The organism is Dyella telluris, assembly GCF_014297575.1.
In the GTDB taxonomy this organism is placed as follows: Bacteria; Pseudomonadota; Gammaproteobacteria; order Xanthomonadales; family Rhodanobacteraceae; genus Dyella; species Dyella telluris.
Window position 1 is genome coordinate 2,628,936 of sequence record NZ_CP060412.1, and the last position, 115,343, is coordinate 2,744,278.

96 protein-coding genes (2 of these 96 cut by a window edge) are annotated in these 115,343 nt (G+C 65.3%); 48 read left to right on the forward strand and 48 right to left on the reverse strand.

Annotation, left to right across the window (positions count from 1 at the left end):
* A protein-coding gene (locus H8F01_RS11650; protein ID WP_187055292.1) for a fumarylacetoacetate hydrolase family protein crosses the window boundary here: on the forward strand, positions 1-468 show its 3' portion. Its footprint begins 390 nt before the window's first position; 468 of the gene's 858 nt are visible here — the last part of the coding sequence; its start codon lies beyond the left edge, outside the window; it ends in the stop codon at positions 466-468.
* Between the two features lie 30 nt (positions 469-498).
* Here H8F01_RS11650 and H8F01_RS11655 read toward each other — a convergent pair whose 3' ends face one another.
* A complete protein-coding gene (locus H8F01_RS11655; RefSeq protein ID WP_187055293.1) occupies positions 499-2,130 on the reverse strand; it encodes a S53 family peptidase in 1,632 nt (543 codons plus the stop codon).
* Positions 2,131-2,314: 184 nt separating this feature from the next.
* Between H8F01_RS11655 and hemB the strand changes: the two genes are divergently transcribed.
* Positions 2,315-3,307, forward strand: a complete 993-nt coding sequence (gene hemB, locus H8F01_RS11660; RefSeq protein ID WP_187055294.1) for a porphobilinogen synthase — start codon at positions 2,315-2,317, stop codon at positions 3,305-3,307.
* An 880-nt stretch (positions 3,308-4,187) separates the two neighbouring features.
* Here hemB and H8F01_RS11665 read toward each other — a convergent pair.
* Positions 4,188-4,523 (reverse strand): antibiotic biosynthesis monooxygenase, encoded by a 336-nt coding sequence (locus H8F01_RS11665; protein WP_187055295.1) that lies wholly within the window; start codon positions 4,521-4,523, stop codon positions 4,188-4,190.
* A 94-nt stretch (positions 4,524-4,617) separates the two neighbouring features.
* Here H8F01_RS11665 and soxR point away from each other — a divergent pair, with 94 nt between their 5' ends.
* A complete protein-coding gene (soxR, locus tag H8F01_RS11670) occupies positions 4,618-5,061 on the forward strand; it encodes a redox-sensitive transcriptional activator SoxR (RefSeq protein WP_274380597.1) in 444 nt (147 codons plus the stop codon).
* Between the two features lie 179 nt (positions 5,062-5,240).
* On the opposite strand, the gene H8F01_RS11675 is transcribed toward soxR, so the two are convergent.
* Both H8F01_RS11675 and H8F01_RS11680 read right to left on the reverse strand, forming a co-directional pair.
* Positions 5,241-5,621 (reverse strand): tautomerase family protein, encoded by a 381-nt coding sequence (locus tag H8F01_RS11675; protein ID WP_187055297.1) that lies wholly within the window; start codon positions 5,619-5,621, stop codon positions 5,241-5,243.
* A gap of 21 nt (positions 5,622-5,642) precedes the next feature.
* Positions 5,643-6,188 (reverse strand): DUF4865 family protein, encoded by a 546-nt coding sequence (locus H8F01_RS11680; RefSeq protein ID WP_187055298.1) that lies wholly within the window; start codon positions 6,186-6,188, stop codon positions 5,643-5,645.
* A 104-nt stretch (positions 6,189-6,292) separates the two neighbouring features.
* On the opposite strand from H8F01_RS11680, the gene H8F01_RS11685 reads away from it, so the two are divergent.
* The 3 genes from H8F01_RS11685 (at position 6,293) to H8F01_RS11695 (ending at position 10,480) form a co-directional block, all read left to right on the forward strand.
* A complete protein-coding gene (locus H8F01_RS11685; protein ID WP_187055299.1) occupies positions 6,293-7,183 on the forward strand; it encodes a LysR substrate-binding domain-containing protein in 891 nt (296 codons plus the stop codon).
* A gap of 92 nt (positions 7,184-7,275) precedes the next feature.
* Positions 7,276-9,123, forward strand: a complete 1,848-nt coding sequence (locus H8F01_RS11690) for a monovalent cation:proton antiporter-2 (CPA2) family protein (protein ID WP_187055300.1) — start codon at positions 7,276-7,278, stop codon at positions 9,121-9,123.
* 187 nt (positions 9,124-9,310) lie between these two features.
* Positions 9,311-10,480: a glycosyltransferase family 9 protein gene (locus H8F01_RS11695; protein ID WP_187055301.1), complete on the forward strand. Its 1,170-nt coding sequence runs from the start codon at positions 9,311-9,313 to the stop codon at positions 10,478-10,480.
* Between the two features lie 31 nt (positions 10,481-10,511).
* On the opposite strand, the gene H8F01_RS11700 is transcribed toward H8F01_RS11695, so the two are convergent.
* Both H8F01_RS11700 and H8F01_RS11705 read right to left on the reverse strand, forming a co-directional pair.
* Positions 10,512-13,973: an ankyrin repeat domain-containing protein gene (locus H8F01_RS11700; RefSeq protein ID WP_187055302.1), complete on the reverse strand. Its 3,462-nt coding sequence runs from the start codon at positions 13,971-13,973 to the stop codon at positions 10,512-10,514.
* Between the two features lie 72 nt (positions 13,974-14,045).
* Entirely contained in the window at positions 14,046-14,342 is a 297-nt protein-coding gene (locus tag H8F01_RS11705; protein WP_187055303.1) for a YcgL domain-containing protein, read from the reverse strand.
* A 345-nt stretch (positions 14,343-14,687) separates the two neighbouring features.
* Here H8F01_RS11705 and H8F01_RS11710 point away from each other — a divergent pair, with 345 nt between their 5' ends.
* A complete protein-coding gene (locus tag H8F01_RS11710) occupies positions 14,688-16,127 on the forward strand; it encodes an OmpP1/FadL family transporter (RefSeq protein WP_187055304.1) in 1,440 nt (479 codons plus the stop codon).
* A 210-nt stretch (positions 16,128-16,337) separates the two neighbouring features.
* Here the strand turns inward: H8F01_RS11710 and H8F01_RS11715 are convergent, their stop codons facing one another.
* The 5 genes from H8F01_RS11715 to H8F01_RS11735 form a co-directional block, all read right to left on the reverse strand.
* Positions 16,338-17,738, reverse strand: a complete 1,401-nt coding sequence (locus H8F01_RS11715) for a coniferyl aldehyde dehydrogenase (RefSeq protein ID WP_238480959.1) — start codon at positions 17,736-17,738, stop codon at positions 16,338-16,340.
* A gap of 194 nt (positions 17,739-17,932) precedes the next feature.
* Positions 17,933-20,395, reverse strand: coding sequence for a TonB-dependent receptor (locus H8F01_RS11720; protein ID WP_187055306.1), 2,463 nt, complete (start codon positions 20,393-20,395; stop codon positions 17,933-17,935).
* 59 nt (positions 20,396-20,454) lie between these two features.
* On the reverse strand, positions 20,455-21,597 hold the full coding sequence (locus tag H8F01_RS11725; protein ID WP_187055307.1) for an SO2930 family diheme c-type cytochrome: 1,143 nt from the start codon (positions 21,595-21,597) through the stop codon (positions 20,455-20,457).
* A gap of 161 nt (positions 21,598-21,758) precedes the next feature.
* Complete coding sequence (locus H8F01_RS11730; protein WP_187055308.1) at positions 21,759-22,997, reverse strand: parallel beta-helix domain-containing protein; 1,239 nt, start codon at positions 22,995-22,997, stop codon at positions 21,759-21,761.
* Between the two features lie 196 nt (positions 22,998-23,193).
* Positions 23,194-24,618 carry a sensor histidine kinase gene (locus H8F01_RS11735; protein ID WP_187055309.1) on the reverse strand — a complete coding sequence of 475 codons (1,425 nt, stop codon included), beginning with the start codon at positions 24,616-24,618 and terminating at the stop codon, positions 23,194-23,196.
* 176 nt (positions 24,619-24,794) lie between these two features.
* On the opposite strand from H8F01_RS11735, the gene H8F01_RS11740 reads away from it, so the two are divergent.
* Both H8F01_RS11740 and H8F01_RS11745 read left to right on the forward strand, forming a co-directional pair.
* Positions 24,795-25,694 carry an SDR family oxidoreductase gene (locus H8F01_RS11740; protein WP_187055310.1) on the forward strand — a complete coding sequence of 300 codons (900 nt, stop codon included), beginning with the start codon at positions 24,795-24,797 and terminating at the stop codon, positions 25,692-25,694.
* 1,158 nt (positions 25,695-26,852) lie between these two features.
* Positions 26,853-28,034, forward strand: a complete 1,182-nt coding sequence (locus tag H8F01_RS11745) for an OprO/OprP family phosphate-selective porin (RefSeq protein ID WP_187059261.1) — start codon at positions 26,853-26,855, stop codon at positions 28,032-28,034.
* Positions 28,035-28,141: 107 nt separating this feature from the next.
* Here the strand turns inward: H8F01_RS11745 and H8F01_RS11750 are convergent, their stop codons facing one another.
* On the reverse strand, positions 28,142-29,080 hold the full coding sequence (locus H8F01_RS11750; protein ID WP_187055311.1) for a LysR family transcriptional regulator: 939 nt from the start codon (positions 29,078-29,080) through the stop codon (positions 28,142-28,144).
* A gap of 111 nt (positions 29,081-29,191) precedes the next feature.
* Between H8F01_RS11750 and H8F01_RS11755 the strand changes: the two genes are divergently transcribed.
* Entirely contained in the window at positions 29,192-29,944 is a 753-nt protein-coding gene (locus H8F01_RS11755) for an SDR family NAD(P)-dependent oxidoreductase (protein WP_187055312.1), read from the forward strand.
* A gap of 123 nt (positions 29,945-30,067) precedes the next feature.
* Here H8F01_RS11755 and H8F01_RS11760 read toward each other — a convergent pair whose 3' ends face one another.
* The 3 genes from H8F01_RS11760 to H8F01_RS11770 all read right to left on the reverse strand — a co-directional run bounded on the left by H8F01_RS11760 (position 30,068) and on the right by H8F01_RS11770 (position 31,847).
* Positions 30,068-30,514: an HIT family protein gene (locus H8F01_RS11760; RefSeq protein ID WP_238480961.1), complete on the reverse strand. Its 447-nt coding sequence runs from the start codon at positions 30,512-30,514 to the stop codon at positions 30,068-30,070.
* Positions 30,515-30,600: 86 nt separating this feature from the next.
* Entirely contained in the window at positions 30,601-30,999 is a 399-nt protein-coding gene (locus tag H8F01_RS11765; protein WP_187055313.1) for a nuclear transport factor 2 family protein, read from the reverse strand.
* 179 nt (positions 31,000-31,178) lie between these two features.
* A complete protein-coding gene (locus H8F01_RS11770) occupies positions 31,179-31,847 on the reverse strand; it encodes a Type 1 glutamine amidotransferase-like domain-containing protein (protein ID WP_187055314.1) in 669 nt (222 codons plus the stop codon).
* Between the two features lie 569 nt (positions 31,848-32,416).
* Between H8F01_RS11770 and H8F01_RS11775 the strand changes: the two genes are divergently transcribed.
* On the forward strand, positions 32,417-33,487 hold the full coding sequence (locus H8F01_RS11775) for a serine hydrolase domain-containing protein (RefSeq protein WP_187055315.1): 1,071 nt from the start codon (positions 32,417-32,419) through the stop codon (positions 33,485-33,487).
* A gap of 66 nt (positions 33,488-33,553) precedes the next feature.
* Here H8F01_RS11775 and H8F01_RS11780 read toward each other — a convergent pair whose 3' ends face one another.
* Positions 33,554-33,964, reverse strand: a complete 411-nt coding sequence (locus H8F01_RS11780) for a hypothetical protein (protein WP_187055316.1) — start codon at positions 33,962-33,964, stop codon at positions 33,554-33,556.
* A 343-nt stretch (positions 33,965-34,307) separates the two neighbouring features.
* On the opposite strand from H8F01_RS11780, the gene H8F01_RS11785 reads away from it, so the two are divergent.
* The 4 genes from H8F01_RS11785 (at position 34,308) to H8F01_RS11800 (ending at position 40,391) form a co-directional block, all read left to right on the forward strand.
* The gene (locus tag H8F01_RS11785; RefSeq protein ID WP_238480962.1) at positions 34,308-35,204 is read left to right on the forward strand and encodes an ATP-grasp domain-containing protein; all 897 of its coding nucleotides are present in this window, start codon (positions 34,308-34,310) and stop codon (positions 35,202-35,204) included.
* A gap of 652 nt (positions 35,205-35,856) precedes the next feature.
* Positions 35,857-36,885: a glycosyltransferase family 9 protein gene (locus H8F01_RS11790; RefSeq protein ID WP_187055317.1), complete on the forward strand. Its 1,029-nt coding sequence runs from the start codon at positions 35,857-35,859 to the stop codon at positions 36,883-36,885.
* Between the two features lie 42 nt (positions 36,886-36,927).
* Positions 36,928-38,664: an ArnT family glycosyltransferase gene (locus H8F01_RS11795; protein WP_238480963.1), complete on the forward strand. Its 1,737-nt coding sequence runs from the start codon at positions 36,928-36,930 to the stop codon at positions 38,662-38,664.
* A gap of 56 nt (positions 38,665-38,720) precedes the next feature.
* Positions 38,721-40,391, forward strand: coding sequence for an ArnT family glycosyltransferase (locus H8F01_RS11800; RefSeq protein WP_238480964.1), 1,671 nt, complete (start codon positions 38,721-38,723; stop codon positions 40,389-40,391).
* 6 nt (positions 40,392-40,397) lie between these two features.
* On the opposite strand, the gene H8F01_RS11805 is transcribed toward H8F01_RS11800, so the two are convergent.
* A complete protein-coding gene (locus H8F01_RS11805) occupies positions 40,398-41,471 on the reverse strand; it encodes an AraC family transcriptional regulator (protein WP_187055318.1) in 1,074 nt (357 codons plus the stop codon).
* Positions 41,472-41,602: 131 nt separating this feature from the next.
* Between H8F01_RS11805 and H8F01_RS11810 the strand changes: the two genes are divergently transcribed.
* Positions 41,603-42,400, forward strand: coding sequence for an acid phosphatase (locus tag H8F01_RS11810; protein ID WP_187055319.1), 798 nt, complete (start codon positions 41,603-41,605; stop codon positions 42,398-42,400).
* 32 nt (positions 42,401-42,432) lie between these two features.
* Positions 42,433-43,920, forward strand: coding sequence for a flavin-containing monooxygenase (locus tag H8F01_RS11815; RefSeq protein ID WP_187055320.1), 1,488 nt, complete (start codon positions 42,433-42,435; stop codon positions 43,918-43,920).
* Positions 43,921-43,966: 46 nt separating this feature from the next.
* On the opposite strand, the gene H8F01_RS11820 is transcribed toward H8F01_RS11815, so the two are convergent.
* On the reverse strand, positions 43,967-44,662 hold the full coding sequence (locus tag H8F01_RS11820; RefSeq protein WP_187055321.1) for a TlpA family protein disulfide reductase: 696 nt from the start codon (positions 44,660-44,662) through the stop codon (positions 43,967-43,969).
* A 97-nt stretch (positions 44,663-44,759) separates the two neighbouring features.
* Positions 44,760-47,915 (reverse strand): bifunctional proline dehydrogenase/L-glutamate gamma-semialdehyde dehydrogenase PutA, encoded by a 3,156-nt coding sequence (putA, locus tag H8F01_RS11825; protein ID WP_187055322.1) that lies wholly within the window; start codon positions 47,913-47,915, stop codon positions 44,760-44,762.
* A gap of 524 nt (positions 47,916-48,439) precedes the next feature.
* On the opposite strand from putA, the gene H8F01_RS11830 reads away from it, so the two are divergent.
* The 5 genes from H8F01_RS11830 (at position 48,440) to H8F01_RS11845 (ending at position 52,667) form a co-directional block, all read left to right on the forward strand.
* Complete coding sequence (locus tag H8F01_RS11830) at positions 48,440-48,880, forward strand: DUF2244 domain-containing protein (protein ID WP_187059266.1); 441 nt, start codon at positions 48,440-48,442, stop codon at positions 48,878-48,880.
* A gap of 23 nt (positions 48,881-48,903) precedes the next feature.
* A complete protein-coding gene (gene coxB, locus H8F01_RS11835) occupies positions 48,904-49,866 on the forward strand; it encodes a cytochrome c oxidase subunit II (RefSeq protein WP_187055323.1) in 963 nt (320 codons plus the stop codon).
* A gap of 47 nt (positions 49,867-49,913) precedes the next feature.
* Entirely contained in the window at positions 49,914-51,530 is a 1,617-nt protein-coding gene (gene ctaD, locus H8F01_RS11840; RefSeq protein ID WP_187055324.1) for a cytochrome c oxidase subunit I, read from the forward strand.
* A gap of 52 nt (positions 51,531-51,582) precedes the next feature.
* On the forward strand, positions 51,583-51,714 hold the full coding sequence (locus tag H8F01_RS21960) for a hypothetical protein (RefSeq protein WP_274380546.1): 132 nt from the start codon (positions 51,583-51,585) through the stop codon (positions 51,712-51,714).
* Between the two features lie 65 nt (positions 51,715-51,779).
* On the forward strand, positions 51,780-52,667 hold the full coding sequence (locus H8F01_RS11845; protein ID WP_187055325.1) for a cytochrome c oxidase subunit 3: 888 nt from the start codon (positions 51,780-51,782) through the stop codon (positions 52,665-52,667).
* Between the two features lie 246 nt (positions 52,668-52,913).
* On the opposite strand, the gene H8F01_RS11850 is transcribed toward H8F01_RS11845, so the two are convergent.
* Entirely contained in the window at positions 52,914-53,129 is a 216-nt protein-coding gene (locus tag H8F01_RS11850) for a twin transmembrane helix small protein (protein ID WP_187055326.1), read from the reverse strand.
* 59 nt (positions 53,130-53,188) lie between these two features.
* Between H8F01_RS11850 and H8F01_RS11855 the strand changes: the two genes are divergently transcribed.
* The 10 genes from H8F01_RS11855 (at position 53,189) to H8F01_RS11900 (ending at position 69,000) form a co-directional block, all read left to right on the forward strand.
* A complete protein-coding gene (locus H8F01_RS11855) occupies positions 53,189-53,926 on the forward strand; it encodes an SURF1 family protein (protein ID WP_187055327.1) in 738 nt (245 codons plus the stop codon).
* Positions 53,923-54,492 (forward strand): hypothetical protein, encoded by a 570-nt coding sequence (locus tag H8F01_RS11860; protein WP_187055328.1) that lies wholly within the window; start codon positions 53,923-53,925, stop codon positions 54,490-54,492. The genes H8F01_RS11855 and H8F01_RS11860 overlap by 4 nt, the downstream gene beginning before the upstream one ends.
* A complete protein-coding gene (locus H8F01_RS11865) occupies positions 54,492-55,658 on the forward strand; it encodes a COX15/CtaA family protein (protein WP_187055329.1) in 1,167 nt (388 codons plus the stop codon). The genes H8F01_RS11860 and H8F01_RS11865 overlap by 1 nt, the downstream gene beginning before the upstream one ends.
* Positions 55,655-56,569 carry a heme o synthase gene (gene cyoE / locus H8F01_RS11870; protein WP_187055330.1) on the forward strand — a complete coding sequence of 305 codons (915 nt, stop codon included), beginning with the start codon at positions 55,655-55,657 and terminating at the stop codon, positions 56,567-56,569. The genes H8F01_RS11865 and cyoE overlap by 4 nt, the downstream gene beginning before the upstream one ends.
* Before the next feature lie 1,497 nt (positions 56,570-58,066).
* Entirely contained in the window at positions 58,067-58,297 is a 231-nt protein-coding gene (locus tag H8F01_RS11875; protein ID WP_187055331.1) for a hypothetical protein, read from the forward strand.
* Between the two features lie 167 nt (positions 58,298-58,464).
* Positions 58,465-61,134, forward strand: a complete 2,670-nt coding sequence (mgtA, locus tag H8F01_RS11880) for a magnesium-translocating P-type ATPase (protein ID WP_187055332.1) — start codon at positions 58,465-58,467, stop codon at positions 61,132-61,134.
* A gap of 220 nt (positions 61,135-61,354) precedes the next feature.
* A complete protein-coding gene (locus H8F01_RS11885) occupies positions 61,355-63,004 on the forward strand; it encodes a Na/Pi cotransporter family protein (protein WP_187055333.1) in 1,650 nt (549 codons plus the stop codon).
* A 284-nt stretch (positions 63,005-63,288) separates the two neighbouring features.
* Positions 63,289-64,401 carry an efflux RND transporter periplasmic adaptor subunit gene (locus H8F01_RS11890; protein ID WP_187055334.1) on the forward strand — a complete coding sequence of 371 codons (1,113 nt, stop codon included), beginning with the start codon at positions 63,289-63,291 and terminating at the stop codon, positions 64,399-64,401.
* Positions 64,394-67,495 (forward strand): efflux RND transporter permease subunit, encoded by a 3,102-nt coding sequence (locus H8F01_RS11895; RefSeq protein ID WP_187055335.1) that lies wholly within the window; start codon positions 64,394-64,396, stop codon positions 67,493-67,495. Before H8F01_RS11890 ends, H8F01_RS11895 begins: the two co-directional genes overlap by 8 nt.
* A 2-nt stretch (positions 67,496-67,497) precedes the next feature.
* Positions 67,498-69,000 carry an efflux transporter outer membrane subunit gene (locus tag H8F01_RS11900; RefSeq protein WP_187055336.1) on the forward strand — a complete coding sequence of 501 codons (1,503 nt, stop codon included), beginning with the start codon at positions 67,498-67,500 and terminating at the stop codon, positions 68,998-69,000.
* Positions 69,001-69,032: 32 nt separating this feature from the next.
* Here H8F01_RS11900 and H8F01_RS11905 read toward each other — a convergent pair whose 3' ends face one another.
* The 3 genes from H8F01_RS11905 to dnaG form a co-directional block, all read right to left on the reverse strand.
* Positions 69,033-69,629 carry a pentapeptide repeat-containing protein gene (locus H8F01_RS11905; protein WP_187055337.1) on the reverse strand — a complete coding sequence of 199 codons (597 nt, stop codon included), beginning with the start codon at positions 69,627-69,629 and terminating at the stop codon, positions 69,033-69,035.
* A gap of 12 nt (positions 69,630-69,641) precedes the next feature.
* Complete coding sequence (locus H8F01_RS11910; protein ID WP_187055338.1) at positions 69,642-70,268, reverse strand: DedA family protein; 627 nt, start codon at positions 70,266-70,268, stop codon at positions 69,642-69,644.
* Between the two features lie 221 nt (positions 70,269-70,489).
* Positions 70,490-72,226, reverse strand: coding sequence for a DNA primase (gene dnaG, locus H8F01_RS11915; protein WP_187055339.1), 1,737 nt, complete (start codon positions 72,224-72,226; stop codon positions 70,490-70,492).
* A 162-nt stretch (positions 72,227-72,388) separates the two neighbouring features.
* Between dnaG and H8F01_RS11920 the strand changes: the two genes are divergently transcribed.
* The gene (locus H8F01_RS11920; RefSeq protein ID WP_187055340.1) at positions 72,389-73,027 is read left to right on the forward strand and encodes a GNAT family N-acetyltransferase; all 639 of its coding nucleotides are present in this window, start codon (positions 72,389-72,391) and stop codon (positions 73,025-73,027) included.
* 5 nt (positions 73,028-73,032) lie between these two features.
* Here H8F01_RS11920 and H8F01_RS11925 read toward each other — a convergent pair whose 3' ends face one another.
* From H8F01_RS11925 to rpsU, 3 genes are all read right to left on the reverse strand, one after another.
* Positions 73,033-73,203, reverse strand: coding sequence for a DUF1328 domain-containing protein (locus H8F01_RS11925; protein WP_187055341.1), 171 nt, complete (start codon positions 73,201-73,203; stop codon positions 73,033-73,035).
* A 297-nt stretch (positions 73,204-73,500) separates the two neighbouring features.
* Positions 73,501-73,947 (reverse strand): GatB/YqeY domain-containing protein, encoded by a 447-nt coding sequence (locus tag H8F01_RS11930; RefSeq protein WP_187055342.1) that lies wholly within the window; start codon positions 73,945-73,947, stop codon positions 73,501-73,503.
* Positions 73,948-74,130: 183 nt separating this feature from the next.
* Positions 74,131-74,346 carry a 30S ribosomal protein S21 gene (gene rpsU / locus H8F01_RS11935; protein ID WP_014404075.1) on the reverse strand — a complete coding sequence of 72 codons (216 nt, stop codon included), beginning with the start codon at positions 74,344-74,346 and terminating at the stop codon, positions 74,131-74,133.
* Between the two features lie 123 nt (positions 74,347-74,469).
* Between rpsU and tsaD the strand changes: the two genes are divergently transcribed.
* From tsaD to H8F01_RS11955, 4 genes are all read left to right on the forward strand, one after another.
* Positions 74,470-75,495, forward strand: a complete 1,026-nt coding sequence (tsaD, locus tag H8F01_RS11940; protein WP_187059267.1) for a tRNA (adenosine(37)-N6)-threonylcarbamoyltransferase complex transferase subunit TsaD — start codon at positions 74,470-74,472, stop codon at positions 75,493-75,495.
* A 111-nt stretch (positions 75,496-75,606) separates the two neighbouring features.
* Entirely contained in the window at positions 75,607-75,966 is a 360-nt protein-coding gene (gene folB, locus H8F01_RS11945; RefSeq protein WP_187055343.1) for a dihydroneopterin aldolase, read from the forward strand.
* 12 nt (positions 75,967-75,978) lie between these two features.
* The gene (gene folK / locus H8F01_RS11950) at positions 75,979-76,461 is read left to right on the forward strand and encodes a 2-amino-4-hydroxy-6-hydroxymethyldihydropteridine diphosphokinase (RefSeq protein ID WP_187055344.1); all 483 of its coding nucleotides are present in this window, start codon (positions 75,979-75,981) and stop codon (positions 76,459-76,461) included.
* A gap of 205 nt (positions 76,462-76,666) precedes the next feature.
* Complete coding sequence (locus H8F01_RS11955; protein WP_238480965.1) at positions 76,667-77,488, forward strand: DUF6159 family protein; 822 nt, start codon at positions 76,667-76,669, stop codon at positions 77,486-77,488.
* Between the two features lie 55 nt (positions 77,489-77,543).
* Here H8F01_RS11955 and H8F01_RS11960 read toward each other — a convergent pair whose 3' ends face one another.
* On the reverse strand, positions 77,544-78,290 hold the full coding sequence (locus H8F01_RS11960) for a pteridine reductase (protein ID WP_187055346.1): 747 nt from the start codon (positions 78,288-78,290) through the stop codon (positions 77,544-77,546).
* 58 nt (positions 78,291-78,348) lie between these two features.
* Positions 78,349-78,996, reverse strand: a complete 648-nt coding sequence (locus H8F01_RS11965) for a hypothetical protein (protein ID WP_187055347.1) — start codon at positions 78,994-78,996, stop codon at positions 78,349-78,351.
* Between the two features lie 226 nt (positions 78,997-79,222).
* Between H8F01_RS11965 and H8F01_RS11970 the strand changes: the two genes are divergently transcribed.
* The 4 genes from H8F01_RS11970 to H8F01_RS11985 all read left to right on the forward strand — a co-directional run bounded on the left by H8F01_RS11970 (position 79,223) and on the right by H8F01_RS11985 (position 85,420).
* On the forward strand, positions 79,223-81,424 hold the full coding sequence (locus tag H8F01_RS11970) for a TonB-dependent receptor (RefSeq protein WP_187055348.1): 2,202 nt from the start codon (positions 79,223-79,225) through the stop codon (positions 81,422-81,424).
* Positions 81,425-81,527: 103 nt separating this feature from the next.
* The gene (locus H8F01_RS11975) at positions 81,528-82,721 is read left to right on the forward strand and encodes a class I SAM-dependent methyltransferase (RefSeq protein WP_187055349.1); all 1,194 of its coding nucleotides are present in this window, start codon (positions 81,528-81,530) and stop codon (positions 82,719-82,721) included.
* Positions 82,722-82,754: 33 nt separating this feature from the next.
* Entirely contained in the window at positions 82,755-84,116 is a 1,362-nt protein-coding gene (locus tag H8F01_RS11980) for a hypothetical protein (RefSeq protein ID WP_187055350.1), read from the forward strand.
* Between the two features lie 203 nt (positions 84,117-84,319).
* On the forward strand, positions 84,320-85,420 hold the full coding sequence (locus H8F01_RS11985; protein WP_187055351.1) for an acyltransferase family protein: 1,101 nt from the start codon (positions 84,320-84,322) through the stop codon (positions 85,418-85,420).
* Positions 85,421-85,499: 79 nt separating this feature from the next.
* Here the strand turns inward: H8F01_RS11985 and H8F01_RS11990 are convergent, their stop codons facing one another.
* The 4 genes from H8F01_RS11990 to H8F01_RS12005 all read right to left on the reverse strand — a co-directional run bounded on the left by H8F01_RS11990 (position 85,500) and on the right by H8F01_RS12005 (position 92,087).
* On the reverse strand, positions 85,500-87,494 hold the full coding sequence (locus H8F01_RS11990; RefSeq protein WP_187055352.1) for an LTA synthase family protein: 1,995 nt from the start codon (positions 87,492-87,494) through the stop codon (positions 85,500-85,502).
* Between the two features lie 166 nt (positions 87,495-87,660).
* Positions 87,661-88,890: a multifunctional CCA addition/repair protein gene (locus H8F01_RS11995; RefSeq protein WP_187055353.1), complete on the reverse strand. Its 1,230-nt coding sequence runs from the start codon at positions 88,888-88,890 to the stop codon at positions 87,661-87,663.
* Positions 88,891-89,043: 153 nt separating this feature from the next.
* On the reverse strand, positions 89,044-89,982 hold the full coding sequence (locus H8F01_RS12000; RefSeq protein WP_187059268.1) for a complex I NDUFA9 subunit family protein: 939 nt from the start codon (positions 89,980-89,982) through the stop codon (positions 89,044-89,046).
* A 20-nt stretch (positions 89,983-90,002) separates the two neighbouring features.
* Positions 90,003-92,087 carry a transglycosylase SLT domain-containing protein gene (locus tag H8F01_RS12005; protein ID WP_187055354.1) on the reverse strand — a complete coding sequence of 695 codons (2,085 nt, stop codon included), beginning with the start codon at positions 92,085-92,087 and terminating at the stop codon, positions 90,003-90,005.
* Between the two features lie 214 nt (positions 92,088-92,301).
* On the opposite strand from H8F01_RS12005, the gene H8F01_RS12010 reads away from it, so the two are divergent.
* A complete protein-coding gene (locus H8F01_RS12010) occupies positions 92,302-93,924 on the forward strand; it encodes a glycoside hydrolase family 17 protein (protein WP_187055355.1) in 1,623 nt (540 codons plus the stop codon).
* Here the strand turns inward: H8F01_RS12010 and H8F01_RS12015 are convergent.
* The 5 genes from H8F01_RS12015 to H8F01_RS12035 form a co-directional block, all read right to left on the reverse strand.
* A complete protein-coding gene (locus H8F01_RS12015; RefSeq protein ID WP_187055356.1) occupies positions 93,820-94,257 on the reverse strand; it encodes a hypothetical protein in 438 nt (145 codons plus the stop codon). The two genes, H8F01_RS12010 and H8F01_RS12015, sit on opposite strands and share 105 nt — an antisense overlap.
* Entirely contained in the window at positions 94,254-95,060 is an 807-nt protein-coding gene (locus H8F01_RS12020) for an endonuclease/exonuclease/phosphatase family protein (RefSeq protein WP_187055357.1), read from the reverse strand. The genes H8F01_RS12015 and H8F01_RS12020 overlap by 4 nt, the downstream gene beginning before the upstream one ends.
* A 113-nt stretch (positions 95,061-95,173) precedes the next feature.
* Entirely contained in the window at positions 95,174-95,830 is a 657-nt protein-coding gene (locus H8F01_RS12025) for a thiol:disulfide interchange protein DsbA/DsbL (protein WP_187055358.1), read from the reverse strand.
* 50 nt (positions 95,831-95,880) lie between these two features.
* Positions 95,881-96,747, reverse strand: coding sequence for a thiol:disulfide interchange protein DsbA/DsbL (locus tag H8F01_RS12030; RefSeq protein WP_187055359.1), 867 nt, complete (start codon positions 96,745-96,747; stop codon positions 95,881-95,883).
* Between the two features lie 69 nt (positions 96,748-96,816).
* Complete coding sequence (locus tag H8F01_RS12035) at positions 96,817-97,581, reverse strand: c-type cytochrome (RefSeq protein ID WP_187055360.1); 765 nt, start codon at positions 97,579-97,581, stop codon at positions 96,817-96,819.
* 110 nt (positions 97,582-97,691) lie between these two features.
* On the opposite strand from H8F01_RS12035, the gene yihA reads away from it, so the two are divergent.
* Complete coding sequence (gene yihA, locus H8F01_RS12040) at positions 97,692-98,327, forward strand: ribosome biogenesis GTP-binding protein YihA/YsxC (RefSeq protein ID WP_187055361.1); 636 nt, start codon at positions 97,692-97,694, stop codon at positions 98,325-98,327.
* Between the two features lie 39 nt (positions 98,328-98,366).
* Here the strand turns inward: yihA and H8F01_RS12045 are convergent, their stop codons facing one another.
* Positions 98,367-99,398, reverse strand: a complete 1,032-nt coding sequence (locus H8F01_RS12045; RefSeq protein ID WP_187055362.1) for an NAD(P)-dependent alcohol dehydrogenase — start codon at positions 99,396-99,398, stop codon at positions 98,367-98,369.
* A gap of 84 nt (positions 99,399-99,482) precedes the next feature.
* On the reverse strand, positions 99,483-99,977 hold the full coding sequence (locus tag H8F01_RS12050; RefSeq protein WP_187055363.1) for a GAF domain-containing protein: 495 nt from the start codon (positions 99,975-99,977) through the stop codon (positions 99,483-99,485).
* A 142-nt stretch (positions 99,978-100,119) separates the two neighbouring features.
* Here H8F01_RS12050 and bioD point away from each other — a divergent pair, with 142 nt between their 5' ends.
* From bioD to H8F01_RS12075, 5 genes are all read left to right on the forward strand, one after another.
* Positions 100,120-100,791, forward strand: a complete 672-nt coding sequence (gene bioD, locus H8F01_RS12055; protein ID WP_187055364.1) for a dethiobiotin synthase — start codon at positions 100,120-100,122, stop codon at positions 100,789-100,791.
* A gap of 52 nt (positions 100,792-100,843) precedes the next feature.
* Complete coding sequence (locus tag H8F01_RS12060) at positions 100,844-101,194, forward strand: hypothetical protein (RefSeq protein ID WP_187055365.1); 351 nt, start codon at positions 100,844-100,846, stop codon at positions 101,192-101,194.
* A 160-nt stretch (positions 101,195-101,354) separates the two neighbouring features.
* The gene (dcp, locus tag H8F01_RS12065) at positions 101,355-103,556 is read left to right on the forward strand and encodes a peptidyl-dipeptidase Dcp (RefSeq protein ID WP_187055366.1); all 2,202 of its coding nucleotides are present in this window, start codon (positions 101,355-101,357) and stop codon (positions 103,554-103,556) included.
* A 332-nt stretch (positions 103,557-103,888) separates the two neighbouring features.
* Entirely contained in the window at positions 103,889-104,215 is a 327-nt protein-coding gene (locus H8F01_RS12070; RefSeq protein WP_187055367.1) for a hypothetical protein, read from the forward strand.
* Positions 104,216-104,361: 146 nt separating this feature from the next.
* On the forward strand, positions 104,362-104,691 hold the full coding sequence (locus H8F01_RS12075; RefSeq protein ID WP_187055368.1) for a helix-turn-helix transcriptional regulator: 330 nt from the start codon (positions 104,362-104,364) through the stop codon (positions 104,689-104,691).
* A 138-nt stretch (positions 104,692-104,829) separates the two neighbouring features.
* Here H8F01_RS12075 and H8F01_RS12080 read toward each other — a convergent pair whose 3' ends face one another.
* The 9 genes from H8F01_RS12080 to H8F01_RS12120 all read right to left on the reverse strand — a co-directional run.
* Complete coding sequence (locus tag H8F01_RS12080; RefSeq protein WP_238480966.1) at positions 104,830-105,393, reverse strand: hypothetical protein; 564 nt, start codon at positions 105,391-105,393, stop codon at positions 104,830-104,832.
* Positions 105,394-105,452: 59 nt separating this feature from the next.
* Positions 105,453-106,442 (reverse strand): TolB-like translocation protein, encoded by a 990-nt coding sequence (locus tag H8F01_RS12085; protein WP_187055369.1) that lies wholly within the window; start codon positions 106,440-106,442, stop codon positions 105,453-105,455.
* A gap of 980 nt (positions 106,443-107,422) precedes the next feature.
* Positions 107,423-108,790, reverse strand: coding sequence for a glutamate--cysteine ligase (locus tag H8F01_RS12090; RefSeq protein WP_187055370.1), 1,368 nt, complete (start codon positions 108,788-108,790; stop codon positions 107,423-107,425).
* A gap of 115 nt (positions 108,791-108,905) precedes the next feature.
* Positions 108,906-110,294: a sensor histidine kinase gene (locus H8F01_RS12095; protein ID WP_187055371.1), complete on the reverse strand. Its 1,389-nt coding sequence runs from the start codon at positions 110,292-110,294 to the stop codon at positions 108,906-108,908.
* 35 nt (positions 110,295-110,329) lie between these two features.
* The gene (locus H8F01_RS12100; protein WP_102303235.1) at positions 110,330-110,995 is read right to left on the reverse strand and encodes a response regulator; all 666 of its coding nucleotides are present in this window, start codon (positions 110,993-110,995) and stop codon (positions 110,330-110,332) included.
* A 256-nt stretch (positions 110,996-111,251) separates the two neighbouring features.
* Positions 111,252-111,572, reverse strand: coding sequence for a Rieske (2Fe-2S) protein (locus H8F01_RS12105; RefSeq protein WP_187055372.1), 321 nt, complete (start codon positions 111,570-111,572; stop codon positions 111,252-111,254).
* Positions 111,573-111,586: 14 nt separating this feature from the next.
* The gene (locus H8F01_RS12110) at positions 111,587-113,320 is read right to left on the reverse strand and encodes an FAD-dependent oxidoreductase (protein ID WP_187055373.1); all 1,734 of its coding nucleotides are present in this window, start codon (positions 113,318-113,320) and stop codon (positions 111,587-111,589) included.
* A gap of 390 nt (positions 113,321-113,710) precedes the next feature.
* Positions 113,711-114,634: a Grx4 family monothiol glutaredoxin gene (grxD, locus tag H8F01_RS12115; RefSeq protein ID WP_187055374.1), complete on the reverse strand. Its 924-nt coding sequence runs from the start codon at positions 114,632-114,634 to the stop codon at positions 113,711-113,713.
* A 216-nt stretch (positions 114,635-114,850) separates the two neighbouring features.
* Positions 114,851-115,343, reverse strand: partial view of a UDP-2,3-diacylglucosamine diphosphatase gene (locus H8F01_RS12120; protein WP_187055375.1) — the 3' portion only. Its footprint extends 365 nt past the window's final position; the window shows 493 of its 858 coding nt (coding positions 366-858); the start codon falls outside the window, past its right edge; its stop codon occupies positions 114,851-114,853.

Below are 115,343 nucleotides of genomic sequence, written 5' to 3' on the forward strand. Positions count from 1 at the left end.
CTGGTGCTTATGCTCGGCCGGGGCGGGCGGCACATCACGCGCGATGACGCGCTCGCCCACGTCTTCGCTTATGGCGTGTTCAATGATGCCTCGGTGCGTGATTACCAGTTCCGCACGTCGCAGTGGACGATGGGCAAGAACTTCGACGCTACTGGCGGGTTTGGTCCGTGGATGGTCACGGCCGACGAGCTGCCGCCGGGCGCCACCGGGCTGACGCTGGAAACACGCCTCAATGGCAACGTGATGCAGCGCGCTTCCACCAACGACATGATCTTCGGCGTGGAGAAGACCATTGCCATCATCAGCGAAGGCATCACGCTGGCGGCGGGCGACCTCATCGTCATGGGTACGCCCTCGGGCGTGGGCTCCGGACGCAAGCCGCCGGTCTACATGAAGCCCGGCGACGTGTGCGAGATATCCATCGAAGGCATCGGAACGCTTCGCAACACGGTGGTGCAGGAAGCGTGACCACGGCGGGCCTTCAGCGCCCGCCTGTCGTCACTTCTTCGGCTTTTTGGGTTTGGTGGGTTTGGTCGGCTTGGTCGGTTTGCCGGGCGCGGTCGGCTGTGGCGGCTGCGCGGGCGTGGTGGTGCCGCCACCGGTCTTCAGCTGCGCCAGGGCATCAAGCAGCGTCTGTCCCTTGGGCGTGCCCAGGCCAGTGCATGCATCCCAGCCCTTGGCCGCCTGGAACTGGCCGTTGTTGCCCTGGGTGATGTCGTTGAAAGCCGCGGTGCCGATGCCATAGAGCGCGGCGTGCGGGTCGCCGACGTTCGCGCCCAGCTGCTGGTTGAAACGCGCGATCAGCGCAGCCCACAGCGGCGCGACGGCACTGGTGCCGCCGATCACCTGGTCCTGGCCATCCACCCTAACCTGGTAACCCGTGTTCGGATCGGCGTCGCCGGCCACGTCGGGTACGCCGCGCCCGGCGTAGCCATTGGTGCCCGCCGGTACGCCGGACGACTGCTGCCAGGTGGGCAACGCAAAACTCGCGCTCACGCCACCGCCCGTGGCACCTTCATTGCCGGCCAGTTCGTTCCACACGGTTTCGCTGCTGATCGTGTGGCCGCTGGACAGCAGCTTCGTGCCACCGCAGGCGAGCGCAAACGGACTCGACGCGGGGAAGTCCACGTGTGGCTTGTTGTCACTTTCGCCATCGGTGAAGCCGCTGTCGCCGCAGGCCACGGTCACCGTGACGCCCATCGCCGCGGCATCCTGCAAGGCGCTCTGCATGGCACTGAGTGCCGAGGCGGACCAGCTGTCCTCCGGGCCACCCCAACTGATCGAGATCACCGATGGATGGCTGGTGTCGTGCGCCGCCTGCGAGATGGCTTCGTAGAAGCCCTGGTCGGTATTCGGTGCGAAGTAAACAGAAAGGGTCGCGCCAGGTGCGAGTGCGCCGATCACTTCCACATCGAGCATGACCTCGCCATCGGCATCACCGCCGGGCTGGCTGGTGCCGCCCTGCACGGACACGACATTCACGGTGGGCGCCTTGATGCCGAGCGACTGCATGTAGGCAGTGAAGTCGCCCTGCGTGAAACCGCCGCCGAGTTCGATCACCGCGATGGTCTGGCCGGTGCCATCGAGCTGGGCGGGAAACTGGTACAGCGCACCGAGCTGCACGGGCGTGTACGTGGTGGTCGGTGTGGCGGCGGGGCGACGGAAATGCGGCCGTGCGACCGGGCGGCTGTCCAGGCCAAGCACGGCGATCACCGACGGCGACAGTTCACTGGGCAGTGACGGCGGCAGATGGCAGCCGATCATCTCGGGGCCACCGTCAGGCATCTGGTAGCGCCCGAACTGCACGCCAAAGGCCTGCTGCAACTGCTGCGGCGTACCGCGCAGATGCATCACGCGTCGATGCAGTTCGCAGCTGGTCTCCTGCAGGCCGTGCTTGCCGGCGAACTGGCGGATGGCATCGGCATCGGCCGGATCGGCGCCCCATTGCGTCCCGAAATCGGCACGTGCCACAGCCGGCTGATGCGGCCACGCGGCCGGCGTGGGACGGATGCCGCCGCGATGACGCATGACGATGGTGACATCCATCGGCTGCGATCCTTCGTGCGGCCCGAGGTAGCGGGCTTCGTTGGCGAGCGGCCAGTGATGACGGCGGGCGGCGGGCGTGCTCATGGTCGGTCTCCTTGGTGGCAGGCTGGCTGAGACTGCACTTTCACATGTTGCAGCGGGGTGTTCGTGAGTCCGTGCGTTCATGCATGGTGCGGTTTCGCCGTCTCACCGTCCGCGTCAACCTGCCCCCCGATATCGTGGCGAAGAGGCGCTAAAATGGGCGAATGTCTTGCCCGAGAGTTCGCCCATGAGCTATCCCGCCGTCCGCATGCGCCGCATGCGCCGTGATGCCTTCTCCCGCGCACTGATGCGCGAGCACACGCTGCTGGCCAGCGACCTGATCATGGTGGCGTTCGTCATCGAAGGTGACAGTCAGCGCGAGCCCGTGCCGTCCATGCCTGGCGTCGAGCGCCTGTCGATTGACGAACTGCTCAAGCTCGCCGGCGAATGCGTGCGCCTGGGCATTCCGGCGCTGGCACTGTTCCCGTCGCCGGGTGCCGCGGTGAAGACCGAAGACGCACGCGAAGCATGGAACCCGGATGCGCTCATGCAGCGCGCGACGCGTGCGCTCAAGGCGAAGTATCCGGAGCTTGGCCTGATCGGCGACGTTGCGCTCGATCCGTACACCACGCACGGCCAGGACGGCCTGATCGACGAGCACGGCTACGTGATGAACGAGCCGACTATCGAGGCGCTGATCAAGATGTCGCTGGCGCAAGCCGAGGCCGGCATGGATTTCGTGGCGCCGTCGGACATGATGGACGGGCGCATCGGCGCCATCCGCGATGCGCTGGAAGCGGCCGGCCACATTCACACGCGCATTCTTGCGTACTCGGCGAAGTACGCGTCGGCGTTCTATGGCCCGTTCCGCGATGCGGTGGGCTCGGCCGGCAATCTGGGCAAGGGCAACAAGCACACCTACCAGATGGACGTGGGCAACAGCGACGAAGCGCTGCGCGAAATCGAACTGGATATCCACGAAGGCGCGGATGCGGTGATGGTGAAGCCGGGCATGCCGTACCTCGACGTGCTGCGCCGGGTGAAGGATGCCTTCGGCATGCCGACCTTCGTGTACCAGGTGAGTGGTGAGTACGCGATGCTGAAGGCAGCCGCGCAGCATGGCTGGCTGGACGAGAAGGCCGTGGTGCTGGAGTCGTTGACGGCGTTCAAGCGGGCGGGGGCGGATGCCATCCTGACTTATTTCGCCGTGGATGCGGCGCGGTGGTTGCGCGGCGAATAACGCGTCACCCGTTGTGCCCCCTCTCCCCTGCGGGGAGAGGGTTGGGGTGAGGGGCGGGTGCTCGCCTCACCGCTTCGTTCTTGAACCATCATTCCCGCGAAGCCTGAGAAGGGGCAAGAGCGAGGGGCGCTTTTCAGCAGCCGGAAGGCTGTTCAATTCGGCCTCGACGTTTCATCAACACCGTCATCCCAGCGCACCCCGCAAAAACGGAGCAAGGGCCGGGTTCCAGAGCCTCGGCGGTTGGCTTTTACCTCACCGTTCCATCGCTTTTGCCCGTCATCCCAGCGAAAGCTGGAGGCGCTTTTCAACCGCCGTAGGGCGGGTCATCCGGTGCCTTGGCTCTGGCCTTCGGTATGCGGTGATTCCGCCAGCTTGCCGCTTACGCAGCGGAGGCGTTTCGACCTTCTGCCGAAGGCCGAGTCACTTTTCTTTGCTGGCCCAAAAGTCCCACGGGGATTAGCTTCGCGTCAAAAGTAACCCAAAGAAATGGCCTGAAGAGCTGGCAGCATGCCGAAGGGATAAGCCCGAACGGCTGAGGAACATTGTCGCTTGGCAACCTTCGCCTCTACGACGCGAAGCTAGTCCCGTGGGACACAGCGGGTACTTCCAGGCGCTTCGCAACGCGCCGAAGCGCTGAGGACTTAACGCGGAGCGTCGTGCCGCTACGCGGCACATCCTTCTTTGCAGTCAGGTTGTTTCGCGATGCACACCACTTCTCCCTCTCCCCGCCGGGGAGAGGGTCGGGGTGAGGGGTGGGTGCTCGCGACGACGTTTCGATCGTGCGAGCTCGGCGAGTTGCCGGTACGCCGCATCCCGTCCATGCGCAGAGGATGCGCTGCGTTTATCCGCTACCGGCCCGCGGGTCACCCAGCTGCACCACTCACACATGCCGGTAAACCCCCAGATCCGCCTTCACGCCCAGTTTCTGCATGAAGGCCGCCGGATCGAAGCGCTCTACGGCATAGCGTGCCTGCATCGCTGCCTTGGCGGCGGACATATGTGATTCGTCCATCCACTCGACCACGGTCATCACGTTGTATTCCCCGGCAAGGTCGGGTTGGGTGAGGACCAGGTTCTGGCGGCAGCCCGGGAGCTTGTCGAGGGCGTGCTGGGTGAGGTGAAGGCGTTCGAGGAAGGCCGGCCACGCCGGTGCGGGTACGTTGAAGCGGTCAATGCGGTAGACCGGGCGGCGGTCGAAGGCGATCTGCTGGCTCATGGACGTGCACTCGCGGGGAAGTGCGTGGCACTCTAGGACCTCAACTTAAGTTGAGGTCAAGAGGTATCGGATGAACCAGGCTCCCGGGCATGGCTTGCCGACCACGCTGAGCGTGGGCGAGGTGGCGCGGCGCAGTGGCGTGGCGGTGTCCACCCTGCATTTCTACGAGGCGAAGGGGCTGATTCACAGCGAGCGATCGGTGGGTAATCAGCGGCGTTATGGGCGCGCAGTGCTGCGGCGTGTGTCGTTTATCCGTGTGGCGCAGCGCGTAGGCATTTCGCTGGCGGATATCGCCGCGGCGCTTGGCACCCTGCCGGGAACGGCAGCGCCGGGGCGGGAAGACTGGGCGCGACTTTCCGCAGCATGGCGGGAAGAGCTGGATGAGCGCATGGCACAGCTGAAGAAACTGCGCGACACGCTGGACGACTGCATCGGTTGCGGCTGCCTTTCGATTGACCGTTGCCGCCTGCGCAATCCGCACGACAAGCTGGCTCACGAAGGCGCCGGCCCTCGCCGCCTGCTGGTGAAGAAGCGCTGAGGACATCGGCCCGCGCCCTTTGTAGGAGCGCACCTTGTGCGCGACCGCGGCATCTCATGTCACCTCGGTCTGCTGCCTGCACGCTTCCCTGTCCTGCGCGGCATAAACCGCACACCGAAATGGCGTGTGAGTCTGCAGTCGCGCACAGGGTGCGCTCCTACAGGGTTGGGCGACGGCCATTACACGTACTGCGCGATGCCGTTGCCGAACGACCAGTTCTCCTTCCCGGTTTCCAGCAGGTTGATGAAGACATCCTGCGGTCGCAGCCCGGGTTCCTTGCTGAGCAACTCAGCGGCCCGGCGGTAGAACGCCTGCTTCTGCTCGACCGTGCGCGTGTTGTTGCAGGCGATCTGGATGATCACCAGGTCGTCGCTGCGCCGGATATCGAGGTAATCCGGGTCGGCATCGAATTCCTCCGCGTCATGCTGGTGCACGAGGATGAAGCGATCGTTCTGCGGCACGTTGAACGACTCGATCATGGCGCGATAGATGCTGTTGCGGACGGCGGCGATGTGCTGCGCGCTCTTGCCGCGGCGGAGCGAGATGCGTACGAGGGGCATGGGGGAATCTCCAGCGGGGCGTCAGGGTTGGGAGACATGGCCCACGTGGTACCACTGGCCGGGTTGTCCGGCGGGTGGCGTCCGGGACCACAAACGGAAATTCACGCGTGTCCACCTCGTGGGCTCGAAGGCGCTGACGGCGGCCAGTGCGCCGCGTTCCACATCGTGTTGCAAGGCAGCGCGTTGTTCTTCGCGCAGCGTGTCGAGTGCGGTATGCGGCGCGATGGGCTGGACGTCGCGCGTGGCGTAGCGCGCCTGCTGCGTGTCGGATGAGGCATGGATATCCCACACCGGCCAGAGGCGGATGACGGGCCATCCGAACGCCTGGGTCAGGCGGACGAAGCCTTCGCTGCCCAGAAAACGCTGCATGGCCGCGCTGTCATGCCACACGTAGAAAGGCGCGTACAGGTTCTCGGTGGAGGTCGCGCCGCGTTCCGCGTGCAGGTAGGTCTTGAACCGCAGGCCGTCGAAGTGATCGAGCATGTGGCCCTTCTCCGCGATGCGCTGGCGCACGATGGCCATGTCGTAATCGGCGGGCAGGGTGAAGCTGTATTGCATGGCGATCATGCGGGCTTCCTCGTTGCTTGACGAGGTAAAGCGTAGAGCGGAAAGTATTGTCCCTAAAATCGGAAAATAGTGAACTGATAGTCCACTAAAACGGGATGATGGCTATGCGGCGGATCACCTTTGATCTGGATGTGTTGCGCACCTTCGTCGCCGGCGTGGAGCTGGGCAGCTTCGCCAAGGCCGCGGAGCGCCTGAATCGCTCGACCTCGGCGGTCAGCGCGCAGCTGAAGAAACTGGAAGAACAGGCCGGCACCCCGGTGCTGCGCAAGTCCGGTCGCGGTATGTCGCTCACCGAGGCCGGCGAAACCATGCTGGCGTACGCACGCCGCCTGCTCGAACTGAACGACGAGGCTGCCGTGGCCCTGCATGGTGCGGAGCTGGCAGGCGGGGTTCGCCTGGGCCTGCAGGAAGATTTCGGCGAGAGCATGCTCACCGAGGTACTCGGCCGTTTTGCCCGGGCGCATCCGCGCGTGAAGGTGGAAGTGCGCATCGCGCGCAACGTCGACCTGCTTGAGCGAATCGCCACGGGCCGCCTCGATCTGGCCCTGGCCTGGGATGCCGGTACGGTGACGCCGTACACCGAACGCATGGGCACCGCGCCGCTGCGCTGGATCGCGGGCGCGGATGCCGCGCCCGCGTGGCCACGCGATGACGGCGAACCCCTGCCTCTGGTGATGCTCGATGCGCCATGCATCATGCGCACCGCCGCCACCACGGCGCTGGACCGGGCAAACATCCCCTGGCGCATCGCCTTCACCAGCGCCAGCCTGGCGGGAATCTGGGCGGCGGTGGCGGCAGGCCTTGGCGTGTCGCTACGCACGCCGCACGGGCTGCCGGCCAGCGTGCGTGCGCTGCTGCCGCATGAAACCGTCTTGCCCTCCTTGGGTGAACTGGGCCTCTCCCTGCATCGCGCAGAAGCCGAACCGGCGTCTGCCGTGGAGTGGCTGGCGGGCATCCTCACGCAACAATGGCAGGGCCTGCCCTTGGCTGCCTGAAACCGCGACGCCGCTCACCCACTCACCTTATCGGGGGCGGCTTACGTCGCCGTGGCGTGGAATAATGCGGATCCCCCGAATGGAGCGTGCGAGTGGATAGCCACCATTTTCTGGAGACGGCGCTGGTTTTCCTGGTAGCGACGGTCATCGCGGTACCGCTGACCAAGCGCTTCCGGCTGGGCTCCGTGCTGGGCTATCTGCTGGCAGGCATCGTGATCGGCCCGCAGGAGCTGGGCCTGGTGTCCGATACCGCGGGCGTGGCCACCATCTCCGAATTTGGCGTGGTGCTGATGCTGTTCGTGATCGGGCTGGAACTCTCGCCGCTGCGCCTGTGGGTGATGCGCCGGCAGGTGTTCGGCACCGGCCTGCTGCAGGTGCTGGCGTCCAGCCTGGTGCTCGGAGGGGCGGCGTACTTCCTGTTCGGCTTCACGGCGAATGCCGCGTTCATCGTCGGCGGCAGCCTGGCGCTGTCGTCCACGGCGTTCGGCCTGCAGATCCTGGCCGAGCGCAAGGAACCCGGCACGGCGTACGGCCGGCAGGCTTTCGCCATCCTGCTGTTCCAGGATCTTGCCGCCATTCCGCTGATTGCTGCCGTGCCGCTGCTGGCCAGCGCCTCGACCAAGCATGGCTTCGACCCTTACGCGGTCATGCGCACCATCGCGGCCATCGTGGCGGTGATGGTCGGTGGCCGCTATCTGCTGCGTCCGGTGTTCCGTTTCGTGGCGAAGACGGACAACGTGGAAGTGTCCACCGCCACCGCGCTGCTGGTGGTGATGGGTACGGCGTGGCTGATGGAAATGGTTGGCGTGTCGTCCACGCTGGGCGCGTTCCTCGCGGGTGTACTGCTCGCCGATTCGGAATACCGCCACGAGCTGGAATCCCATCTGGAGCCATTCAAGGGCCTGCTGCTGGGCTTGTTCTTCATCAGCGTCGGCATGTCGATGGACATCATGCTGCTGGTGCACGAGCCGGGCCTGGTGCTGTTGCTGGTGCTGGGCCTGCTGCTGGTGAAAGGCCTGCTGCTGTGGCCGCTGGGCCGCATCGTGGGCGGGCTCAGCGGCAGGGACTCGCTGCGCCTCGTCGCGCTGCTGGCTTGCGGCGGCGAATTCGCCTTCGTGGTGCTCAAGCTCGCCAGTGACCAGGACCTGATCACCGACCGGCAGCATGGCCTGCAGGTGCTCGCCATCACCTTGTCGATGGCGCTGACGCCGCTGATGGTGGCGGGGCTGGGTCGCTTCCTGCAGACGTCGGAAACCAGGAAGGGAAAGCGCGAGTTCGACACCATCGTGACCGACTCGCCGCGCGTGATCATTGCCGGCTACGGCCGCATGGGCCAGATCGTCGCGCGCATGCTGCGCGCGCAGGGCATACCGTTCGTGGCGCTGGATCACTCGGTGGAACAGATCGACCTGGTGCAGCGCTTCGGCAATTCCAGCGAGGTGTTCTACGGCGATCCGGCGCGTCCGGAACTGCTGCGCGCTGCCCAGGCCGAGAGCGCCGAAGTATTCGTGCTGGCGGTGGATGATCCGGAAGCCAGCCTGCGCACGGCGCGCGTGGTGCGTCGCATGTACCCCGACCTGCGCATCATCGCCCGTGCACGCAATCGCCAGCACGTGTGGCGCCTGATGGATCTGGGCGTGGAACTGCCGGTGCGCGAGACGCTGTATTCCAGCCTGAAGATGACGCGACAGACGCTGGAAGCCCTCGGCACTTCGCCAGAAACGGCCGCCGATCAGGTCGAACGTTTCCGTCGCACGGATGCCGAGCTGCTCAAGCGGCAGTATCTCGTGTACGACGACGACGCGCGCATCGTGCAGACCACGCGCGAAGCGCTGAAGGATCTTGAGCAGCTGTACCAGGCCGATGCCTCGCCCGAGGCCAAGCGCGAGCGCGAGACGCCAACGGACGCCAAACCCAACGACGAAGACGTCACGCGCTGACTCCGCACGAATAACAGGCATCGTGATTTCATGCGTTGCCGGCGCACTCCGTGTGCGCTGCAACTTACGTCGATTCCGCAACTCATTTCGCCGCGAATCGGGAAAGATGGCGCCACCTGAGGGTCGTGCCGCCGGGGGGCGGGCCGCCTGATGGATTGGGCCAGTCCCGATATCTATCCGGTTTTGCATGAGCCAGTGCGCGCCGCTCCAACCCGTCGTCATCCGTTTCGGGCGATTGGGAGACACCATCCTGCTGCAACCGTTGTTGCACAAGCTGCGGCATCGCTATGGCGGTGCCTGCCGGCTGGTGTCGCTCGGTGATTGTTCGCGCGTGCTGTACGAAGGTCACGAAGACGTGGCAGACGTGCGCCACTTCGACAGCCAGTACGGCTCGCTCTGGCTCAATCCACAGCGGCTGCGCACGGCGTTGTCATTGCGCGAACTGCGGCACGCGCCGTTCTACATCTGCGAACCCGACGTGCGTACGCGCACCAAGGTGCGTCCCATGTTGGCCCTGGCCGGCATTCCCGCGCAGCATTGCGTGTTCATCGAAGACACGCCACTGAACCATGGCGAGCATTGGGTGGACTGGCTGATGCGCTTCGCCGACGAAACGCCGGCCGCCTTTCCTGACGCGCCTTCCCCGGATCACGACTTGCCCAGTGCACCGCGACTGGAGCCCACGGCCGTCGAACTGGGGGAAGCACAACTGTGGCTGGCGCGACGCAACCTGCAAGGCCATCCGCTGGTGCTGCTGCAGCCGGCCAACAAGCGCACCATGCGCTGGAGCGGCGTGCGCAAGGCCGATGACGACGACAAGTCATGGCCGGTGGAACGCTGGGCCGCGCTGTGCAAGGCCATTCTCGCTGCCATGCCCGAGGCGCGGGTGCTGCTGTGCGGCTCGGCGGCTGAGGCGGGCTACCTCGCCACCATCGGTGCGGCCGCAGCGGATGAGCGTGTCATCGTTCCGCGCGATGGCTTGCCGCTGGGCCATCTGCGTGCGCTGATGCATATCGCGCACAGCATGGTGTCCGTGGATACCGGACCGGCGCATCTGGCAGCGGCCGTGGGCTGCCCGCTGGTGGTGTTGTTCGGTAATCGCCTGCCCTCCATGTGGAAGCCGCGCAGCGGCAGCGGAAGCCCGGTGCATGCCATCGGCGGCTTGCCGGATGTGCCGCGCGTGGATCGCATTGGCCTGGATGAAGTGGTGCAGGCATGGCGTCGGTTGCCGCCCCGTCCGGAACACGTCGTACGCAGACTGGTGGAAGAGGCGCTGCACAACGCCGGGTGGAACGGCTGCCTCAACACCTGCCGTTCCATGGGCATCGCCCGGTCGCAGCAAGCCTTGCATCACTGAAAGAAAAGCCCGCGTTGCGCGGGCTTTTTGTTTACTCGGAAGGCTGTGCCGGTTGCCGCAGCATCTGCCGCACGCTGGGTATGCCGCCGGTGTTGCGCGCGGCCAGTTCGTGGGCGATGTCGATGTAGCCGATGGCACGTGCCACGTCGGCGGCCGTGCGGCCGAACGCGTCTTCCGCCTGGCGATCCGCGCCGCGTGCCAGCAGCACGCGCGCCGGGGCCAGCAGGGCATGCATGGCGCAGGCATGCAGCGCAGTGACGCCACGCTGGTCGGCGTGTTCCAGTACGGCGCCGGCGTCGAGCAGCACGGGCACCAGTGCGCCGATATGCGTGGGATCGCATTCGCTGCCCGGGCGCAGGTGCGCGCCAAGCAACAGCAGCAGGGGCGTCTTGCCTTCCTTGTCGGCCAGGCTGACGTCTGCTTCGCGCTTGAGCAAGGTGTCGAACAGGCGGCGCGCACGCAGGCTGTCGTTGTGGGCGAAACCGAATTGCGCAGCCGCATGCAGCGCGGCATGGCCACGCGCATCCACCGCATTCACGTCGGCGCCACCGTCGAGCAGCTGCTCGGCGATCTCGGGATAACCCATGGCGGCGGCAATAATCAGCGCGGTCGCATCGCCCGGCAGGCGTTGGTCAGCCGCCACACCGTTCTGCAGCAGGAGGGCAACGAGCGCTTCGCGTCGCGCACTGACGGCGGCGGCCAGCGGCGTCATGCCGTTGGTGGCGGCCAGCGTGGCGTCGGCGCCCTTGTCCAGCAGCAGTGCGGCCGCATCGCGATGGCCGGCACCGCAGGCATGCAGCAGGGCGGTGGCGCCCTGGCGATCGGGCGTGTCCACGGCAAAACCGAGTTCCAGCATGCGCTCCACCGCGGCGAGTGCGCCGGCCTTGGCGGCGGAGGCCAGGTCGTCGGCGCGCAGCGGGCGCGCGGGCCGTGCCCAGTCGCCCCAGTTCAGCCAGCGCTCGATCGCCTCGTGTTCGAGCGACAGGCCCAGCGGCGTCTCGCCATTCGCGTCGATGGCTTCCGGATCGGCGCCGTGCGCCACCAGGGAACGCACCAGCGGCAGCGCGCGCTCACCGTGTTCCAGTGCGGCGAACAGCGGCGTGCGGCCGCTGAGGTCGCGCGTGTTCGGGTCGCAGCCGCGTTCCAGCAAGGCCTGCAGCAGAACCTGGTGGCCATAGGTGGCAGCCAGGTGCACCGGCGTGCGTTCGCGCGCATCGACGCCGAAGGGGTCGGCGCCGCGCTCCAGCATGGTCAGCGGCAGTGCCGCGCCTTGGGCCGAGTCTTCCAGTCGCTGCAGTGCCTGGGCGAGCAGGCTTGCACCAGCCGGCGTGGCACCGGCGTGCAGCAGGTCGTCGATGGCTTCGGTGGCGGCCGGCAGCTGCTGTAGCAGGGCATCGAACAGGCGGCGGCCCAGCGGCGACAGCGAGGGCTCCACGCCTTCCGCGGTTTCCGCGTCGTCGACCAGCTGCGGCTGCAGGCGGGCTTCCGGATCCAGTGCATGGTCGAGCAGCCAGCGGCGCGCGGCGCTGTGGCCGGGACCGGCCAGGTCCAGATAGAGCTGGGCCAGCTGCGACTGGGGCCACTCGCGCACGCGCTGGGTAAAGGTGGACACCACGGCCCAGTGACCAAAGCGCAGGCCATCGAGCAGATGGGCGGGCGTATCGGCGCCTTCGGGCAGTGCATCCATGCTGAGGCTGGCGGGCAGCGGCGTTTCCGGGTCGAGCAGGGCGACCAGATCCCAGCGGCCGGCGGCGGCGTAGTCCAGTGCGCTGCGGCCATTGCTGCCCGGCGTCTTGGGTTCCGCGCCGAGGGCGAGCAGGGCACGCACCACTTCGGCATGGGCCTGCGGCGACTGGCAGGCCAGGGTCAGCGCGTCGCGGCCGTGGCTGTCGCGCAGGCGGGCATCCGGTTGCGCTTCGGCCAGCAGTTTGACGATGCCCACGGCGCCCGCGCGGGCGGCTTCCATCAGGGCGGTGCTGCCGTGGCGGTCGACCAGGTTCACGTCGGCGCCGGCGGCGCGCAGGGCGCGTGCGATCTGTTCGTGGCCTTCGGCGCAGGCAGCCATCAGCGCGCTGCGATGGCGTGCGTCCACGGCGTTCACACCGGCGCGGTGCTTGAGCAGCAGCTTCACGCCTTCCACGTCGTCATCCGGCACGCCGGCGGCGGCCACCAGGGCGGGCTCGCCATCGGCGGGCGTCGGTTTGGCGCTCCGTTCCAGCAGGAACTTGGCCACCGGCCAGTTGGCGGCGCGGCAGGCCACGGCCAGCGGGCTCAGGCCGCCCTTGTTGAGTGCATTGATGGACGCACCGGCGTCGAGCAGCATCGCCGCCACGATGGGTTCGCCACTGAGCACCGCGCCGTGCAATGGCGTGTTGCCCTCGGCATCGGTGGCGAGCGCGCTGGCGCCGTTGGCGAGCAGGGTCATCACCGCTTCGGCGCGGCCATGCCAGCTGTCGCGCGTGGCAGCCAGCAGGGGCGTGAGGCCACCACTGGCGCGGTTCACGTCGGCACCCTTGGCGATCAGTGCGCGCAGCAGGCGCGTGTCGGGCAGCAGGGCGGCAAGCATCAGTACCGGGCGCTGGTCGCGATCACCCTGCTTCGGCGCAGTGTTGGGATCGGCGCCGGCCTCCACCAGCGCCAGTGCGCGCTCGATGTCGCTGTCGCGCGTGGCGGCCAGCAGGGCCTCGGCCTGCTCCGGCGTGCCGGCGGTGCGTTCCTGTTCGCTCAACTGCGGCGCCGGGCGGGGTGCCGGTGCGGGCGCGGGTGCATCCACCACGCCGGTGGCCGGCTGGCGCGGCCGGCGGCCTTCGCACAGCAGCGCGCGCAACGTGCGGTTGGCAATGATCAGACAGCCCAGCGGCATCAGCATCACGCCGTAGATCGCCAGCGCGGCAATGCGCAGCTCCGAAGGCAGCACGCCGTACAGGCCGGTCAGCGCGATGGCGATAAAGGCCAGCGCCAGCAGCGCGATGGCGGCGGGCAGGAAGTGGGTGAAGAAGCGCTCTTCGCGAGACAGGTGGCGGCCAAACGCAAGGCTGCGTGCCGTGGCCGTAAAGATCCACGAGCCGTCACTCTGCGAGGGGTAAGCGTCATCCCATACATAGACCAGGCCAAACGCGGGCCACACGCGCCAAAGCACGCCCAGGGCAACCACCAGCGCGCCGGCCAGCATCAGCACCTCGCCCAGGCTGGGCGACTGGTTGAGCTTGAGCATGGGCCAGGCGATCAGCAGGAACACCAGCACCACATAAGCCGTGAACATCACCAGGTAGGCAGCTCCCCGGCGCAGTACGGTGCGGCCGAAGCGTGGTTCCGGATCGAAGCCGATCGCATGGCACACCGCCGCCATGGTCAGCGCGTTGGCGACCAGCAGCGGGATCAGCGCCAGCGGATGGGCGCCGAACGCCGCAATGGCGGTGGCGGCCAGGCCGGGAATGAACCAGGCGAGGGCTTGCAGAAACGGAGGAGGGCGACGCGTTTTTGAATAGGCCATGGGCGCGGAGTATAGGAATCGTGACAACGCCAGACGGTAATCCCGTGTTAACGGCGTCGATGGCGGCAGCGATCAGTGATCGCTGTGCGGATCGCGCGGCGCGCTCTTGTAGGCAGGATGGTTGGCCACGGCCAGTGCATCATTGGGCGGCAGCTGCAGGTGCCAGCCCTGCTCTTCGATGTGCTTGAGCACCTGCGCGGCGTCCTCGTGCGGCATCTTGCGCTGGCCGGTCAGCTCGACCTCGAGCACGAAACGCAGGTCGCCCAGCATCAGGGCCAGCGACTCGGGGATGCATTCGAAGTCGTCGCGACGGCCCAGCCACAGATAGGTATCGGGCTTGCGCTGGCTGGCGTAGACAAAACAGTGCATGGCGGCACCCGTCGGCAGTGAAGAGGAGGGGCGCACCCGCGGGCGCGGTCTGCAAGGTTAGCAGTCTCGGACGCCTGCGTCCCGCCTCCGGCTGTTACATGCCTGGACCACCATACGTTTGCGTTTGCGAGATGGCGAAACCCGCGATCTTCGTTAATCGCCGCCGAACAGTGGTCATGAGACGTCAAATCGCGGGGAACTTTGCTGCAACCGCACTTGCAAGGCCTGCGGTGAGCCGGCACAGTGCCGCGCAGGGGTGTCAAACGCGCGTATGAAAAAAGGGCGATGACGTCAAGCCCCCGCTACTACCCGAAGCCAGACCAACGATAAGCAGGAGCATTGCTGATGCAGATGTCATTCCGTGAAATTTCCCGTGCGGGCCGTCCGCTCACGCTCGCTGCGCTGAGCCTGGCCATCATTGGGTCGCTTGCTGCTCCGCAGCGCGCCCACGCCAGCGCATTCCAGCTGCATGAAGACAGCGCCGCCGCCATGGGCCGCGCCTACGCCGGTTCCACCACCGCCGGTGGCGACGTTTCGGTTGTGGCGAACAACCCGGCCGCGATGAGCGACCTGAAGGGCACCTACTTCCAGGCTGACGTCACCGCCATCAACTTCGGCACCACCTTCAGCGGCACGGCTCACGACGCCTTGGGTCGCCCGATCAATGGCAACGGCGGCGGCGACGCCGGCACCACCATGCCGGTCCCGGCCTTCTTCTTCGCCACCCAGCTGGGCGAGAAGTGGCACGTCGGTGCGGCCTTCACCGTGCCGTTCGGCTTCCAGACCGAGTACGACAACAACTGGATCGGCCGCTACAACGCCATCAAGTCCAAGTTCGAATCGCTCGACGGCACGCTGTCGGTGTCCTATGACGTGACCGACAACTTCGCCATCGGCGTGAGCGGCATCGCGCAGAAGACCTCTGCCGAGCTGACCTCGGCCGTGAACTACAACGCCGTTGGCCTGGGCCTGGTGAATCAGGCCGTGGCGGGCGGTGCGATCCCGCCGGCCGTTGGCCAGGCGCTGGCGCAGCAGGTGGGTCTGGCGATTCCGCCGGGTTCGGACGGCATCGCCCGCATCAAGGGTGACGACTGGGCCTACGGCTGGCAGGTCGGCATGCTGTGGCGCGCCACGGCGAACGACAAGTTCGCGCTGAACTACCGCTCGAAGATCTCGCACACGCTGGAAGGCACCGCCAACTTCACCGTGCCGTCCAACGTGCAGGCCGTGCTCTCCAACCCGACCGTCGCCGCGCTGCTGGCCGGTGCGGGTGGCGTGCCGTTCACCCACACCGAAGGCACCGCGCCGTTCACCACCCCGGCCGTGGCCACTGCCAGCTACTGGCACCAGGAAGAGAAGTTCGGCCTGGGCGCCGACGTGGCCTGGACCAAGTGGGATTCGTTCAAGGACCTCACGGTGTACTACGCCAACCCGGCGCAGCCCACCACCACCGAAGCGTTCAACTGGAAGAACAGCTGGTACATCTCCATCGGTGGCGAGTACTACGCCAACGACAAGCTGACCCTGCGTGCCGGTCTCGCCCTGGACACCACGCCGACCCAGACGGAAACCCGCGACCCGCGCGTGCCTGACGCAACCCGTCAGCTGGTCTCCTTCGGTGCTGGCTACAAGGTCACCGACAAGTTCGTGATCAACGCTTCGTACGCGCACATCTTCGTGAACAAGGCGCGCATGAGTGCCACCAGCTCCACCGGCGACGTGCTCACCGGTACCTCGGACGACTACGGCAACCTGCTGAGCCTGTCGGCCCAGTACAAGTTCTAACTCGCGGTTTATCGCGAAACGAGCTGAAACAAAAAACCTCCCCGCGCAAGCGGGGAGGTTTTTTTTATGGGCGGTCGTGCAAGGGCACTGCGACGGTAGCCGAAGATTTCTGTAGGAGCGCACTTGTGCGCGACCGCCACAGGACGCTGTATCGCCCCGGCGTTGCGGTCGCGCACAAGTGCGCTCCTACAGTGAGAGGCCGGGTGCGGCTCAACCCACTCGCATCAACAGCTTCAGCATCTTCCGGAAACGCTCGCCATAAGGTGGGTTGAGCAGGCCGCCACCATTGAAGCGCGCCTGGTGGAACACCGGCTTCATGTGCGAGAACGTCTGGAAGCCCGCCTCGCCGTGATAGCCGCCGATGCCCGAGGGTCCCACGCCGCCAAATGGCAGGTTGTGCTGGGCGATGTGATACAGCGTGTCGTTCACGGTGACGCCGCCGGCGTGCGTGCGGGCAAGCACCTGGTCGATCGTGGCGCGGTTCTCTTCGAACAGGTACAGCGCCAGCGGTTGCGGGCGCCTGGCGATGTATTGGATGGCCTCGTCCAGCGAGTCGTAGGGCATTACCGGCAGCAAGGGGCCGAAGATCTCGTCCTGCATCACCTGCATGGTGTCGTTGACCTGGGTAAGCATCAGCGGCGCCAGCAGGCGCTTGGCGGGCAGATCCTGCGCATCGCTCATGGGCTCCACGCGTGCGCCGGCCGCCACCGCATCGTCGCGCAGCTTGCTGAGGCGGTCGTACTGGCGGTCAGACACGATGGAGGCATACTGCCGCTGCGTTGCCAGGTCGGGGTACATCTTGCCCGCCATGGCGCGCGTCGCCGTCACGAACTCGGCCAGGCGTTCACGCGGAACCAGTACGTAGTCGGGTGCGATGCAGGTCTGGCCCGCGTTCACCAGTTTGCCGAATACGATGCGTTCCACCGCATGCTCGAAACGCGCGCCGGGGCCGACGATGGCCGGCGACTTGCCGCCCAGTTCCAGCGTGACCGGCGTGAGATTGCTCGCCGCTGCGCGCATCACGTGATGTCCCACGGCGGTGGAGCCGGTGAACAGCAGGTGGTCGAACGGCAACGCGGAAAAAACCTGCGCCACGTCAGCATCGCCCGTGACCACCACCACTTCGTCGCCGGGGAAGTAACGCGCCACCTGCTGGGCGAACAAAGCCGAGAAGCGCGGCGTGTACTCGCTCATTTTCAGCATCACGCGGTTGCCGGCCGTAAGTGCGTCGATCAGCGGACCCACGGCGAGGAACAACGGATAGTTCCACGGCACGATGATGCCTACCACGCCACGCGGTTGCGGCATCAGCCTGGCGCGGGCCGGCAGGAACACCAGGTTCGCCAGCTTGCTGCGAGGACGCATCCAGCGACGTCCGCGCTTCAACGAGTTTCTCAGGTTGGAAAGGCTGGGATACAGCTCCAGCAGTTCCACCTCTTCCTTCGGCCGGCAGCCGAAATCGGCGTCGATGGCCTCGGCGAAGGCATCCCGCTGCTCGTTGAGCATCCGCTCCAGCGCACGCAATCGTGTGGCGCGCACATCCCACGAGGGGAGCGGGTCACGGGCCTGGGCTTCGCGCAGGCGAAGCAGGATGGAATGAAGCGATGGCATGGGCTGAGTCGTCATGGCTTGGTAAAGCTTGCCTCAAGAATCGTTTGAAACGAATCGTCATTCCTGCAACCGCAGGAATCCAGTGACTTTCAACTTGTCGTGACGTCCCAAAGACACCGGATCCCTGCGTTCGCAGGGATCACGGTGAGGGAATCCGAGGTGTGACTCAACCCTCGACTTTCCTTGTTGGCAGATCAGAACTTCGCGCGCAATTCCAGGCCCCACGTGCGGGGCGGCGAAATGGAGGCGAACGGCGTGCCAAGCACGGAGGTGGAAATGTTGTTCACACCGGTCACGTAACGCTTGTTGAGGATATTGGAGCCATAGAGCGCCACACCCCAGCGATCGCCGGGCGCATGCCAGTCGATGCGTGCGTCGGTGCGCTGCGTGCTGGTGCCGATCTTGAAGTTCGGGGTCAGGTCGCAGCTACCCTGGTACTTCGAGTCGTCATTGCAGCGCGACGGACCGCGATAGGCCTGCGACAGGTCGAACTCCAGGTCGCCGTTGGCGACGCCGTGCCACATGTAGGACAGCGACAGCGCACCGGAGAAGTAGGGTGCACCGGTCGGCTGGCCGGTCAGGTCCACGCCGTCGGGCGCGATGGCCTTGCGGTACTTCGCGTCGATGTAGGCACTCAGGAAGTTCACACGGAAGCTGTCAATCGGCTGCCACTGCGCTTCCAGCTCCAGGCCCTTGGCCTCCTGGTCGCTGCTGTTGACGATGTAGATGGGCAGGCCCGTGGCCGGGCTGTTCGGATCCAGCGCCAGCGACTGCATGTTGTCGTAGCGGTAGTAGTACACCGAGCCGTTGATCAGCAGGTTCTGCTCCGGGAACAGGCTCTTGATGCCTGCCTCGTAGTTGGTGACCTTTTCCGGCTGGAAGGTGGAACCCACCTGCACGCTGTTGTAGCCGCCGGCCTTGTAGCCACGGGTGACGGAGGCGTAGCCCATCACATCCGGCGTGAACTTGTAGCTGGCGACGACGCGCGGGCTCCAGTTGTTCCAGGTGTTGCTGGCGTAGACCGGCGTACCCACGGAGGTGGTGAAGATCAGGTTCTGCTGGAACGCATCCAGCGTGCCGGGCGGCAGGATGCCCAGGCCATACAGGCCAGCGACGGCTGCATCGAAGGCCGGCGCGCTGCGCGGCATGTTGTACCAGCTGAATTCCTTCTCGTCGCGCGTGTAGCGCAGGCCGGTGGTGATGTCGAACTTGTCGCTCACGTGCCAGATCACGTCGCCGAACGCGGCGTAGGCCTTGAAGTTGCCGTCGTTGCTGATGGCTTCCTTCCAGGGGTCGCCCAGCAAGGTGAAGGGCAGCCCTGCCGCGGCGAGCATGTTGGTGATGTCGGTGAGCGGTGTGCCCACCCCAAATGCATTGTTGGCGAGCGTGTCGACGGTGTTGGTGTTGGTGTCGGTCTCGCTGGTCTGGCGCGCCTGCTCCTGGTAGTAGCTGACGCCCGCCACCCAGTCCATCAGGTCGTTGTTGCCCGACAGCTTGAACTCCTGATACCAGCTGTTGTTGTGCTCGATGTTGGCGGTGTCGAGGTAGGTGACGACATGATTGGTGCCGTCGTAATCGCCCAGGTTGAACGTGTCGAAGCCGCGCCACGCCGTGGTGGAAACAAAGTCGGCCCAGCCGAACGAGTGGTCGACCTGCAAGGTCACGCCGTCAAAGCGACGCGATTCGCGTGCACCGATGGCATCGTTGTAGAGCGGTGCATGCAGTGGGTTGAGGTAGTTGGCGGGATCAGCCGGGAAGGGCGCGCGCTCATTGGTGTCGTTGGACAGCGGAATCAGGCCGATGGCCGGTTCGGGCGCCTGGTTGAGCTTTTCGTGATCCCACGACAACAGCACGCGGGTGTTGTCGCCGACATTCCAGCGGAACACGGCGCGCGTACCCCAGTCGTTGTCACCGCCATACTTCTTGCCGGTGGCCGCGTCCTTGATCCAGCCGTCGCTCTGGTTGTCCACCACGCTCAGGCGCAGCGCCATATCCTTGTTGAGCGGGATGTTCACCAGTGCATCGGCGTACTTGAGACCGTCATTGCCGATGCGCACGCGCGCATGCCCCTCGAACTTGTCGGTAGGCTCGTTGGTGACGATGGAAATGGCGCCCGCCGCCGCGTTGCGGCCGAACAGCGTGCCCTGCGGGCCCTTCAGTACTTCGATGCGCGCGATGTCGTTGAAGGCGAGCAGCGAGCCGCCCGAACGTGCGGCATAGACACCGTTGACGTACACGCCCACCGCCGACTCGGTACCGATGCCGAAGTTGCTGGTGGAGATGCCGCGAAGCGAATACGTGGGCTGGGTCGGCTGGCTGGCGCCGATGTCCAGGCCGGGCACGAAGATGTCCATCTTGCTCAGGTCGGTCGCGGCCAGCGTGTCGATCTGCTTGGCGGTGACGATCTGCAGCGGAATCGGCACCGACTGCACTTCCTGCGTACGGCTCTGCGCCGTCACGGTGATATTGCCAAGCAGCTTGGCTTTCTCGGGATCAGCGGTGGTGCCGCCGCCTTGCGCGTTGCTGGTGCCCTGTTGCGGCGCGGGCGCGGCATCGTCGCTTGCCCAGCTTTCGGCGGGCAAAGCGCCGAGCATCAGGGTGCTGCCGAGCAGCAGGCGATGCAGGCAAACGGACAACGGACGCGGACGGATATTCATCAGCAAGCACTCCCCTCAAAATGAAAAGGCCGGGGCCCGAAGGCCCCGGCGCTACCCCCTCAATGAATCGCCACGCAGCCCCCCGACTGCGCGGCAATCCATGCCTTGATCAGTGCGACGCCTTCGCGGTGCACTGTGCTGCGGCCCAGTTCCGGCATCATCGTGCCCGGGTCGGTCGAGTTCATCCGGTACGGCAGGATGGAATCCTCGGGCTGGCCGGGCACGATGTCGAACAAGTGATCGCCCGTGCCGCGACCTGCGGCGACCGGCGGCTTGCAGATGCCGAGATGGCGGTCTTCGGGCACGCTCACGTCCAGGGTCAGGCCGGTGGTGTTGGCCGCGCCCTTCGGGTTGTGGCAATGCCCGCAGTTGATATCGAGATAAGCGCGCACGCGGGCGTCGAGCGGGGCATGCTCGTCCGCCCAGTTCGCGTTTCGCGGTGCTTCGGCCGGCGCGGGAGCACCGGTGAGGTAGCCCACCTTCATCAGATGGGCCAGTTCGTTCTCGTCGCCCGTCGCGTAGTGGTAATCGCGGTTCAGATGGCGTGCCTTCGGCCCGATCGGGTGGATCTTGCGGCTCACCCAGTCCTGCGCGTGACAGCTGGCGCACTGGCTTTCGTCAGGCACCACGTAATTGAAGTCCTCGCGCTCGCTCTTGTCGTCCACCAGCGTCAGCGGGATCACGGCGCCGGTGCGCGCCAGCATGGCGTCGCTCTGGTCGTCCTTCCACACATACGGAATGGCCGCCCAACCTGATTCGCGATGCACCAGGATGCGCGTTTCGATCAGGTGCACGTGGGCGAGATCCAGCCCTTCGCCGGCGAAATCCTTGGATGAGTCATAGGTGCGCGCCACGTCGGTGAACTTGCCGTCGGCGGTGCGCGGGTAATAGAAGGTCTTGCTGATGACGGTGCCGACCGGGAAGTCGAAGGTGTCGGTGGGGTCGTACTTGGCCGCCGTGCCCTTGGGCATCCACACCGTGCGCAGCTTGTGCGCGTAGTCGGTGAACAGCGGCGTATTGAGGTCGTACGGCACCACGCCTTCATTGAGCACGAGCTTGCCGCTACGCACTTCCACCACGTGCCAGTCGCTGAGCTTGGGCGGACGGCCGTCCGCCTGGAACGCTACCGGATCCATTCCGCGCTGGCAGGCGCACAGGAGAAGCAGCATCGATAGCAGGAGAAAATGCGAGAGGAACTTCATTGACGATGACATCCTGGAACGAGTCCAACTTATGTGTTCACGAGGTGGCGCGTGATGGCCATGGCGCACATCCCCTCACCGTCATCCCCGTTTTCGCGGGGTGACGGTGAGGTGGTCGTGTGCGCCTGCGGGCGAACCAGCCGTACGGAAAACCAAGGCAGTTACGCCTTCGGCTCCGGATCCAGCACCACCGGTGGCAGCTTGGGCAGCGTGCACTGGTACGCCTTGGTGTCGGTGCTGGGGTTCTTGTAGTCGTGCGGACCGTCGGCGTTGAGCACGCCCACGTCGCCGTTCTGGATGCAGAAGCGGTCTTCCGCCGGCGGTAGTCCGTCGACCAGCTTCTTTTCATCCACGTAGCCGTCCCACAGGATGTCCGGGAACTTGCCAGTCAGGCCGAAAACCGCGGTTTTCAGCGTCTTCAGCTTCATGCCGTCCGGCGAATCGCCGCCGCCCTTGAAGCGGTTGTCGTAGATGAAGATGCCCTTGGGGTACGGGTTGTAATCGGCCGCAACGCCCTTGGTGTTGTAGTAGTTGGTGGAGAAGTAGCTGGAGATGATGACGTTGGCCGTCTGGTTGTCGGCGATGTCGTTGTCGAAGATCTCCACCTTGTCGTTGGAGTTCACCACCACGCCCGCGCCGCGCGGCACGCTGGCCACGGCCGCACCCTTGGCGGCGAAGTTGTCGGTGTTGTTGCCAAACGACTTGTTCTTGAACACGCGCGTGCTGTGGCCCGCCTGCGAGAGGTTGGGCATGTTGAACACCAGGATGCCACCGGTGTTGTTGGTGGCGGTGTTTTCGTACACGTCGGCATTCACCGAGTTCTCGATCTCGATGCCGGCCACGTTGTATTCGGCGCGATTGCGGCGCACCACGATGTTGTTGGACTGGCCCACGTAGATGCCCGCATCGGACGCGCCGATCACCACGGAGTCTTCCACCAGCACGTTCTGGGTCTTCACCGGATACAGGCCGTAAGCGCCGTTGGTGGTCTTGGGGCCGCCGGTCCATTCCACGCGCACGCCGCGGATGGTGATGTTCTTGCCCTGGTTGATCTTGAGCGCGTCGCCCTTGGTGTCTTCCAGGGCGAGGTTCTCGATGGTGAAGTCGTTGGCGTTCACCAGCAGGCCTTCCGGCCCCACGACCTGGCCCTTGAACGACAGCACGGTCTTGTCCATGCCGGCGCCCTTGATGGTCACGCCGTCGGTGCGCAGGCTCAGGCCGCGCTGAAGGTGGTAGTGGCCCGCCGGGATGTCGATGACGCTGCCCGGCTTGGCGTCCAGCAACTGCTGCTGCAGCTTGGCTTCGAACGAGACGTCGCCGCTGCTCTGGGCTGGTGCTTCTTCGTGACTGCAGGCCGCCAGGGCAAGTGGCAGGGCGAGAAACAATAGGGTCTTGCGCATGGTCGCTTTCCTCCCCAGGAGCGGCTGGCTGCGTGATAGCCCACTGTCCCGGAAACCGCGGCGCCCTAGGGAGGGGAGAACGTGCAGCTAAGGGGGGTAAATCGGCCAGTGTGACGATCGTTTGAAAATCTGTTGGGTCCGCCGTGCGGGGGCGGGCGGCATGCTGGCCGTGGTACCCCGGGTCGGGATGAGGTGTCTACAGCGAAACACCGGCAGCAGGATCCGGTTGCCCGTGCGGCCCCTGGTTTTCCGATCCGGCGCCGCTCGTCTCATGCAAGGGCAGGTCGATCCGAAACCGCGTGCCCACCCGGGGTGTGCTGGCCACGCTGATCTTTCCCTTCGCCGCTTCAATGACACTGGCGACCACGGACAAACCCAGGCCGGTGCCGACCCCGAGCGGCTTGGTCGTATAGAAGGGCTCGAACAGCTTGGCCTGCACATCGGCATCCATGCCGATGCCGGTATCGGCCAGCAGGATCCGGGCCGTGCCGTCCATGCATGGTTCAACCGATACCGTGAACTGGCCGCCATCGGGCATGGCATCGCGTGCGTTGGAGGCGATATTCAGCACCACCAGCTCCAGCTGGCTTCGGTCGAACAGCACGGGCAGGCGTTCATTGCAGCAGTGGATGTCCACTCTTATGTGCCGACCGAGCAGCTGTCGCAGCATCGGCTCCAGCTCGCGCACCACCGTGACGACATCCACGATCTGTGCCGGGCCCGTGTCCTTGCGGCTGAAGTTCAGCAGTTTCCGGTTGATGGCCAGCCCGCGCAGTGCGGCCAGCTCGATGCCCTCCAGGGCACTGAGCAGCGAAGGCGTGCCAAGGTCGGCCAGCATTTCGCGCTCGGACGAGTAGCCCAGCACGACATTGAGGATGTTGTCGAAGTCGTGCGCCAGCCCGGTGGTCACGCGGCCGACGGCCTCCACGCGTTGCGAATGGATCAGTTGCCGCAGCATTTCCTCGCGCTCGCGAATCTGCTGTTGCAACCGTTCGTTCACGGCAGCAAGCTCCGCCGCGCTTTGCGCCACCTGGCCAAGGGTGGCGCGGAACCGAATGATGAAACGGTCGAAAATGATGGCGATGACGAAGTAGGCGCCGATGCGCACCGGCAGGGCGTGGAACACGGCCAGCTCCTCGGGTTTTGAGGGTGGCAGCCAGAAGCTGTCGGCGAGCTGGCCAACACACAGTGCGACAACCACGGCTGCGTAGGCCATCCACAGCGCCCTGCGGCCAAGGACCAGGCCCGACGTCGCCAGCAGCAGGGTCGGCAGTGCATCGCGGGATCCATGTTTGTAGCCGGTCACCGCGTAGGCAACCACCGTCGAAACCACGATCACGGCAAGGAACAGTTTGACCCCGGCGCGGAAGCGTCCTCGCCGGATCGCCACGACGGCCATCCAGGCACTCAGCAGGATGAGGGTGTCCAGGCCCAGCGCCACGCGTTCCTGCAAGGTTGCCGGCGACTGCACCACCACCGAATACAGCCAGCTCGGGAACAGCATCAGGCTGAACAGGATCAGGAAGGCCTGCACGAAGGGGCTGTTCAGTGCATCGACGGGATCGTTGGGTGGAACACGCGAGAGCCAGTCCTTGATGACGCGGGAGGCTTTGATGTCCACCGGGGTGTCCCCTTTCGGCCATGGCGCTGACGGGGTTTATCGTACGCCGGCCGGCGCGAGGGCTGGAATCAAGGCTCGCCCATCCTGTTAATCCATATACCCCTATAACGCCACGGCTTTACCCGTGCACCCAGGGCGATAGGGTGACTGACTTCCTCACCATCGGAGTCTCCCCCGTGCGCATATTCCTCACCGGCGCCACTGGTTTCATCGGATCGCGCATCGTCCCTGAGCTGCTCGCCGCCGGCCATCACGTGATCGGCATGACCCGCTCGGACGAGGGGGCGCTTGCACTCGCCGCCGCCGGTGTTGAAGTGCATCGGGGCCAGCTGGAGAACCTGGACAGCCTGCGCAAAGGCGCGGCCAGGGCAGACGCGGTGATCCACACGGCGTTCGACCACGACTTCTCCCGCTTTGCCGCCAACTGCGAGAAGGACCGCCAGGCCATCATCGCGATGGGCTCGGTGCTGGCCGGTTCGGATCGTCCGCTGCTCATCACGTCGGGGACAGGCATGGGAAGCAGCACTGTGCCAGGCCAGCCCGCCACCGAAGATGTGTTCAATACGGCGCATCCCAATCCGCGCTCGGCGTCGGAGATGGCCGGCGCCGAGATGCTGGCGGCCGGCGTCGCCGTGTCTGTCGTGCGCCTGCCGCAGGTGCACGACACCCGGCGACAAGGCTTGATCAGCCCGCTGATCGAGGTGGCAAGGGCCAAAGGCGTATCGGCGTATGTGGGCGCAGGGGAAAACCGCTGGCCGGCCGCGCACGTGCTCGATGTGGCCCGGCTCTATCGCCTGGCCATCGAGCAGTGCCAGCCGGGCACGCGCTACCACGCCGTCGCCGAAGAGGGCATCAGCGTCCGCGACATCGCCGAAGTGATTGCCACCGGCCTGGGCGTTCCGGTCAAGTCCATTGCCGCGGACCAGGCGGCCGATCATTTCGGATGGATGGCTGGTTTCGCGGGCCTGGATCTTCCGGCATCGAGTGCGTGGACACGCAAGGCACTCGACTGGCATCCGCATGGCCCCGCACTGCTCGAGGATCTCAGCCAGATGGATTTCCAGGGCGGCCGTTGAGCCGGCTGCGTGGTCGATCATGGGGATAAAGGGGTGTCCGCTTCGGGTCGAAAGCGGACCTCAGTGGCTCATCAGGCTAACCACAGGATGCACTCCGGTCCGGCGGCCGGAATACTCTCGGCTTTGCCCGAGCCGTTGCGGGGACATCCCTTTTAGTGACTCGCTTGACGCTTCCGTGCGCCCGGATCTCCCCCTCCCAGATGCTGAAAGCCATGCCTTCCTCGAACATGGGTAATGCCACGTCGAGCAAAAGCAGCCATACCTTGGCTTCAAACCTGACCCCTGGGGCAGGCTCACCTTCGAAGGCGAGCGTCGCAGACCAATAGTCGTCCTTCACTCCCAGGACGCTCTGCCACTCGTCTTTTGACAGCGACACCTGCTCTCGCCCTGCTTCCGTAGGAAGCATGACGATGTCGGCAACGAAGTCTGGTAATTCTCGCGGTGGCATGGTCGTGCTCTGTGGCAAGCGTCGTTCCATTCCCAGTGCTTCCGGACGTGTCCGCTGCATGCGGGACGAACGCTGGCGCTGGTTCCTGTCCACCCGAGACTTCAGTTCGACGTCAGGCCTGAAGCGACTCGGAGCATGAAGCTCCCTCTGGCACCCGGCGGACCCATCCATTGCCTGCCGCTGGTGGCAACGTTCGTGACGTCTTCCTTGACGCACTGGCACTGCTGAATGGCATTCCATCGACGCCTTGGGCGTTGCCACGCAGAACAACATGGGTCATTCGAACCGTCAGGTCGCCAGGAAGCATGGTGATCGTTGATACACGCCATCAACCCGCGGACATGGCAAAAGAAGACTCGCCTCCCCGGCTGTCGAAACCGAGTCATGTCGACATCATCCGCCCAGCCAGCCCGTGTACACATCGACCATTTGGCCGACCTGAGCTTGAACGACCCGTTTGCCTGCCCGCAATTGTAAGTTTTACTTGGTAGATGTCCCGTAGATTTACGCAGGCAGAAAAGGTGGTGGCGTTGACTGGCCCCAAGTCGATGGCGCGTGCGCGAATTTCGATCCACACTGTTTCACGTGCCTGGATCTGCATGACGACCTGCAGGCGTCACGGACGTTGATCAACATGGCCATGACTCGACCGGAGGTGGCGCGTGACGGATCGGGACAAGCATGCAAGGGTGTGTGGACATGGCCTGGCCATGCTTCTGGCGCTGACTGCGTCGCCTTGCGTTCGTGCCGCTGAATTCAGCCTCTACGAAAACTGGCCAACCCACGTGACCGCTTCGGATGGCACGGACTTCGGCCTGGCCGTGCTGTACCAGTACGACTTCAACCAGTTCTCCAACGGCGCCGGCATGTTCGAAGACGCCAACACCAACCGGCGGAAACAATTTGGCCTGTACCTGCGCAAGCCGGGCGTGTACGACGCCATCGTCCAGTACGACTTTCAGTCCGACCAGTGGTCCGACACCTTCCTGCGATTTCGCAGCAAGGGTGTCGTCGGTACCGACCTTGGCAATTTTCGCTTCGGTTACTCCAAAACCCCGGTGGGCTTCGAGGGTGTGACGAGCTCCGCCGCAACGACCTTCCTCGAAACCGCCTTGCCTACGCAGGCCGTGTGGGAGGGCCGTCGCGCGGGCGTGGACTGGGCATGGGCACGGCCACACTTCGTCTTGAACATCGGTGACTACTTCTGGCGCAAGGACTTCGATGGCGAGAACCCGGGACATACCTGGGCGATGCGCGCCGCATGGGTACCACTCGATGAGACCGGCGAAGTGCTGCATTTTGGCTTGTCGGCTTCGCGCGAAATGCTGGATTGGGCTGATGAAGGGACGGTGCCTCCCGATGCGCGCCTGCGTGCCCGGCCCGAGGCAGGACTGACGCCGGTACGGCTGGTCGATTCCGGATCGCTCGACGACAGCAGGCGCGTGGACAGGCAGGGCTTCGAGGCCTTGTGGATCGGGGGGCCGTGGTCCGTACAAGGCGAATACCTTCAGGCCAGGGTCCAGCGCACCAACGGCCAGCCTGACTACAACACCAGTGGGTTCTATGTGTTCGGCACCTGGACGCTCACGGGCGAGGCCCGTCACTACAGCGACGGCAACGTCGGCAACCGGCGTTACAACAGCCGCGACGAGGAAGACATTCATTCCGAAGGCCCGTGGGGTGCCGTGGAACTGGCCGTACGCTACAGCGAGCTCGACCTCAACGATGGCGCTGTCACCGGTGGCAAGGAACACGACTGGACGCTGGGCGCGAACTGGTACCTCGGCGAGCACCTGAAACTGCAGGCGAACTATGTGTGGGCCTTCAGCGATCGGGGTGACCTGCAGGTCAACCCGCGCATCTTCGAGATGCGGGCGCAAGTCTCGTTCTGAGGGCATGCGACGTTGCCCTCGCGGTTCCGGAACGCGCAGGGGTCTTACGCTGGATCTTGCACGTTTGCGTCCATGGGGCGATGGCGGCGCACAGGGCCATGAACGGTCTAGCCGCGGCGCTGTGCTTTCTTCGCAGGCCAGCGCCACTCCGGCTCGGAAAGCTTCTCTGCCAGGTAATTTCCCAAGGCTTCCACCTTGGCTGGCCGGGAGCGAAGCGTGGGCGTGACGAAGTAGACCCCGCCTGTTGCGTGTGACCATCCGGGAAGGATTTCCTGAAGCTCTCCGCGCTTGAGGTAACCACTCGCAATGAACTCGGGCAGTTCACCGACGGCCTTGCCTGCCAGCAGCAGGGGAATGGATGCCTCGATGTTGGTGACGCGCAGTCTGCCCCGGGGTTTGACCAGTTCTTCGTTGCCCTGACGATCGACAAGTTTCCAGGTGTCGTTCTGGGAGCGGTAGGCGTAACCGACACAGTCATGACGGTTCAGATCGCTCGGGTGCTTCGGTTTGCCGTTCAGGCGCAGGTATTCCGGCGAGGCCACCAGAAAGCGCGAGACGCTGCAGAGCTTGCGCGCGACCAGCGATGAATCGGGAAGCAATGCAATGCGTACGGCTGCGTCAAATCCCTCGCCAATCAGGTCGACCGAGGCGTCTGACAGGTGCAGGTCGACGCTGATGTCGGGAAAGCGCTGCAGGAACGCCGGAAGGAGGGGCGCCACCCACTGGATGCCAAATGTCATCGGCACCGCGAGACGTACCAGTCCTCGCGGGTGCGCGGCCTGTTCGCGCGCGGTGGCCTCAAGTTGCTCGGCATCCCGGAGCATGCGGCTCGCCTGATCCAGCAGCGATGCGCCGAACTCCGTGAGGGCCAGCTGGCGTGAGGTTCGGTTGAACAACCGCCCACCAAGCCGCCCTTCAAGCCGCGTGACGGCTCGAGACACCGTGGCCACGGACAGGTCGAACTCCCTCGCTGCACCCGCGAAAGAGCGTTCCTCCGCCACCTTGGCAAACAGGGCGAGGCCTTCCAGGTCGGGGAGATGGCTCATTTCATTTCTGCAACGATGATTTGCAATTGATTCTATTTTGTTTGTCTGGCGCGGTCGATAGCCTATCTCTTAACCCGCAACACCTACTCCCCATTCAAGAGGAACGCAGTCATGACCCGTAAGCTCGAAGGCAAGATCGCAGTCGTCACCGGTGGTACCTCGGGCATTGGCCTGGCCACCGCGAAGCAGTTCGCTGCGGAAGGTGCCCACGTCTTCATCACCGGTCGCCGCAAGAAGGAGCTCGACGACGCCGTTGCCGCCATTGGCAACGCGACCGGCGTGCAGGTGGACTCCTCCAAACTCGATCAGCTCGATCAGCTGTTCGCCGCGGTCAAGGACAGCAAGGGCCGCATCGACGTGCTGTTCGCCAACGCCGGTGGCGGCGGCATGCTGCCGCTGGGCGACATCACGGAAGAGCAGTACGAGGACACCTTCGGCCGCAACGTCAAGGGCGTGATCTTCACGGTGCAGAAGGCATTGCCGCTGCTGTCCAAGGGCGCCTCGGTCATCCTCACGGGCTCCACCGCCGGCATCAGCGGCACGCCTGCTTTCAGCGTCTACTCCGCGAGCAAGGCAGCGATCCGCGCGCTCGTCCGCAGCTGGATCCTGGATGTGAAGGATCGTGGTATCCGCTTCAACGTGGTCAGCCCGGGCGCCACCAAGACCCCGGGCCTGGTGGATCTCGCCGGTCCTGACGCCGCGCAGCAACAGGGTCTGCTGGACTACCTCGCCTCGATGGTGCCGATGGGCCGCGTCGGTGAGCCGGAGGAAATCGCCAAGGCGGTGGTGTTCCTCGCTTCGGACGATGCCAGCTTCGTGAATGGTGCTGAGCTGTTCGTCGACGGCGGTCAGGCACAGGTCTGACGGATAAGAGGGCGCGCGCGGAGGGTGGTGCAAGGCTCGCTCTTCGCCCATGCCTGGCTCAGTGGTCGACCCGCATCAGCGATGCCCATACGCATCCCGGATGTGGGTCGACCTTTGTACGCGCTAAAGCAAGGCGGCTCGAAGCTTGGCTGCCAACGCCATGCGCTCCTCGGTGGAGTAGGGCACTTTCTGCCCCCCATACAATCCGTCACCCGGGTAGCGGGGAAATACGTGAAGGTGGTAGTGCCACACATCTTGATTGCCGGCCGGGCCGTTGTGTTGGCGGGTGGAGATTCCCTCGCAGCCAAAGGCGCTCAGCATGGCGTGTGACAGGCGGCGCGTGACACGAAAGAAATCACTGCCGAGGTTGTCCCGCATCTCCAGCACGTTTTCGTAGTGATCTCGCGGCACCACCAGGCAGTTGCCCTTGATTCCGCCGTAGTGGTGCGTTGGAACCAGGGCGAATACGTTGTCATCCATCAGCACAACGGCAGATTCTGGCGCAGGCGATGGAAGCGTCCCGGCAATGCTGCAGAACGGACACTCGTACCCCGGTGGCGCATGTTTCATGAAAACTGTCCTCTGTCGATCCCTTTACATCGTTCTGGCGACGGCCGCTTCGTCTCGAAAGAAGAAACCTGGGTTGGCCGCGGGGTTCACTGCACACCAAGCTTCGATTGCAGCATGGCACCCATGTGTTGGTGGATCAGGTTGATCGCCTTCAGGGGTCTCAGCATCACCTTGAAGTCGATGATTTTCCCGGCGTCATTCCACGTGATGATGTCGACACCGTTGACGACTATGCCGTCGATCTCCGTTTCAAACTCCAGCATGGCATCTGACGGGCCCATGATCTGGCGCACGTAGCGGAACGTTGGATTGAAGAACACCGTGAAGGCCGCGCCCAGATAGGCGACGGCCAGTGCCTTGCCACGTTGCGGCGTGTGGACGACCGGCGAGTGGAACACCGCATCGTCCGCCAGCAGGGCATGGAGACCTGACGCGTCGTGGGTGCGAACCAGGCGATGCCAGGTTTCGATCGGGTGTTCATCCATCACATGCTCCTTTGTACACATGAATACCTGAGTTCAGGGACGATAGCCAACGCAAGCGCTTTGCAGCTAAGCGCGTGCATCCGATAGACGGCGCTTCGGTGGTGCTCCGGCAGACCTTCCCTCTGGTGCGGGACAAGCTGCAACCAGCCGTCATCATTGACTGGCTGTGACCCGAGCATCTAGTGCGCGAAGTGCCTCCAGTGGCCTTCGGAGATGATCTCGATGACACCGTCCACCACCTTGATGGCAGTCCCATCGTCGATCGCGTAGCCCGGCGCTGACAGGCGTGCAGCCCACGTTTCGGCGTCGGCCATGGTGTTCTCCGGGCACGCGATATTGTCCAGGTGCGGAAAGATGGAAAAACCGACCATGCCCAGCGCGCTATCGCCACCGCCGGCTGGCTTCCAGCCCACGAACTCCTCGCCGACATGCGGAGCCATCACCATGCTGCCGGCACTTAGTCCCACATAAACCGTGTTACTGAGCGACGGGAGCAGATCAGCCAGCCCTGACTCGCGCATCCAGTGGTGCAGGTACAGAACGTCGCCACCGCATACCAGCAGCGCATCAACCTCACGGACCAGCGGGATCCAGTTCTGCTTGTCGATGCTCGGTAGAGCCGTCAACTCCAGCATGCCTACGGACTTCCACCCCAACTCGACCATGGGCGTGGGCGTTTGCCCGGCTATCTGCCGCCACGTCATCACCGCGGTTCCGGGCAACATGCCGTACATCGCGGTAGGGATGCATAGCGCGGTGGATTCGGCGATGGGCTTGCCCAGCAAGTCGGCGAGGGCAGCCCGGATACTCGGGTTGCTGACGCCGCCGGAGGTGAGGAGAAGCTTCATCGCGCTTTCCTTGTCCATCGAAAGCCGGGGCCGGCCGCAGCGAAGTCGGTGAGCCTTCGAACGCTGTCGGGCTCTTGGGCGGACGAGTCAATCACGGTGCATGGGCTCGCACAAGTGCACGAGTCACGGGACCGGTGGCGGCTATCCATAACCATGCCAACGTGAAGAGTGCAGCCATCAACGACTGGATGTAACTCCATTCGTCAGATGCGCTCATCTCATTCGGCGAAGCGAGTTTGAAATGGTGAGTTTGTTGTGTCGCGCAGAGTTGGGGTCGAAGCGGAGCCCGTGGGAGCTGCCTGCGTGGCGGGTGAGCTTGAGGGCCAGGGTGATGGCCGATTCCGGTGCCTCGTGCAGCTCGATGCTGTCTTGGGATGGCTGCAAGCGCCGCGCCCTGGCCATTCATCCCAGCCTCCGCCCCCTTCGTCGCCCCAGCAGCGCTTTCGTCGCACGGGGTCTGGAGGAGGGGCCGGCGCTGGCTAAGCTCGATGTGATCGACCGGATCGCGTGGCTCGGCACTGAGCCCGTCGTCGCCGGTTCGCCCGCCGTTAGCCACCCGGGAGTGGGTTATGCGATGCATCGTCGCGATGGTTTGCCTGTTGTGTTCCGCCCGTCTGTTTGCCCAGGGCGATGCGGTGGCGGCCTATATCGACGAGTACGCGAACGCGCACCACTACAGCGGATCGATCCTGGTGCAATGGCACGATGGCACGCGCGTGGTGAGGAGCTACGGGCTCGCCAATATCCCCATGCGGGTCGCCAATACGCCGCAGACCCGATTCAAGATCGCCTCGGTCACCAAGCTGTTCACCTCGGTGCTGATCCTTCAGCTGGTGGAGCAGGGCAGGCTTGAGCTGGACCGACCGATCAAGACCTACCTGCCGGACTACGTCGGAGAGGCGGGCAACAAGGTGACGATCCAGCAGCTGCTCAACCACACCTCGGGCCTGCCAAGTTTCGACGGGGTTACCGACCAGGCCACGGCACTGAAAGAGGGCATTCCCGTCTATCAGCTGCCGCACACCAGCGAGCAGCTGATGGCGCAGTTCAGTGGTGGCAAGCTCGCCAGTACGCCCGGTGAGAAGTTCAACTACAACAACGCCGACTACGTCGTGCTGGGGCAGATCATCTCGCGATTGTATGGACGTCCATACGAAACGGTGTTGCAGGATCGCATCCTCGATCCCCTGCATATGATCAACAGCGGGGTACTGCATCATGGCGACATCGTGGACAGGCTTGCCGATACGTATTGGTATCCCGACGACAGGAAGATCCTGTCACGCGATCTGCCGGTGTATCCGGAAAACTGGTACGCCGCCGGCGCCATGTACTCCACTACCGGCGACCTGTTGAAGTTTGCCCAGGCCCTGTTCAATGGCAAGCTGATCGCCCCCGAAACCCTGCAGGCGATGATCAGGCCCGGGCTCGATGAATATGGCGATGGCCTGTGGTCATACCAACTCACCGCCGGAGGGGCCAGGCATCCGGTGATCAAGCGCCCCGGGTCGATCATGGGTGCGCAGGCCCAGTTCCTCCACGTGATGGATCAGGACATCACCGTCATCATGCTGGGCAATACCAGCGTGATTGATGCCGATGCCCTGGTGGAAAACATCGCCAAACGCGCCATTCGATAAGGACACAGAGGCGGTCCGCCTTGATGGGAAAGCGGACATGGTCCGAGGGCAGGGGCGGGCGGCTTGCTAGGACACCGTGGCCGGCGCCAGCGTCCAGCCGCCTTCGGCGCCCAGCGCGTTCTCCATGCGGATCAGGCATCGCACGGCTTGCGCGGCGGTGTGCCGCATGGCGCGGGCGAGGTGGTGGGCGTTCTTGGGGGTGAGCTGATGGGAGGTGATCAGGCCTGCCAGCTCCCCTAGTGTTTCCAGATCGACAATGCTGTCCTTCGCGGCCTTGGTCGCGTCCGGCGACAGCCGATCGCTGAAGTCATCGAGTACGCCCTGCACGATGCGGGCGCCATCGATGGCGGCCTTCGACATGGTGGTCGCCTGCTGCTTCGGCAGGCACCCCTGATTGACCCCGTCATTGGCCAACTCCCAGAAAGCCCGGGCGATGCCGAGTGATCGTGCGATGCCGATGGTCGGTTCCCTGCACATGTTCTGCTCCTCATCGTGATGACGGTACGGTGAAACGGGCAGGATCAACGTAGTCGGGCGCTTTCGCAAAAGCTTACGCAACCTCCCCTCAGGCTGGCAAATCCCTGGTGTTGGGGTGATGACGAGTCAGGGCTTACGCAGTGCGCCGTCCCTGTGGGCTGCATTGACGGGGTGACAGCGGGTCAGGGAGACTGGCCGGGCATCGCGTGTGCGATGCGCTGACCACGGCGCGGCGTTTCTTCGTCGCGCAGTCGGGCCTGAGGGGTGCTGCGACGGACACGGTCCGCCACGCTCGGTTCCGATCCATCGAACAAGGGCGCCCTCCATCACTGGAGGATTTGCCATGCCCCACGCCGTCACTCATCGCCTTGCCATCGCCACCTGCTCGATGGTGCCGGGCATTCACCCGGATGACGCGCATCTGGCCGCATTACTGGCGCAACGGGGCATCGAGCCGGTTGCCTGCATCTGGAACGACCCCGAGGTCGACTGGACTGCGTTCGACGCCGTGCTGATGCGCTCGACCTGGGACTACTTCAAGCACTACACGGCCTTCTGCGCATGGCTCGAACGTTTGCCCATTCCCACGATCAATCCCGGGTCGTTGTTGCGCTGGAACAGTGACAAGCGATACCTCGCCGAACTGGCGGCACTGGGCGTGGACATCATTCCCACCACCTTCACGTCGGCTAGTGATCTGGCCGGGACATTGGCGCTCACACCGGGGCAGGAGGTGGTGGTCAAGCCGACCGTCAGCGGCACAGCCTGGCACACCGCGCGTGGCGTGGTGGGCGAGCCCGCGTTCGAGCAGACCATCGCGGCGCTGCCTTCGGCCTTCCAATACCTGGTGCAGCCGTTCGTGCCTGAAGTGGTCAGCGGTGGTGAGTGGTCGCTACTGTTCTTCGACGGCAACTTCAGCCACGCGGTGATCAAGCGCCCTGCCGTGGGCGACTACCGGGTGCAGTCCGAGTTCGGTGGCACGGCGCAACGCGTCGAGCCGCCGGCGGCGCTGGTGGAAAGTGCCGGGCGTGCTCTCGCTGCCATGGCAACGCTCGGATATACCGATATTGCCTATGCACGCGTGGATGGCGTGCTTACCCGGCGCGGCTTCCTCCTGATGGAATTGGAGATGATCGAGCCCTTCCTGCATCTGGCGGTGGCACCCGACGCCGCGGAGCGTTTTGCGGGCCAGTTGTGGAAGCGCCTGGCGGCAGGGCTACCCGAGTGCAGGCCGGTGTGACGCTTTCGGTGTGGCTGCAGATCTCCGCCTGGCGGCGGCAGCTAATGAACACCACGTGTGGCCGCCCCTATTTCTGGCAACGCAGCATGCTGAGTTGCCAGTGGGTGCACCTGTTTCTGCACTCGGCAGTTCACGTTTAGCCGTCCAATGGCTGGCGGCGCGCGAAGCTCATTTCACCCGGTGCGTGATTTTTTTCTTTTAGCGCAGCGTCCTTGTCAGTCGTTGCGTTGCAGCACATGGCTGGTGTCATGTGCATGCGGCTTTCTTCGGTACTACTTAGATTTTTTTAACGCGAAGCCCGGAAATTTTTCTATGGAGAAGCGTTCCCAAGAGCAGGCATGATGCGTGTCTCAGGGCCGGGGGGACTCACAGGGGCTTTGCGACGCGAGTCTGTCGTCAGCATGTCGTCAGCGTGTCGCATAAGTTTGGCGAAAGTGATCGTCGCGGATACTGCGCGTACCAGGGAGGGATCTATGTCAGGCGCGTCGGATGACGCGTTGCGCCGGATGCCATGACTTATGCCACGTCTTTTCGTTTTTGGTGTCGTGTGAACACATCCAGCGTCATTGCTGCACAAGCGCCCATGGCGCGCAAAGGCATTTACCGAATCCTGGTGTGCCGGCCGAATCATCGGCTCGGCAATACCATCCTGATGACGCCGCTCATCCAGGAACTGGAGCGGCTGTACGTCGGTGCCGAGATCGACATCCTTTCCGAAGGGCGCATTGCCGAAGAAGTGTTTTCCAGCTTCTTCAGCGTGAAGAACGTGTACTGCCTGCCCAAGCGCGGCTTCAAGCATCCGCTGAGTTTCCTCGGCATGCTGCACGGCATACGGCAGATGCGTTACGACCTGATCATCGATCCGTGTCTCGGTTCCGGCTTCAGCCGTGCGATGACGCGTCACCTGCGTGCGCGCTACAAGCTGGGTTTCAGTGATGTGGGTGAGCGCTCGGGCCTGACCCATCCCGTACCCAGCGAAGTCGCGGGCAACCACATGGCGCAGCGCCCCATCAACTTGCTGCGCTGGGCGCGTGCGCACTTTTCGGGTGTGGTGGACGACACCAGTCACTATCCCGCGCTCGATATCCGCCTGACCGAAGACGAACGCGCACAGGGTCGGTGCGTCGTTGACCAGCTGCTGCACGAATCGCAGCCCGACGCCACGCGTCCGGTGGTGGGCATCTTCGCCAATGCCACCGGGGCCAAGCGCTATCCTGAATCGTGGTGGGCGGAGTTCATCACTACGTTCAAGGAAATGAATCCGCACGCGAGCCTGCTCGAGCTGATCCCCATGCACGGCCACTCCATGCTCGGCGAAGCGTGGCCGGGCTATTACTCCTCCGGCATCCGCCGCATGGGCGCCGTGATGGCCAACATGGATCTGATGATCACCGCCGACTGCGGCGTGATGCATCTGGCCGTTGCCTCCAAGGTGCCCACCGTCGGCATGTTCTCCGTGACCGATGCGTCGGTGTACGCGCCTTATGGCCTGGGCAGCTGCCCGCTGCTTACCCAGGGCATGTCCGCCCGGGAAGCGGCCACGCAGGTGGTTCGCGCGTTCCCCGGTTTGCTGACTGAAGGTCATGCCACCGGTCGTGCGGTGACCGGCGTGCCCATGCACTGGGATGACACAGCGGTGATGGATCCGGGTAACCTCGGTCATTTCGGCCTGTCCCATTGATGGGGCAATGCCGTGGGTGATGCTGCGCGAGGACCGGCGCCTGTGACGAAATGGCGGGACGAACTGCACGAACCGATGGAACGCTGGTTCCTGATGCTCGCCGCACTGGTGCTGTTGGCCGCCGGCATTGGCTTGCGAACGCCGACACCATCGGATGAACCGCGCTTCGCGCTGGTTGCCCACCAGATGGCGGCTTCCGGCAACTGGCTGATTCCCCACCGCGGCACGGACTGGTATTCGGACAAGCCGCCGTTGTTCATGGCGGCGCAGGCGGCCTCGCATGCCCTGACCGGTGACTGGCGCATCGGCTTTCTGTTGCCGTCGCTGCTGGCCTCGCTGGGGACCCTGTGGCTGGTCTACGACCTGGGGCGACGGCTGTGGGGGCATCGCGCCGGCCTGTGGGCGGCGCTGGCGCTGTTGTGCACGGTGCAGTTCGTGTTTCAGGCCAAGCGCGGGCAGATCGATCCCACGGTGACGTTCTTCGTAACCGCCGCCAACGTGGGCATCCTGCGCCACGTGTTGCTGGGTCCGGATCGACGCGCGTTGTGGCTCGGCTGTTTCGCCGCCGGCCTCGGCGTGATCACCAAGGGCGTGGGCGTGCTGGCGTTCCTGATGGTGCTGCCATGGTGGTTTGCCCGCCGGTATCGCTGGCAGGGGCTGGCCCCGGCCGACGGCGGCCCGATGGTGTGGCTGGGCAGCGTGCTGGCGTTTGTCGCGGCGCTGGGCTTGTGGCTGGTGCCTCTGGCGATCTACGTGCACACGCACGACAGCCCGGAGGCGCGCGCCTATGTACAGGACATCTTCGTCAACCAGACGGTGCACCGCTATGTGCATCCCTGGAACAGTTTCCAGCCGCCATGGTTTTACATCGAGGTGATCTTCACCTCATGGCTGCCGCTCAGCCTGGCCTTGCCGTGGCTGGTGCCGGCGTGGCGCCGTGCATTGCGCGAACGCGATGCGCGCGTGCTGCTGCCACTGGCGTGGGCGGTGTTGTTGATCGTGTTCTTCAGCCTCACGCGCGCCAAGCGCGATGTGTACATCATGCCCGCGCTGCCGTTGCTGGCCCTGTGTGCGGGGCCGTGGCTGGCGGACATCCTCGCGCGTCGCTGGCCGCAGCGGGTGGCGCTGGGTTTCGTCTTCCTGCTTGCGCTGCCGCTGCTGGTATTCGGCGTGCAGGGCCTGGTCCATCCGTCGGGCTGGATGCTGCGGTTCGCGGAAGGGCGACAGCTGGGTTCGCAGGCCAACTCACTGTGGCTGGCCTTCCTGGTGATGGGTGTGTGGATGCTCGCGTGCGCTGCGTGGTTTCGCCTGCGGCGTGCGGGTATCGCCGTGCTCGGTGCCATGGCTGGCGTCTGGCTGGTCTGGGGTTTGTGGGTGGCGCCGCTCCTGGCGCGCGCAAGTTCGCAGGCGCCGCTGGTGCATCGCGTGGAACAGACCATCGGGCCCACCGGCCAACTGGCGCTGGTGGGCTGGAAGGAAGAACTGTTGCTGGCGTTTGGCCGCAAGCGGGCGAGCGACTTCGGCTTTGTCACGCCATGGCATCAGCAGTTGGCCGATGCCATCCGTTGGCAGGAACAGTCGCCCGGTGATCGCTGGGTGCTGATCCTGGCCGACATCATGGCGCCTTGCATCAACAAGGACGCCACGCTGGACATGGGTGTCACCAGTGGTCGCGACTGGCGACTGTATCGCCTCGATGCAGTGGCGCCGGCGTGCCGCGGTGGCGTGGTGCCGGCGGGCGATGTCGACGACTGGGGCGGCATCGACCGGCGTCGCTGATTTCGCCCGCTGTGCGTTCTTCTTCGGTAATCCTCCGCTTCATTCGAGTTTCCTGCGTGACGACACCTGCCACTGCCACTGTTCAGCCGTCCACTCCGTTTCGTCGCCTGCGTGACATGGTGGTGGCGACGCCATGGCTGTGGTGCTGGCTGGTGGCCGCGCTCGTCGCCATCTTCCAGCACGGTCCGATGCCGATGTATTCCACGCGCACGTTGTCGGTGGCGTGGGAGATGTGGCTGCGCCACAGCGTCTTCGTGCCGTATCTCAATGGGCTGCCGTACAGCGACAAGCCGCCGCTGCTGCTATGGCTGATCCATCTGGGCTGGGCCGTGGGCGGCGTGGGCGACGTGTGGCCGCGCCTGCTGGAAGTGTTGCTGGGCGCGGTACAACTGGTGCTGGTGCATCGCCTGGCGCAGCGCTTGTTTCCGCAGCGTCCTGAAGTTGCGCGCTTCGCGCCGTGGATACTCGCCGCCTACAGCTTCGGCTTCCTGTTCGGCCTGCAGGTGATGTACGAGGTGCTGCTGGCCGACTGCGTGCTGGCGGCACTGCTCTGCCTGGTGCCCACGGCGCAGCGCGAGTCGCCGCGCTTGGGCTGGTTTGCCCTGGCGGTGGGGCTGGGCCTGCTCACCAAGGGCCCGGTGATGCTGTTGCACGTGGCATTCCCCTGGTTGCTGGGGCCATGGTGGAACCGCTGGGCGAAGCAGGAGCGTCGTCGCTGGTACGTCGGCGGTGCGGTTGCACTGGTCGTTGGCGTGCTGATGCTGCTGGCGTGGGTGCTGCTGGCCACCACCACCGGTGGCGAAACCTACCGGCAGAAACTGGTGGTGCACCAGACGGCGGGTCGCGTGGTGGATGCATTCGCGCACGCCGAACCGTTCTGGTGGTATCTGCCGTTGTTGCCGGTGCTGCTGCTGCCTTTCTCGCTGTGGCCGCGTGTGTGGGCCGCCTTGTTCTCGCTGCGACGGCCGCTGGAATCGGGCCTGTGTTTCCTGGCCGGCTGGCTGGTGCCGGTGTTCATGGGCTTCTCCGCCGTCAGCGGCAAGCAGCCGTATTACATGCTGCCGGAATTCGGCGGCTACGCCCTGCTCATGGCGGCGGCGCTGTCGCTGATGCAGGAGCGGCGCGCCGGTGCTTCACGCTGGCTCGGTCCGTGGCCGCTGGCGCTGGCCTGTGCGGCCGCAGGCGTGGTGCTGCTGTCGATGAACCGGCTGTTGCAGGCCGGGCATGTGCGCGATCACGTCTACGCATCGCTGGTGCCTTACAGCGTGCCTTTTGGCGTGGTCTTCCTGCTGCTGGCGGTGCCGCTGGTGCTGTTGCGCAGGGGCGAGGTGCAGCGCGTCGCCATCGTCAGCCTGATCGCGCTGGTCACGGCGCATGGCCTGTTCACGCTCACGCTGTGGCCCGCCTACGACTTCACGCCGGTGGCGCACATGCTGGCAAAGGCCGAAGCCGGCGGGCAGCCCATTGCCAACATCGAGTCCAACGATGGCCAGTACACCTTCCTGGGGCGCCTCACCGAGCCGGTGACGCAACTGCACAGCGCGGCCGATGTCCGGCGCTGGGCGGCTGAGCATCCGGATGGGCTGGTGATCACCTATCCGCGTCGCCTCAGCGAGGCCGATCGCGCGCATGCCGTGTATATCCAGCCGTTCCGCGGCATCTGGCTGGCGGTGTGGCCGGTGCATGCGTTCGTGGATGCCCAGGCGAGCGGGCAGCTGGACGACTGAGTGCTGTCAGGCCGCGTGCTGTCGCGCACTGCGCGGCGGCATGCCGGTCCAGCGCTTGAAGGCACGGCGGAATTCGCGTGGATCGCTGAAACCGATCTCCAGCCCGATCTCCGCCACGCTGAGCGTGCCGCCGTGCAGCAGTTCCAGTGCGCGCTCGGCACGCACGCGGTCGTGGATCTCACGGAACACGCGGCCGCCTTCGGCGAGCCGGCGGCGCAGCGAGCGCTCGCTCATGTTGAGCATGCGGGCCACGTCGGGCAGTCGCGGCTGGTGACGCAGGTGGCTGCGCAGCAGGCGTTCCACCGATGCGACGATCTCCTGTCGCGGGCCATCGACATCGTGCTGCTGGGTGCAAAGCGCCAGCGCCTGCTGCGCCGTCAGCGGGTTATGCGTAGGCAGCGGGTGCTGGAGCCATTGCGCATCGATCACCACGCGGTTGTGGCGTGCGCCGAAGACCAGCTCGCAACGGAAGAAGTCGGTGTATTCCTGCACATGGGCCGGGCGCGGGTAGGTCAGTTCCAGCCGCAGCGGATTGAAGTTCGGGCCACCCAGTTCCCGCGCAATGGCGAGCGAACTGGCAAACAGTTCCTCGCACAGGAAGGGCAGCAGGGGTGCATCGTTGAAGCGCGGCCATACGGCCAGTGCCACTTCGCGCGGGCTCACCACCTCGAAGCTCACGTCCACCAGGCTGCCGCTCACCCGATGGTGGGCAATACCCACCTGCATGGCATCGCCAAAGGTGGCCGAGGTCATCATGGCCAGCCCCAGCAGGCCAAAACTGCCGAGTGTTTCGCCCCGACCTACTGCCAGGCCCAGCCCCGGTTCGCCGGTGGCCTGCAGCGCGCGGCGGATCACCGAGTGCGCCTGCCGGTAGGACACGCGCAGGGTCGGGTCGTTCAGCTGCTCGCGGGTCAGCCCGGAGCCGGCGAACCAGCCGTCGCAACGCATCCCGCGCGACAGCGCCAGCTGGGTCAGGTGCACCAGGATGTTCGGCGGCGTCTCGGCCACGGTGTAACGCGCGTCGGCACCCAGCGGCGCGACGGCGTCATCGATGGCTTGGCTGACGGCTACGGACGTCATGGCTACAGCTCCCACCCCCTGAGAGCGCCGGATCGACCCGGCGAGATCGCTTGATCTATATCATGGCGCAGGGCCCATCGCCTTGCGCATTGCACAAGGCGGCCCCCGCCTCTGCCTTGGGGAGAACGCCGATGAACGCCTTCGCGGTCCCTTGTCGCCATGCCTTCCTGCTGAGTCTGCTGCCCCTGGCGGCCTGTGCGCCCGTGCAGACGCCCATAGCGAAAGCGCCTCCCACCAGCGCGGTTGCCACGCTGCAGACGGCCGAGCTGCTTCCTGCCGCGCCCAGGGCCGGTACGGCACGTTACGAGGCCGACCGGCAGGTTTTCCTGGCCACCCGCACGCTGGAGGGCACGCCGCGCTGGACGCTGGCGCAGCAGGACGTGGATTACGCCACCCCCCGGCTGCTGGCCGACTTCAGCTGCGCCATGGGCACGCCACTGGACGCCACCAGGCTGCCCAGGCTTGCCGCGCTGGTGGACGCCACCAGCACGGCTGCCGATGCCTCCACCGGGCCGGCCAAGAAGGCCAATCAGCGGCAGCGGCCCTTCGTGATCGACAAGGGGGCGACCTGCCAGTCCACCGAGAGGCTCACCAACAGCTTCGACTATCCCTCCGGCCATGCCACGCGCGGTTGGGCCGTGGGGCTGGTGCTGGCCGAGCTCGCGCCGGATCGTGCGACCGACCTGTTGCTGCGCGCGCGTGCCTTCGCCGACAGCCGCGTGGTGTGCGGCGTGCACAATCTCAGTGCCATCGATGCGGGCGCGATGAATGGCGCGGCGGTGGTGGCGGTTTTGCACGCATCGGCGCCGTTCCAGGCCAGCCTGGACGACGCGAAGAAAGAACTGGCGGCGTACCGCGGCACGGCCGCCGCCATGCCCGCCACGCCATGTGCGGCAGAAAAAGCGTTGATCGAACCCACGCCGTACTGAACCCGGCAGCTGCCATCCACGCAGGAGCAGGCATGGATCATGAAGCGTCATTGCTCGATGTACTCATTGTCGGCGCCGGCCTTTCGGGCATCGGCATGGCGTGCCATCTCGCGATGGATCAGCCGGGATTGAAAGTAGCCCTGGTCGAGCGGCGCGCGGCGATGGGCGGCACCTGGGACCTGTTCCGCTATCCGGGCGTCCGCTCGGATTCGGACATGTTCACCTTCGGCTACGCCTTTCGCCCCTGGCATGCGCTGGATGTGATGGCGGATGGCGAGTCCATCCGCCGCTACGTGATCGATACCGCACGCGAGTACGGTGTGGCCGACAAGATCCACTACGGACTCAAGGTGGTCTCGGCTTCGTGGTCGAGCGAAGGACGGCAGTGGCGGCTGCGTCTGTTCGATGGAACACGTGGCGAAACGCGCGTGCTCGCATGCCGCTTTCTTGTCGTCTGCACGGGTTACTACAACTATGACCGTGGTTATCTGCCCGCGTTTCCCGGCATCGGGCTTTACCAGGGCCAATGCGTGCATCCGCAGCAGTGGCCGGACGACCTGGACTATCGCGGCAGGCGCGTGGTGGTGATCGGCAGCGGCGCCACGGCGGTGACACTGGTGCCAGCGTTGGCCGGGCAGGCGGCGCACGTGACCATGCTGCAGCGTTCGCCCACCTACATCCTGTCGCTGCCGCGCTACGACAAGATCTCCGCTCTGCTCGGGCGCGTCCTGCCCCGGCCCCTCGTGTTCCGCATGGCGCGGCGACGGAACATCTTTCTCACCCGGTTGATCTACAAGGCGGCACGACGCTGGCCGGACAAGGTGCGTGCGTTCCTCGTCAATGGCGTGCGCCGGCAGCTGGGCCCCGATACCGACATCCGCCACTTCACGCCGGCCTACCCGCCGTGGGACCAGCGCCTGTGCGTGGTGCCCGATGGCGACCTGTTCGCGGCGATCCGCAGCGGCAAGGCATCCGTGGTCACCGGTGAGATCGAGACGTTCACCCAACACGGCCTGCGTCTTCGTTCGGGCGAAGAACTGGCGGCGGACATCGTCGTCACCGCGACAGGGCTGGAGATGCAGACGCTGGGCGGGATGCAGCTGGACGTCGACGGTCAGCCGCGCATGATGGGGGAACTGGTGACCTACAAGGGCGTGCTGCTGCAGGACACGCCGAATTTCGCCTGCATCTTCGGCTACACGAATGCGCCGTGGACGCTGAAAGCGGATCTCGCAGCGGCGTATGTGTGCCGTCTGTTGGCGTATATGCGCGACCATGGTGCGGCTGTGGTGACACCGCGTGCGCCGATGGGCGAGCGGCAGGACGAGTCGATCATGGCGACGCTGACATCGGGCTATGTGCAGCGCGGAGCATCGGTGCTGCCCAAGCAGGGGCGCGACCTGCCGTGGCGCGTGCTGAATAACTACGAGCGTGATCGCGAGCTGTTGCTGAAACAGCCGGTGCAGGATCAGGCGCTGGAGTTTGGCGCGATGGAAGGTGGCGGCGCGTTGGTACGGTAAGGATGGTCAGTCGCGCACAGGGGGCGCTCCCACCGGCCAGCTGGGCTCAGTGTTGCGAGGCCTTCTTCCACTGCTGCACCCAGCCGGTGAGGTCCGCGAACTGCTTGTCCGGTCCGTCACGCATGGTGGTGCCCACGGCGGCGCCTGCCACACGGCCGGACGGATCGACCAGGATCAGCGTGGGATAGACGTTCACGCCCAGCGTGTCGATCAGCGCCTGTCCGTCATGCAGCACGGGCCAGCGGAAACCGCGGTCGTTCACGAAGGCGCGTGCGGTGTCGGCATCCTGATAGGTGATGGCGAGGAAACCCATGTCGCCATTGGCGTGCGCGAAGGCATTGAGCATGGGCACTTCGGCGATGCACGGACCGCATTCGGCGAAGAAGAAACTCACCAGCGTGTAGCGGCCGCGCAGATCGCCCGTGTGCACGGTGCCGCCTTGCAGCGAGGGTAGTTCGAACGGTGGAAACGCGCTACCACGACCAAACGAGAAGCGGCCGGTGCCGGTGGTGGTTCCCGGTGGGCGCAGGCGCAGCATGGCCGCGCCCGCCTTGCTGTCGGTAGTGCTGCTGTAGTCGCGCCCGGCGCCGAGCTGCTGCGCAAACGCTGCATACACCAGCGGCTTGCCGTTGGCGTCGAGGTAATGGATGTCGGGGGACGGGCCCAGTTGCAGCGTGGCGACGAAGCGTTGTTCGTCATCCTGGGCAGGTGTTGCCTGCAGCGATGATGCAAGAAGTGTCATCGCCAGCATCGATGCGAGTCGTGCCGCGTGCCGCATGCGGATCTCCCGTCGAAAACAAAAAAAAGGCCGGCGCTTGCGCGCCGGCCCCGTGTCACGCTTACTCGCCGATGGTGAGCAGGGAAGCGTTGCCGCCAGCAGCGGTGGTGTTGATGGTGAGCGTGCGCTCGCCTGCGAAACGCAGCAGGTAGTGCGGGCCACCGGCCTTCGGGCCGGTGCCGGACAGGCCTTCTCCGCCGAACGGCTGCACGCCGACCACGGCACCGATCTGGTTGCGGTTGACGTAGCAGTTGCCCACGCGCGCATTGCTCTGGATGTAATCCACGGTGTCGTTGATGCGGCTATGGATGCCCAGCGTCAGGCCGTAGCCGGTGGCGTTGATGGAGTCGACCACCTTCGGCAGTTCGTCGGCCTTCCAGCGGATCACATGCAGCACCGGGCCGAAGATTTCGCGGGTCAGCGTGGACAGGCCCGGGATTTCATAGGCGCGCGGCGCGAAGAACGTACCGTTGCCGGTGGCGGCGGTGTCCAGCGCCACTTCGCCGATCTTCTTCGCTTCCTTGTCCATGCGCGCGGCATGGTCGACCAGGATCTTCTTGGCGTCTTCGTCGATCACCGGACCCACGTCAGTGGAGAGCTGGCCCGGATCGCCGACCTTCAGTTCGGCCATGGCGCCGGCGAGCATCGCGCAGACCTTGTCGGCGATGTCTTCCTGCACGAACAGCACGCGCGCGGCGGAGCAGCGCTGGCCGGCGGACTGGAAGGCAGAGGCAACGACGTCCTTGACGATCTGCTCCGGCAGCGCGGAGGAGTCGGCGATCATCGCGTTCTGGCCGCCGGTTTCGGCCACCAGCGCGGCGATCGGCGCGTTGCGGGCGGCGAGGGCGCGGTTGATCGCCCAGGCGGTTTCGGTGGAGCCGGTGAAGGCCACGCCGGCCACGCGCGGATCACGGGTGAGGGCGGCGCCAACGGTGGCGCCGTCGCCCGGCAGGTACTGCAGCACTTCGGCCGGCACGCCGGCTTCATGCAGCAGCTTCACGGCAGCGTGGCCGATCAGGCTGGTCTGCTCGGCGGGCTTGGCGATCACGCTGTTGCCGGCGGCGAGCGCGGCGCTGACCTGGCCCAGGAAGATCGCCAGCGGGAAGTTCCACGGGCTGATGCAGACGAACACGCCACGGCCGTTGAGGAACAACTGGTTGCTCTCGCCGGTCGGGCCGGGCAGCTGTTCGGGATGGCCAAACAGGCGGCGCGCCATGGTGGCGTAGTAACGCAGGAAGTCAGCAGCCTCGCGGATTTCGGCGATGGCATCGGGCAGGCTCTTGCCGGCTTCGCGCACGCACAGGGCGATGAACTCGCCGCGGCGCGCTTCCAGCTGCTCGGCGGCGTGCTCGAGGATGGCGGCGCGGCTGGCGGCCGGCAGGCGATCCCACGAGTGATGCGCGGCAACGGCATTGGCCAGCGCCTTCTCGACGGTGGCGCTGTCGGCGGTGACGTAGCTGCCCACGGCCTGGCGGCGATCGGCCGGGTTGGTCACCTGCACGCTCGCGCCGGTGCTCTTGGCGCCCGGTACCAGCGGCTCGGCGTTCCACGGGCCGTTCTTGCTCTGGATTGCCTCGGCGAGGGCCTTCAGTTCGTTGTCGTTGGAGAAGTTGACGCCCATGGAATTCTTCCGAAGTTCACCGTAGAGATTCACCGGCAATGGAATGCGCGGATGAGGAATGGAGGCAAAGGAGCGCACGACCTCGCACGGGTCGGCGACCAGTTCGCGCACCGGCAGGGTTTCGTCGACCACGCGGTTGACGAAGCTGGTGTTGGCGCCGTTTTCCAGCAGGCGGCGCACCAGGTAGGGCAGCAGGTCTTCATGCGTGCCCACCGGCGCGTACACGCGGCACGGCACGTTGAGGTTCTGCTTGCCGATCACCTCGGCGTAGAGGTCCGTACCCATGCCGTGCAGGCGCTGGTTTTCGTACGGACGGCCCTGCGAGAGGTGATACACGGCGGCGATGGTGTGCGCGTTGTGCGTGGCGAACTGCGGGTAGATCAGTTCCACGCCGGCGTCGAACAGCTTGCGTGCGCAGGCCAGGTACGACACATCGGTATTCGGCTTGCGCGTATACACCGGATAGCCGCTGAGGCCGTTTTCCTGCGCGCGCTTCACTTCCGCGTCCCAGTACGCGCCCTTCACCAGGCGCACGTACCAGCGGCGGCCAGTGGCGCGCGCGGTTTCGATCAGCCAGTCGATGACAAACGGGGTGCGCTTGGCATAGGCCTGCACCACGATGCCCAGGCCGTTCCAGCCTTCCAGCGAGGGATGCGCGAACACGTCGCCGATGATGTCGAGCGAAAGCTCCAGGCGATCGGCTTCTTCCGCGTCCACGGACAGCGCGATGCCCTGCTTCATGGCCAGCTGCGAAAGCTCGAGCAGCTTGGCGGTGAGGTCGCGACGGGCGATTTCGCGCTTGGCCACTTCGTAGCGCGGATGCAGCGCGGAGAGCTTCACCGAGATCGACGGCGCGTCGGTGTGGTTGGCGAACGGGCCGCGCGAACCGATGGAGGCAATCGCGTTGCGGTAATCCTGCTGGTAACGCTCGGCCGTTTCGCTGGTAAGCGCAGACTCGCCCAGCATGTCGTAGGAGTAGCGATAGACCGCGTATTCCTTCTGCGCGCAACGATCCAGTGCTTCGCTGATGGTCTGCCCCATCACGAACTGGTGGCCCATGATGCGCATCGCCTGACGGACGGCCAGACGGATGGCCGGCTCACCGGCGCGACCCACCAGGCGACGCAGCGCGCCGGTGAAGTCGTGGCGGGTCTCCTCAGACAGCGTCACCAGCTTGCCGGTGAGCATCAGGCCCCAGGTCGACATGTTGACGAACATGGACTCACTCTGGCCGAGATGCTTCTTCCAGTTCGCATCGCCCAGCTTGTCGCGGATCAGTTTGTCTGCGGTGCTCTTGTCGGGGATGCGCAGCAGCGCCTCGGCCACGCACATCAGCAACACGCCCTCTTCGGAGGACAGGTCGTACTGGCGCATGAAGGATTCGACCGCGCTCTGGTCCTTGGCACGGGCGCGCACGCGGGTCACCAGGTCGGCCGCCAGGTCGATCACTTTCTCCCGTTCGACGGGGGGCAGGGTGGCCTGGGCAAGCAGGTCGTTGACCGCTTCGGTTTCGTCGCGCAGCCAGTTGGCGGTGATGCGCGCGCGCGCCGGCTCCACGCCGGTGGGCAGTTCGGGGCTGAGAATGGGCTGTGTCACTGGGTTTTAGGCCGAAACGTTGGTGGGGCGGGGAATCGCGGGATTGTACGCGTGGGAGAAAACGCACGCATCCGTACGCGCTGCTGCGCTGCGGCAGGACCCGCCGCACCATATATATATGTGGCCGGAAGGTGCGGGCCGGAAGGGCCGGGACTGCCGCGGGGTTGTCATCACCAGGGGGCGGTCCGGCTCCGGACATGTCAGTGGCGTGTCCGGGGAGGCACTCATGGTGCAGCGCGGCCCGTGGCAAACGGTCGCACCCCCGGTCGCATGGGTCGCTGCAACCGTCTCAGTTCGCGGCTGTCTGCGTGCAAGTGGGTGTCAGCCAAGGAAAAACGAGGCTTGGCGTCGCGTCGTTTCATGTGTGTGACCACCGTGGCCGACGTTCATCCTTGCTTCAAATCAAGCACATGCGGCGTTGTTGCTCCCCGACGCAATCGCGGCCTATCATGCCTGCGTTCCAGGCACGCCGGGTTCTCATGATCGTGCTTCGACCAGCAGCGGCCGGCTTGCCGTGCGCAACGATGTGGCTCAAGCCCAATCGTGCCCTGAGCCGTCGCGACCTGCGTCGACTGATCATGGGCTTGGCTGCGCTGGCGCTGACGACGGCCGTGTTGGGAGCATGGCAGGGGAATGTCTTCGCTCCTTTGTTTGCTCTGGTCGAGTCCTCCGCGGTGGCTTTCGCCCTGGGCGTAGCCTGGCGGGCCGGCGACCGCAGCGAGCGCATCACCCTCGACGAATCGTCGCTGGAGGTGCAATCCCTGCCAGGTCGGCGCAGTGCGCGCTTTCAGACGTATTGGGTGCGCATTGAGCTGCAGTCCGGCCGGGGGAGGGCGCGTCTGTTGCTGACGTCGCATGGACGGGAGCTGGAAATCGGTGCTTTTCTCGGGGAAGAGGAGCGTGCCGAGCTGTCAAGGAAACTCATGGTGTTGCTGACGGAGCTCAACCAACAGCGACGCAGGTAGGTTCAACAAAGGTGCATCACGACATGACATCTGGCGGCATCAGGCCTGGCAGCATCAAGCGGGCGGTCACGGCAGCACTCTTCGCAATCACGATGTTCGGCGGCGCGGCGCTTGCCAATCCGCAGGCCGGACAGCTGAACATGACTCGCGGCGCGTCCACCTGGTCGCCCGAGGCGTACTTCCTGAACAACGTTGCCTTCGGCGTGTGCGTCGTTATCGGCATCCTTGTGTTCGGCGCGATGTTCATCGCCATGTTCCGCTTCCGCAAATCGCGCGGTGCGGTGGCCGAAAAGTGGTCGCACAACACCACGCTCGAAATCGTGTGGACGACCATTCCCGTCATCATCCTGATCGTGCTGGCGTATCTGGCCACGGGCGGCCTGCGCACGTTCGCCGATACCACCGGTTCGGAGATGACCGTGAAGGTCACCGGCTACCAGTGGAAGTGGCGCTACGACTACGTCGACTACAAGGGCAAGGCGATCGAAAAGGTCGGCTTCATGTCCAAGCTCGACAAAGAGAGCGACGAGACCCGCCAGTTGAATTCGGGCCTGGACCCGAACGCGGTGAAGGTTGACGGCTACAACACGTACCTGATCAACGTGGACAAGCCGCTGGTGGTGCCGGTGGGCACCAAGATCCGCTTCGTGATTACCGCCGGCGACGTGATCCACTCGTGGTGGGTGCCGGCGCTGGGCTGGAAGATGGACGCCATCCCGGGCATCGTCAACGCGGCCTGGACCAACATCACCGAGCCGGGCGTGTACCGCGGCCAGTGCGCCGAGCTGTGCGGCCAGGATCACGGCTTCATGCCGATCGTGGTGAAGGCGCTGCCGAAGGCGGAATTCGAGAAGTGGCTGGCGGACCAGGAAGCCGAGGCCAACAAGCCGGCGCAGCCTGCCGCTCCGGCGGCGGCATCCACCGCTGCCGCGCCGGCCACGGCGCAGGCGACCGACGCACCTGTTTCGCAGGGCCATCAGGGCTGAGCAATCAGCCCCATCACAGCATTCGCATTTAGGTAGAGGTGTAAGGCATGGCCCACGCAGCTACACACGATCATCACGACGATCACCACGGCGCGCCCAGTAATTTCTTTGTTCGTTGGTGTATGTCCACCAACCACAAGGACATCGGCACGCTGTACCTGGTGTTTTCGCTGCTGATGTTCTTCATCGGCGGCAGTTTCGCGATGGTGATCCGCGCGGAACTGTTCAAGCCCGGCTTGCAGCTGGTGCAGCCGTACTTCTTCAACGAAATGACCACGATGCATGCGCTGGTCATGATCTTCGGCGCGGTCATGCCGGCCTTTGTGGGCCTGGGCAACTGGATGATCCCGCTGATGATCGGTGCGCCGGACATGGCGTTGCCGCGCATGAACAACTTGTCGTTCTGGATCCTGCCGTTCGCCTTCGCGCTGCTGCTGTCCACGCTGTTCCTGCCCGGCGGTGCGCCGGCCGGCGGCTGGACGATGTACCCGCCGCTGTCGCTGCAGGGTGACTCGGTGGCGTACCTGGTGTTCGCGGTGCACTTGATGGGCATCAGCTCCATCATGGGTGCGATCAACATCATCGCGACCATCCTCAATATGCGCGCGCCGGGCATGGATCTCTTGAAGATGCCGGTGTTCGTGTGGAGCTGGCTGATCACGGCGTTCCTGCTGATCGCGGTGATGCCGGTGCTCGCCGGTGCGGTGACCATGCTGCTCACCGACAAGTACTTCGGCACCAGCTTCTTCAACGCGGCTGGCGGCGGCGACCCGGTGCTGTTCCAGCACATCTTCTGGTTCTTCGGCCACCCCGAGGTCTACATCATGATCTTGCCGGCCTTTGGCCTGGTGTCCGAGATCATCCCGACCTTCGCGCGCAAGCCGATCTTTGGTTACAAGGCGATGGTGTTCGCCATCGCGTCGATCGCGTTCCTGTCGTTCATCGTGTGGGCGCACCACATGTTCGCGGTGGGCCTGCCGCTGGGCGGCGAGATTTTCTTCATGTACGCCACCATGCTGATCGCGGTGCCGACGGGCGTGAAGGTGTTCAACTGGGTCAGCACCATGTGGGGCGGCTCGATGACGTTCGAAACGCCGATGCTGTTTGCCATCGCGTTCGTCATCCTGTTCACCATCGGCGGCTTCTCCGGCCTGATGCTGGCGCTGGCCCCGGCCGACTTCCAGTACCACGACTCGTACTTCGTGGTGGCGCACTTCCACTACGTGCTGGTGACCGGTGCGATCTTCGCGATCATTGCCGGTACGTACTACTGGCTGCCGAAGTGGACCGGCCATATGTACAGCGAGTTCTGGGGCAAGATGCACTTCTGGAACAGCGTGGTGTGGGTGAACGTGTTGTTCTTCCCGCAGCACTTCCTGGGCCTGGCCGGCATGCCGCGCCGCATCCCGGACTACAACGTGGCGTTCGCCAACTTCAACATGATCAGCTCCATCGGCGGCTTCCTGTTCGGCGCCTCGCAGCTGATGTTCGTGGGCGTGATCCTGCACTGCGTGTTCTTCTCCAAGAAGAAGGCGCCGGATCGCGTGTGGGAAGGTGCCAAGGGCCTGGAGTGGACCATTCCGTCGCCGGCGCCGTACCACACCTTCGACGTGCCGCCGGTGATCCACGACGAAGAACTGGCCCACGGCCACGTTGAAGATTGATGTCATGCATGGCCGCTCCGGTGTCGTGCCGGAGCGGAACGGAAGCGAATCGATGAAACAGTCACCGACAACAGCCATTGAGCAGCAGCGCAGGAAGGGCGTGCGGATCACCGTCACGCTGTTCGGCGGCATCGCCTTTGCGATCTTCGTGCTCTCGCTGCTGCAGGGACTGAAGTACTCCTGACGCGACCGTTGCCGTATTCCATGTCGTACCGTTGACGTAGACAGAGAATTCCACAGGGATCTCACATGGCTCAGCAACAAGACGCTTATTTCGTTCCATCCAAGAGCCAGTGGCCGATCGTGGCCGCGGTGGTCATGTTCGTCACCGTGCTTGGTGCTGCGCACTGGTTGAACGCACCGCCGGGCGAGGCCTCACTGGGCAAGACGCTGCTTACCGTGGGCTTCATCGGCATCCTGCTGATGTTCTTCGGCTGGTTCCGTTCGGTGATCCGCGAGTCGCTTGCGGGTAGCTACAACAGCCAGGTGGACCGCTCGTTCCGCATGGGCATGATGTGGTTCATCTTCTCCGAAGTGATGTTCTTCGGTGCCTTCTTCGGCGCGCTGTTCTACGCCCGCATGTTCGCGGTGCCGTGGCTGGGCGGCGAAGGCCATGGCGTGCTGACCCACCAGTTCCTGTGGGACGACTATTCCGCGGCATGGGGTACGGGTGGCGGCAACGGCCCGGCGCGCATCGGTGGCAACTTCCAGACGGTGGCGCCCTGGGGCCTGCCGCTGGTCAACACGCTGATCCTGCTGACCTCCAGCGTTACCGTGACCATCGCGCACCACGCGCTGAAGGCCGGTCATCGCGGCAAGATCCTCGTCTTCCTCGGCCTGACCGTGCTGCTGGGTGCGACCTTCCTGTACTTCCAGGCGCACGAGTACATGGAGGCGTACAAGGAGCTCAACCTGACCCTGCAGAGCGGCGTCTACGGTTCGACCTTCTTCATGCTCACCGGCTTCCACGGCATGCACGTGACGCTGGGCACGATCATGCTGGCGATCATCTGGCTGCGCGTGGCCAAGGGTCATTTCACCAAGGAACACCACTTCGCGTTCGAGGCGGTGGCCTGGTACTGGCACTTCGTTGACGTGGTGTGGCTGGGCCTCTTCATGTTCGTCTACATCCTCTGAGACGCTTGCGCGTCGCAACAAAAAGCCCGCCGCAAGGCGGGTTTTTTGTTGGGGTAGGGCCGGGCCGTGTAGGAGCGCACCCTGTGCGCGACCGAGGAAATGAGCGCCTTCCTCGCCATGGGACTGTCGCGCACAGGGTGCGCTCCTACAGTGGCGGCCCTGGCCCAAAACAAAGGCCCGCCAGTGGCGGGCCCTCGGGGTACCGGATGTCGCAAGCGAAGCGCCAGCGACGGCGGAACGCTACAATTACTGGCCCACGCCGTGGGGGTGGAGCCAGCCCATCCAGATGCCGAACACGACCATCAGGATGAGCAGCACCGACAACCCGATGCGGCGCGTCAGCGCCCACACCGTGCGCTTGCTGCCTTCCTTGTCGGTCATCATGAAGAACAGGGCTTGACCAAGATTGAACAGCACCACCAGCAGCAGAATCACCAGCGCATATTTGTAGATGGTTTCCACGTGATAGGTCCGAACGTTTTTGACATTCGCAGTATAGCGGCCGTGCACGGTGCCACTGCGTGAAGTGGCTGCGCCGCCCATCGTGGTTCGCGTTGCTGCTTACCGTGGCCGGAGCCTTGCTCTTCATACGTTTGGGCGTGTGGCAGCTGCATCGCGCGGACGAAAAGGAAGCAATTCTGCGACGGTATGCCACAGCGGAAACCGCCGCTCCGCGCGACTTTGCCGCGGTGGCCGCAAATCCCCCCGCGGACACCTTCGCGCGCATCAACGTGCAGGGCGAATACCTCGCCGATCGCCTCTACCTGCTGGACAACCCCAAGCACGACCAGCGTGGCGGCGTGGAAGTCTATGCGCCTTTCCGTCCGCGCAACGGTGACCGCCTGTTGCTGGTCGACCTGGGGTTTCTTCCCGGCAACGGCACCGACCAGGCGCCGCAGTTGCCGCCACTCCCTGCCGGTGCACAGGAGCTGCACGGCCTCTACGTGCCGGCGCCCGGCGTCGGCTTCGAGATGGGCGGCAACGCCCTGGCGCGTCAGTCGCGCTGGCCCAAGACCACCGTTTACCTCGAGCTGCCACAGGTAGCCGCCGACCTGGGTGCCGCGTTGTATCCGCAGGTGCTCACGCTGGATGCCGACCCTTCCTCCATCTACGTGCGCGAGCACACCATCGACTTCTCGGCGATGCCTCCGGCGCGCCATCGCGCCTATGCGTTCCAGTGGTTCACTTTCGCCGTGGCGGCGGTGGTGATCCTGCTGGTGCTGCACCGTCGCCGTCCCTCCCGACCAGGCAAACCATGAACAAGCCCGAACCTGCCAAGTTGCGCGCCAGCCGCCTGAAACTGTTGCTGATCATGCTCGTGTTCGCCGCACCCATCCTGGCGGCGATGCTGCTGACGGTTTCCGGCTGGCAGCCGGCCGGCAAGGCCAATGGCCAGCCGGTGTCTCCGCAGCGCAATTTCGCCGCCGAGCAGGTGCCGGTGTCCCTCACCAATGGTGATACCTGGGCGTGGCGCGCCAGCGAACCACAGCTCACCCTGGTGGCATTGGCGGGCCCTGATTGCGCGAAGCAGTGCCTGGACGTGCTCACCAAGATCGCCGCGGCGCGCATCACGCTCAACCAGAATGCCTCGCGCCTGCGCCTGCTCTATGTGGGCAAGGCGCCGGTTGACGCCGCCGCCAGCGGCATGACCGGCTACTGGAAACTCGGCCAGGATTCGATGGGCGCGCTGGCGCCTTTCACACCGGCCACGCCGGACTCGGTGAGTGCGTTGCTGGTGGAATCGGACGGTACGGCGCTGTCGTTCTATCCTGCCGGCTTCGACGCCACCGGCCTGCGCAAGGACCTCCAGAAGGTGATCCGCTGATGACTTCCCGTTCTCCCAGAGTGCTGCGCGGCCTGGCGTTGCTCGCGGCCGTGTTCGCCTTCGGCGTGGTGATGTTTGGCGCGTTCGTGCGCCTCTCCAATGCCGGCCTGTCGTGCCCGGACTGGCCGACCTGCTATGGCCGCGCCGCGTGGCCGGAACAGCAGCACGAGATCGCCCAGGCCAACCAGGCCTTCCCGGACCGCCCTTACGAAACGCACAAGGCGTGGCGTGAGCAGGTGCATCGCTTCCTCGCCGGTACGCTGGGCTCGCTGGTGTTCGCGCTGGCCCTGGGCGCCGCCTGGCGCAGGCCATGGGCGCGTTATGCCGTGATCGTCGGGGCGCTGTGCGCGGCGGTAGGCGTGGGCATGTACATGAAGGGCGAGCATCACTGGTCGTTGCTGGTGTCGCTGGCGGCCATCGGATTGCCAGTGATCGCATCGATCGGGCTGGATCGCCCCGGCGCGTGGCGCATCAGCGTGCTGGCGCTGGCGGTGGTGGTGTTCCAGGCCATGCTGGGCATGTGGACGGTAACGCTGCTGCTCAAGCCCATCGTGGTGATGGGACACCTGTTGGGTGGCATCACCACGTTTGCGCTGCTGGCCTATGCGGCCCTGCGCTTCTCCGGGGTTGCCGCGAATGACGACCGGTATGCCGGCCTGCGCAAGGCCGTGGTGGTGGGCATCGTGTTGCTGCTGGCGCAGATCGCGCTGGGTGGCTGGACCTCATCCAACTACGCGGCACTGGCCTGCGGCACCGATTTCCCCAAGTGCCTCGGCCAGTGGGCGCCGCCCACCGACTTCCACGAAGGCTTCGTGTTGTGGCGTGGCATTGGTGTGAACTACGAAGGTGGCGTGCTCGACATGGCCGCGCGCAGCGCCATCCAGATAGCGCATCGCCTGGGTGCGCTGGTGGTGTTCTGCTATCTCGCCTGGCTGGCGCACCGCGTGTCCCGGCGCGGGTTGCGTATGCTGGGCATGGGCATTGCCGTGGTGCTGGTGGCACAGGTGCTGCTGGGCATCAGCAACGTGCATTTCGGCCTGCCGCTGCCGGTGGCAACGGCGCACAATGGTGTTGCCGCCCTGTTGCTGTTCACCCTGCTGGCCACGCTGGCGCGCACGCAGAAGCGTCAAGAGGACGCGATGTTTCTTTCCCACGGATTCCGATGACGATGAGCAGCCGTTTCCATGAGTACCTGGAACTGACCAAGCCGCGCGTCGTCGCGCTGCTGGTGTTCTGCGCTGTCATAGGCATGTTCCTGGCGGTGCCCGGCATGCCGCCCTGGCGTGCCCTGGTGTTCGGCACGCTCGGCATCTGGATGGCCTCCGGTTCCGCGGCCGCGTTCAATCACCTGATTGACCAGCGCATCGACAAGGTGATGGCGCGCACCGCGCACCGTCCCCTCGCTACCGGCAACCTCACGCCGCGCCAGGTATTCACTTTTGCGTTCGTGCTGGGCGTGCTGTCGATGGTGGTGCTGGTGGTGCTGGTCAATCCGCTCACCGCGCTGCTGACCTTCGGTGGCCTGATCGGCTATGCCGTGATCTACACCGCCTACCTCAAGCGCGCCACGCCGCAGAACATCGTGATTGGTGGCCTGGCTGGCGCGATCCCGCCGGTGCTTGGCTGGACGGCGGTCACCGGTGAGCTGCATGCCTTCGCTTTGCAGCTGTGCCTGATCATCTTCGTGTGGACGCCGCCGCATTTCTGGGCGCTGGCGATCTTCCGTCGCGATGATTATTCGCGTGCGCAGGTGCCGATGCTGCCGGTGACGCACGGCGTAGCCTTCACGCGCTGGCACGTGTTGTTCTACACGATCCTGCTGGTGCTGGTGACGTTGTTGCCGGCGCTCACCGGGTATAGCGGCATGGTGTATCTGGGGGGCGCTGCGGTACTGGGTGCGGGTTTCCTCTATTACGCGATTCGCCTGCTCAATCCGCCGGACGAGTTCTTCGCGATGAAGGTGTTCAACTATTCCATCGTGTACCTGATGGCGTTGTTTGCGTTTCTGCTGGCGGACCATTGGTTGATGGAGCCGCTGGTGCATCATCAGGGTGTGGTGTTCGAACGCACCGTTTGATGCTTCTTTTTCTTCTTCCCTGCGGGTAGCGGGTTGAGGTGAGCGGTGGGTGCTCGCCCCGACTTATGTATCCCTCACCGTCATTCCTGCGAAGGCAGGAATCCAGTGACTTTGCTCCTGGCCTCCGGTGTTAGCGATACCGCGATCTGGCCGCCTACGCGGCGGGCGTTCCGACCTCCTGCCGGAGGCCGGGTCACTTTTCTTTGCTTGCCCAAAGAAAAGTAACCAAAAGAAAGGGCACCCCCATCGCGGCGCTGGCCGGCAAGGCCGGCCAGTGCGTGAGGGACGGCCGGGCTTTTCGACAGGGCGTCCTGCCCTGTCGAAAAGGGATCGGCATCCTTGCCGATCCCCCTGCGGGCCTGTCGTCCGCCCCTCACCGCCGCTCAAGGGGGCGGGTAGGTCAAAAGCGTCGAGCCGAAGGCTCGTGCAGCTGCGCTGCACATCGCGTCGCAGGGTGCGACGGCACATGGCGTGCCGGCTTAGCTTGTCTGTAGGAGCGCACCCTGTGCGCGACCACCTGACGGAGCGGTATCGACACGACGCTGCGGTCGCGCACAAGGTGCGCTCCTACAGGGGTGTCTCGCACCGTGTGAAGTCCGTTTCTTTCTCGCCTCAGTGCTCACCCCAGTCCTCTCCCGAACGGGAGAGGACGAGCGATAGGTGATGTTCAATGTGAACCATCAAGTGGCAAGGAAGGAGGTGCCGCCAAGCGGCACGACGCTCCGCGTTAAGTCCTCAGCGATTCGGCGCGTTGCGAAGCGCTTGGAAGTACCCGCTGTGTAGAGGCGGAGGTTGCCAAGCAACAACGTTCTTCAGCCGTTCGGGCTTATCCCCACGGCATGCTGCCAGCCTTTAAGGCCATTTTCTTTGGGTTACTTTTCTTTTGGGCCAGCAAAAGAAAAGTGACTCGGCCTCCGGCAGGAGGTCGAAACGCCTCCGCTGCGTAAGCGGCCCGTTCGCGGAAACGCGCGAGACCGAAGGCCAAGAGCAAAGGCACTGGATGACCCGCCCTACGGCGGTTGAAAAGTGCCTCCAGCTTTCGCTGGGATGACGGCTCTAATGAAGCGTTGAGGTGAGGTTGGCCCCTCAACCGAGCCCTCCCTCCGGCTGGGGGAGAGCAACGCCGCCGCCCCGCGCCATGTGCAAGCTAGATGACCAAAGCGTCACCCCGGCAAAGACATCCCACGCCTGCCCCTGAACGCAACAACTTTCGCCCCCCGAAACCCCGTCACAGGGTTGACACTTGCGCACCGCAGCAAGACAATCCGCGAGTCACCGGGCGCAACGCGTCCTACGTGGCCTCTGTCCTATCAACCCAAGGCATATGGACGTTTACCCTAGTCGCAACGTCGACATCCGCGAGCATCGGGTGCCGGCATTGCAAAACAAGCTGATCTGCTGCGGCGACCGCCTGCGGTCGGCTGGCGCTTTCCTCGACTAGGGAAGACCGGCCCACCTCTGACGGCGCCAAAGCGCCGTTAACGAGGAGAAAGGGCCATGAAGCTCCTTCGCGATTTCTTCCGTCTGCGTGCTGCCCGCCTGGGCCGCCGTTCGGATTCCCGTTCCTGGACGATCACCGTGCCGGCTCCCCTGAGCCAGGTGCAGGATTCCCCGTCGTCCGAAGCACACCGCCTTACCGACGCTCCGCGTGGCCATCAGGTCGCCCGTCGGAAGGAACATGCCGCTCCGCAAGCACATCGTCATCTGCAGCTGGTATCCAGTCACTGATGAACGCTTCGTCGCGCCAGGCGTTGCCGTGCAAGGGCTGGCCTCCGCCAGTCCCGTGGCAGCGGTTGCGACGAAGTCCGTAGTGCGGGTCTAGGCGTCACGCGCGGGTTGAACCCCGCCAGCTCGCTGGTCCGGCCTCAGAGTCACCGATTTCACGGAAGCGAGTCATGTTGAAGCACTCCACCCAGACCGTCCCCGGCAAGGCGGCCGGCGCGAGCGCCGGCGCACCGGTGCGCGTGGTCGTGGCGCAGGAAGCGTTCCGCAACAACGAGGCGCTGTACGCCGCGCTCGATACCAGTGCCGCCGGGCTCAACGAAGAGCAGATCGGCGAGCGCCTGGATCGCGATGGCCTCAACGAGGTCTCGCACGAGAAGCCGCCGCACTGGTCGGTGCAGCTGCTCACGGCATTCAAGAACCCCTTCATCATCGTGCTGCTGGTGCTGGCGGTGGTGCAGCTGCTGACGGATAGCAGCGATCTCACGGGCCCGATCATCATCGCCGTGATGGTGGGCATCAGCGTGCTGCTGAGCTTCACCCAGGAATACCGCTCCTCCAAGGCCGCCGAGAAGCTCAAGGCCATGGTGCGCAATACCGCCACCGTGACGCGTCGTGCGTCGGATGGCCACAGCGAGCGCATCGAAGTGCCGGTGGGCGAGCTGGTGACGGGCGACATCGTGCATCTCGCCGCGGGTGACATGGTGCCTGCGGACCTGCGCCTGGTTTCGGCGAAAGACCTGTTCATCAGCCAGGCCATTCTTACCGGTGAATCACTGCCGGTGGAAAAGTCCGCGCCCTCGCATGTGCACAGTGGTGACGAACTGGAAGGCAGCCACCACGGCGACAATCCGCTGGACCTGCCCACCGTCTGCTACATGGGCACCAACGTGGTGAGCGGCAGCGCGACGGCGGTGATCGTGGCGACGGGCTCGCGTACCTATCTGGGTTCGTTGGCGCGCACCATCGTGGGCGAGCGCGTGCAGACCAGCTTCGATCGCGGCGTGAGCAGCGTCAGCTGGCTGCTGATCCGCTTCATGCTGGTGATGGTGCCGATCGTCTTCGTCATCAACGGACTGGATAAGCACGACTGGCTGCAGGCCTTCCTGTTCGCGCTGTCGGTGGCAGTGGGCCTCACGCCTGAAATGCTGCCGCTGATCGTCACGGCGAACCTGGCCAAGGGTGCGCTGGCCATGTCCAAGCGCAAGGTGGTGGTGAAGCGCCTCAATGCGATCCAGAACTTCGGTGCGATGGACGTGCTGTGCACCGACAAGACCGGCACGCTCACGCTGGACAAGATCGTGCTGGAGCGTCACCTCGACCTGTACGGCGAGGAGTCGGACGAGGCACTGGAATACGGCTACCTCAACAGCCGCTTCCAGACCGGCCTGAAGAACCTGATGGACAAGGCGGTGCTGACGCATCGCGACCTGGAAGAGGTCGCGCAGCACTACCGCATCGTCGACGAGATCCCGTTCGACTTCCAGCGCCGCCGCATGTCGGTGGTGCTGGGCAATGGCGACGGCAACGAGCTGCTGGTGTGCAAGGGCGCGGTCGAGGAAATGCTGTCGATCTGCGCCGGCGCCAAGGCGGGCGACGAGATCCTGCCGATGACGGACGAGATGCGTGCCGACATCAAGGCGATGACGCGCGGTCTCAATGAGGATGGCTTGCGCGTGCTGGTGGTGGCCATCAAGCGCCAGCCGCCGGCCGGTCGCGCCTATGGCGTGGCGGACGAGAGCGACCTGATCGCGGTGGGCTGCCTGGCCTTCCTCGATCCGCCGAAGGACAGTGCGGCCACCGCCATCGCGGCGCTGCATCACCACGGCGTGGAAGTGAAGGTGATCACCGGCGACAACGAGGCGGTGACGCGCAAGATCTGCCGCGAAGTGGGCCTGGACGTGGAGCACTCCGCGCAGGGCAAGCACATCGAGCCGTTGAGTGACGAAGAACTGGACGTGCTGGTCAAGCGCACCACCGTGTTTGCCAAGATGTCGCCGCTGCAGAAGGCGCGCGTGGTGAAGTCGCTGCAGCGCCAGGGCCACACCGTGGGTTTCCTCGGTGACGGCATCAACGACGCACCGGCGCTGCGCGAAGCCGACGTGGGCATCTCGGTGGATACCGCCACCGACATCGCCAAGGAATCGGCGGACATCATCCTGCTCGAAAAGAACCTGATGGTGCTGGAAGAGGGTGTCATCGAAGGTCGCATCACCTTCGGCAACATCATCAAGTACATCAAGATGACTGCCAGCTCCAACTTCGGCAACATGTTCTCGGTACTTGTGGCGAGCGCGTTCCTGCCGTTCCTGCCGATGCTGCCGCTGCAGATCCTGGTGCTGAACCTGCTGTACGACATCTCGCAGCTTTCCATTCCGTTCGACCGCATGGACGACGAGTACCTGCGCAAGCCGCGCAAGTGGGATGCCAGCGACATCGGCCGTTTCATGGTGTGGATCGGTCCGGTCAGCTCGATCTTCGACATCACCACCTTCCTGCTGCTGTGGTATCTGTTCGGTGCCAATTCGCCGGAGCACCAGTCGTTCTTCCAGTCGGGCTGGTTCATCGAAAGCCTGCTCACGCAGACGCTGATCGTGCACATGATCCGCACGCGCCGCATCCCGTTCGTGCAGAGCATTGCCTCGGCGCCGGTGCTGGCGCTGACCACGGCCATCATCATCATCGGCATGCTGATTCCGTACATGGGCATCGGCGGAAAGATCGGCATGGAACCCCTGCCGGGGGTGTACTTCGGCTGGCTGGCGCTGACTGTGCTGACGTACTGCGTGCTGACGCAGCTGGTGAAGCTCATCTACATCAAGCGATACGGGCGCTGGTTGTAAGCGGAGTTGCGGCGGTCACCCATGGTGTCGCCGCGGACCTGACGCTCGTCATTCCGGCCTGCGCCGGAATGACGGCGGGTAGGCAAGGCTTCGCCAGCCTGCTTTGCAGCAACCCGGAATTCAGAAGGTTGCCATCCCGGTAACCTGATCCATCCAAAGACTCTCGCAAGGGAGTGCGTGGATGCTTCTCGCATCCCGCTTGTCCAAAGGAGGTCGCGCCATGAAAGGCACCTTCGTACTGCTCGATATCGCCGGTTACGTCGCCCTGCTGTTGTGGGGTACGCACATGGTCACCAGCGGCGTGCTGCGTGGCTATGGCAGCGTGCTGCGCCGCTGGATGGGGCGTTACCTCGCCCATCGCCCGGCCGCGCTCGCCTTCGGCGTGTGCGTGACCGCGCTGCTCCAGAGCAGCACCGCCACCGGCCTGATGGCTACTTCGTTCGCTGCCAGCGGGTTCCTTGGCCTGGCGCCAGGGTTGTCGATGATGCTGGGCGCCAACGTGGGTACCACGCTGATCGTTCAGGTGATGTCCTTCGACATCGCCATCGTGGCGCCGGTGCTGATCCTGATCGGCTTCACCATCCATCGCCGCACCGATGACGTGAGCTACGAGAACCTGGGCCGCGTTTCCATCGGCCTGGGCCTGATGCTGCTGGCCCTGCATCTGCTGGTGGGCGCGATGGCACCGGTGGAGAACGCCACGGTGCTGCACGCGATCCTGCACAGTTTGGCCAGCGAACCGGTGCTGGCGATGCTGGTGGCGGCCCTGCTGACCTGGGCCTGCCATTCCAGCGTGGCCGTGGTGCTGCTGATCGTGTCGCTGGCCACCGCAGGCGTGGTGGATGCGCCGGGTGCGCTGGCGCTGGTGCTGGGTGCGAACCTGGGCAGCACGATTCCCGCACTGATGGAAGCGCACACGCCGGTGGCCCGCCGCCTGCCGATGGGCAACCTGATGGTGCGCGCGTTTGGCTGCATCGTATGCCTGCCGCTGTTGCCGATGATCGCGCACTGGCTGGCGCCGCTCGGCGCCTCGCCGGCACGCATCGTGGTGAATTTCCACACGGCATTCAACCTTGCGCTGGCGCTGGTCTTCATCGTGCCGGTGGAAAGCCTGGCGCGGCTGCTCGTGCGCCTGTTGCCGGAGCCGCCCAAGCCCAATGATCCGGGCGTGCCGCAGTACCTGGACGAGGCGGCGCTGGATTCGGCCAACGTCGCGCTGGCCAATGCCGCGCGTGAGTCCATGCGCATGGCTGACATGGTGGAGGGCATGCTCAAGGGCCTGGTCGAAGTGTTCGGCAAGGACGATCGCGCACGCGCGTCCGCAATCAGCCGCATGGATCCCTCGCTCGACAAGCTGGGCATGGGCATCCGCGAATACCTGGCGGATCTCGGCGGCCAGCCACTGAACGAGGAAGACGGCGAACGCAGCCAGGAGATCCTCGCCTTCGTCATCAACCTCGAGCACATCGGCGACATCACCGCCAACAACCTGATGGACTTCGCGGCCAAGAAGGCGGCGAACGGGCAGGACTTCTCCGCCGACGACATCCAGGATCTGGCCGCCATGCACACGCTGGTGATGGAAAGCCTGCGCCTGGGCCTCACCGTGTTCCTGCGCGGCGACCTGCGCGCGGCGCAGCAGCTGGTGGCGCGCAAGGAAGCGCTGTGGCGCCTGGAAAACGAGGCGTCCGAACGGCACATCAAGTCGCTGCGCGAGCGCCGCGACGGCGGCGGCGGTGGAGACGTCTATCTGCGCATCCTGCGCGACCTCAAGCGCATTCATTCCCACCTGGCGGCACTGGCATACCTGCCGCTGGAACGCGCCGGCATGCTGCAGGACCGCCTCGTGCGCGAGCACGCGACGACCTGACGTAAGCCTCATTCGATATCGTACTCAACCTGTAACGGAGCAACGGCACATTGGACCCGGACCCATCGACTGACATCGAAAGTTTTTGCTGACGACGTCGACCCCGTTACTGCGTCCTCTCCCGTAGGAGTGGCTCCGCGCGCGGCGGCCGGCATCGGCTAAGCCGCGAGCGGGTCATTCGCCCGGGCTCATACGAGCCTCGCGACATCCCCTTCGCTATCGCTGCCCCAGGGTTCACCACCGTGGCGGGCAGTTGCATGCCAAGCATTTGCAGGGGAACACTCATGACGCACCACCTGAGCAAACTTTTCATCGCCCTCTCCGTCGCCCTGTCGCTGGCCGCCTGTTCGGGTCACGCCGACGATCAGGCGCCGTCCCCCGCCGTGGTGGATGACCATGGTGTGCTGCGCGTGCCGGACGCTTCGCCGTTGCGCAAGGCGCTGGTCATCGCGCCGGTGGAGATGCGCGTCGCGCCGCATGAGCGCGTGTTTCCCGCCACTGTGGAATCCGACCCCGTGCATACCGCGAACGTGGTTGCTCCGCTGGCGGGCCGTATCACCGAACTCAAGGTAGGCCTGGGCGACCATGTCGAGCGCAACCAGCTGCTCGCGGTGATCGAGTCGGGCGACATGGCGCAGGCCAATGCCGATGTCGCCAAGGCCAGCGATGCGATGGTGTTGGCGAAGAAGGGGCTGGAGCGCGCGCGTGACGTGCAGCAGGCCGGCGGCAATGCGCTGAAAGATCTGGAAGCCGCGCAGAGCACCTACAACCAGGCACAGGCCGAGATGGATCGGGCACAGACGCGCCTGCAGTCGCTCAATGCCGGCGCATCGGCCGGTTCGGCGCGCAGCATCCGCATCGCTTCGCCGGTGAGCGGGTACGTCACGGCGCTGGCTGCGGCCCCGGGCACCTACATCAACGACACCACCACGCCGCTGATGACCATCGCCGATCTCCAGTCGGTGTGGATCACGGCCAATGTGCCCGAGGCGGACGTGGGTGGCATCGCGAAGGGGCAGGACGTTGCGGCCACATTGTCCGCTTATCCCGATCAGGTCTTCCACGGACAGGTGAGTTTCGTCAGCCAGGTGCTGCAGGCCGATACGCGTCGCGACATGGTGCGCGCCGTGTTCGCCAATGCGGATGGACGGCTGAAGCCCAACATGTTCGCTCGCGCAAGCATTGCCGTGCCGCAGCCGGCGCAGGTGTTCGTGCCCGACTCCGCGCTGCTGATGAACAACGACAACACCACCGTATTCGTTGAAGTGTCGCCGTGGTCGTTCGAGCGCCGCACGGTGGAGCTGAGCTACGACGAAACGGCAGGCGCGCGCGTGCTCAAGGGCCTGAAGGCCGGTGACCGCGTGGTCGTGAAGGGCGGGATCCTGCTCAATGATTAACGCGATCTTCCACTTCTGCTTCCAGAAGCGCATCGTTTTCATCGTGGTGTCGATCCTGGTGCTGTGCTTTGGCTACTACTCGTGGACGCGGCTGGCCATCGAGGCGTATCCGGAACTCAGCGACGTCACCGCGCAGGTCACCACGCAGGTGCCGGGCCTTGCCGCAGAGGAGATCGAACAGCAGATCACCATCCCGCTGGAACGCGGGCTCGCGGGCACGCCCGGTCTGGTGAGCATGCGTTCGAGCAGCACGTTTGGCCTGTCGCTGATCACGCTGGTGTTCAAGGACGGCGCCGAGGATTACTGGTCACGCCAGCGCGTGCAGGAGCGCATCAGCCAGGTGACGCTGCCGGCGGGCATTACGCCGGGCCTGGATCCCGTCTCCGGTCCGGCTGGCGAGATCTATCGCTATACGCTCGAATCCACCAGCAAGAACCTGATGGAGCTGTCGGAAATCCAGAGCTGGGTGGTGGTGCCCACGCTGGAAAAGATCTCCGGTGTGGCCAACGTGGACATCTTTGGCGGCTTCACCAAGGAGTTCCAGCTCGAGCTCGATCCGGCGCAGCTGCTGCACTACGGGGTCAGCGTGAACCAGGTGACCAGTTCGATTTCCGCCAACACGGCCAATGCCGGCGGCGGGCGCATCACGCGCGGTGACCAGTCCTACATCGTGCGCGGCATCGGCATGGTGCACACGCTGAAGGATCTGGGTGACATCGTGGTCACCGAGAACAATGGCGTGCCGGTGCTGGTGCGCGATCTCGGCAAGCTGCAGTACGGGCACCAGGTGCGCCAGGGCATCCTGGGCAAGAACAACAACCCGGACACCATTGAAGGCATCGTCGATCTTCTGAAGTACGAGAATCCATCGCGCGTGCTGGAGAGCATCCATGCCACCGTGGATCAGCTCAACAAGCAGCTGGCCTCGCAGGATGTGCGCATCGTGCCGTACATCGATCGCGACGATCTGGTGAATGCGACCAAGGAGAAGGTCTTCCACACCGTGATGGAAGGCGTGGGCCTGGTGTGCATCGTGCTGATCCTGTTCCTTGGCAGCCCGCGTTCGGCCATGGTGGCGGCGGTGGCGATTCCCATGTCGCTGGTTACCGTGTTCATCCTGATGCAGTTCACGCACATGCCGGCGAACCTGTTCTCGCTGGGTGCGATCGACTTCGGCGTGATCGTGGACGGCACCATCGTGGTGACGGAAGCCATCCTGCGTCGTCGCGAGGAGAAACCCGATGCCGTGCTGACCGAGGATGACGTGATGACGGTAACCAAGCACGTCGGTCGCTCGATCTTCTTCGCCACGCTGATCATCATTACCGCCTATCTGCCGCTGTTCGCCTTTGAACATGCCGAAGGCAAGCTGTTCCGCCCGATGGCGTTCACCGTGGGCTACGCCCTGCTGGCGGCGCTGCTGTGCACGGTGACGCTTACCCCGGGCCTGGCCTACTTCGCGCTGCGCAAGCCGCGCAAGCTGTTCCACAACAAGCCGCTGGAGCGGCTGCAGAAGGCCTACACGGCCGGGCTGGCGAAGCTGCTGGGCAAGTTGCCCGTGGCTTATACCGTGGCGGGCGTGGCCCTGCTCGGCGTGCTGGTGCTCGGTGCGTCCATCGGACGGGAGTTCCTGCCGGAGCTCGACGAGGGGTCGCTGTGGCTGCAGGTGCAGATGCCTTCGGGCCTGTCGCTGGACAAGGCCAGCGAGATGACGGCCGATCTTCGCCGTGTGATCCGCGAGTTCCCCGAGGTGTCGTACGTGGTGACCCAGCTGGGCCGCAACGACACCGGCACGGACCCGTGGACGCCCTCGCATGTCGAGGCCGGCGTGGGGCTGAAGCCGTACGACTCCTGGCCCCACCACGAAAGCAAGGCTGAGTTCCTGCGGCGCTTCAACGCGCGCATGCAGCAGATTCCCGGCGTCTCGGTGGGCATCAGCCAGCCCATTGTGGATGGCGAGAACGACATGATCGGCGGTGCGCACAGCCCGCTGGTGCTGCGCATCTATGGCGATGACTTCAACGAACTTCGCCGGGTGGGCAACGAGATCGTCGATGTGCTGCACGGTGTGCGTGGCACGGCGGAAGCTTCGATTTTCCAGGGGCCGCCGATCCCGCAGCTTGCCATCACGGCAGATCGTGATGCGGCAGCGCGCTACGGCATCAACATCGGCGACATCAGCAGCCTGGTGCAGACGGCCATCGGCGGTACGCCGGTGACCCAGGTGTACGTGGGTGACCGCATGTACAACGTGACCACGCGCGTTTCCAACGCAACGGCCAACAACATCGAGGCCATCGGCCAGCTGCCGTTGACGTCGACCAGTGGCGCGCAGGTGCCATTGAAGCAGGTGGCGGATATCCGCTTCAAGACGGGCGAAAGCACCATCGCGCACGAGCAGGGCAAGCGCCAGATCACCATACGCGTAGACAACCGCGATCGCGCGCTGTCCGAATACCTGGCCGATGCCCAACAGCAGATCGACGCGAAGGTGCATTTCGACAAGGACAGCTACCACCTGCAGTGGGCGGGCACGTTCGAAAACCAGCAGCGGGCACAGGCCCGCCTGGCCGTGGTGATGGCGCTGGTGCTGGGCATCATGCTGGTGTTCCTGTACTTCGAGTTCGGCAAGATCCACCAGGCGGTGATGGTGCTGGCGGTTGTGCCGCTGGCCGCGGTAGGCGGACTGATCTCGCTGCACGTGCGCGGCGAAACCCTGAACATCGCCACGGCCGTGGGCTTCATCGCGTTGTTCGGCGTGGCGGTGCAGAACGGCATCATCATGGTCGCGAACATCAACCGTGTGCGAAAGCAGGGTCACGGCTTGCTGGACGGCGTGCTCGAAGGCGCCACCGAGCGCTTTCGTCCCGTGCTGATGACTGCCACGGTGGCCAGCGTGGGCATGCTGCCGGCGGCCCTGGCCACTGGCATCGGCACCGACGTGCAGCGCGGCCTCGCCACGGTGGTGGTCGGTGGCCTGCCCATTGCCACTTTGCTGACGCTTTTCGTCCTGCCGGCGTTCTACTTCGCGATCGAGCGCTATATCGAGCGTCATCGCCGCAAGCGCCGGCCACATCCGTCGAGGGAGCTGTGATCATGACCCAGACCCTGTTTCGCCATCCGCTTCGCACGATGCTCGCCATGGGCATCACCCTGGCCCTCGGCGCCTGCGCGGTGGGGCCCGACTACAAGCGCCCGCAGGCACCCGACGCGAAGGAATACGCGCCGACGCCGATAGCGCGCGACACCGCTTCGGCCACGGGGCCGGGCGGCGAATCGCAGCATCTGCTGCAGTCCATGGACATACCCGGCCAGTGGTGGACGATGTTCCACTCCGCGCCGCTCAATGCGTTGATCGAAGATGCGTTGAAGCACAACGCCGATGTGGAAGCCGCGCATGCCTCGCTGAAGGCAGCGTGGGAGGCCGCGTATGCGCAGCGTGGCGCGTACTTCCCGCAGGTGAACGGCAACGTCAATACCACGCGCACCGACACCGCCAACGACGTGGCCAGCAACGCATCGTCCAATGCCAGTCTGTACAACCTCACCACGGCACAGGTCAGCGTGTCGTACGTGCTGGATCTGTGGGGCGGCAATCGCCGTCAGGTGGAGTCATTGGTCGCGCAGGCGAACCAGCAGCGCTTCCAGCTGGAGGCGACCTATCTCACCTTGACCAGCAATGTGGTGAACGCGGCCATCCAGGAAGCCTCGCTGCGCGGGCAGATCCAGGCCACGCAGCAGATCATCGACGCACAGACGCAAATCCTCGCCACCCTGCAGCGACAGCACGCCCTGGGTGACGTATCAGACGCCGACGTGGCCGCACAGGTCACGACGCTGGAGCAGGCGAAGGCCACGCTGCCACCGTTGGACAAGCAGCTGGCCCAGCAGCGTGATCTGCTGGCGACACTGACCGGGCGCACGCCGGAACAGCGCATCGACACGCAGTTCACGCTGGACAGCCTGCAGTTGCCCACGGATCTTCCGGTCAGCTTGCCGGCCCAACTGGTGGAACAGCGGCCTGATGTGCGCATGTCGGAGGAGCAGCTGCATTCGGCCAGTGCGCAGGTGGGCGTCGCCATCGCCAATCGGCTGCCCAACGTGCAGATCGATGCCTCGTTCGGGCGCACGTCGGAAAAGGCCAGCCAGCTCTTCAGTGCCGGCAACGGCTTCTGGAACCTGGGCGCGTCGGTGACCCAGCCGTTGATCGACGGCGGCACGCTCAAGCACAAGCAACGCGGCGCGGAGGCGCAGCTGCAACAGGCGGCAGCGCAGTACCGCAGCACGGTGCTGCAGGCGGTGCAGAATGTGGCCGACACGCTGCATGCCATCGACGCGGATGCACGCGCGCTGGAAGCCAGTGAGCGCGCCGAACGCGCTGCCTCCCGCAGCCTGGATGTGGCGAAGCGGCAGCTGGCGCTGGGTGACCTGAGTGAAAGCGCCATGCTCAACAGCGAGCTGGCCTGGCAGCAGACCGCACTGGCCCTGGTGCAGGCGCGTGCCGCGCGTTATGCGGACACCGTGGCCCTGTTCCAGGCGCTGGGTGGCGGTTGGTGGCATCGGCAGGATGCGCAGGACGTCGCCGCGTCGTCGCACTGAAACAGGATGGCGCTGCTGCCGTGGCGGCGGCGTCAGTCCTGCAGTTCGATGTCCAGGCTGTCCAGCAGCGCCACGGCTTCCGGTAGCGAAAAGCGCGCGCGCTTGATGTCGTTGGTGAAGATGTCGATGCGGTAGTTCTGTGCATCGATGAAGTTGGCGCCGGCCAGTCGCGTGCGGGCGAACACGCTTTCGAACAGGTCCGTGCTGCTGAAGTCAGCCTGCTCGCAGTTGGCATCGGTGAAGTCGACGTCCCGCGCGCGGCATTCCACCAGTTCGCATTCGCGCAGGTCCAGGCCGAAGAACGACGAGTCGTTGAGCACGCAGCGATGGAAGGCAAGCGCCTTGGCCAGGCGCACGCGTGGCCAGTGGGCCTGCGTCCAGTTGATGCCGACCATCTTGCAGTCGGTGAAGTGCACCGCATCGAACAGGCTGCCGGTCAAGCGGGTCAGGCTGAGGTTGCAATCGGTGAAATCGCAGTCGCTGAAACGACAGCGCGCCAGCGTGGCTTCGCTGAAGTTGCAGCGGCGGAAGCTGCACTCGTGGAAGCGGATGCCATCGAGCGTGGCGCCAGTGAAGTCGGCGTCCTCGAAGGTTTCGTCGTCGTATTCCCTGGCCGTCAGCGTGGTCATGCGGGCAGGTGGTCAGCGCGAGCCGGAGTCGCAGGCAACGCGTCGCTTGTGCCGCCACCACAACGCCAGTGCCACGATGAGCGCCACGCCGATGACCAGCCACAGGCCGTTCTGGCCGCGGTGGATCCACATGGCCAGCCACTCGTGGTTGTCCGCACCGAAATAGCCCAGGTACACCCAGATCGGCACGCTGATCAGCGCGGCCGTGCCGTCCAGCAGCAGGAAGCGCAGGAACGACACGCGATGGGTCGAGCCGGCCGTGATGAACACGGCGGTGCGCATGCCGGGCAGGAAGCGCGCGATGAACATCAGGCGGTTGCCGTAGCGCTCGAACTTCTCCTGCACCTTCGCATAGCGTTCGGGGGTGAGCACTCGCGCGACGAAGCGCAATTTGAGAATGCGCGCGCCGAAGTGGTGGCCCAGCAGGAACATGCCCGCATCGCCCACCAGCACGCCCGCCATGCCGACGCCGAACATGGTGTGCACGTTGGCATAGCCAAGGCCCGCGATGACGCCGCCGGCGACCAGGGTGATGTCTTCGGGCAAAGGCACGCCGGCGCCGCACAGCAACAACGCGAGGAACACCGCGAGGTAGCCGTTCTCGGCGAACACCATGACCAGTCGTTCAAGCAGTTCCATCTACATCCATGCCCTGGTGGACAACCTACAGACCTCACTAGAGGTTTCGATGATCCCATATGAAGATGGCACTACGCTTGTCGCAGCGCAGGGTGCTCCATGCACCGTCCACCCATGGGCAACCCGAAGGCCGCCCCATGGGAAAGCGGTGTTGGGGTAGGGCCGCAATCTTGCGGGGGCGTTTGTTAGAACCTTGTTCTTTTGCCCGCGGATGGCGCGGGTCAGGCGCCGGTGGGTACCTTCAGGCCGGCCACCTGCAGCTGCAGTTCACGCAGCTCTGACTTCTCCGCAGCATCGAGCGGCCGCTCGCGGCTCTGCGCCGTCAGCCAGTCGCGCCGCTGGATCGAGGCCTGGTGCTCCATGCGCTTGAGCGCATCGTAGAACTCCGCGCGCTGCGCTTCCGGCTCGCCCACCACCATGGCTGCCATCAGCTTTTGCAGCGCCGGGTATTCGGCACGCTCGGCAAAGTGCTCCACCAGCATGGCGGAGTTGATGCCCGGTCGCGATCGCGCCATGTCGATCAGCTCGGCCAGCAGTTCCACACCGGGCTTGTCCAGGCGCAGGAAGCCGTAGGGGCGTTCCACCTGGTCGGCGGCGCCCGGTTGTGCCAGCAACAGGGCGATGGCGCTGCGCACCAGCGAACGCTGCACCACGGTCGGGCGTCGCAGCGCGGTGCGCGGGGCCGGGGCGGTGTCGAGTGTGGTGCGTGCGCCCGTGCGCTTTTCCAGCTCCTGCGCCATCAGGTCGCGGAACGCGCCGTCCGGCAGGCGTGCAATGAGCGGACGCGCGCGTTCGGCCAGTCGGGCACGGCCGTCCAGGCTGCCGGTGTCCACGTCGTGGGCCAGTTCGCCGAAGAAATATTCGGAGAGCGGCGTGGCTGCCTTCAGGCGCTTCTCGAAACCTTCCTTGCCTTCCTTGCGGATCAGCGTGTCCGGATCCTCGCCATCGGGCAGGAACAGGAAGTAGGCCTGGCGTCCGTCGCGCAGTCGCGGCAGCGCGGATTCCAGCGCCTTCCACGCGGCGGCGCGGCCGGCGCGGTCGCCATCGAAACAGAACACCACGTCTGGCGCGGCGCGGAACAATACTTCGGTGTGCTCCGGCGTAGTCGCCGTACCCAGCGTGGCGACCGCGATGGGCAGCCCCGCCTGGTGCATGGCGATCACGTCCATGTAGCCCTCCACCACCACGATGCGCGCGAGGCTGGGGTTGGCCTGTTTCACCTGCCACAGCGCGAACAGCTCGCGGCCCTTGTGGAACAGCGGCGTCTCGGGTGAGTTGAGGTACTTGGGCCCCTGCTCCGACTGCAACACACGGCCGCCGAAAGCGATCACGCGGCCACGGCGATCCAGGATGGGGAACATCAGGCGTTCGCGGAAACGGTCGTAGCGGTTGCCACGCTCGTTGCTGGCCACCATGCCCGCTTCGTTGAGCAGCGCCATGCGGCGATCGTTGCCGCCCAGCGCCTTGATCACGCCATCGAAGCCGGCCGGTGCCCAGCCGATGCGGAAACGCTGGATGGTCTGCGCATCCAGCCCGCGCTTCTTGCAGTACGCCTGCGCGTCGGCGCTGCGCGGCAGTTCCTTTTCGTACCAGCTGGCGGCCGAATCGAGCAGCGAATAGAGGTCGGTCTTGTCTTCGCGCGGCCGGTCGTCGCCGCCTTCGCGCGGCACTTTGAGGCCGACGGACTGCGCCAGTTCCTCCACCGCATCGGGGAACTCCAGCCGCTCGTAATCCATCAGGAACTTCACCGCGCTGCCGTGCGCGCCACAGCCGAAGCAGTGGAAGAACTGCTTGGCGGGGCTCACGTAGAACGAGGGCGAGCGTTCGTTGTGGAACGGGCAGCAGGCCGTCCATTCACGGCCGGCCTTCTTCAACGGCACGCGCCGCTCGATCACGTCGACGATGTCGACGCGGGCAAGCAGTTCGTCGATGAAGCTGTCTGGGATACGTCCGCGCATAAGGCAGTTAGTTTATCGGGAGCGGCTGATGGAAGGGGGCTTTATGGCCGCCGTGACCCCCCTCAGGGCCTGGTGCCCCACTGCACCTGTCATCGCGCTGGCCTATGCTGTCGCCGGGGAGCCGATCACGGCTTTGGGGGTGACATGGGGAACGTCGTGGGAATGGCCCGGTCGGGCCTGAAGGTGCGCTTTCGTCCCGCTGCGGCGGACGACGCTGACGTGGCGGTGCCGCTGATCTACAGCTCCGGTCCGTCCGCATTTGATTTCGTATTCACCACCCGAGATGGCGGCGATGCGCTGGCCTTCCTGCACCATTGCTTCGTCGATGGCGCGGGCGAATTCGGCTGGCGCAATCACTGGGTGGGCGTGGTGGATGGCCGGGTGGTTGCCGTGGGCGCGGGCTATGGCGCCGATACCAAATGGACCTTCACCCTGGCCGCGGCCCGGCAGATCGTCGGCCACTACGGCCTGCGCCGCGCGCTGGGCGTGATTGCGCGCGGCCTGCGGGTGGAATCGGTGATCCGCCCGCCCGAGGGCGACATGCATTACCTCGCCCACCTGGCCGTGCTGCCGGAGTTGCGCGGGCGTGGCATCGGCCGCGTGCTGATCGACCAGCTGGTAGGCATGGCACGCGATGCCGGCCGCCGCCGCGTCACGCTTGATGTGGCGGCCAGCAATCCGCGGGCGGAGGCCCTGTATCGCCGCGCCGGCTTCAAGGTCACCGGCGAGCGCAAGTCGCAACTCGCCAATGGCCTTGGCCGCGTGCCGGATCACCGGCGCATGGAGCGCGTGCTCGACTGAGCGTGCTATGCCATGTGGATCAGGCCGACCAGTGCGAGCAGGGACAGCAGGAACAGCACGATGAATACCGCGAACAGTACCTTGGCAATCGCGCCGGTGACGCCTGACAACGTGCCGAAACCCAGCCATCCGGTAACGAGGGAAACGATGGCGAGGATGATGGCCCACTTGAGCATGGCTTACTCCCGTTGACGAAGGGTGCCCGGGTACTGAAGGCGGGTTCGTTGTAGGTGCGATGGTGTGAAGGTCGCGCAGCGCGTTTGTTCACGCCGGGCCGGGCCGTTCATGTGGCTGTGCTCTGCCGTAGCCATCTGTTCCACGCTGGAAGCAGGCGTTGTCGTGCACGCGTGAGGCGTTGCGGCGCGGAGATTGCGCGGGAGGGGCGGCGGCGGGTCATGCCGCCATCGCCGGTCGGATGGAGCGGCGGGAGGGCCGCGCCTGCGCCATGGGGCGCAGGCGGGCATGGCAGGCGATCAGCCCGCCAGGCGTGCCTTGATGCGGCCGGACACCACGCCCATGTCGGCGCGGCCAGCGGCCTTTTCCTTCACGGCGGCGACCACCTTGCCCATGTCGCGGGCCGAGCTGGCGCCCGTTTCGGCCATGGCGGCGGTGATCAGCGCGTCGATTTCCTCGTCGCTGAGCTTGGCCGGCAGGTAGGTCTCGATCACCTTCATCTCGGCCAGTTCCACGTCGGCCAGATCCTGGCGGTTGGCCGCCTGGTACTGGCTGATGGAGTCCTTGCGCTGCTTGACCATCTTTTCCAGCACGGCCAGCGTCTGGACGTCGTCCAGCTCGATGCGCTCGTCCACTTCGCGCTGCTTGACCGCGGCCAGGATCAGTCGGATCACGCCCAGGCGGTCCTTCTCGCCGCCACGCATGGCGGTCTTCATGTCGTCGGTAAGCTGCTGTTTCAGGGTCATGGGCTCATTTCCTTGGAAGCACGCAAATCTGGAAGCACACAAAGCCGGCGTTGCGCAGGGCAACGCCGGCTAGTGTAGGTCTACTGACGCAGTAGGCAGCGGATGGACGCGCCAGCTGCCAGGCTACCTGTCACGGCACCCGAAGATGCCGGAACCGCGATCGTCCCGAGTGGGACGACGGGCTCAGTACAGGCGCGTACGACGCGAGGTGTCGCGCGAGAGGCGGCGCAGGTGACGCTTCACGGCAGCTGCACGCTTGCGCTTGCGCTCCTGGGTCGGCTTTTCGTAGAACTCGCGCTTGCGGGTCTCGGCCAGGACGCCGGCCTTTTCGCAGGTGCGCTTGAAGCGACGGAGGGCAAGCTCGAACGGCTCGTTCTCGCGGACTTTTACGCTGGGCATGGAAACTCCAAGTGGTAGACTGGCTCGCCTGAACGGGCCGTTTGAATACGGTGAGCCGCGAAGTATAACGTGGAAACGACAGCAATTTCAAAGCCCCAGTACAACCCCGTCGTGAACAAGCCGGTGTTGGGCATCGAGACGTCCTGCGACGAGACCGGCGTGGCCCTGCTGCGCTGGGAACCGGACGCGCCTGGCAACGGGCTTCTTTCACATACCCTCTACAGCCAGATCAAGCTGCACGCCGAATACGGCGGGGTGGTGCCGGAGTTGGCCAGCCGCGATCACGTGCGCAAACTGCTGCCGCTGGTGCGCGAGGCGCTGGCCCAGGCGGGCCTGACCCCGGCTGACCTCGGCGGCGTAGCGTACACCGCCGGCCCCGGCCTCGTCGGTGCCTTGCTGGTGGGCGCGTCGGCGGCCCGGGCCATGGCCTGGGCGCTGGGCGTGCCGGCCATCGGCGTGCACCACATGGAAGGCCACCTGCTGGCCCCGTTGCTGGAGGAAAACCCGCCGGAGCCGCCCTTCGTGGCGCTGCTGGTGTCCGGTGGCCACTCCATGCTGGTGGAGGTGAAGGGCATCGGCCAGTACAAGATCCTTGGCGACACCCTGGACGACGCCGCCGGCGAGGCTTTCGACAAGACGGCCAAGCTGATGGGCCTGCCGTATCCGGGCGGTCCTGCGCTGGCCAGGCTGGCGGAGCAGGGCACGCCGGGGGCGTTCCGCTTCTCGCGCCCCATGACTGATCGCCCGGGGCTGGATTTCAGCTTCTCTGGCCTGAAGACCCAGGTGCTGCTCGCCTGGCAGCAGTCGGACCAGAGCGAGCAGACCCGTGCCGACGTCGCCCGTGCGTTCGAAGAGGCGATTGTCGACACCATGATCATCAAGTGTCGCCGCGCCCTGCAGGCCAGCGGCGCGAAGCGGCTGGTGATCGCCGGTGGCGTGGGCGCCAACAAGCGCCTGCGTGCCGAACTGGCTGCGGCAGGCGAGAAGGACGGCTTCAAGGCCTATTTCCCGCGCCTCGCCTTCTGCACCGATAACGGCGCGATGATCGCCCTGGCGGGCGCCATCCGCCTCGCACATGGCCAGCATCAGGACGAATCGGTGCAGGTGTTTCCGCGCTGGGATCTGGAAACCCTGCCGCCGGCGATGTGACGTCGCTTTCCCCTGTAGGAGCGCACTTGTGCGCGACCGCAGAATCGCCAGCTGCTGTTCCCACGGTCGCGCACAAGTGCGCTCCTACAAAGAGATCGGTAACCTATCCGCATGGATATCGTTTTCATCGAAGACCTGCGCATCGATGCCGTCATCGGCATCTACGACTGGGAGCGCCGCGTGCGCCAGACCTTGTCGTTCGACATCGAGATGGCGTTCGACAACACCATCCCCGCTGCCAGCGACGACATCGCGCTGACGCTCAACTACAAGGACGTGTCCAAGCGCCTGATCGACTACGTCGGCGCCTCCAGCTTCGGGCTGGTGGAAACGCTGGCGGAGCGTTGCGCGGCCATCATCCGCGAAGAATTCGGCGTGTCGTGGGTGCGCCTGAAGCTCTCCAAGCCCGGTGCGGTGCGCGGCGCCAAATCCGTAGGCGTGCGCATCGAGCGCGGCACCCGCCCGCAGTGACGCATTGATTCGATGGCACGCGTCTACCTGAGTCTGGGTTCCAACGTTGAGCCCTTGCGTTATCTCAACGCCGCGCTGGACGAACTGCGCGCGCGCTTCGGCGATCTCACTGTGTCGCCGGCCTACCGCAGCAAGTCCGTGGGTTTTGACGGCACGGATTTCGTGAACCTGGCCGTGGGGCTGGATACCGAACTCTCCCCCGAAGCACTCAATGACTGGCTGCATGCGCTGGAAGACCGCCATGGGCGACGTCGCGACGTGCCGCGTTATTCCGACCGCACGCTGGACGTGGACATCGTGCTGTATGACGACCTCGTGCGGCAGGGCGAAGGCCATCTGGATATTCCGCGCAAGGAGTTGAAGCACGCCTTTGTGCTCAAACCCATCATGGATATCGCGCCGGAGCTGGTGCATCCGGTGAATGGGCAGACCATGCGGGCGCTGTGGGCGGCGTTCCCTGCGGAAAGCGAGCCGTTGGAGTTGCAGGCGCTCTGAGGGGCCTTCCCGCGCAACCGCCTATCCCGTTCCCTCACCGTCTTTCCCGCTTTCGCGGGAAGGATGGTGAAGTGACTTGAAGGCGTGCTCACGATGGCATGCTCCACCGCACTGTCGCCACGCCGGCACAGATGTTAGAAACACACCACCACAGGACGAGGGGCTTAAGGATATGGCAGGTCGCTTTTCACGTAGCTGGACCTTGATGAAGGCCAGCGCCGACGTATTGCGTTCGGACAAGTCGTTGTTGATGTTTCCGTTGGCATCCAGCATCTGCTGCCTGCTGGTGGCGGCCAGTTTCCTGATTCCGGTGATCGCCGCGCTCACCGTGTCCGGCGGCGTCGCCGAGCAGGGACACCGCATGACGGCCGGTGGCTACGTACTGATGTTCCTGTTCTATCTGGCGCAGTACTTCGTGATCATTTTCTTCAACACTGCCCTGGCTGGTGCCGCGCTCGCACGCCTGCGCGGTGAAGAAACCAGCTTCGGCGACGGCATGGCCATTGCCCGCTCGCGCATCGTGAGCATCTTCGGCTATGCGCTGATCGCCGCCACGGTGGGCCTGGTGCTGCGCGCCCTGCAGGAGCGTCTTGGCCTGATCGGTCGCCTGGTCGCGGGCTTCCTCGGCCTGGCGTGGACGGTGGCCACCTTCCTGGTGGTGCCGGTGCTGGCCAGCCAGGACGTGGGCCCGACCGAAGCGGTGTCGCGCAGCGTGGAACTGCTCAAGCGCACCTGGGGCGAGAACATCATCGGCAACGCCGGCATTGGCGTGGTGTTCGGCCTGCTGATGTTCCTTGCCATCCTGGTCGGAGCCGCGCTGGTGGGTGGCGCGTTCGCGACGCAGTCGATGGTGGCCATCATCGCGGCCATCGTCATCGTGGTGGTGGGCCTGACCATGCTTGGCCTGGTCCAGGCGTCGCTGCAGGGCATCTATGCCGCCGCGCTGTATCGCTATGCCGAAGACGGCGAAGTGGGTTACGGCTTCGATCAGGCGATGCTGGAGCAGGCGTTCAAGCCGAAGAAGTAAGCGGCAACGCACGAGCAAGCACCACGTGGCCGCGCCTTGTCGCGGCCACGTTCGTTTATACGGACAAGGTTCGTCCGCCATCCACGCGGATGATCTGCCCCGTCACGAACGGGGCATCCCGCAGCAGCCACAGCACCGCGCCGGCGACGTCGTCCGGCGAACCGGCGCGCCGCAGCGGCGTGCGCGCCAGCATGGCCTGCTGGTCGTCGTAGGGCTTGCCGTCGCTGGGCCACATCACGGCGCCGGGGGCTACGCCGTTGACGCGGACGTCGGGCCCCAGATCCAGCGCGAGCGAGCGCGTCATGGCTTCCAGTGCGGCCTTGGCCATGCAGTACACGGGGTGATTGGCCAGCGGGCGTTCCGCGTAGATGTCCACCATGTTGACGATGGCGCCGCGCGCTTCGCGCAGGGCAGGCGTGGCCGCCTGCGCGATGAAGAACGGTGCCTGCGCGTTGGAGGCGAACAATTCGTTCCATTGCCCGGGCGTGGCGGTGCCCACCGGCGTGGGATAGAAGGCCGACGCGTTGTTGACCAGCGCATCGAGGCGGCCGTAGCGATCCACCACGCGTTGCACCATCACCGGCAGCGTGTCGAGATCGGCCAGCTCAGCCTGCACGGTGAACGTGCTGTTGCTGCGCTGGCGCTCCAGCGAGGCGGCGAGCAATTCCGCTTCGGCGCCGGAGTGGCGGTAGTGCAGTGCGAGGTCGTAACCGGCCGCATGCAAGGTGCGCGCGATGACGGCGCCGACGCGTTTGCCTGCGCCGGTGATCAGTGCAACCGGACGCTCGTGGCGGGGATTCATGCGTGGGCTCCTGCGTGGCGCAATCTGGCGGCGAGCTTGCCGCAAAGGCGTGGTGACGTCATCCCGCAGGCGTGCTGGTGTCCGCAGCGGCGGCGTCCGTCAGCGTCGTGTCGGTGGCGAATGGCTGGCTGAACATGGCGATGGCGGTGCGCGCGACCTGGCCGGTGTCGTAGTACGCGTAGCCGCCCACGCCTGCGGCACCGACCAACGGCAGCCAGCGCGAGATGCCGCTGCCGACGGCTCGCTGGGTCACCTTGATGCCGACGGTCTTGGCCACGCGTTCAATCACGGAGTAGGTGACCCGGCGGAACAGCAGGCGGTCGCCCACGCGCACCACCAGGTCGCGGAAGGCCTGCGCGGCGGTATGGCGGAACAGGCACCACAACATTTGCTCGCGGCCCAGGTCCTGGTGCTGGCCAAAGGCGGCGGCGATGTCGCTGACCATCTGGGCCTGGATTTTCCAGATCGCGATGACCTCCGGCAGCACGGTCAGCCAGCCCAGCGGGCCGGGCGGCAGGGCCAACGAACCCGCGGTGAGCGCGGCCCGCTGCTGGGCGCGGCTGGCCAGCTGGCGGGCGGCCTTCTCCGGATCACTGGCCCCGGGGACCTTGCTGTCGGGGATCTGGCTGACGAAATCCAGGATGGCCTGGGTCACGCGGCTGTGATCGTTGATCACCGCCGGAAGCTGCGAAGACGGCTTGGGCATGGAAGGCGCTCACGGGGGCGGCAAGGCCGCATGGCGCCCAGTCTAGGCCTCGCGGGTGAAATCCGGCTGACCCCGGCCGGCTGTCCAGGTTCATTGGTCGGGCTGAACGGCCGGGCCGGGGCGGGTCATGCATGACTTCTGGGGCAGGCGTGGGTCCGGCTACAATGGCAATGTTATAACGTATCGAAAATAACAAGATCACTGCCCTCTTTCCCCCGGAACCCTGATGAAACGCACCTTGCTTGCCGCCAGTCTTGCCGTTGCCTTTGGCGTTGTCCCCGCCGCCTTCGCCCAGACCCGTTCGACGCCGGACACCAGTAACGTTGTCGCCCCAGGCGCCACGGACGGCAATGACGCCGCCGGCACGGGCGCCACCCGCAACCAGCCGGGCAAGGTGAAGCAGCTGGGCGCCGTCGACGTGAGCGCTGCGCTGGACCAGTCACGCAATTCGTTGTCCCCCGACACAGGCAGCAGCCAGTACGTGATCGACCAGAAGGCGATCCAGCAGCTGCCGCTGGGCGATTCCACCCCGCTCAACCAGGTGATCCTGCAGGCGCCGGGCGTGGTGCAGGACTCCTACGGCGGCGTGCATGTGCGCGGCGACCACGCCAACCTGCAGTACCGCATCAACGGCGTGATCATCCCCGAGTCGATCTCGGGCTTTGGCCAGACGCTGGACGCGCGCACCATCCAGAGCGTGAAGCTGCTCGACGGCGCGCTGCCCGCACAGTACGGCCTGCGCACGGCCGCCGTGGTGGATATCGACACCAAGAGCGGCCATGACCTGGGCAATGGCGGCAGCGTCGGCATCACGGGTGGTTCGTACGGCACGCTCAACCCCAATGCGTCGCTGTGGGGCAGCAGCGATCGCTGGAGCTGGTTCGTCACCGCCAACTACATGGAGAACGACGCCGGCATCGAAAACCCGACGCCCAGCCGCACGCCCATCCACGACCACACCAATCAGGTGAAGGGCTTCGGTGATATCTCCTACCTGATCGACGACAACACGCGCATCAGCTTCATGTTCGGCGCGACCAACAACCGCTTCGAGATCCCGAACAACCCGGATCAGACGCCTCAGTTCGGCTATCTGGATGTCACCAACTTCAACTCGGCCGACCTCGACGAGCGCCAGCAGGAGAAGACGCGTTTCGGCGTGCTCTCGCTGCAGGGCAAGTGGGGCAAGACCGACTACCAGGTGTCGCTGGGCCAGCGTTACAGCAGCGTGGGCTTCGAGCCGGACGAAATCGGCGACCTGATGTTCAACGGCGTGGCCTCCACCATCAACCGCAACAACCGTGCCGGCACCCTGCAGGCGGACTTCTCCACGCCGGTGGGCGAGAGCCACACGCTGCGCTACGGCATCTATGGTGAATTCGAACGCGGCAACATCAGCAACAGCTCGCTGGTGTTCCCGGCCAATCCGGATGGTTCGCAGGCGAGCACCACGCCGATCAACATCTCCGACTCCACCCGTTTGCTGGCGCGCACCTATTCGGCCTACCTGCAGGACGAGTGGAGCATCGGCGACAAGTGGACCGTGAACTACGGCCTGCGCGGCGATCGCTACGAATTGTTCCGCACCGAGAGCCAGCTGAGCCCGCGCCTCGGCGTGGTGTACCAGGCCACCGACAGCACCACGGTGCACGCCGGTTACTCGCGTTACTTCACGCCGCCGGCCACGGAAGTGATCGACGACAGCAACATCGAGCGCTTTGCAGGCACCACCAATCAGCTGCCGAGCGGCGGCAACAACCTGCCGCTGTCCGAGCGTTCCGATTATTACGACCTGGGCGTCCAGCAGCAGGTCGGCTCCACCCTCACGCTGGGCCTGGATGCGTATTACCGCCAGGTGCGTCGCCTGCAGGATGAAGGCCAGTTCGGCGCAGCGCTGATCTATTCCAACTTCAACTACGACTACGGCCGTATCCGTGGCCTTGAGTTCACCGCCAACTACGACAACGGCCCGGTAACCGCGTACTTCAACGCATCGTTCAACCGCGCGATGGGCAAGCGCGTGATCACGGGCCAGTACAACTTCAGTCCGGAAGAGCTGGCATACATCTACGACAACTGGATCCACCTTGATCACGACCAGAAGCTGACCGCCTCGGGCGGGATGACCTACGCGTTCAACGAATCCACGCGCGCAGGGGCCGACTTCCTCTTCGGCAGCGGCCTGCGCAAGGACGGCGATGGCGTACCCAACGGCGCATCGCTGCCGTACTACTTCCAGCTCAACCTCAACGTAGGCCATGACTTCGTCGTCGGCAGCCTCGGCAAGGTGAAGACGCAGCTGGCGGTGATCAACGTGTTCGACCGCACCTACGAGCTGCGCGACGGCACGGGCGTGGGCGTGGGCGCGCCGCAGTTCGGCCCGCGTCGCGGTGTCTACCTGAACCTGCAGAAGGACTTCAGTTTCTAAAGTCAGCTGGGCCGATGACCCCGCCATAGCCTTCTCCTCCCCCCTCACAAGGCTATGGCGGGGCATGGGTTAAACTCTGCGCGTTTCCCTGCTGGTTACGCGCATGTCTTCCCGACTCCCCGATCCCGGCGCTGAAGAGCGCGCCCACTCCGACCGACTGCTGACGCGCCTGCGGGAAGAAATCGCCGCTCACGGGCCGATGCCTTTCTCCCAGTACATGGAGCGATGCCTGTACGCGCCCGGCATGGGCTACTACAGCGCAGGCAAAACCAAGTTCGGCGAAGCCGGCGACTTCATCACGGCTCCCGAGCTTGGCGACCTGTTCGCGCGCTGCGTGGTCAATGCGACCTACCCGGTGATCCAGCTATTGGGCGACAACGCCGATTTCCTTGAGCTGGGTGGCGGCAGTGGCGCGTTCGCCGAGGCTGCCATCAAGGCGTTCGCCGCCAGCGGCGCGGTGCCACGTCGCTATTACATCCTTGAGCCCAGCGCGGACCTGCGCGAGCGTCAGCGCGAGCGCCTTGAAGCGGCATTGCCGTCGGCGTTGTTCGCACACGTGCTGTGGCTGGATCGCCCGCCCGAGCAGGACTGGCAGGGCGTGCTGTTTGCCAACGAAGTGATCGACGCCTTGCCGACCACGCGCTTCGCCATGAAGTCCGGTGAGGTCTACGAAGAGTACGTCGCGCTGGACGGCGAAGGCCGACTGATGCGCGTGGATCGCCCGGCCGACGCGCTGGTGTCCGGTGCCGTGCGGCATGTCGAACGCGATATCGAAGCGGAATTTCCGGATGGCTATCGCTCGGAAGTCCTGCCCCAGCTGCCCTACTGGATCCAGGCCGTGGCCGGCTCGCTCACTGCGGGCCTGATGCTGTTCGCCGATTACGGCTACGTACGCCGCGAGTACTACCTGCCCGAGCGCAACGACGGCACCCTGCGCGCGTTCTATCGCCATCGCGCGCACAACGATCCGCTCTATTTGCCGGGACTCAACGACCTCACCGCATCGGTGGATTTCACCGCGCTCGCCGAGGCCGGCAACGGCGCCGGTTTCGGCGTGGCCGGCTACCTGTCGCAGGCGCAGTTTCTGATCGGCAGTGGGCTGCAGGATGTCTTTGGTGCTGCCTATGAAAGCGCCACAGATGAATCAGCGCGTTACGCCCTGGCCCAGCAGGTGAAAAAGCTGACCATGCCCGAACAGATGGGCGAACGTTTCCAGGTCATGCTGTTCGCGCGCGGCATGGATGTATTGCCGTTGCCGGCCGAACTGCTGGAAGCGGATCAGGGTGACCGGCTCTGACCAGCATTAGACTGGCAGGGAATCTTCATTGGCATGCAAGGACACTTCTCCGCGATGGATGCACGGAATCGCCGTGGCTGGCTGTTGTTTGTCGCCGTACTCGCCTGCGTGCTTGCTGCGCAAAGCCTGCTGGTCTTCAATCCAGGCTACCTCAGCCATGACGAGCTGCAGTGGGCTTACTACGCCCGCCAGGCCAATGGCGGCTTCTTTGGCAATGGTCTGTGGGGCGATCTGCATGCCTTTCAGTATCGGCCGCTGACCTTTTCCCTGTGGATCGAGTTGTCACGCGGCTTGTTTGAACATCCTTACGCCTTCCATGCCGTTCTCGTGGCCTGGGGTGCCATCAATGCAGGCTTGCTGGCCGTGCTGCTGCGTCGAAGCGGTGCTGGCGGCGCGGTTGCCTGGCTGGCGGCTCTGGTATTCGCGCTCGGCCCTTATGCGGCGCACACCCATGGATGGGTGGCAACGATCGCGGATCTCATCTGGGTGAGCTGCGCTCTGCTGATTGCCTCGCTGCTCACGAGCGGCGTGCGACTGGTTCTCGCACTTCCGGCGATGTTCATGCTCTGTTCGATGGCGCTGCTTGCGAAAGAGTCGGCCATCGTTATTCCGGCGCTGGTGGCACTCGGCTGGTGGTTTTCCGGTCGCGACAAACGTTGGGCATGGGGCTTCGCGGTTACCGCGATGCCCGTGGTGATCTATCTCGCACTGCGGCTCAGCTCGATCTTGTTTGCCGGAGGCACGGCTGGTTCGATCTATCAGTGGAGCTTGTTGAATATTCCAGTGCGATGGTTTGAGTACCAGGTATTTCCCATGCTCCCCAGCCGTCTAGGTGCCGGTGATTTCCTCTCCAAGGGTTTGGGGAACCGGGGGATCATAGTCGCCATGGCGTGGTGGCTCCTTCTCGCTTGGTCCCTGGGCAGTGCCGGAGGGCGCTGGTTGGCGGCGTTCCTGCTGGCTGGCGTGGTCGCGTTGGGCCCCGTGCTCGTGCTGGCAGATGCTGCCAATCATTACGGCTATGGATTTGCGGCCGTTACAGCGAGTGTATGCGCGCTCGCGTGGACGCGGCTCACGGCATCAGGTCGTGTGATCTTAATTTTGATCGGCGTGATCTGCGTGTGGCACGGCGCAAACATCATGCGCAGCATGCATGACATCGGCACTAAGCAAGCGCATTTCTCACCGCAACTGGCCGAAGCGGTGGCCGCGAACCCGTCGCCGGTCCGCCTGCGTCCGGAAAAGGAAAAGGATCGCTGGATCTATATCCGCCTTACCCACGACATTCCTGCTTATCGGGGCGTGCCCATTGGCGACCGTGTGCAACTGGTGCCTGAAGGAGAGCCGGCCGACTATCTGATCAGGAGTGACGGTAGCCTGCAACGTTTGGCGCATTGATTCGCATAGGGCGCCGGAGCACGGCGTCGCCTGCGCTTGGTGAGATCGCCTGGCGTGTCATCAGGACGTTGATCGAAGCGTCCAGCGCGTCCATGCCTCGGTGAGGTGGCGGTCATTCTGCCTATCGATCGTGAAACCCGGCAGAATTCGAACATGGATGACTATCTCGCGATTCAATGATGACTCTGTTTCGAGTGCGTACGTTGGCCGAGGCATCGGGTCAGGAGCAGGACAATTTTTTGTTGTTGCGCCTGATGGCGGCGAGCCTTGTGATCTACGGGCACGGCAATGCGATAAGCGCCAACGCCGCGTTCCCAGACGTGTTCGTGTGGCTCGGGTGGGGCTCGTATTCGGGCGCCATCGCCGTGAGCGCGTTCTTTGTCATCAGCGGCTTCATGATCACCGGCAGCTATCTCCGGCGCCGGCATCTTCCGAGCTTTCTATGGGCGCGCTTCCTGCGGATCTATCCGGCATATGCGTTCTGCTTGGTAGTGACGGCCTATCTGGTCGGTGCCATGGTTACCACGTGGCCACTCGCGGATTACCTCCGCGACCATCAGGTCACGCGATATGTAAGCAAAAATCTTGAGCTCGGCAAGTATCTCGCCTATCACCTTCCCGGTGTTTTCAACGAGGGCCAGGTTGGCGGCGCCGTCAATGGGTCGATATGGACACTGCCGGCGGAAGCACGGATGTACTTGTGGGTTGCAATCGCGGGCGTGACCGGCATTCTCGGGCGCAAGTACCTCGCCTCCGTGCTCATCGCGGCCTTGATTGCCTGGGGCGTCATGCGGCCCGCTTCGATACCATTGGTTCCGCTCGCGGAATTTGTGTCACTAGCCGGCTATTTCGCTCTTGGCGCTTTTTGCTTCGTGAATCGGGAGTGGGTGTATGTGGGTTGGCCGGTCGCGATGGCAGCCGGTGTTCTTGCGTGGCTTGCCCATGGTAGCGCTGTGCATCCGTTTGCGATGGCGGTTGCGCTGACGAGCTTCGTGTTCGCCTTCGCATACGACACGCGATGGTACGGATTCAACCGCTGCGGCGACTACTCGTATGGCCTCTACCTGTGGGGCTTCCCGATCCAGCAGGTCGTGGCGCACCAGTGGCCGGGCACCTCGGGGTTGGCCAACGCGGCCATCGCCTGGCCGCTGGCGATGGCAACGGGCATCGTCTCCTGGCATGTCGTCGAAAAGCCGGCGCTAGGTCTGAAGGCGCTGCCCGGCAATGCCTACAAGCGGCTGGCGTCTGTAAAGGCTCGCGCCAGTTGCAAGGTGGCTCCGTGGCTGCCAGAGGACAACAGTTAACGCCGGACTAGAGCAATAACTTCGGTGGCAGCATGCCGACTTTCCGGTCGGCACTGTAGCCTGCGCAGGTCGATGACAATCATTGTCCGGGTGGGCTGGCCTCGGGCGAGGGCGACGCTGCCTGCACCGGCTTGCTGTCATCCGGTCGCTTGACCATCTTGCCGTGTTTGAACAGGTACGCGGCGGCCTGGTAGTAGGCCGTGGCGTCATCCACCTGGGCCTGGTCGATCGGCGTGTGCGGCACGGCGTCGCCGTTCTCGAAGTTCGGCTTGACCTGCTCGAGCTTGCGCTGCGGCTCGAGCACGGTGAGCACGTCGCCATGCAGGTAGCCGAGCTTTTCGTAGGTGGCCGGGAAGGCGCGCTCGCGACCGGGTTCCAGCTGGAAGATGTCGGCGCCGAAGAAGCGGCTGCGGTAGCTGAAGTTCAGCAGGCCCAGGACGGTCGGGATGATGTCGATCTGCGACATCTGGCGCGACACGCGCTGCGGCGGGATGTTCTTCGGGGAGTAGATCCACAGCGGGATGTGGTAGCGGTTGATCGGCACGCTGGTACGACCCGCGCTGGAGGCGCAATGGTCGGCGGTGATCACGAAGATGGTGTTGTCGAAATACGGCTTGCCCTGCGCACGCTTGAGGAAGTCGGCGATGGACCAGTCCGTGTAGGCCACCGCGGCTTCGCGCGTGCCATCTTTCTGCGGAACGCGGTTGGCCGGCACCGTGAACGGGCGGTGGTTGGAGGTGGTCATGATGTGCAGGAAGAACGGTTTGCCCTGGGCCTGCGCCTCGTCCATCTGCTTGAGCGCGAGCGTGTAGAGATCCTCGTCCGCCACACCCCACACGTTCTCGTGGTGGATCGTCTCGCCCTTGGCGATGTCGTTGCGGTCGACCGCGCGGTAGCCGTTGTGGCCGAAGAAGTAGTTCATGTTGTCGAAGTAGCCGTAGCCACCGTAGACAAAGTCGGACTGGTAGCCGCGGTCGTTGAAGACATTGGCGGCGGAGAACAGGTTCTCGTTGTTGTGCGCCTTCACGATGGAGTCGCCCGGGGTGGGCGGTACCGACAGCGACAAGGCCTCCAGGCCGCGCACCGTACGGGTGCCGTTGGCATAGAGGTTGTCGAAGAACATGCTCTTGTCGATCAGCGCATCGAGGTTGGGTGTGATGTTGCGCTTGTCACCGAACTCCTTCATGAAGTCGGCCGAGAAACTTTCCACGCTGATCAGCACCACGTTGAGGTGCTTCTCCGGGCCTTCGTGGCGGATTTCGCGGGTGATGTCCTGCGGGTCGTTGCTGACGTAGGTGGCTTCCGGCGTCTTCACCAGTTCGCGCAGGCGCGTGAACGCCTGATCGTCGGGCAGGGTGCGGTAGAAGCGCGAGTAATCGAGATGGCTGCTGCGGAAGGCGGCGAAGAACTCGTACACGCCATTGCCCGACAATTCGTTCACGTAGGCGTTGTCGGTGCGATCCTTGAAGGTGCCCTTGATCGCCACGCCCGTCACTACCGTGATGAGCAGCCACACCAGCACCACCTTGCTGCGCTGGAGGAAAGTGGTGCCGCCATCGCGCGCGGCCAGGCCGCGGCGGCTCAGCCACACCACCACCAGCGTGGCGAGGGCAAGCAGGCTGATCCAGGTACCCAGCGGATACGACTCGCGGATATTGCCGATCACCTCGGTGGTGTAGACCAGGTAATCGACGGCGATGAAGTTGAAGCGCGTACCGAATTCGCCCCAGAACACCAGCTCCGAGGCAGCCACGAACAGCAGCCCGAACAGCAGCACGGCGCCACCCACGTAAAGCAGCCACTGGCCCAGGCGCGACACGTAGATGCGTTGGGGCACCAGCCACAGGTACAGCATCAGCGGCCAGGCGAGGTAAATGAACGCGATGAGGTCGTAGCTCAGGCCCACGCCGAAGGCATAGGCCCAGTACAGCGGGTTGTGCGGCACGCCGCTGCCCGACATGAAGAGCAGCGCGATGCGGGTGAGCGCGCCGATCAGCACGTAGCAGACGGCCAGCCACAACAGCGGGCGGAACCGCTGGCGCAGCGGCGAATTCGGTTGGTACGCAGTCGCCACGGAAAACTCCGGAAATGCGGGAAACAGGGGCCTGGTCGCGAGGCGGTCAGGCGGAACGGGATAGCCGCGCTCTTGGGCAGAGCAGGCCTGATGGCACCAGGCCGGCGGATAGTGGACCTTCTACCTTATTTGCAGGCGTCTTTCATCTGCCTTGCGGTGCCGGCAGTCAGCTAGTGGATGGCCGCAGCGCGCCAATCGCGGTCACGCGGGCTGCCGTCATGGCTTCGCCGATGGCTGGGCCCTTGAGGCCATCGGCCACGAATCGCTCCGAGCTGACGGCGGCGGCCACATCGCGGGCATGCTGCAGGTAAGCGGCCTGTGGATAGGTGTCGTCCTGGTGTCCCAGGCGCCCCCGCTTGTCCGCCTCGCAGGCGGCCAGGAACAGCGACAACCGTTCGGGACGGCGCAGCGCATCGAGCGAGGTGAGCAGCCGCAGCACCGTCGAGGGCTTCAGTTCAAACGCCCGGTGGGCGTTGAGATGCTCGCGGCACACCAGCTCGGCCAGCGAAGCGTGCTCGGTGGGCACCTTCAGGCGCGCTACCAGCCGCTGCAGCGGCGCCACGCCGGCATGTTCGTGGCCCAGATGGCGCGGCAGCACGTCGTCCGGGGTCAATGCCTTGCCAAGGTCATGGGTGAGCGCGCAGAAGCCCACCACGTCGTTGCCAGGGGCCAGGCGGGCCGCCATGTCGAGCACCATTTCCACGTGCACGCCGGTATCGATCTCCGGGTGGAATTCCGCGCGCTGCGGCACGCCATACAAGGCATCCACCTCCGGGAACAGCACCGCGAGGGCGCCCGATTCGCGCAGCACGCGCAGGAAGGCCGACGGCTGGGCCTCGCCCAGCGCCTTGCGCGTTTCCTGCCACACGCGTTCGGGCACCAGGTGGTCCACTTCGCCGTCGCGCACCATCTGCTGCATCAGCGCCATGGTGTCCGGCGCCACGGTGAAACCCAGCGGCGCGAAGCGCGCCGCGAAACGCGCCACGCGCAGCAGGCGCACAGGGTCTTCCGCGAACGCGGGCGACACATGGCGCAACAGGCGTTGTTCCAGGTCGCGTGCGCCGTGGAACGGGTCGACCAGCGCACCGTCTTCCCCCTGCGCCATCGCATTGATGGTGAGGTCGCGGCGGGCAAGGTCTTCCTCCAGCGTCACCGAAGGGTCGGCCTGGAAGGCGAAGCCGTGATAGCCGTGGCCGGTCTTGCGCTCCGTGCGCGCCAGCGCGTATTCCTCGCTGGTGCGTGGATGCAGGAACACCGGGAAATCCTTGCCGACCGGGCGAAAACCTTGCTCCAGCATGTCCTCAGGACGCGCGCCGACCACCACGTGATCGTTGTCCGTGACAGACCGGCCCAGCAGTTTGTCGCGGACGGCGCCGCCGACGAGATAGATGCGCATGGGTCAATTCTGCCACGGCGTGCGCGTGGCTTCGGCAAGAGCCGGAACGGAGGCGATTCTGCAGGAGCGCACCCTGTGCGCGATGGCCCTTCCCGAGACCGTCGCGCACAGAGTGCGCTCCTACAACAAAGAAGCCGAAACGCCGAGCGGCGCTCAGCGCCCCGCCGTGCGCGCCAGCGACAGCCGGCGCTGGCGCGGCGGCTCGTTCAGCAACACAGGAAGCCACGCTGCCAGCGGCTGCGGCGTGATGCCAAGCGCCGCGTAGCCATCCGTCTTGCCGACCGAATCGGTGCGCAGGGAGCGGAAGTTGTCCAGCGAGAACGGCTTGCCCGGCAGCAGCTGGGCCACTTGCGCCTGCAGGCGACCCAGGCTGTCCGGCAGCGGGATGATGGGCGTGCGCAGGCCCATGGTGTCGCGGATCTGCTGCACGATCTCGCCCAGCGTCAGCACCTCGGGGCCGAACAGTTCGAAGCTGCGGTCCACGCCGAGCTGGTCGTCGCCGATGCAGCGCGCCATCGCTTCGGCCACGTCGCCCACCCAGGTGGGCGCCATGCGTGATGCTGCGCGTGCCAGCGGCAACGCGGGCATCTGTCGCAACAGGGTGGCGAAGCGATCGACCAGGCCGCCACCCGTACCGAACATCACGCTGGGCTGGTAGATCGTCCAGTCCAGCGACGAGTTGCGGATCAGTGCTTCGGCTTCGCCCTTGCTCTTGAGGTATTGCGACAGGCCCTGGCCTGCCTTGAGCGCGCTCATGTGGTGCAGGCGCGCCACGCCCGCTGCCTGGCAAGCACCCAGCACGCGTTGCGCCAGATCCACGTGGGCATGCTGGAAGGTCTGCTCGCCAAAGGCGTTGAGGATGCCGACGAGGTTGATCACCGCATCGGCGCCTTCGAACTGGCGGCGCAGCGCATTGGCGTCATAGACGTCCACGCTGCGGATGCGTACGCCGGGCAGCACGCCCATCGCACGCCGCCGCTCGCGGTTGCGCGAGAGCAGCACGATGCGATGGCCGTCCTTCACCAGGCGAGGCAACAGGTGCGAGCCGACGAAGCCGCTGCCGCCGAGCACCACCAGTTGTTTGGCTTTCAATGTCACTGCATGTTTCTCCGTCAACGCGCGCTGCTGCTGGCCGAGGCCGGTGGCGCCATGCTGCTTGCCGGCGCCGCCGTGGCGGCTTCCGCCGGTGCGACCGGCGCCACCACGGGGCATGTCGCCAGCTTACGCTCGCTGTGGCTGTCAGGCAGCGTGTAGGTCTGGCCGATGGGCGTCAGCCGTTGCGACAGGGTCACGGCATTGCCGTGCTGGCGCCAGTCGTAGATCACCGCGAAGGACATCACGCGTGCCACGTATTCGCGCGTTTCCTTGTACGGAATGGTGGCGATGAACAGATCCACCGGCAGCGAGCCGCGCGCTTCCAGCCACTGGTCCACCTTGCCGGGACCGGCGTTGTAGGCCGCGCTGGCGAGCCACGGCGCGCCGTTGAAGCGGGCCGCCATCTGCGCCAGGTAACGCGTGCCAAGAATGATGTTGGTGACCGGGTCGTACAGCGAATCACCGCCCAGCCAGGTGACGCCGTTGCGCTTGGCTACCAGCGCCGCCGTGGACGGCAGCAGCTGCATCAGGCCGCGTGCATCGGCACCGGAGCGCGCATCCGCCATCCAGGCGCTTTCCGCACGGAGAATGGCGTAGGCCCATGAGGGATCGATGCCGGCTTCTTCGGCCTGCGGCACCAGTCCGTCCTGGCTGGCGAGCGGGAAGCGTTGCTCGTAGTAGCGCAGGGCATCGCCCGTGTTGAAGGTGAACACGGCGCGGTCATACCAGCCGCGACGATAGGCCAGCTCAACCGCCTGCTTCTGCGTGTCCTGGTCGGCGCCATCCAGGGCCTGCGTCCATTCGCGACGCGCCTGACGCGGCAGGCCCACCGCGTAGAGCTCGAATGCGCGCACCAAGCCCTGATTGGCCAGCAGCGAGCGCTCGCGTTGCGGGTTGCCCTTCAGCTCGATCGGGCAGATGCCGTACGGCGCCTTGATGCGATCGGCGGCAAGAAAGCCGTGGAAGGTGGGTTCTGCCGCCAGGCGGGTGAGTACCTGCTGCGCTTCGTCCGAGCGGCCAAGCGCGGTCAGCGCGCGGGCGCGGAACCAGCGCCATTCGCCGTCCTGCTGCTGCGTGGCCGGCATGGCGTCGATGGCGGCGAGCACGGCAGTCCAGTCCTGCTGTGCCAGTGCGGCGCGCACGCGCCATTCGCGACTGGTGTCGGTCTGCACCGACGCGGGCAGCGCGATCAGGCGCGAGATCGCGCTGGCGTCGTAATCGGTGGCGTGGAACAGCGCCAGTGCATACATCACGCGATTGCGCTGCTCCGGCGTGAACGCGAAATGCTCCTGCAGTTTCTGCCATGCGATATCGGCGGTCACGGACTGGCGGCGCGCCAGTCGTTCCAGCGCCAGCATGGCAGCCTGCCGGTTGCGCGGGGAGTCCGGCCACTGGTTGGCCGCCACGGCAGCGGTGCCGGCATCGCTCAGGGCCGAGGCAATGCGTCGCGCGGATTCCGCATCGCCCGCGGGCAGCCAGCCAGCGAGCGCGTTGATGGTGCCGGGCTGCACCGCATCCGCGGCGCGGTCGATGCGATCCCACAGGCGCTGTGTGGTGAGCAGGCCCTGATCGTGCGCGGCGCTCAGCACCGGGTCGCAGGCGCCGGGCAGCTTGGGCTTGGCCCACAGCGAGGCCAGGTCGCGATCGAAATCGAGCTGCGAGCCCTTGCTCAGCTGCGCCTGCAGGGCATTGCAGGTCAGTGCGTCGCCAAGACCCGGCTGGTACATCGCAAGAAAATTGTCCCAGTCCTGCCTGCGCGCCAGTTCGGTCAGAAAGTCGCGGCGCAGGTCACTGGCCGTCAGCATGCCCGGATAGCGCTTGAGGTAGTCCTCGATCTGCGGGCGCTGCACCTGGCGGATGTCGTGCGTGAGCGCGGCCGCTTCCAGGTAGGGGTACAGCGGATAACCCTGCAGACTGCTCGCCGCCGCCTTCCAGCCATCGCCGCCCTGAAGCGCGGCGGCGTACGCCTGCTTGAAGGCGGTGCGTTGCGCGTCCGTGGGTTCGGCCGCCACGGCCGCCACGGCCGCGCCGGCCAGCCACAGGCCGGCCACCAGGATGAGCAGACGTCGGGCGAGTTGCCGCGGTGCTGCGTGCTGGGACATGACTACTCCTTTGCCAAGACCGACGCAGTGACAGGTCGCGGTTCCGCAGGGGCGGCGCGCTGCGCGGGACTGCACAGGATGGCCAACCTCCGCTGAGCGTGACGTGAAACCTGCTGTGGGCGGAGTATGCCTCTGGCGAAGGCGGGCTGCCTGTTAGAATCGGCAACCACCTACGAGCCGCCGTGTCCGGCGCATATCGCATACCAGGAAGTGCATGTCGCCCACGTCCTCGCCCTCGTCACGCGTTGCTCCGATTGCATGGCTGATCCTCGTCGTGGCCATGGTGGCCGGAGCGCTCTGGTGGTGGCGCATGGGTCGCCCGGTGCCGGTGCCTGACGCGCCCACGGCGCGCATTGCCTGCGTGTCCTACGCACCTTTCCGCAAGGCCGGCGAGACACCGCTGGATATCCATGCCTTCGTCACGCCCGAGCGCATCGATGCGGACCTGAAGGCCTTGTCCGAGCGCTTCGACTGCGTGCGCACGTATTCGCAGAGCTTCGGCCTGAACGCCGTGCCGGAAATTGCCCAGAAATACGGCATGAAAGTGCTGATGGGCATCTGGCTGGGGCGCGACCGGAAGTTCAACGACAACGAAGTGGCGATGGGCATCGCCACGGCGAAGGCGCATCCGGAAGTGATCCGCGGCGTCATCGTCGGCAATGAGGTGCTGCTGCGCGGCGAGCAGTCGCCGGATGCCTTGATCGCCTACGCCAGGCAGGTACGCACCGCGTTGAAAGACACGCACGTGCCGGTGACTTATGCCGACGTGTGGGAGTTCTGGTTGCGTTATCCGCAGATGGCAGACGCAGTCGACTACATCACCATCCACATCCTTCCCTATTGGGAAGACGAGCCCGTGCCGCCGGAGGCGGCGATCCAGCACGTGGCGGATGTCTATGCGCGCATGAAAGCGCGCTTTCCCGGCCGTGCCGTGATGATCGGCGAAACCGGCTGGCCCAGCGCCGGTCGCCAGCGCCGTGCGGCCAGCGCGAGCCTGGTGAACGAAGCCCGTTACCTGCGTGACTTCCTGCGTTACGCCGGCAGCGTGGACATGCCCTACAACGTGATCGAGGCCTTCGACCAACCGTGGAAGCGTGCCCAGGAAGGTACGGTGGGCGGTTACTGGGGCATCTTCGACGTGAATGCGAAGCCCAAGTTCAGCATGGAAGGACCGGTGACCGAAGAGCCGAACTGGATCGTCGGCTGGTATGCCGGCGCGGCCGGCGCCTTGCTGTTCCTGCTGGCTGGCCTGTGGCGTCGTGAGCTGCGCCTGGCGCGCAGCGTCATCGCGCTTGCCCTGGCGGGTTCGGCCACGGCCATGTCGCTGGCGTGGCAGGGTCGCCGCATGATCTACGACTGCCGCAATGCGCTGGAGTGGGGGCTCTACGGCGTGCTTTGCGCTGTGACCTTGCTGAGTGCCATCTATCTCGCGCGTCGCGTGGCCGCGCTGCTGGCCGGCGTCACGTTCCCCGCGACTGATCGTCGCCTGCGCTTCCTGTGGATGTTCGGCCTCGCGTTCTACGACCTGCTGATGGTCTTCGACGGCCGTTACCGCGACTTCCCGCTGGGACTGTTCTGGCCGCCGGCGGTGGGTTTCCTGATCGTGGCGTTGATGCAGGCGCGCGACAACCGCGTGCTGCCCATCGTGGAAGAGCGTTTCATCGCGTGCTTCCTGCCGCTGCTCGCCGCGGTAAGCGTGGCGCAGGAGATCGGGCTCAACCCCTCGACCTGGCTATGGCTGGGCGTGAATCTCGCCACCGCCGGTGCGGTGATGATCGACTGGCGTCGCGCTGGTCGTGGCCTGCACGCGCACCAGGCGCAGGCAGCCCACCAGTAGCGCGAACGCACCCGGCACAAAGCAGTAGAGGACAACCGCCACCACGCCCGCGGCGGCGGCCAGCCATGCGGTGACGGGCTTCTTCCAGAACAGGGCGGCAGCGGCGGCGGCGAGTGCCACCCAGCCGTAGATGCCCATCTGGTATCCGAACGTGCTGCCAAGAATGAAGCCCATCACAGCGATGTGTCGCACCGCGCACTCGGTGCCCACGCTTTTCTCGCAGAGATTGGCCACATCCGGTGATTCCACCAGCGTGTAGCGCAGTGCATAGACCAGCACGCCGATCACGATCAGCGACAACCAGGGCAGGGTCAGGCGTAGAGCACGATTCATCGGCGCGTCCGGTACGGGCGTGGAGCGATATGGCCGGGCAGCCGGATTTCGGCGGCAATCGGCAGGTGGTCGGAGAAAGCCTGTGGCAGCGCCCACACCTTGTCGAGCTGGATCTTCTCGGAGGTGAGGATGTGGTCCAGCGCGCGCTTGGGCTTCCAGCTGGGGAAGGTCGGCGTGGCCTGGTCCGGTGGTACCAGGCCTGACTTGGCGAACAGGTGCTTCATCTCGGCGCTGCGGATCTCGGTGTTGAGATCGCCCATCAGCACGGCGTGCGGATAGTCCTGCAGCACTTCGGCGATGAAACCCAGCTGCTTGGCGCGCGCCGGCGCGCTCAGCGACAGATGGGCAATCATCACGGCCAGCGAATCCGCACCCTCGCCAAAACGTGCCAGCAGCGCGCCGCGGCCGGGAATGCGGCTGGGCAGCGGGTAGTCGAGCACGCTGATGGGTTCGATGCGGCTGATCAGGCCGTTGGCCGAGTGGGCCAGGCGGGCCATGGGGCGATTGGGCTGGTGGCTCCAGAACGGCATGCCCGCCGCTTCGGCGAGGTAACGGGTCTGGTTGAGGAAGCCCGAGCGCAGGCTGCCGGCATCGGCCTCCTGCAGGCCGATCACGTCGAACTGCGGCAGCACCTCGGCCAGCCGGTCCAGGTTGTCCAGCTTGCTGCGGCCGGGCAGCAGGGAGTTGATGCTGCGCGTGAGGTACTCGCTGTAACGCTGCACGCTGGCGCCAGCCAGAATGTTGCAGCTCAGCAGGCGCAGGCGGCGTTCAGGGGCTGCGTTGGGGGTTTCGGCGTGGGTCATCGGGCGGGCAGGCTCTATGGCTTACCGCCCCCTGGGTGGGGGCGATAAGCACCAAAAACAGGCGCTAAGGATGCCCGGTCGGTTGTGAACGCGGGGAAAGTTCGTGCGCCGGCTTACTTGCCGCCAGCCAGCTCGCGCTTGGCCAGCCACTGGGCCACGGCCGACAGTTCGTCCAGCGTCTTCACGTTGGCGGTGCGGTACTTGCCGTTGACCACGATGGTCGGCGTGCCGTCCACCTGCCAGGCCTGCACCAGCGCCATGTCGCGGCGAATTTCCTGCGTCACTTCGTCGGAGCTGGCAATGCGCATGAAATCATCGCGCTTCACGCCGTGCTGGGCGTAGAAGTCAGCCAGCTCATCCAGCGTCGAGATCGGGTAATTGTCCTGGAACTTCGCCTTGAACAGCGCCAGATGCGTCTGCTCGACCACGCCGAGCTTTTCGGCAGCGTAGTAGGCGCGGGCAAACGGCACCCACTGGTCGTTGAAGGCGGCCGGCAGCAGCTTGAACTTCACGCCCGCCGGCAGCTGCTTGCGCAGCTGGTCGGCGAGCGGCGCGAAATGGGCACAGTGGATGCAGCCGTAGGAGAACACTTCGACCACTTCCACCTTGCCGTCATTGCTGAGGCGCTTGGCGGGGGCGGGCAGGGTCACGTACTCATTGCCATCGGTGTAGGGCGCGGCATCGCCGGAGCCGGTGGCGGTGCACGCGCTCGCAAGCACCAGGCCGGCGACGAGGCCGAACGCACGCAGGAAGGCAAAACGCTTGAACATGGGGCGGGACTCTTTCGTAGGGCAGTGGGATGGTGGTTGTCAGCGACGGCTTACTTGCCGGCGGCTTCCTTGGACACCAGCCACTTGGCAAGTTCCACTGCCTGGTCGTAGCCGCCCGCCGAACGCGCGGTGAAACGGTACTTGCCATCGATCACGATGGTCGGGGTTTCTTCGATGCCGTAGGCCTTGAGCAGATCGTCCGAACGCTTGACCTTGGTGTTGATGGTGAAGGAGTTGGCCACGGCCACGAATTCCTTCGGATCGGCGCCGAACTTGGCGTAGACCTTGGCGGCATCGTCAAGCGTGGGCAGTGCGGAGGCAGGCTTGAGGCTGCTCTCGGTCTGCATGGCGCTCAGTTCCTTGGTGGTCCACACCGCCTCATACATGGCGTCGTTGGCCTTGTCGGCCACGCCCAGGGCTTCGGCGGTCAGGAAGGCGCGCTGCAGCATCGGCCAGTTTTCCTGCGGCATGAACGAGGCCGGCAGGTAGGCCACGGTGGCGCTGGCGGGCAGCTCCTTCACCAGCTTGTTCATGGTGGGGTGGAACGCGTTGCAGGCCGGGCAGCCGTACGAGAACACCTCGGCCACTTCGATCTTGTCGGTGTTGCTGACCTTGCCCTGCGCCGGCTCGATCAGGAAGTAGTTCTTGCCTTCCACCCACTTGCCGTCGTCCACGAACGGCGTGGCCGGCGCCGCTGGGGCGGCCGGTGCCGCGGCGGTGGTGCTGGCCGCGGCGGGTGCGGCGGTGCTGGCGGCGGCCGGGGTGGCGGCGGTGGAAGCCGGCGTGGGCTGCGTGGCCGGCGCGGAGGCCGCGGGAGCCGGGGCCGGCTGCGGTGCCTGGCTGGCGTTGTCGTTGTTGTTGCTGCAGGCGGCGAGCGCGAGCAGGGCGGTACACAGGAACGACAGACGCTTCAACATGGTGGTCCTCAATACTTTTGCTTGGCTTGGAACGGACACGCCGGCCAACGGCCGGCGTGTCGAACGCGTTTACTTGGCGGCGGAAGCGCCGGCGCCTTCGGCGGCGTGCAGGCCTTCGACGTAACTGGCGACGGCAGCGATGTCCTTCGCGTCCAGCTTGGTGGCGATGCCCGGCATGATCTGCGAGTGCGCATCGGTGCCCCAGACGGTGCCGTCGTGCCAGGCCTTCAGCGTGGCTTCGATGTACTGCGCATGCTGGCTGGTGAGCTGCGGGTACATGGCGCCCGGATTGCCGCGGCCATCGATGCTGTGGCACGCCATGCAGGCCGGCACACCCTTGCTGGTGTCGCCCTGGCGGTAGAGCTGCTCGCCGCGCTCGACCAGAGCCTGGTCGGCCACGCCAGGCAGCGAACGCTTGCTGGCGAAGTAGGCGCCGATGTCATGCATATCCTGCTCGGACAGCGGCGTGGCCATGCCCAGCATGATCGGGTTCTGGCGCTTGCCCGACTTGAAGTTGGTGAGCTGGTGGGCGATGTACGCCTCACTCTGGCCCGCCAGCTTGGGGTACTGCGGATCGGTCGAGTTGCCATCCATGCCGTGGCAGGCACCGCAGGCGGCAGCCTTGCCCTGGCCGGCGGTGGCGTCACCCGGCTTCACGGCGGCAGTGGCTTCGGCCGGCTTGGCGGCCTGTTCGGCGGCGGGTGCGGCAGCGGTGGTTGCCGGGGCCGGGGCCTTGGCTTCCTGGGCAAGCACCACGCTGGACGACAGCGCAAAGACGAGGACTACGGCATAACGAACTACAGCGGACCGGAAACCGGCAGGCCGAAAACTCATACACTTGTCTCCCGAAAAACTGCTATGGCTGCACGGTCCGCGCTGGCCAGCACGTCCGCAACTGGCAGAAACTCCCGGATTATTACTGCGCCACTCTAGCCGGTCAAACCATGTCCAATCCATTGCAGGGTGCCCAGTTCGTACTGGCCGCCCACCGAATTTCTCAGCTTCCCACCGACCAAGGTGCGGAGGTGGCGTTCGCCGGCCGCTCCAATGCCGGCAAGTCCAGTGCGCTCAATGCCTTGACCGCGCATCGCGGCCTGGCGCGCACCTCCAAGACCCCCGGTCGCACGCAGCAGATGGTGGCGTTTTCACTGCCCACGCTGATCCAGGTCGACGGCCAGCCGGCGCTGCCGGCGCGACTAATTGACCTACCCGGCTATGGCTACGCCAAGGTGCCCGAAGCCCTGCGCGAACACTGGAAGCAGGAAATCGATGCCTACCTGCACCAGCGCCGGAGCCTGCGCGGGGTGGTGCTGATCGCCGATATTCGCCATCCGCTCAAGGACTTCGACCGGATGATGCTGGAGTTCTGCTTCGCCACGCACCTGCCCTGCCACGTGTTGCTGACCAAGGCGGACAAATTGTCGCGGAACCAGGCAGCGCAGGCGCTGGCGGCCCTGCGCAAGGAGCTGGCGGCCAGCGAGACGCACGCCACGGTCCAGGTATTTTCCTCGCAGGCGTCCACCGGCGTGGAGGAAGCGCGCGACATGGTGATGACCCTGCTGAACACGCCGCGCCAATAAGCGACGCGCCGGTGTGCCGGCGCGCCCGCCCGTTCCGGCTCAGGGAATGAGCACCGCGCGCCCGGCGATCTTGCCGGCCTTCAGCTGCGCATAGACATCGGCAGCCTGTTCCAGCGGGAACTCGGTGGTGTGGGCATGGATGCGCCCGTCCCGCGCCATGGCGATCACTTCCATCAGCTCCGCGCGCCCACCCCAGTAGGGCGTGCACATCTCGCAGCCGTACGGCGTACTGCCGAAGTGGAAATCGTGGTGGCCGCCACCCAGGCCGACGATGGTCCAGCGGCTGTCGCGGCCGAGCACGCGCCCGCCCAGGTCGAAGGTGGGCTGGATGCCGACGCAGTCCAGCACCAGCACGGCGCCGCGCGGCCCAACGATGTCGCGGATGGCCACCGTGGCCGCCTCGACGTCGCGCGTGTTGACGGTGTGATCCGCGCCCAGCTGCTTCGCCTGACGGAGCTTGGCCTCGTCCACATCATCCGCGATGATCCGCGCAGTGGACAGCACCCGCAGCAGCTGCACTGCCATATGGCCCAGACCGCCCACGCCGAGCACCACCACCGTGGTGTCGCCGGTGAGCAGGGGCAGGGCGCGCTTGATCGCGTGATAGGGAGTAAGCGCGGCGTCGCTCAGGGGTGCGGCAAGGCGCGGCTCCAGCGTGCCCAGCGGCACCAGCAGGCGCGCGGCAGGCACCAGCATGAACTCCGCCATGCCGCCGTCGGCACCCAGGCCGCCGCCGGAAACGCCGATGCTCGCGGCGTTCTCGCAGTAGTTCTCCATCGACAGTTGGCAGGCGTGGCAGTGGCCGCAGCCCCAGGGGCCATAGACCGCCACTGCATCGCCTTCCTTGAATCCGCTGACGCCCTGGCCAAGTTCGGCGATCCATCCGGCGTTCTCGTGTCCCAACGTAAAACCCGTCTGGAAGCCGAGCTCTTCTTCCATCACGTGCAGGTCGGAATGGCACACGCCTGCGCCGCCGATCCGGATCAGCACCTGTCCGGGGCCGGGCTTGGGGCGCGCCACTTCGTCGATGGATACCGGCTTGCCGACGCCGTTGAAACGAACTGCCTTCATGGGGACTCCTTGTGCGCGGGCGCACCAGCGGGGGAGTCCCCAAGACTGTCGCGCCGCGCGTCATGCGCGGCGTGAAGAATGGGCTCAGCGTGCCTTGATGGCCGCCATGAAAACCTCGCACAGTGCTTCCATGCCGGCCCGGTCCTCGTCGTCGAAACGCGCAACGGACGGGCTATCCACGTCCCATACGCCGAACAGGCTGCCGTCCGCGCGTACCAGTGGCACGACGATTTCGGACTGTGACGCTGCGTCGCACGCGATGTGCCCATCGAAGTCGTGCACGTCGCGCACCACCTGCGTCTGCCGCGTCTGCGCGGCCGTGCCGCACACGCCGCGACCCAGCGCAATGCGGATGCACGCTGGCTTGCCCTGGAACGGGCCCACCACCAGCTCGGTGCCGTCGTACAGGTAGAAACCGCACCAGTTGAAATCGGGCAGGCTGTGATAGATCAGCGCGGAGAAATTCGCCGCGTTGGCGATCATGTCCGGCTCGCCTTCCATCAGGCCACGGGCCTGGCTGCACAGGTCCTCATAGTGTTCGCGCTTGCTGGCGTAGGCCTGTGTCTTCACTTCATGCATCGATCGGATCCTCTGGCGGGGCCCGCCATGCCTGGCACGGATGGCCATGGGGCGCGGGCGGACAGTCGCAAAGGCCGTATTATGCGCCTGTCAGGCGCTCCGGGCATGGAATGACCGGGCCGCCGTCTCCAGGGGAAAACTCATGTCGACATTGTTCATCGCGGGCACCGACACAGGCGTCGGCAAGACCCATGCCACGTGTACCTTGCTGCATGCGCTGCGCGCGCGCGGCCTGCACGCCTGCGGCATGAAACCCGTGGCCAGCGGTTGTGTGGAAACCCCCGAAGGCCTGCGCAACGATGATGCGCTGGCCCTGCAGGCCGCGAGCGCCACGCCGATGCCTTACGAATGGATCAATCCCGTCGCGCTGCGCGAGCCGCTGTCGCCGCATCTGGCGGCAGCACATGAAGGCGTGGAGATTCGCCTTGCGCCATTGAACGACGCGTTCGAGCGCCTGCGTGGCATGCACGATGCCGTACTGGTCGAAGGCGTGGGCGGTTGGCTGGTGCCGTTGTCGCGCAGCCTGCTGGCGTCGGATATCCCGCGCCAGTGGCAGTTGCCGGTAGTGCTGGTGGTGGGATTGCGGCTGGGTTGCCTCAATCACGCGCTGCTGTCCGCGCGCGCCATCGCCACCGATGGCTGCCGGCTGGTGGGCTGGATCGGCAATCGCATCGATCCGGCCATGGATGCGGTGGAAGAGAACATCGAAACCCTGCGCCACCACCTGCCGGCGCCCTGCCTGGGCATTCTTCCGCATGGCGTGTCGCCGCACGATGCCGCCAGCCAGCTGGATCTGACCCTGCTCTTGGAATGACATTCACGCGCGGCGTGCTTGGATGGGCGCATCGACACCGCGGGAGTCACGCATGGGCATTCGCAGCCACTACTACTTTTCCATCGCCGACCTGGCCCATGCGCGCGGGCCGGTGCCGGCGCTCAGCTATGACGGCGCAGGGCCGAACGATCTGGCTGCTGCAGTGCAGAACGCCATGCGCACTACCGACCTGTTCGAACGCTGGCGAGCCATGCAGGAGGAGCCGGATGAGGTCGATCCGTCACTCGCGACGGTCGATCCCCAGGCCACGGCCAGCGCCCGGGTCAGCGACCTCCATACGGAGATGGACCTGATCACCGACCTGCCCATGAGCATCGTGCGCCAGCGCCTCAACCTGCTGATCGGCGCCAGCTGGCAACTGCGCGACATGCGCAAGGCCTGAGCCTTCTCCCCGCAGGAGCCTGCGCCCGGAGCGGGCCGGGCTGGCCGGCGGCGTTGCTGCGGCCCCGCAAACCCCATGCCCGGTACTTCCAGCCCTTGGCACCTGAGCCGGGCTGTGGTTAGTCTCGGTGTCCGTTTGAACGCTCCCATGGGGAACCCTGATGCTTCGTCTCCGCACCCTTGTCATCGCCACGTCCATTGCGCTCGCCGCCTGCTCGCAGCAGTCGAACGAACCGGCGCAGCAGCCCGCGCCCGCCAGCACCGCGCCGGCCAAGGCTTCCACCGCCGCTGCCGCTCCCGAGGTCAGCGCGGTCAATCCGTTCTTTGAGCAGAGCACGCTGCCGTTCCAGGCGCCGCCGTTCGACAAGATCAAGGACGGCGATTACCAGCCGGCTTTCGAAGAAGGCATGAAGCAGCACCTGGCGGAGATCCAGAAGATCGCCGACAACCCGGAGGCACCGACCTTCGAGAACACCTTCATCCCGATGGAGAAGTCCGGTGCGCTGCTGAGCCGCGCCATGCACGCGTTCGATGCCGTCAGCGGTGCGAATACCGACGAAACGCTGCAGAAGGTGCAGGAAGAAGAAGCGCCCAAGTTCGCCGAGCACCAGGACGCTATCGTGATGAACGACAAGCTGTTCGCTCGCATCGAAACCATCTACAACCAGCGCGATTCGCTCAAGCTCGATCCGGAATCCAAGCGCCTGGTCGAAGTGACCTACAAGAACTTCGTGCGCGACGGTGCCAAGCTGTCGGCGGAAGACAAGGCCAAGCTCAAGGAACTCAACAAGGAAGAGTCCAGCCTGAGCACGCAGTTCACCAACAAGCTGCTCGCCGCCACCAAGGCCGGTGCGCTGGTGGTGGACGACAAGGCCAAGCTCGACGGCATGTCCGACGGTGACATCGCCGCCGCTGCCGAGGCCGCCAAGGCCCGCAAGCTGGACGGCAAGTGGGTTGTGCCGCTGCAGAACACCACGCAGCAGCCGGCCCTGCAGGAACTCAATGATCGCGCCACGCGCGAGCAGCTGTTCAAGAACTCGTGGGATCGCGCCGAGAAGGGCGATGCCAACGACACGCGCGACATGATCGCCCGCATCGCGCAGATCCGCGCCGAACAGGCCAAGCTGCTGGGCTTCCCGAACTACGGCGCCTGGAAGCTGGAAGACCAGATGGCCAAGACGCCGGAAGCGGCGATCACCTTCATGGACAAGCTGGCCCCGGCCGCCACGGCGCGCGCCGAGCGCGAGGCCAAGGACATCCAGGATGTGATCGACCAGCAGAAGGGCGGCTTCAAGGTCGAGGCATGGGACTGGGAGCACTACGCCGAGCAGGTGCGCAAGGCCAAGTACGACCTCGACGAATCGCAGGTCAAGCCGTACTTCGAACTGGACAACGTGCTGCAGAACGGCGTGTTCTACGCCGCCAACCAGCTCTACGGCCTGACCTTCAAGGAGCGCAAGGACATCCCCGTCTGGCAGCCTGACGTGCGCGTGTTCGAAGTGTTCGACAAGGACGGCAGCTCGCTGGCGCTGTTCTACTGCGACTACTTCAAGCGCGACAACAAGAACGGCGGCGCCTGGATGAGCAACCTGGTTGACCAGTCCAAGCTGCTGGGCACCAAGCCGGTGATCTTCAACGTTGCCAACTTCACCAAGCCGGCTGCAGGCCAGCCCGCGCTGCTGTCGTTCGACGACGTGATCACCATGTTCCACGAGTTCGGCCATGGCCTGCACGGCATCTTCGCCGACACGCAGTACCCGAGCCTGTCCGGTGCCGCCACCGCGCGCGACTTCGTGGAGTTCCCGTCGCAGTTCAACGAGCACTGGGCCACCGATCCGAAGATCTTCGCCAACTACGCGAAGAACTATAAGACCGGCGAGCCGATGCCGGCCGAGCTGGTCGAGAAGATCAAGAAGGCCAAGAACTTCAACAAGGGCTACGCCATGACCGAACTGGTCGGCGCCGCACTGCTGGACATGAGCTGGCACAGCCTGTCGGCCGATGCGCCGAAGCAGGATCCGGACAAGTTCGAGCAGGACGCGCTCACCAAGGCGAAGATCAACCTGAGCTACGTGCCGCCGCGCTACCGCTCCAGCTACTTCCAGCACATCTGGGGCAACGGCTATGCGGCCGGTTACTACGCCTACCTGTGGACGGAAATGCTGGCCGACGATGCCTTCCAGGGCTTCGTCGACAAGGGTGGCATGACCCGTGAGAACGGCGACCGCTTCCGCGCGATGATCCTCTCGCAGGGCAACACCCAGGATCTGGCCACGCTCTACAAGAACTGGCGCGGCAAGGATCCGAGCATCGAGCCGATGCTGCTGAACCGTGGCCTGAAGGAAGCGCCGCAGAAGAAGTAAGACCTGCGGTGTATCGATGAGAAGAAAGGGCCGGCCATGCCGGCCCTTTCTTTTTGTCTGCAGGCCATGGATACGCGTGGAGTACCCGGGCTGCAAGGTCACCGGACCACCTGTGAGCGATGGGCCCATGACGCACCATGGAAACCTTACACGCCACTACGGAAAACACCGGATGTCGTCGCATGGCCCGCTCTCGTAGGGTGGGAGACGCTGCTCGCGGGCGTCTTCGGACGAGGTTGCGGGCGGTCACGGCAGCAGTGTCGTGAGTCGCGGGCCGCCGGTGCACGAACACCGACGACCCGCTAACCATCACCAACTTGTTGGAGTTGATCATGGCTAACGTCGATCATACGGCACGCCTGTGCCCAGCCCTTCCAGTGGGCCACGCCTCACGCGCTTCGCCCGCCGCCGACCCTCCGGCGGCCTACCACACGTCACCATCGCTTCGGTTATCCACGTTGGATGACGTGGCGTTTGCGCTGAATGCGCTCACGCTGCTTTGCCAGGAAGACGAGCGGTTACGCCGCACGGTACGGCACCCTGATGTGCCGTCGCTGCGGCCGCTGGCCACTTACTACCGGCAGGGCATCACCGTGGCCATGCAGTGTCTGGCGCAGTACGCCCGGCAGCTCGGCAGCGGGCAGGTGACGAGCGCGTAAGCGGACCGGAATGATCGAGCCTTGTGGCGTGCTGCCTCCTTGACGGCACGCCACACCCGGCCATTTCGGACATTCCAGACCAGCTTTTGCCTACACGGATTCCGCCTGCGGTATCCGCCGGTGTCGTGCACCCCAAAGGAAACCCCATGCTCCCCACTGCGCCCATTCTGCTTGTCCCGCTGCACCCACGCATGGAAATCGATGCCGCCGTGCCCGCGCGCTCACCGAGCGCGGTACTGCGCGACGACTACATGCTGCCGCATGCCATCAGCGCCGCCGACCTGGCGCTACGCACCGGCATCCCGGCCTGGCACATCCGCCGCATGCTGATCGGTTCGCCGTTCTATCCGGAAGAAAGCCATCGGCTGGCTGCCGTGTTGGGCACGAGCGCGCTCTACTGGCTGGTGCTGCAGGCACGTTTCGAGCTTGAACGCGTGCTGCGCGAAGCCGCGCCGGGTGAGTTGGACGTGCATTGAACGTCGTGGCGCATGCGATTTCGTCGTCGTGGCGAATACCGATGCAGGCGGTGCCATGCAGATCGTGATCTGGACCACACCGGTCCCGTCACGGATGCCTCTGGCGGCCCCACCTGTACGCAGCAGCGCTACCGCTCCTCAGCTACTTTCACCGCAGCCGACGTCGGCACCGCCCATGTGATCGAAGCCAGTGAGCGTCACGGCGGTTTCTCCCTGCGAGGGGAACTGCACGTCGCTGTCCATGAGGTTGGCAGGCCAGGCGTGTGCCTTGCGTTCCGTCAAGGTGAGTGCGCCTGCAGACGCGCGCGGTAGCCCGAACGCGCGACGGACGGATGCCTCGCTCCATGTTCCCTTCAGCGTGATGCTGACGGCCTGCAGGTTGCCGTGCTCCCAACTCAGCTCGACATGCGTGGCGAGCGGATGCACCGCACTGGCGAGCCTGTCGGGAAAGGCCGGGCCTTCGTAATACGCATCGGGCGTCCTGCAGATGTCGCCGCGGTTCCGATAGCCGTTCAATGCGCAATTGAAACGGGTGTCGCGATGGCCCAGCGTCTTCTCCATGCGGCAGCCGAAATCCGTGGAGGCCATGCGCGGCCATGCAAGGATGTCGATGCGCGGTGCGGCCAGTTCCGTGGCCGGGGCTGTCTGCGCCGGGCTCGCCGGGGATGCGGCAAGCAGGGCGATGGCAATCCATGTCTTCACGATCTTCCTTGAAACCTTGTCTGGGGGCGTAGAGTAGGTAAGTCGCCAACCCGCCGATATCAACCACCGCCCTTGCCGTGGCTTTCCAGCCAGGGCGCCAGCGACACGTACCAGATGTTGTCGCTGCCGTTGTCCCACGACTGCATGCGTGCGACATCCTGCTCGCCCTGCGCCTGTGTGCGCGGGTAATGCACCGGGACGGAACGCGTGCTGCTGAAGTACAGCGTGCGATGGTCAGGCCCCAGATGGGATCCCCAGGGACTCTTCACGTTGATGTCCTTGCCAAGGTCCACCGGCTTGCTCCAGCCATCGCCTTCGCGGAAGGCGATGTAGAGCCGGCCCGGATCATCCTTGCCGCCGAAGTTGGCGTCGAACACGATGAAGGATTCGTCGGGAGCCACGGCCGGGTCGAGCTTGTGCGCGGAGGCATCGCCCAGTGCCACGGGCACGGGCGGCTGGTAAGCGCCGTCGCGGTACTGCGAGCGGAACAGGCGGAAATCGTCGTCGTCGCCGGGGCGCTGGAAATACACGCTGCCATCGGCAGCCACGGCGGGTGCGTAGGTACGCGTGCTGCTGTTCACCGCATCGGGCAGGCGTACCGGCTGTCCCCAGCCATGGCCCTTGCGATCGACGCGCCACAGGTGACCGCCGGAACCCGGTTGCACCTTGCCATTCGCCATTACGGCATCCAGCGCCTTGCCACCTACCTGATCGGGTCGATTGGACGAGAAGATCAGGAAGGAACCATCCGGTGCCATCGCGGGGTCATGGTCCAGCCATTGCCCGGAGAACGGCGCCACCGTCGGCGTGCTCCAGACGCCGTTCACGCGATGCGACACCATGATCGCGGCGTTGGGCCAGTTGATACGGTCAAAGAACACCGTATCGCCATCCGGCGTGAAGGCCGCGGAGTCTTCGTTGGCAGGGCCCGATACAACGCCCGGTGCGAATACCTCGGGCTTCGGCGATGGAACCTCGCCCGCATGCGTCACCGCCGCCAGGCTCACCACACCGCAGGCCGCACACATCCAACGCGCCACAGGCTTCATGTCACCCATCCTTATGCCGGGAAAGGAACGAACCGCAGGTGCACTTCCAGAGTGGCGCCATTCTCGCGTCCGCCCTCCCGCGGAAGGACGTGCTTGAAGTCATGCGTCCCCATAGCCCACCCCGTAGCCCGGATGAAGCGCAGCGAGAATCCGGGAGGGCGTGCGTCGACGCTGCAACGTGGCAAGAACGTAAAGACTGTCCCGGCTCGATTTGGCCTCGCGCGCGGTAGGAGGCGTGCCTCCCGGATTCCCGCTTCGCTTCATCCGGGCTACCGGGTGGCCGTGCAAATAGAGCCCCGCGCGTGGCTCTTTTCTTCCCACGATGCTGAAACTCAACCCGTAGCCCGGATGAAGCGCAGCGAGAATCCGGGAGGTTGTGCGTCGACGCTGCAACCTGGCAAGAACGTAAAGACTGTCCCGGCTCGATTTGGCCTCGCGCGCGGTAGGAGGCGTGCCTCCCGGATTCCCGCTTCGCTTCATCCGGGCTACCGGGTGGCCGTGCAAATGGAGCCCGGCGCGTGGCTCTTTTCTTCCCACGATGCTGAAACTCAACCCGTAGCCCGGATGAAGCGCAGCGAGAATCCGGGAGATTGTGCGTCGACGCTGCAACCTGGCAAGAACGTAAAGACTGTCCCGGCTCGATTTGGCCTCGCGCGCGGTAGGAGTCGTGCCTCCCGGATTCCCGCTTCGCTTCATCCGGGCTACCGGGTGGCCGTGCAAATAGAGCCCCGCGCGTGGCTCTTTTCTTCCCACGATGCTGAAACTCAACCCGTAGCCCGGATGAAGCGCAGCGAGAATCCGGGAGGGCGTGCGTCGACGCTGCAACCTCGCAAGAACGTAAAGATTCTTCCGGCTCGATTTGGCCTCGCGCGCCGTCGAAGTCGTGCCTCCCGGATTCCCGCTTCGCTTCATCCGGGCTACGGGGGCTCTGCAAAAAAAGGCCCCGCGTGGGCGGGGCCTTTTCTTCACGAAGCGTCAGCTCAGTACGCGAACTCGCGGAACACCGGGTCGACGCTGCCGTTCCACGGGCCATTGAACAGTTCGAGCTTGCGTTCGGCCGGTGTCTGGTTGGCCTCGACGATTTCGATCAGCGGCTCCAGGAAGATGCTTTCGTCGGCGCCGCCCTTGTTGAGGCGAGCGCGACGCTTCAGGCCATGCGAAGCGATCTTGAGCGTTTCGGCGGCAAGTTCGCGCACGCTGTGCGTACGGAACGGCAGCTTCAGCGCCTGGCGCGGCACGCCGTCACGCAGGGCCTGACGCTCTTCACGGCTGAAGTCCTTGACCAGATCCCACGCGGCGCTCAGCGCGTCATCGTCGTACAGCAGGCCCACCCACAACGCGGGCAGGGCGCACAGGCGGTTCCACGGACCGCCGTCCGCGCCACGCATTTCCAGGTACTGCTTGAGGCGCACTTCCGGGAACGCGGTGGTGAGGTGGTCGGCCCAGTCCTTCATGGAGGCGCGCACGCCAGGCACGGCAGGCAGTTCGCCGGCCATGAAGCGCTTGAAGTCCTGGCCGGACAGGTCGATGTACTTGCCGTCCTGGTAGCTGAAGTACATCGGCACGTTGAGCATGTAGTCGACGTAGCGCTCGTAGCCGAAGCCGTCGGCAAAGACGAAATCCAGCATGCCGGTGCGGTCGGGGTCGGTGTCTTCCCACACGTGCGAGCGATACGACTGGTAGCCGTTTGGACGGCCATCCGTGAACGGCGAATCGGCGAACAGCGCGGTGGCGATCGGCTGCAGCGCCAGGCTGGTGCGGAACTTGCGCACCATGTCCGCTTCGCTGTCGAAATCCAGGTTCACCTGCACGGTGCAGGTGCGGGTCATCATGTCCAGGCCGAGGTTGCCGACCTTGGGCATGTACTCGCGCATGATCTTGTAGCGCCCCTTGGGCATCCACGGCATTTCCTCGCGGCGCCACTTGGGCTGGAAACCCATGCCCAGGAAGCCCATGCCCAGGCCTTCGGCGATGGAGCGCACCTCGGTGAGGTGCGTGTTGACCTCCATGCAGGTCTCGTGGATGGACTCCAGCGGCGCGCCCGAAAGCTCCAGCTGCCCGGCCGGCTCCAGCGTGATGGAGGCCTTGTCGCGCGACAGCGCCACCGGGTTGTCGCCCTCGCGGGTGACGTCCCAGCCGTACCGCGTGGCCAGCGTCTCCAGCAGCACGCGGATACCGCGGTCACCTTCGAAGGTGGGCGGGCGCAGGGTGTCGGTGAGGAAGCCGAACTTCTCGTGCTCGGTGCCGATGCGCCAGGCTTCGCGCGGCTTCTCGCCCGCGGCCAGGTAGTCGACCAGCTGCTGGCGGCTGCCGATGGGGGTGCTCTTCACGGCACTGGGAATGGACACGGGGGACTGACTCCTTGCAGGGCTGCCCCCACTACTGGGGGCGAGGCATCCTAATTCAAAGTGCCGATTATCCGAACTTTTGAAGTTTGGGCGCCCTGACCGAGGTCAGCACGCCCTAGCCGGTGGCCGGGAAGTCGATACGCATCCGGGCGCCACGGCCGGACGACCCGTCGAGGATACTCAACTGGGCGCCGTGCACACGTGCCACTTCGTCCACGATGGCCAGTCCCAGTCCACAGCCGTCCGCCCCGCTGCTGGTGCTGCGCACGCTTCGGTAGAAGCGCTCGCGCACCTTGTCGCGTTCTTCCAGGGGGATGCCCAGGCCGCTGTCGTCCACTTCCAGGAAGGGGCGGCGATCGGTTACGCCGCAGCGGATGGTGATGTTGCCCCCGGGCGGCGTATGGCGGATGGCGTTGTCGATCAGGTTGTTGAGCACTTCGTGCAGCAGCCAGTACACGCCGGTGACCTGCACCGGCTCGCTGTCTGCCCCCAGGTCGATGCCCCGGGCGATGGCCCGGTCCAGCGAGCTGTCGATGACTTCGCCGATGAGGTGGGGCAGGTCGACCGCGGTGAAGTGGCTGGCGCGGTGGGCCGAGGGCTCGGCGCGGGCCAGCGTCAGCAGCTGGTTGGCCGTGTGGGCGAGCCGGTCCACGCCACCCTGCAGCAGGTCGATGCGCTCTTCCAGCGGCGTGCCGGCGGTTTCGCGGGACAGCACTTCGAGCTGGGCCTTCAGGCCCGTCAATGGCGTGCGCAGCTGGTGCGCGGCATTGGCCAGGAAGTGCTGCTGCGACAGCACCGAATCACGTACGCGGGTGAGCAGGGCGTTGAGCGACTCGACCACCGGCAGCACTTCAGCGGGCACGTCGTTGGTCGGCAACTGGTTGAGCGCCACGGCAGGGCGGCCGGCGATCTGCCGGCTCAGGCGCTGCAGGGGGCGCAGGGCGATGCGGATGCCGATCAGCGCGATGATCAGCACGGCGGCCATCTGCAGGGTGTCGTTGATCAGGAAGGCCACGTCCAGCCGGTGCACGGCGCGGTCGCGGCGCGCCGGCGTCTCCGCCACCGTCACCACCAGCGGGTCGCCGGTTTCGCTGGTGCGGTAACTGGCCAGCCGGAACGACTGGCCGCGGAAGTTGACGTTGGTGTAGCTGAAGCCGTCGGCGGATTGGGAATCCGCCGCGAGCGGCAGTTCCGGCGTGCCGGCGATGGTGGTGCCATCGGGCAGGCTCACGCGGTAGTAGAAGTGCTCATCCGGCATGGCCCGCAGCGGCACGGGCGCATGGGAGGGCAGGGCGACATCGAGCTGCCCGTCGCCGCGCGGGTGGATGCGGGCGACGATGGCGAGCGCCGAGCGCGACAGCGAATGGTCAAACGCGTTGTGGATGGGGCTGACGATGACGTGGTGGTCCACCGCCACGCCAGCCACCAACAGCAACAGCAGCGGCAGGAGCAGATAGCTCAGCAGCCGCTTGTGGACGCTGGTGGGTCGCCTGCGCTCAGCCATTGCCGTCTACCGCCTCAGGGATCCGCTGCCTCGGGTCAGGCGTCTTCGAGACGATAGCCCAGCCCGCGGATGCCGCGCACCGTGGCCGAGCTGCCGAGCTTGCTGCGCAGTCGCGACACGTGCACCTCGATGGCGTTGCCCGAGATGTCTTCGCTCCAGCCGGTAATGGCCTGGGTCAGGCGCTCCTTGCTCACCACGCGGCCGCTGTGGTGCGCCAGGCACTCCAGGATCGACCACTCGCGGCGGGTCAGTTCGAGCACTTCGCCCTTTTCATTGAGGGCGCGACGGCCGGCCAGGTCGATGCGCAGGCCGCCGATCACGATCTCGTTGGCGGCCGCGGCGGTGGCGCGGCGGATCAGGGCGCGGCAGCGCGCGGCCAGTTCCGGCAGGGCAAACGGCTTGACCAGATAGTCGTCGGCACCCAGGTCCAGCGCGTTGATGCGGTCGTCCAGCCCGTCGCGGGCGGTGACGATCAGCAAGGGCAGCGAGCTGCCGCTGCGGCGCAGGCGTCGCACCAGCGACAGGCCGTCTTCGCCCGGCAGGCCCAGGTCCACGATGGCCAGATCGTAGTGGGTGTCGGACAGGCGCGATGCCACGGATTCGGCATCGCCGACGGCGTCGACCACATAACCAGACCCGATCAAGCCACGCGAAATGGCGTCGGATACCAAGGAATCATCTTCGACGAGCAGGATGCGCATAGGGCACGTCATGGAAATGGTGTGGGCATGCTAACAGGCACGCCTTTCAGTTCCCCGTCGTCGGAATGGTCCGATCTCCGGCGTTCTTCGCCGACCGGCGGCCAGCCAAATGGCGCCCGCCCGTCGGGCGCCGTCATGATCCACCCGGTCGTCTGTCGTGTGGCTTAGCGAGGACGGTGGGAGCCGCCGGGGCGCATGCCCCGTGCCGTTGCGCCAGGGGTGTGATGCTCCCGGCCCCCATGCGTGCAACAGCCGATCAGCCTGGAACGGCGATTTCGATCAGTCCCCTGGATTCCCGTGCGGGGTAGGTTTCCAGTGCCGGGTTGTCGGGTCCATCGACGGGTGCACCGGTGCTCAGCTCGTACCAGGTGCCGTCGACGTGCGACATGAGCCGGGTTCCCCGCAGCAGGCCAGAGGACAGCGGTGCGCCGCTCACCATGTCCCTGAACGCATAGACGGTGCCACCAACACGGGCAATCGCCACGCGAAGATGCAGGTCATCAAGGTAGTGGGGCGCGACCTGGCCCTCGGCGAGGCTGTCAGCGGGACAAACGGGGCGGTAGGCGTGTTCGGTCATGGGTGTGCTGTCGCTCAGAACGGGAACTCGGGAATGATGGCGTCCGCGGTGGCATCGAGGCGGTATTCGGCAGGTGCGCCTGCCGGCACGGCCGGGTGCCGCGGGGGGATGGCGGCAATGCGCTGGTAGCCCGAGCCCAGTGGCGGGCGCATGTCCGTGCCGCCCTTGTGCGGCCAGAACGACATGGCGCGTTCGGCCAGCGCGGTAATCATGAGCGACGGATTGACGCCGGGGTTGGCCGGCATCACCGAGCCGTCCATCACGTGGATGCCCGGGTGCCCGAAGAGCCGTTGATAAGGATCGACCGCGCCGTCCGTGGCTTTTTCAGCGATAGGCATGCCGCCGATGAAGTGCGCGGTCGCGCTCATGTTGAAGGTTTCGAAGATGACGCCGCCTTCCTCCAGGCCGAACATCCTGGCCAGGCGGTTGTGGAAGTCCTCGACCACCGGAATGTGCACTTTGGGCGCTTCGCCTGGGCCGGATCGGGCGCGCAGTGTGTTGTGTTCCCAATGCAGGTCCACCGAGGTATCCGTGGTCTGCATGCACAGCAGCACGAAACTCCGATCCGACCAATGGTGGGCCCAACCTGGGCTCAGCACCTTGTCTGGATGGGTGAGCAGCTCCTTCACCCAGTTATGGAAGGGCTTTTGCTGCTCGCCTTGCTGGTGCCAGCCGAAAAGCAGGCCCATGACATTGGAACCGCGCGCCAGCGACACGTTCTCGATGCTGGTTTGATCGTCAGGCCATACGCCGCAGGTGATGGCGGGCTGGCCGTTCGAGAAGATCATCCTGTCGGGATTGAGTTTCCAGTCCGCGGTGGGCCGACGGACACTGAGGATCTGCTCGGAGTTGGTGCGTGCCCGCGTGCCGGCCTTGTCGGAAAGCTTGTCGAGCCGCCCCGTGTGGCGCAGGCGCAGCAGCAGGTGCGACGTTCCATAGGCATGGGCCGCAATGACGATGTCCTTGCAGCGGTAGACGGTCGGTTCCGCATGCAGCGCGCGATGCAGCCAGCCCGGGTGGCGTGCGTGAACTTCATACCCGCCACCGTCGAGAGGCACGATATCGAAGGCCTCCTGCAGGTCGAAGACTTTCGCACCCCGTTTTTCGGCCAGGTACAGGTAATTGAGGGTGGTCTTGTTCTTTGCGTTCCGGCCGCACCCGGTCAGGCAGTGCCCGCAGTTGATGCAGCCTGTGCGATCGGGGCCTGCACCGCCGAAGTACGGATCGGGCCGGGTCACGCCCGGCGTGCCGAAGTAGATACCGGCCGGTGCCTGATTGAACGTGTGGCCGCGTCCCATCGATTCGGCCGTCTGCTTGAGCATCCGGTCCGAATCGTTGAGGCCGTAGGGGATGCGTTCAACGCCCAGCATGCGCCTGGCCTGGTCGATATAGGGGGCGGCTTCATCGGCCCAGTTGGTGATGCCGGACCACATGGCGTCGTGGAAGAACTTCTTCGGTGGCACGTAGAGCGTATTGGCGTAGACATTGGAGCCCCCACCCACGCCGGCGCCATTGACGACGGATACATCGCCAAGGTTTTCGACCCGCTGCATGCCGTACAGGCCCAGCGCGGGCGCCCACAAATACTTGCCCAGGTCCCAGCTGGTGGCTGGCATCTCGTGTTCGGCCAGGCGCCGCCCGGCCTCCAGCACGGCAACCGAGTAGCCCTTCTCCGCGGCCCGGAGGGCGGCTACCGAGCCGCCAAAGCCAGAGCCGATCACCACGACATCAAAGGTGTGTTCCGTCATGTGAATGCTTCTTCCATCAACGAGAGCCGAATAGGCGTTATCTGCCCTGCGGCGTACGCCGGGCAAAGGCTGCTTGCCTGGCAACACTCGTCGATGCGCCCGGCGCGACATCCCTGAAGGACGCGTCGGACCCAAGGCCGAAAGTGGCGTCGGGCGGTTGGCGGAGAAGGTGTCTGATTGAAGTGGTGGCATCCAGCCGCGAGCGGCTCGCCGTGCTGAGGGTTTCTTGCGTGTCTGCGTGTGGTTGGGTGCCGGTCCAGGGTGCTTAACTGACGGATGCGTCAGGTAAGCGGGCGCTTCCTGGCGGATGTGGGCTTGACGGTGGCGGGCGCAAAAAAAAGGCGCCTGCTTGCGCAGGCGCCTTTTCCGGAACGCTGATGCACGCGTGGATCAGTAGCGCGGCACCGTCGAGTCGATGTCGCGGGCCCACGCGTCCATGCCGCCTTCGACGTTGAAGACCTTGGTGAAGCCGTGCGCGGCGAAGCGCTCGGCCACGCCGCGGCTGGACACGCCGTGGTGGCAGATGAAGGCGATCGGGGCGTCCTTGGGCAGGGCGGCCAGTGTTTCGTAGCCTTCCTCTTCCAGAATGCGGGCCTGGGCCAGCGGAGCGGCGGCAGCACGGCCGTGGGCCGGGCGCACATCCACCAGGGTGAGGTCACCGGCGGCCAGGCGCTCCTTGAGCTGCTGCACGGTGAGCGTGCCGATCTCCTGCGCGCCCGGGAACTTCAGGCTCAGGCCTTCGCCCTGCACGGTGGAGACCCAGTCGATCACGATGCCCTTGGCGCGCGCGGCGCTGCCCGGATCAAAGTGGACTTCGATGCCGTTGGAGGTGACCACGATGTCGTGGTCGCTGCCCGGCGCCAGCTGGAAGCCTGCGCTGTGGTCCGGACCGATTTCCAGATGCAGGGCCAGACCCTGGGCGTTCGCGGTGCCCTGGCGGATGGCTTCGGCAGCCTTGTCGGTGATGGTGATCTCAGGCGGCGTGCGATCCGGCGCGGCGGCGCCGAACAGCGTGTGCAGCTCGCCCGAGGCGTACATCTGGCGAATGATGTCGGCCCCGCCGACCAGCTCGCCGCCCACGTACAGCTGCGGAATGGTCGGCCAGTCGCCGTAAGCCTTGATGCCCTCGCGGATTTCCGGGTCTTCCAGCACGTTCACCGTGTGGTACTCGGGCAACAGCTCGTTGAGCGTGTTGGTGGCGGCCGCGGAGAAGCCGCACATGGGCTGCTGGCGGGTGCCCTTCATGAACAGCACCACGCGGTGGTTCTGCAGCAGGGATTCGATACGTTCGCGGGTGGCGCTGTCGAGGGACATGGGGCAGGTGACTCCGGCAAAGAGGGCGGATTGTAGACCCTTTGATATGCCGGCGGATTTGGGGGACGCAAGGGGGAGGGCAATCCCCGGGATCGCTCGGCCCCCCTCACCGTCATTCCCGCGAAGGCGGGAATCCAGCGTCTTTGAGCAAGCTTGCGACGCACGTAAAGGCACTGGATTCCCGCCTTCGCGGGAATGACGAGCCAAAGGAGAGCCTCAAGCCGCCGGCCGCAACTCCGCCAGATCCAGCTTGGCCCGCGTCAACGGCGCCAGCGCCAGCGCGGCGGCAGGCGAGGGCAGCACCAGTTCGCGGCTGGCGCGACCCAGCGGGGCGTATTGCTCGCTCCAGTGGATCAGCTCCATCGCGCCGGTGTGGTCTTCCACCAGCACCGTGCAGTGCTCTACCCAGTCACCGTCGTTGAGGTAGAGCACGCCGCCCATCTCGCGTACGTGGCCGAAATGGATGTGCCCGCAGATGTGGCCGTCGAATCCGCGCTCGCGGGCATCGCTGGCCACGCGTTCTTCGTACGCGCGGATGTACTGCAGCGCCTTGCCGATATGCGATTTCACGATGATGGACAGCGGCAGGTACGGAAGCTCCAGGCGGCGGCGCATCGCGTGGACCCGGCGATTGGTCCAGCAGATGAAGCGATGCATCACTTCCCCCAGGTGCACCATCCATGTGCGCCCGACCTGCTCCGGATCGAAT

Bases quoted from the DNA above. Each gene is read 5' to 3' on its own strand.
- H8F01_RS11970 (WP_187055348.1), top strand. From the start codon at position 79,223: ATGAAACGCACCTTGCTTGCCGCCAGTCTTGCCGTTGCCTTTGGCGTT.
- H8F01_RS12010 (WP_187055355.1), top strand. From the start codon at position 92,302: ATGTCGCCCACGTCCTCGCCCTCGTCACGCGTTGCTCCGATTGCATGG.
- H8F01_RS12105 (WP_187055372.1), bottom strand. From the start codon at position 111,572: ATGACCGAACACGCCTACCGCCCCGTTTGTCCCGCTGACAGCCTCGCC.
- H8F01_RS12030 (WP_187055359.1), bottom strand. From the start codon at position 96,747: ATGTTGAAGCGTCTGTCGTTCCTGTGTACCGCCCTGCTCGCGCTCGCC.
- H8F01_RS11920 (WP_187055340.1), top strand. From the start codon at position 72,389: ATGGCCCGGTCGGGCCTGAAGGTGCGCTTTCGTCCCGCTGCGGCGGAC.
- H8F01_RS11715 (WP_238480959.1), bottom strand. From the start codon at position 17,738: ATGCCATCGCTTCATTCCATCCTGCTTCGCCTGCGCGAAGCCCAGGCC.
- H8F01_RS11680 (WP_187055298.1), bottom strand. From the start codon at position 6,188: ATGATCGCCATGCAATACAGCTTCACCCTGCCCGCCGATTACGACATG.
- H8F01_RS11655 (WP_187055293.1), bottom strand. From the start codon at position 2,130: ATGAGCACGCCCGCCGCCCGCCGTCATCACTGGCCGCTCGCCAACGAA.
- H8F01_RS11760 (WP_238480961.1), bottom strand. From the start codon at position 30,514: ATGAAACATGCGCCACCGGGGTACGAGTGTCCGTTCTGCAGCATTGCC.
- H8F01_RS12035 (WP_187055360.1), bottom strand. From the start codon at position 97,581: ATGAGTTTTCGGCCTGCCGGTTTCCGGTCCGCTGTAGTTCGTTATGCC.
- H8F01_RS11865 (WP_187055329.1), top strand. From the start codon at position 54,492: ATGACTTCCCGTTCTCCCAGAGTGCTGCGCGGCCTGGCGTTGCTCGCG.
- H8F01_RS12100 (WP_102303235.1), bottom strand. From the start codon at position 110,995: ATGCGCATCCTGCTCGTCGAAGATGATTCCTTGGTATCCGACGCCATT.
- H8F01_RS11830 (WP_187059266.1), top strand. From the start codon at position 48,440: ATGTGGCTCAAGCCCAATCGTGCCCTGAGCCGTCGCGACCTGCGTCGA.
- rpsU (WP_014404075.1), bottom strand. From the start codon at position 74,346: ATGCCCAGCGTAAAAGTCCGCGAGAACGAGCCGTTCGAGCTTGCCCTC.
- cyoE (WP_187055330.1), top strand. From the start codon at position 55,655: ATGACGATGAGCAGCCGTTTCCATGAGTACCTGGAACTGACCAAGCCG.
- H8F01_RS11890 (WP_187055334.1), top strand. From the start codon at position 63,289: ATGACGCACCACCTGAGCAAACTTTTCATCGCCCTCTCCGTCGCCCTG.
- H8F01_RS11895 (WP_187055335.1), top strand. From the start codon at position 64,394: ATGATTAACGCGATCTTCCACTTCTGCTTCCAGAAGCGCATCGTTTTC.
- H8F01_RS11770 (WP_187055314.1), bottom strand. From the start codon at position 31,847: ATGAAGCTTCTCCTCACCTCCGGCGGCGTCAGCAACCCGAGTATCCGG.
- H8F01_RS11745 (WP_187059261.1), top strand. From the start codon at position 26,853: ATGCTTCTGGCGCTGACTGCGTCGCCTTGCGTTCGTGCCGCTGAATTC.
- H8F01_RS12095 (WP_187055371.1), bottom strand. From the start codon at position 110,294: ATGGCTGAGCGCAGGCGACCCACCAGCGTCCACAAGCGGCTGCTGAGC.
- H8F01_RS11665 (WP_187055295.1), bottom strand. From the start codon at position 4,523: ATGAGCCAGCAGATCGCCTTCGACCGCCGCCCGGTCTACCGCATTGAC.
- H8F01_RS11675 (WP_187055297.1), bottom strand. From the start codon at position 5,621: ATGCCCCTCGTACGCATCTCGCTCCGCCGCGGCAAGAGCGCGCAGCAC.
- H8F01_RS11695 (WP_187055301.1), top strand. From the start codon at position 9,311: ATGAGCCAGTGCGCGCCGCTCCAACCCGTCGTCATCCGTTTCGGGCGA.
- H8F01_RS11775 (WP_187055315.1), top strand. From the start codon at position 32,417: ATGCGATGCATCGTCGCGATGGTTTGCCTGTTGTGTTCCGCCCGTCTG.
- H8F01_RS11975 (WP_187055349.1), top strand. From the start codon at position 81,528: ATGTCTTCCCGACTCCCCGATCCCGGCGCTGAAGAGCGCGCCCACTCC.
- H8F01_RS12020 (WP_187055357.1), bottom strand. From the start codon at position 95,060: ATGACCCACGCCGAAACCCCCAACGCAGCCCCTGAACGCCGCCTGCGC.
- H8F01_RS12005 (WP_187055354.1), bottom strand. From the start codon at position 92,087: ATGTCCCAGCACGCAGCACCGCGGCAACTCGCCCGACGTCTGCTCATC.
- H8F01_RS12050 (WP_187055363.1), bottom strand. From the start codon at position 99,977: ATGCATGAAGTGAAGACACAGGCCTACGCCAGCAAGCGCGAACACTAT.
- H8F01_RS11780 (WP_187055316.1), bottom strand. From the start codon at position 33,964: ATGTGCAGGGAACCGACCATCGGCATCGCACGATCACTCGGCATCGCC.
- H8F01_RS12045 (WP_187055362.1), bottom strand. From the start codon at position 99,398: ATGAAGGCAGTTCGTTTCAACGGCGTCGGCAAGCCGGTATCCATCGAC.
- H8F01_RS11820 (WP_187055321.1), bottom strand. From the start codon at position 44,662: ATGACACTTCTTGCATCATCGCTGCAGGCAACACCTGCCCAGGATGAC.
- H8F01_RS11705 (WP_187055303.1), bottom strand. From the start codon at position 14,342: ATGCACTGTTTTGTCTACGCCAGCCAGCGCAAGCCCGATACCTATCTG.
- H8F01_RS11905 (WP_187055337.1), bottom strand. From the start codon at position 69,629: ATGACCACGCTGACGGCCAGGGAATACGACGACGAAACCTTCGAGGAC.
- H8F01_RS11730 (WP_187055308.1), bottom strand. From the start codon at position 22,997: ATGCGCAAGACCCTATTGTTTCTCGCCCTGCCACTTGCCCTGGCGGCC.
- H8F01_RS12075 (WP_187055368.1), top strand. From the start codon at position 104,362: ATGCTCCCCACTGCGCCCATTCTGCTTGTCCCGCTGCACCCACGCATG.
- H8F01_RS11995 (WP_187055353.1), bottom strand. From the start codon at position 88,890: ATGCGCATCTATCTCGTCGGCGGCGCCGTCCGCGACAAACTGCTGGGC.
- H8F01_RS11685 (WP_187055299.1), top strand. From the start codon at position 6,293: ATGCGGCGGATCACCTTTGATCTGGATGTGTTGCGCACCTTCGTCGCC.
- yihA (WP_187055361.1), top strand. From the start codon at position 97,692: ATGTCCAATCCATTGCAGGGTGCCCAGTTCGTACTGGCCGCCCACCGA.
- H8F01_RS11720 (WP_187055306.1), bottom strand. From the start codon at position 20,395: ATGAATATCCGTCCGCGTCCGTTGTCCGTTTGCCTGCATCGCCTGCTG.
- H8F01_RS12085 (WP_187055369.1), bottom strand. From the start codon at position 106,442: ATGAAGCCTGTGGCGCGTTGGATGTGTGCGGCCTGCGGTGTGGTGAGC.
- mgtA (WP_187055332.1), top strand. From the start codon at position 58,465: ATGTTGAAGCACTCCACCCAGACCGTCCCCGGCAAGGCGGCCGGCGCG.
- H8F01_RS11860 (WP_187055328.1), top strand. From the start codon at position 53,923: ATGAACAAGCCCGAACCTGCCAAGTTGCGCGCCAGCCGCCTGAAACTG.
- H8F01_RS11790 (WP_187055317.1), top strand. From the start codon at position 35,857: ATGACGCCGCTCATCCAGGAACTGGAGCGGCTGTACGTCGGTGCCGAG.
- H8F01_RS12060 (WP_187055365.1), top strand. From the start codon at position 100,844: ATGGGCATTCGCAGCCACTACTACTTTTCCATCGCCGACCTGGCCCAT.
- H8F01_RS11875 (WP_187055331.1), top strand. From the start codon at position 58,067: ATGAAGCTCCTTCGCGATTTCTTCCGTCTGCGTGCTGCCCGCCTGGGC.
- H8F01_RS11755 (WP_187055312.1), top strand. From the start codon at position 29,192: ATGACCCGTAAGCTCGAAGGCAAGATCGCAGTCGTCACCGGTGGTACC.
- dcp (WP_187055366.1), top strand. From the start codon at position 101,355: ATGCTTCGTCTCCGCACCCTTGTCATCGCCACGTCCATTGCGCTCGCC.
- coxB (WP_187055323.1), top strand. From the start codon at position 48,904: ATGACATCTGGCGGCATCAGGCCTGGCAGCATCAAGCGGGCGGTCACG.
- folK (WP_187055344.1), top strand. From the start codon at position 75,979: ATGGCACGCGTCTACCTGAGTCTGGGTTCCAACGTTGAGCCCTTGCGT.
- H8F01_RS11960 (WP_187055346.1), bottom strand. From the start codon at position 78,290: ATGAATCCCCGCCACGAGCGTCCGGTTGCACTGATCACCGGCGCAGGC.
- H8F01_RS11845 (WP_187055325.1), top strand. From the start codon at position 51,780: ATGGCTCAGCAACAAGACGCTTATTTCGTTCCATCCAAGAGCCAGTGG.
- H8F01_RS12015 (WP_187055356.1), bottom strand. From the start codon at position 94,257: ATGAATCGTGCTCTACGCCTGACCCTGCCCTGGTTGTCGCTGATCGTG.
- H8F01_RS11885 (WP_187055333.1), top strand. From the start codon at position 61,355: ATGAAAGGCACCTTCGTACTGCTCGATATCGCCGGTTACGTCGCCCTG.
- H8F01_RS11805 (WP_187055318.1), bottom strand. From the start codon at position 41,471: ATGACGTCCGTAGCCGTCAGCCAAGCCATCGATGACGCCGTCGCGCCG.
- H8F01_RS12070 (WP_187055367.1), top strand. From the start codon at position 103,889: ATGGCTAACGTCGATCATACGGCACGCCTGTGCCCAGCCCTTCCAGTG.
- ctaD (WP_187055324.1), top strand. From the start codon at position 49,914: ATGGCCCACGCAGCTACACACGATCATCACGACGATCACCACGGCGCG.
- H8F01_RS11955 (WP_238480965.1), top strand. From the start codon at position 76,667: ATGAAGGCCAGCGCCGACGTATTGCGTTCGGACAAGTCGTTGTTGATG.
- H8F01_RS11700 (WP_187055302.1), bottom strand. From the start codon at position 13,973: ATGGCCTATTCAAAAACGCGTCGCCCTCCTCCGTTTCTGCAAGCCCTC.
- H8F01_RS12025 (WP_187055358.1), bottom strand. From the start codon at position 95,830: ATGTTCAAGCGTTTTGCCTTCCTGCGTGCGTTCGGCCTCGTCGCCGGC.
- H8F01_RS11910 (WP_187055338.1), bottom strand. From the start codon at position 70,268: ATGGAACTGCTTGAACGACTGGTCATGGTGTTCGCCGAGAACGGCTAC.
- grxD (WP_187055374.1), bottom strand. From the start codon at position 114,634: ATGTCCCTCGACAGCGCCACCCGCGAACGTATCGAATCCCTGCTGCAG.
- dnaG (WP_187055339.1), bottom strand. From the start codon at position 72,226: ATGCGCGGACGTATCCCAGACAGCTTCATCGACGAACTGCTTGCCCGC.
- H8F01_RS11710 (WP_187055304.1), top strand. From the start codon at position 14,688: ATGCAGATGTCATTCCGTGAAATTTCCCGTGCGGGCCGTCCGCTCACG.
- H8F01_RS11725 (WP_187055307.1), bottom strand. From the start codon at position 21,597: ATGAAGTTCCTCTCGCATTTTCTCCTGCTATCGATGCTGCTTCTCCTG.
- H8F01_RS11785 (WP_238480962.1), top strand. From the start codon at position 34,308: ATGCCCCACGCCGTCACTCATCGCCTTGCCATCGCCACCTGCTCGATG.
- H8F01_RS21960 (WP_274380546.1), top strand. From the start codon at position 51,583: ATGAAACAGTCACCGACAACAGCCATTGAGCAGCAGCGCAGGAAGGGC.
- H8F01_RS11750 (WP_187055311.1), bottom strand. From the start codon at position 29,080: ATGAGCCATCTCCCCGACCTGGAAGGCCTCGCCCTGTTTGCCAAGGTG.
- folB (WP_187055343.1), top strand. From the start codon at position 75,607: ATGGATATCGTTTTCATCGAAGACCTGCGCATCGATGCCGTCATCGGC.
- H8F01_RS11815 (WP_187055320.1), top strand. From the start codon at position 42,433: ATGGATCATGAAGCGTCATTGCTCGATGTACTCATTGTCGGCGCCGGC.
- H8F01_RS11925 (WP_187055341.1), bottom strand. From the start codon at position 73,203: ATGCTCAAGTGGGCCATCATCCTCGCCATCGTTTCCCTCGTTACCGGA.
- H8F01_RS11900 (WP_187055336.1), top strand. From the start codon at position 67,498: ATGACCCAGACCCTGTTTCGCCATCCGCTTCGCACGATGCTCGCCATG.
- H8F01_RS11980 (WP_187055350.1), top strand. From the start codon at position 82,755: ATGCAAGGACACTTCTCCGCGATGGATGCACGGAATCGCCGTGGCTGG.
- H8F01_RS11810 (WP_187055319.1), top strand. From the start codon at position 41,603: ATGAACGCCTTCGCGGTCCCTTGTCGCCATGCCTTCCTGCTGAGTCTG.
- H8F01_RS11930 (WP_187055342.1), bottom strand. From the start codon at position 73,947: ATGACCCTGAAACAGCAGCTTACCGACGACATGAAGACCGCCATGCGT.
- bioD (WP_187055364.1), top strand. From the start codon at position 100,120: ATGTCGACATTGTTCATCGCGGGCACCGACACAGGCGTCGGCAAGACC.
- H8F01_RS11765 (WP_187055313.1), bottom strand. From the start codon at position 30,999: ATGGATGAACACCCGATCGAAACCTGGCATCGCCTGGTTCGCACCCAC.
- H8F01_RS11965 (WP_187055347.1), bottom strand. From the start codon at position 78,996: ATGCCCAAGCCGTCTTCGCAGCTTCCGGCGGTGATCAACGATCACAGC.
- hemB (WP_187055294.1), top strand. From the start codon at position 2,315: ATGAGCTATCCCGCCGTCCGCATGCGCCGCATGCGCCGTGATGCCTTC.
- H8F01_RS12110 (WP_187055373.1), bottom strand. From the start codon at position 113,320: ATGACGGAACACACCTTTGATGTCGTGGTGATCGGCTCTGGCTTTGGC.